Source organism: Hydrogenophaga sp., from assembly GCF_019635465.1.
Classification (GTDB): domain Bacteria; phylum Pseudomonadota; class Gammaproteobacteria; order Burkholderiales; family Burkholderiaceae_C; genus Hydrogenophaga.
The window spans coordinates 1-113,392 of the sequence record NZ_JAHBZK010000018.1; the positions used below are offsets into that span (position 1 = coordinate 1).

The window sequence follows — 113,392 nt, forward strand, 5'->3', positions numbered from 1 at the left end:
CCATCTACGAGAGCTACGACTACTACAACCAGGCCACCGACGTGCTGCGCTTTGGCGAGGGCATCAACGACGAAGGCGTCTGGTTCAGCCGATCTGGAAACCAGTTGGTGGTCCAGCTGATGAATGAGGGGGGGCAGGTCACCATCAACAACTGGTACGGGGCCAACGCAACTCGCATTGAAGTGTTCGAACTCTCCGACGGCCAGAAGCTGCTTTCCGCCCAGGTCGACTCCCTGGTGCAGGCTATGGCGGCCTTCGCGCCACCGGCCCCGGGGCAGACGTCGCTCACGCCGGAGCAGCAGTCGGCGCTGGTGCCGGTGATTGCGGCGGCGTGGAACTGAGTCGTTAGGTACGGCCAGGCCGAAATTCAGCCGACCACCAGGGCGTTCTTGCGCGACGTGGTGGTCGGTTGACGTGGCCTGTCAGTGGCCTGCGGCAGACGCGGGCCTCACCGGCGATGCGCGTGAGGTCGCGCTCTTCGGGCCGACACCCGACGCATCGAATGAATCAGGGAGCAAACAAGTGACACAAGCAGCGATGTCGGGCTGGCCGCCGCAGGGTGGGCGCGGTCAAGCGGCGACGGTGCAGGGGGGCCTGCCTGGCCCGGGCGAGGCGATGGCCCGCGCGGGGCGTCAGCGGGTTGAGAACGACACCGGTGTGGCCTGTCTGGTGATGATGGCGCGGCTGCATGGGGTGGCGGCCGACCCCGACCAGATTGCGCACGAGTTCGCGGGGGACGGCGGGCTGCTCGATGTGCAAGGCCTGTTGCTGGCGGCCCGCAAGTTGGGCCTGGTGGCCAAGCGCGTGCGGGTGAACCCGGCGCGTTTGGGCAAGACGCCATTGCCGGCGATTGCCATCGGGCAGCGACGCGGGGCGCGCAACGGCGGTACGGATGCCAACGGCCCACAGGCCGGCGACAACCCGTCCAAGGGCGTGCTGACCACCGGCTCATCGCCCACCAACACGCCATCGACTGAAACCGCTTCAACTGATGCGCCAACGACTGGCACACCTCCCACCGACGACTTCTTCATCCTGGCCCGCATCGACGACGGCCGCGCCCTGGTGCAGTCGCCGCGCGTGGGCCGGCCAGAGTCGCTCAGCCTGGACATGCTGGCGGGGCAGTGGTCGGGCGAGCTGATCCTCTTCACCTCGCGTACGTCGCTGGCGGGTGAGCTGTCCAAGTTCGACTTCAGTTGGTTCATTCCCGCGGTGGTGAAGTACCGGCGCTTGCTGCTGGAGGTGCTGGGCGTGAGCCTGGCCTTGCAGTTGTTCGCGCTCATCACGCCCTTGTTCTTTCAGGTGGTGATGGACAAGGTGCTGGTGCACCGGGGCTACACCACGCTGGACGTGATCGCCATTGCGTTTGCGGTGGTGGTGGTGTTCGAAGTGACGCTGACGGCGCTGCGCAGCTATGTGTTTGCGCACACCACCAGCCGCATCGACGTGGAGTTGGGTGCGCGTTTGTTCCGGCACCTGCTGGGGTTGCCGCTGGCCTATTTTCAGGCGCGGCGGGTGGGCGATTCGGTGGCGCGGGTGCGCGAGCTGGAGAACATTCGCGCCTTTCTCACCGGCAATGCGCTCACCGTGGTGCTCGACCTGTTGTTCTCGGTGGTGTTCCTGGCGGTGATGGCGTACTACAGCGGTTGGCTCACGCTCATTGTGCTGGGCTCGCTGCCGTGCTACGCGGTGCTCACCGGCGTGTTCACGCCCATGCTGCGCGCGCGTCTGCACGAGAAGTTCAACCGCGGCGCCGAGAACCAGGCATTTCTGGTGGAGACCATCAGCGGCATCGACACCGTCAAGGCCATGGCGGTGGAGCCGCAGTGGACGCGCCGCTGGGACAGCCAGCTCGCGGGCTATGTGTCGGCCAGCTTCAAGACGGCGACCATCGGCACGCTGGCCAACGGTGGGGTGACGCTGGTGTCCAAGGCGGTGACGGTGCTCACGCTGTACTTCGGCGCGCGCTTCGTCATCGAGGGCGACCTGTCGGTGGGGCAGCTGATCGCCTTCAACATGCTGGCGGGGCAGGTGGCCCAGCCGGTGATGCGCCTGGCCAACCTCTGGACGGACTTTCAGCAGACCGGCATTTCGGTGCAGCGCCTGGGCGACATCCTCAACGCTCGCACCGAGGTTGCCGGCCAGAAGGCCGCGTTGCCACCGCTGCAGGGGCGGGTGCAGTTCGAGGGCGTGCACTTTCGCTACCGGGCCGATGGGCCCGAGGTGCTGCGCGACCTGACGCTGGACGTCGCACCGGGCGAGGTGATCGGTGTGGTGGGGCGATCCGGCTCGGGCAAGAGCACCCTGACCAAGCTGGTGCAGCGCATGTATGTGCCCGAGCGTGGCCGCGTGCTGGTGGACGGGGTGGACCTGGCGGTGGCAGACGCCGGCTCGCTGCGCCGGCAGGTGGGTGTGGTGCTGCAGGAGAACGTGCTGTTTGCGCGCACCGTTCGCGAGAACATTGCCCTGGCCGACCCCGGGGCACCGCTGGAGGCGGTGATGCATGCGGCCCGCCTGGCCGGCGCACACGAGTTCATTACCGAACTGCCCGAGGGCTACGACACCCTGGTGGGCGAGCACGGGGCGTCGCTATCGGGCGGGCAGCGCCAGCGGGTGGCGATTGCGCGTGCGCTGATGACCAACCCGCGCATCCTGATCCTGGACGAAGCCACCAGCGCGCTCGACTACGAGAGCGAGCGCATCGTGCAGCAGAACATGCGCCGCATCGCGCAGGGGCGCACGGTGATCATCGTGGCGCACCGCCTGAGCGCGGTGCGCGAGGCCCACCGCATTCTGGTGATGGAGCGCGGCCAGATCGTCGAAGCCGGCCCGCACGCCGAATTGGTGCAACGCCAGGACGGGCGCTACGCGGCGCTGTGGCGCCTGCAGCAGGGTTGAGGGCAGCCATGAAACTGCGATTGATATGGCAGGCCTGGGGTGACCTGTTCGCCCGGCACCGCGCGGTCTGGCGCCACGCCTGGGCCCAGCGCGCCGACATGGCGCCCCCGGTGCGCGAACCGCACGAAGCGGCGTTTCTGCCCGCTGCGCTGGCCCTGCAGGACACACCGGTCTCGCCGGCGCCCCGCGTCGCCATGGGGCTGATCGTGGCCTTTTTGCTGTTGGCGCTGCTGTGGGCCACTGTCGGGCACATCGACGTGGTGGCGGTGGGGCAAGGCAAGGTGGTGCCCAGCGACCGCACCAAGACTCTGCAACCCCTGGAAGCCGCCACCGTGCAGGCCATCCATGTGCGCGACGGGCAGTTTGTGCGCGCGGGCGACTTGCTGATCGAGCTCGACCCCACCACCTCGCAGGCCGACAGCCAGCGTGTCGAGGTCGAGGCGGTGGCGGCGACCCTGCAGCTCGCGCGCGGCCAGGCCCTGTTGAAAGCCCTGGCCAGTGGCGACCCACCCACCTTGCCACCCACCCCCGATGTGCCGGTGGACCGGCGCCAGGAAGCGTCGCGCCAGCTTGACGGGCAATGGGCCGAAGTCGCGACGCAGCGCGCGCGCCTGGCCGCCGACGTGACGCGGCGCGAGGCGGAAGGCCGCGCCACGCAGGCGCAGGTGCGCAAGCTGGAGCAGATCCTACCCATCGCCACGCAGCGCGCGCAGGACTACCGGCGCCTGGTGGACCAGGCCTTCGTGTCGCAGCACGGCTACCTGGAACAGGAGCAATCGCGCATCGAAATGGAGGCCGACCTCGCCGCCCAGCGCAACCGGCTGCAGGAGATCGAGGCCTCGCTGCGCGAGGTGCAGGCGCAGCAGCGCGCACTGACGGCCGAGACGCGCCGCGCCACCTTGGACAGCATCGAGCAGGCGCGCCAGCGACTAGAGGCCCTGGCGCAGGAGCGCATCAAGGCCGGTGTGCGCGGGCGCCTGACCCGCCTGGTGGCACCGGTGGACGGCACCGTGCAGCAGCTCGCCGTGTTCACCGAAGGCGGCGTGGTGACGCCCGCACAGCCGCTGCTGGTCATCGTGCCGGCGGACCAGCCGCTCGAAGTGGAGGCCTTCTTTGAGAACAAGGACATCGGCTTCCTGCACCAGGGCCAGGACGCCGAGGTGAAGGTCGAGACCTTCCAGTTCACCAAGTACGGCACCTTGCACGCCGAGCTGGCCAGCGTGTCGCACGACGCCATCAGTGACGAACAGCGTGGCCTGATTTACGCCAGCCGCGTGCGCATGGCCAGCACCGAATTGGACGTGGACGGCGCGCGCGTGCGCCTGTCGCCGGGCATGGCGGTGACGGTGGAGGTCAAGACCGGGCGGCGGCGGGTGATCGAGTACTTCCTGGCACCGCTGCTGCAGCACAGCCAGGAGAGCCTGCGCGAGCGCTGAGCTGGTCGGCGACCGCCGGCGTTCAGAGCTGGCGATACACCGCGTCGGCCAAGGCCATCAGGCCCGCGCGATCGAGCGGGCCACTGAGCGCGTAGCCAAAGCCCTGGTCCACCCAGTAAAAGCCGGGCACCGGGCCGGCGTCGGTAAAGCGAAAGGCGCTCTCGGCCGACGGGGTGGCGCCTTGCGCTGGCGCGGTGGCGATGTCACCGGCTTGCACGGCACCCAGGTACAGCGTGACCCGAACGCCCTGGGGGTTCTGGTACATGAACTGCGCGCGCGCGCCTTGCTCGCCTGGCAGCAACCGGCCGCCGACCAGCACATAGCCCAGGGCCTGCAGGTCGGGCACCTTCAGCGCACGGCCGGTGCGCTTGGACAACCATTGCACCAGGTGGGCTTCGTCGCTGGCGCCGACTTCCACGGGGTGGCGCTGCTCCGGGCTGTAGACGGCGTGAGCCACTGCAGCCTCGTGTGCAAAGCGGGTGAGGGTGGGCTGGGCAGTCGACATGGCGATCGTTGCATGGCCATTCGGTCGCGCGCCAGCCACCGGGTCCGAGCCGGCGGCGGGCCAGGTGCCGCGCCCGAGCCAGCCAGCGCCAAAGGCCAGCACCACACCAGCGGCCATGCCGCCCCAGCGCCACCACTGTTGCTGCCGTGCCTGCACATTGCCGGCCAGATCGGCGGCCGCCAGCATGGCCGGCGGCACCGGTTCTTGCAGAACAGCGCGGTGCAGGTCTCGCAACGCGTCGCGTTGAGCGCGCCCTTGCCTCACGCGCGCTTGCGCGTCGGTGTCGACGTGCAGGCGTGCGCGCAGGGCCGCCAGGTCAGGGTGGCCGGCAGGCTCGTCGATGAGGGCCTGAATGTCGGCGTCGCTCAGGGGCGTGGTGTCGCGGGATGGGTCCATGGCGTGCGCGGCGCTATTTCAGCCGCCTCAGGTTCTGGTGGGTGGGAAAGCCCGACGATGCGTGCCCGGTATCCGCTGGCGGTGCGGTGGCGGGTGCATCCATCAAGACTTGCAGCCGGGAGCGGGCGCGGGACAGGCGCGACATGACGGTACCGATCGGCACGCCGGTGATGCTGGCGACCTGCTGGTAACTCAGGTCTTCCAGGCTCACCAACAACAGCACCTCGCGTTGGTCGGGCGGCAGCAGCAGCAAGCAGCGTTGCAGGTCGATCGCCTGGTCTTGTGCCGAGGGTGGCGCGGTGAGATCCGCGGCCGCATCGTCGATGTCCACCCGCACCAGGCCCGCATCCCGGCGCAGGTTCTGGCGAACACCGCTGACGTAGAGGTTGTGCATCACGGTGAACAGCCAGGCCCGCAGATCCGAGCCGACGGTCCACAGACGCCACTTGCTGCAGGCGCGCTCCAGGGTGTCCTGCACCAGATCGTCGGCGGCCCATGCATCACCAGTCAGGGCGCGTGCGTAGCGCCGCAAGCCGGGGATGTGGGCAACCAGCGCTTGGGAGTGCATGGGGTGGCGTCGCTGCAAGTGGGTGGTCGGCGGGCGTCAGGGTTTGACGATGTGCCAGACGTTGTTGAAGCCGTCGCCGGTCTTGTCGCCGGGCTTGGCGTCCTTGATCCAGTAGTAGAGCGGCTTGCCCTTGAAGGCCCACTGCTTGCTGCCGTCGTCGCGGGTGATGACGCTGTAGTCGCCCGAGGCGCTGTCGCCGGCGGCGGCCATCAGCGGTGGCCAGTTGGTGGCGCAGGGGCCGTTGCACACCGATTTGCCGCTGCCAGCGCTGTCTCGGTCAAAGGTGTAGAGCGTCATTTGGTTGGGGCCGACCAGCATGCCGTCGGCGACCTTGGCTGGGGCAGCGGACGCATACATCGAGGCGCAACCGCCGAGCAGTGCGGCGCCGAGCGCCAGAGGCATCAGGAATTTCATGGGCGTTCTCCGGAGTGTGGGGGACAGGTGGTTTGCAGACAGTCTCTGCAACCGGATGAACGCCAGGGGCAGGAGTGTTATTCCACCCGCCCAGAAAAATTTACCGGTTGCGCGACTTCAGGGCACGCTCCACCTCGCGCTTGCCCTCGCGGTCCTTGATGGTGTCGCGCTTGTCGTGCTCGCCCTTGCCCTTGGCCAGCGCAATCTCGCATTTCACATGGCCACCCTTCCAGTGCAGGTTCAGCGGCACCAGGGTGAAGCCCTTTTGCTCGACCTTGCCGATCAGGCGACGGATCTGGTCCTTGTGCAGCAACAGCTTCTTGGTGCGAGCCGACTCGGCCGTCACGTGGGTGCTGGTGGTGCGCAGCGGGTTGATCTGGCAGCCGATGAGGAAGATTTCGCCCTCACGAATGACGACGTAGCCATCGGTGAGCTGTGCCTTGCCTTCGCGCAGCGCCTTCACCTCCCAGCCCTGCAGCACCATGCCCGCCTCGAAGCGCTCCTCGATGGCGTAGTTGAACAGCGCCTTTTTGTTGTCGGCAATGCGGCTGTCGGTCGCAGCGGGCTTGGATTTCTGGGAGGTGGCCATGGGAATGTAATTGCGGCCGGATGGCCCCGGTTGCAAGCCCACCTAGAATCGAGCGAGCCTTGCAGGGCCCCGCGGGCTGGCGCGAGGACCGGCGATTGTATGAAAACGATTCACAAGTCTGTCTTGCTCTGGCACAGCGCGCACGAGATGTTCGCGCTGGTGACCGATGTGCAGCACTACCCCCAGTTCCTGCCCTGGTGCGACAAGGGCGAGGTGCTTGAGCAGACCGGGGACGGCATGGTCGCTCGCGTGGGCATGGCCATTGGTGGTCTGCAGCAAAGCTTCACCACCCGCAACCGCCACGTGGCCGACCGCGAAGTGCACCTCGAACTGGTGGATGGCCCTTTCTCCAACCTGGACGGCCACTGGATGTTCACCCCGCTCGGCGACGGCTCTCAGCGCGCATGCAAGGTCGAGTTCACCCTGCGCTATGGCTTCAGCAGTTCGGCCTTGTCTGCCGTGGTCGGGCCGGTGTTCGACCGCATTGCCGGCAACCTGGTGGACGCGTTCGTCAAGCGCGCCGATCAGGTGTACGGGGCGGGGTGAGCATGCGCGTTACCCTGGTTCACGCCAGTGCCCCGCGGGAGGTGCACGAAACCACCGTCGAGCTGGCAGTAGGCACCACGGCGAGTGAGGCCATCGAAGCTGCGGGCTGGCATACCAAGTTTCCGCAATGGGCGACGCTGTCGCTGGCGGTCTGGGGGCGTCGGTGTGAGGCCGATCAGGTGATGCGCGAAGGGGATCGGCTGGAACTGCTCAGGTCCTTGCGTGTGGACCCGAAGGTGGCGCGGCGCGAACGGTTCGTGGGGCAAGGCGCGAGAAGTGCCGGCCTGTTTGCTCAGCGGCGACCCAACTCCAAGGCCGGCTACTGACCCAGGGCGGGCGTGTGAGGCCTGCCGCCAGTGGCGATTCAGCAGTCGCTGCGGATGATGGCGGCCAGTCGCTGCGATTCGGCGGCGCGGGCCTTGTCGTCGATGAACTCGCGTTCGCCCTTGGCATTGGTCGTGGCCATGCGGGCACCGGAGTCAATGGTGGTCTTGGCTTGCCGCGCGCGCGCGCAGTTGTCGGCGCGCAGGCGCGCAATGCGCTCGGCCTCTGCCTTCTTCTTTGCCTCTTCTTCGGCCTCGGCCTGCTTCTTCTTAGCCTCGAGCTCTTTGTCCACCGTGGGCGCCTGGGGCGCGGCCGGCGCAGCGGCGGCGGGGCTGTTGGCGGCTGCCTGTGCCGGTTCGGCGGGCGCCGCAACGGGGGAAACCACCAGCCCCGGGCGCTTGAGGATGTTCTTCTCGGGCACGCTGGCGGGCGGTGCGGTGTCGCTGAACACCTTGCGGCCGCTGCCGTCGATCCACTGCCACTGGGCCCAGCCAGCGACCCAGGTCAGCGACAACGCGCCCACGACGGTGGCGCGCGCAGCAATGCGAAGGAGCGGAGCGGAGGTAGGCATGCGCGCAGTGTAGTCGGGGGTTGAGGACCGATGCACAGGGCAAGCCGTCTGGACGACCCCCAGCCCACGAACGGCATCGGCGGCACGCCAAAAGGTCATCGGGCCCGCGAGTACAATGCCGTTTTTGGAGATATCCCACATGCGCCTCCTCGGCAACGCGCTCACGTTCGACGACGTTTTGCTGGTGCCCGCGTACTCCCAGGTCCTGCCCAAGGACACTTCGCTGGCCACCCGTTTCTCCCGCAACATCCAGCTCAATCTGCCCTTGGTGTCCGCCGCGATGGACACCGTCACCGAAGCCCGACTGGCGATCGCCATCGCGCAAGAGGGCGGCATGGGCATCGTCCACAAGAACCTTACGGCGGCCGAGCAAGCTGCCCACGTGGCCAAGGTCAAGCGCTACGAGAGCGGCGTGCTGCGCGACCCGGTGGTCATCGGCCCCGCCACCACAGTCCGCCAGGTGATGAAGCTCTCGGACGACCTGGGTGTCTCGGGCTTCCCGGTGGTGGATGCCGGCAAGGTGGTCGGCATCGTCACCGGGCGCGATCTGCGCTTCGAGACCCGCTACGACCTGCCGGTGCGCGAGATCATGACGCCTCGCGAGCGCCTGATCACCGTACCCGAAGGCACCACGCCCGACGCCGCCAAGGCACTGCTCAACAAGCACAAGCTCGAACGCCTGCTGGTGGTCAACGAGGCCTTTGAGCTCAAGGGCCTGATCACCGTCAAGGACATCACCAAACAGCTCAACTTCCCCAACGCCGCGCGCGACGCGGCCGGCCGCCTGCGCGTGGGTGCGGCGGTGGGCGTGGGTGAAGGCACCGAAGAGCGCGTCGAGGCGCTGGTGAAGGCCGGTGTCGACGCCATCGTGGTGGACACCGCGCACGGGCACAGCAGGGGCGTGATCGAGCGCGTGCGCTGGGTCAAGCAGAACTACCCGCAGGTGGACGTGGTGGGCGGCAACATCGCCACCGGTGCCGCCGCCCTGGCGCTGGCCGAGGCTGGCGCCGATGCGGTCAAGGTCGGCATCGGCCCGGGCTCCATCTGCACCACCCGCATCGTGGCCGGCGTGGGCGTGCCGCAGATCATGGCGGTCGACAGTGTGGCCACCGCCTTGCGCGGCAGCGGCATTCCGCTGATCGCCGACGGCGGCATCCGCTACAGCGGCGACATCGCCAAGGCCATCGCAGCCGGTGCCAGCAGCGTGATGATGGGCGGCATGTTCGCCGGCACCGAAGAGGCGCCGGGCGAGGTCATTCTCTACCAGGGCCGCAGCTACAAGAGCTACCGCGGCATGGGCTCCATCGGCGCGATGCAGCAAGGCAGTGCCGACCGCTACTTCCAGGAAAGCAGCACGGGCAATCCCAATGCCGACAAGCTGGTGCCCGAAGGCATCGAAGGCCGCGTGCCCTACAAGGGCTCGGTCGTCGCCATCATCTTCCAGCTCGCCGGCGGCGTACGCGCCAGCATGGGTTACTGCGGCTGCGGCACCATCGACGAGATGAAAGAGCGCGCCGAGTTCGTGCAGATCACAGCCGCCGGCATGCGCGAGAGCCACGTGCACGACGTGCAGATCACCAAGGAAGCCCCCAACTACCGGGCGGACTGACCCCCTCCGCTCCGCAGGCCGTCCCCCGCGACGGCCTTTTTCATTCCAGACCGTCCCGCCTCACGAACATGCAGCACGACAAGATCCTCATCCTCGATTTCGGCTCCCAGGTCACCCAGCTCATTGCGCGTCGCATCCGCGAAGCGCACGTGTACTGCGAGGTGCACCCCTGCGATGTCAGCAGCGAATGGGTGCGTGAATTCGCCGCGGACGGGCGACTGAAGGGGGTGGTGCTGTCGGGCAGCCATGCCAGCGTGTACGAGGTCGACGACAAGGCGCCCGATGCGGTCTACGAACTGGGCGTGCCGGTGCTGGGCATCTGCTACGGCATGCAGACCATGGCGCAGCAGCTGGGTGGCAAGGTCGAGGGCTCGCACACCCGCGAGTTCGGCTATGCCGAGGTGCGGGCACGTGGCCACACGGCGCTGCTCAAGGACATTGCCGACTTTCACACCCCCGAAGGCCACGGCATGCTCAAGGTCTGGATGAGCCATGGTGACAAGGTCACCGAGCTGCCGCCGGGCTTCAAGCTCATGGCCAGCACCGACTCCTGCCCCATCGCCGGCATGGCCGACGAAAGCCGGCATTTCTACGCGGTGCAGTTCCACCCCGAGGTCACTCACACGGTGCAGGGCCGCGCGCTGCTCGAGCGCTTTGTGCTGCAGATTTGCGCGACCAACCCGGACTGGGTGATGCGCGACCACATCGCCGAAGCCGTCGAGAAGATTCGCGAACAGGTGGGCGATGAGGAGGTGATCCTGGGCCTGTCGGGCGGTGTCGATTCGTCCGTGGCCGCCGCGCTGATCCACCGCGCCATCGGCGACCAGCTCACCTGTGTGTTTGTGGACCATGGCCTGTTGCGCCTCAACGAAGGCGACATGGTGATGGACATGTTTGCCGGCCAGTTGCACGCCAAGGTGGTGCGCGTGGACGCCGCGGATTTGTTCCTCGGCGAACTCGCTGGCGTGGCCGATCCCGAGCAGAAACGCAAGATCATCGGACGTCTGTTCGTGGACGTCTTCAAGGCCGAAGCCGCCAAACTAACCTCAAGTGGTGCTTCAACAAAAGGCGCCAAGTGGTTGGCACAAGGGACAATTTATCCCGATGTCATTGAATCGGGCGGCGCCAAGAGCAAGAAGGCCGTCACGATCAAGAGCCACCACAACGTGGGCGGTCTACCCGAGCAGCTCGGCCTCAAACTGCTGGAGCCGCTGCGCGATCTGTTCAAGGACGAGGTGCGCGAACTGGGCGTGGCGCTCGGCCTGCCGCACGACATGGTGTACCGCCACCCCTTCCCCGGACCGGGCCTGGGCGTGCGCATCCTGGGCGAGGTGAAGAAGGACTACGCCGACCTGCTGCGCCGGGCCGACGCCATCTTCATCGAAGAGCTGCGCTCCACCATCGAGCCCAACAGCGGCAAGAGCTGGTACGACCTGACCAGCCAGGCCTTCACCGTGTTCCTGCCGGTCAAGAGCGTGGGCGTGATGGGCGATGGTCGCACCTACGACTACGTGGTGGCACTGCGTGCGGTGCAGACCAGCGACTTCATGACCGCCGACTGGGCGGAGCTGCCTTACAGCCTGCTCAAGCGCGTGTCGAGCCGGATCATCAACGAGGTGCGCGGCATCAACCGCGTGACCTACGACGTCAGCTCCAAGCCGCCGGCGACGATCGAGTGGGAGTGAGTCTCCCGGCGGTTCAGGCAGCCCGGCGCCATCCATCGCGCAGGCGCCAGCGCTGCGCCTGCCCGCCCTAGACTCGGCGCGCGCCGGGTGACTGAGCGGGGTGGCGGGCCACCGAGCGGCCCGGCGTTCAGGGGGACACATGCCTTACTACGCCGGTCTCAAGCGGATCAAGGACCGCGCCACGCGCATGCGCACCGTGGCCGGATTGCAGCGACTGCGCGCGGCGCTCACTGCCCAGGTGCCTGCGCGCACGGCCACCGACACCCTGTTGCTGGCCACCTGGAACATCCGGGAGTTCGACTCCGGCAAGTACGGCTACCGAGGCGAAGAGGCCTACTTCTACATCGCCGAGATCCTGAGCCGCTTTGATCTGGTGGCCATCCAGGAGGTGCGCGACGGCCTGTACCCGCTGCAGACGCTGGTGCGGCTGCTGGGCAGCGACTGGGACTACCTGGTGACCGACGTCACGCTGGGCACCGCGGGCAACTCGGAGCGCATGGCCTACCTGTTCGATCGCCGCAAGGTGAGCTTTACCGGGCTGGCCGCCGAGCTGGTGCTGCCACGAACCGGCGCCAACGGTGCCGAGCCGGTGCAGATGGCCAGGTCGCCGTACCTCGCGGGCTTTCGCGCCGGCTGGGCGTATCTCACGCTGGCCACCGTGCACATCTATTACGGCAAAGGCGTGGCGGTCGACCCGCGGCGCCTGGCCGAGATCACCGCGTTCGGCAAGACGCTGGCGCGCTATGCCGGGCGCTTCTCCAGCGCGCCGCAGTACGAGCCCGACACCCCGCCCGCCGCGGGCAACCTGATTGCCCTGGGCGACTTCAACATCTTTGCGCGCGGCGACGTCACGCTCAAGGCCATGACCGATGCGGGCTTTGTGGTGCCCGAGGCGCTGCAGAAGGTGCCCGGCTCCAACGTCGACAAGAACAAGCACTACGACCAGATCGCCTACTACCGCGCCTTGTCGCACCTGCACCCCACCGGGCGGGCAGGGGTCTTTGATTGCTTCGAGCACGTATACCGGCTGGCGGACGAGGCCGACTACGCCAGGGAGCGCGCGAGCAAGCCCGGGCGCAGCTTCAAGGACTGGCGCACCTATCGCCTGAGCGATCACCTGCCGATGTGGATCGAATTCGGCATTGACGACGCCGACGAGTACCTGGCGTCACTGTCCTGAGGCGCACGCCCGGGCTGCTCAGCAAAAGCTGAGGTTGGCCCGGTGGTGGCCGTTGACCACCCGCGCAGCGCCCAGCAGCTGGGGCGGCAGCTCGACAAAGGGCACGTCGGAATTGGCGAGCGCGGTGTCGATGGCTTCGATCATGTAGGAGCCCTTGCGCACCAGGACCACATCCGAGAAGTCGGTGTTGGTCATGGCCACCGGCACGAAGTCGCTGCGTTTGAGGAAGTTGACCAGCGCTTCGAGCACACCGAGGTTCTGCATGGCGCCCTTGCGGCTGTAGCAACAGTCGTTGAGCATCATCACGCCGTCGGGGCGCACCAGGTCCTGCCAGGTCAACAGGTCGCGCAGCACGTATTCGTACTGGTGACTGGCGTCCACATAGAGCAGGTCGAGCCCGCGCCCGGCGATGCGCTGGCGCACGTCTTCGTAGGCGCTGTGGGAATCCTTGCGCACAATCTGCACGTTGGGCTGGTCGACGAACTTGTCGATGCAGTTCTGGTACAGGCGCTCCCAGGTGGCCGGGTCGTCCAACGGGCCGCCGTAGTAATAGGCAAAAGTCTCTGGTGGCGACACCCAGGCAGGCAGGGTCTCGAAAGGCGAATAGGCCTTCTGCGAATCGGCGCTCCAGCTGTCCACCAGCATGAGTGACTCGGGCGCAAAGGTTTGCTGCATGCGCAGGGCGTTCTCGCCCTTGAGCACGCCGAGTTCGGCGATGGCGGGTTCGCGCTCAAAGGCGTTGAACACGGCCGCCAGGACCTGGTACAGACCTTCGCGTGGGGTGACGCAGACTTTCATGGGCGATTCCAGACAGGGGGGTGGAGACTGGACAGTACGGGCAACCGTGGTCGCCCAGTCCCCGGAATAGCCCGCAGCGAGCGCCCCAGTCTCTGCGATCGGCCCACGCGCGCACCGGCTTGATCGCTTGTGAAACAATCCAGCGCGCCATCTGGCATGCACGCGGTGATGCACCATGTACCTCCCTCCGCAGTTCCAGGCCAAAGACCCGGCCATCGCCCCCGCGCTGATGCGCCAGCACCCGTTTGCGCAGCTGATCACCACCGACGACGACGGTTTTCCTTTTGTGACGCCACTGCCGCTGCACCTGATCGAAGAGGGCGAGCAACTGGTGCTGCTGGGGCACGTTGCGCGACCCAACCCACAAGCGGCCCATCTGCGGGCACGCCCGAATGCGCTGGTGGTGTTCCAGGGCCCGCACGCGTACATGACGCCGCGCGTCTACCCGGATCTGGCCCGGGTGCCGACCTGGAGCTACCTCATGGTGCAGGCCCGGGTGGCGGCCACCTTCATCGACAGCTTCGAGGACAAGGACCGCCTGCTCAAGCACCTGATCCACGACCACGACCCGGCCTACGCCGCGCAGTGGCGCGCACTGCCCGAGGACTTCCAGCACAAGCTGATGCAGGGCATTCACGCCTTCGAACTGCGTGTGACGTCGCTGCAGTGCAAGGTCAAGCTCAATCAACACCGGCCCGAGTCGCACGCGGCGATGCTTGCCGCCTACGAGCAAGGCAACCCCGATGAGCGCGCGCTGGCCGGCTGGATGCGCCGCCTGAACCTGACGGGCGCTGCGCCATGAAGCGTCGCCACCTGTTGGTGGCAGCGGTCGGCTTGCCCTGGAGGGTGCGCGCTCAGCTGGCGGAGTCGTCGGTAGGGGCATCCAGTGCTTCACCGGCGGCCTGGGGGCGCTGGCGCGCGGAGATTGGCGCCTTGCTCGCGGCCGATGAGCGCCAGGCGCCGGCCCTTGGGGGCGTGGTGTTCGTGGGCAGCTCGACCATCCGCCTCTGGCGCGGCCTGACGCACGATTTTGACGCCTGGGCACCCCATGTGCTGCGCCGCGGTCTGGGTGGTTCGCGCTTGAGCGAATGGCCCGAACTGGTGCCCTGGCTGGTCACCCGGTATGTGCCCCGGCAGGTGGTGGTGTACGCCGGCGAGAACGACATCGCCGACGGCGCATCACCCCACGAGGTGCTGGCGGCCTATGTGCGCTTTGTTCAGGCTGTGTGGCTGGAGCGGCCCGACACGCCGATCGCCTTCGTGTCGATCAAGCCCAGTCCGTCGCGTCTGGCCCACCTGAGCGCCGTGCGCGAGGCCAACCTGCTGATCCAGACCTGGACCCTGGCCCAGGACGGCCTGGACTACATCGACGTGCACACGCCCATGCTGGACGTGGACGGTCAACCCCGGGCCGAGCTCTTCGTGCGCGACCGCCTGCACCTCAGCGCCGAGGGCTATGCGCTGTGGCGGCAGGTGATATCAGCGCACCTGAAGCCCTAGGGCCTGTTCACACTATTCTTCCAAGATGCGTTGCGGATCCAAAAGGCCGTGCGCAAGGCGCGAGACGCAGACGGGCCGGTGGCCCGGCGAGGCTTCGCAACGCGGCGCATGGCCTTTCTGGCCGCAACCCGGAGGGAACGGGGTGAACACAGCGCCAATCGTCGTTGCACTCCTGGGCCAGGCGGCCAGCCTGGCCGTCATCCCGCGCCTAGATTGGCGCTGTGTTCACCCCGTTCGCCCTTGGAAGAATAGTGTGAACAGGCCCTAGTCCACCGAACCAGAGCGCCGCCTTGGTCGCGCCATTGCGCCACCAGGGCCACGCCGAACAGACCTGCGAACGTGGCCGCCAGCAGCACGGCGTCGGTCGTCCAGGGGCGCAGCACCTCCACCGAGCCGAAGAAGGCCAGCGTGAACAGCGCAATGACCACGTGCGCACAGAACACCGGCAGCGACTGGCGGCCCAGCAGTTCCAATGGCAGCGGGCGCGGCAGCACGCGCCACCATGGGGCGCTCGCCAGCAACACCGTCACCATGGCCGCCAGGTTGAGCAGCCGCAGCGGCCCCAGTGACCATTTGTCAAACAGCGACGCCACGGCTGCGATACCGGGCATCGGGTCCTGACCCACCCTGTGGCGCCAGACCAGACCGGTCAGCACGATCGCCAGCGCCGGCAGCCACAGCCAGGCGCGCACCACTGGCCAGGGCCCGCGGCGCGCGCCCAGCCACAGACCGACCACCCACAGGCCCTGCCAGGCAAACAGGTGAAAAGCGCCCATGTCCTTGTACGGCAGCGGCCAGCCGAGCGACTGCGCGCCCGCGTGCAGCCAGGCACCCAGGCCCCACTGTTCGGCCAGCCACAACAACAAGCTCACGCAGAGCACGCCGCGCCACCCGTGCCGCAGGGCGCGGGCGATCACCCAGGGCGAGACCAGCATGAGCACGATGTACAGCGGCAGCACATCCAGCAGCGGCGGGTTGTAGAGCAGGGCGTACGCTGCCGGCACCGCAACGGTGGGGTCGATGAAGAAGTATTCGAGCAGCCCGGTGACACCGCCCTGATGCCGCACCACGCCCAGCCACGCAATGAGCGTGAGCGCCAGGGTGAGCAGTGCCGCGTGGCACAGGTACAGGGTGGCGGCCCGCCGCCACAGGCCCGGGCGCAACACCGCCAGGCCCTGGCGTTCGGCGCGCGCACTGTAGACGCGTCCCGCCAGCACGGCGGAGATCAGCACAAAACCCTCTGCCGCCGACACAAAGCCGAACGGCTGGCTCAACACCGGCGAAAAGCCGGTGGGCATGTGCGTGAGGGTCATCAGCACCAGCATGAGGCCGCGCAAGGCGTCGAGCTCCCATTGCCGGGCGCTGCGCTGGGCAGGCTGCATGGTGGGGTGAAAACTCAGGGAAAACCAGAACAACCGCGGATCATGCCAGAGCGCGCGGGTGCCGTGGGGTCGCTCACCTACACTCGCCGCATGCCTGTGCCAGATGACGCCGCCTTCATGCGCCTTGCGCTCGCCCAGGCGCAGGCCGCAGCGGCGGCGGGTGAGGTGCCGGTGGGGGCGGTGGTGGTCAGGGCGGGCGAGGTGATCGGCACCGGGCGCAACGCACCCATCGGCGCACACGACCCCACTGCGCATGCCGAGGTGCAGGCTTTGCGCGCCGCGGCCACGGCCCTGGGCAACTACCGACTCGACGGCTGCACCGTGTACGTCACGCTGGAGCCCTGCGCCATGTGCAGCGGCGCCATGCTGCACGCGCGGGTGGCGCGCGTGGTCTATGGTGCCAGCGACCCCAAGACTGGCGCGGCCGGCTCGGTGCTCGATTTGTTTGGTGAGCGGCGCCTGAACCACCAGACGGTGGTTCAGGGCGGTGTACTGGCCGACGCGTGTGGCGAATTGCTGCGCGGGTTTTTTCAGGAGCGACGCATGAACGGCAACCCCCATCCCCTGCGAGACGACGCCTTGCGCACACCCGATGCGGCCTTTGAAGGCCTGCCGGGCTACCCCTGGGCCCCCAACTACCTGAGCGATCTGCCCGCCCTGGGCGGGTTGCGCATGCACTACCTCGATGAAGGCCCACGCGACGCACCGCGCACCTGGCTCTGCCTGCACGGCAACCCGGCCTGGAGCTACCTGTACCGCCTCATGATCCCGGTGTTTCTGGCCGCGGGCGACCGCGTGGTGGCGCCCGACCTGATCGGCTTCGGCAAGAGCGACAAACCCAAGAAGGACGGCGCGCATACTTTCACCTGGCACCGCCAGGTGTTGCTTGAGTTCGTGGAACGCCTGGACCTGAACAAGGTGGTGATGGCGGTGCAGGACTGGGGTGGACTGCTGGGCCTGACGCTGCCCATGGCCGCCCCGCAGCGCTACCGCGGCCTGTTGGTGATGAACACCGCATTGGGCACGGGCGACGTGCCGTTGTCGCCCGGCTTCCTGGCCTGGCGCGAGATGTGCGCGGCCAAACCGGACTTCGACGTCGCGCGCCTGTTTGGCCGCGGCAACCCTCAGATGAGCGAGGGCGAGTGCGCCGCCTACAGCGCCCCATTTCCCGACCGCGGGCACCGCGCCGCCTTGCGCGCCTTCCCGCCCATGGTGCCCGAGCACCCCGACAGCGATGGGGCGGCCATCAGCCGCGAGGCGCGCGCCTTCTGGCAGGAGCGCTGGCAGGGCCAAAGCCTGATGGCCATCGGCGCGCAGGACCCGGTGCTGGGCGAGCCCGTGATGCGTGCGTTGAGCAAGCTCATCCGGGGCTGCCCCGAACCCATCTTGCTGCCGCAGGCCGGCCACTTCGTGCAAGAGCACGGCCGCCCGATCGCCGAGGCTGCGGTGGGGCATTTTTCGCGTTGACCATGAGCCACATATACATCTACTCCCCCTCCAGCGCCGTGCGCGACAAGGCCGCGTTTCGCCGCGGCATCAAGGCATTGCGGGCCCGTGGCCACGAGGTCGAGATCGACGAAGCCGCCCTGAGCAGCCACCTGCGTTTTGCCGGGGACGACGCCACCCGCATCGCCGCCATCGGGCGTGCGGCGGGCAGCGGCGCGGACGTGGCTTTGATCTCCCGTGGCGGCTACGGCCTCACGCGCATCCTGCCGGGGCTGCCGTACAAGGCCATCGCCAAGGCCATTGGCAAGGGAACGCGCTTTGTGGGCCTGAGTGACTTCACCGCACTGCAGCTGGCCCTGCTGGCCAGGACGGGCGCCACCACCTGGGCCGGGCCCGCGCTGGGCGAAGACTTCGGTGCCGAAACCGGCCCCGACGAGATCATGCAGGCCTGCTTCGACGACCTGGTTGACGGCGTGGCCGAAGGCACGGGCTGGACCCTGCCGGCCGCTGATGCGAAGGCGCACGCGGCCAAGCCCAGGCGGCACATCCACGACGCCGTGCTGTGGGGCGGCAATCTCAGCGTGCTGTGCGCGATGGTGGGCACACCTTACCTGCCGGCCGTCGAGGGCGGGGTGCTGTTTCTGGAGGACGTGGGCGAGCACCCGTATCGCCTGGAGCGCCAGCTCTCCCAGATGTTGCTCAGCGGCGTGATCGCGAAGCAGAAAGCCGTGTTGCTGGGTGCCTTCAACCGCTTCAAGCCTGTGCCGGGCCACGATCGCGGTTTCGGCCTGAAATCCGTGGTCGACTGGCTGCGGTCTCAGACCAAAACTCCGATCTACACCGGGCTGCCCTTTGGCCATGTACCGACCAAGGTGCTGTTGCCCGTGGGGCGGCATGTGGAGTTGCTGGTGGAGGGCCGCAACGCCCTGATGGTCTGGGGTCACGACCACCACCACGCGCACGACTGACAGGTGGGTGCATCGCACCCTGCTTGGCGACGCTCAGATGCGGCGAATGCGCGAGGCGTCGATCAGCGACTTGGGCACCAGACCCTGAAACGTCGGCGAGAGGCTTTGCACGCGGTGCACGGCCAGGGCCTCGCCGTGGATCTGACTGAGCACCGCCACCAGCTCCGCTCGGGCGTACCAGAGGCTGTGCGCGTCGTGCATGAACTTCAGTCGGCGCTTGAGCGCCGGGTTCATACGTGCGCCTTCGTCACCCAGCACATCCAGCATGGCGCGACGCACCGGCTCGAGGGCGTCTTCCTCGTCGGCACGCGCATGCGGCCCGATCAGGGCCGAAATGCTGTTGCGGAGACTGGGTTTGAACCAGCGCATGGTGGATGCTGCTTGTCAAGTGATGAAACACGAAGGAAGGGCAGGATACGTTCTGGTGCATGACGATGCAATGACGCAACCCCCGATACACGAAAAAACAACATGCAAATCATGTGCTTAGTGCTCATGCTTGAGATGAAACCTTAGAAACGTAATACCTTTGCACTCGCGCACTGTTGTGTGCACGCACCGCTTGAGCGCCACCCGCGGCCGCGTGTCGTTACAGCTTGCCGCCCGAAAGCCGATGAGACAGGCCTCAAAGATCACCGTGCTCTAATCGCTTCGCCCCGGCCCGAGCGACCCCATGCCCGACCTCACGATTGCCTTCGTCGACCTCACTGGCAGCACCTCGGTTTTCGAGACGCTGGGGAACGACCGCGCCACCAAGGCGGTGACCAAGCTCACCCAATGGATCGGCTCGCGCGGTCAGGCCCATGGCGGCACGGTGGTCAAGATGCTGGGCGACGGCGTGCTGATGTCCTTTGCCGACAACAAGGCAAGCGTGGACGCCATGATCCAGATCCAGCAAGAGCACGCCAAGCGGGTGCAGCAATGGCCTCCGCACCTGAAGCTCCTGATGCAGATCGGCCTGGCCCGTGGCCCGGTGGTGTGGGTCGACGGCGACTGCTTTGGCGACGCGGTCAACATGGCCTCGCGGCTGAGCGACATGGCCGGGCCGGAGCAGATTTTTGCCAGTGACACGGTGATCCACCAGGTCGAGCCACGTGCCGGTGTGCGCAGCCGCAGCCTGGGGCAGATGCGCATCAAGGGCAAAGTCGATCCGTGCGAGGTGTTTCGCATTGAGTGGCAGCTCGACATGCAGTCCGAGTTCCTCACCATGCCGGCCGACCTGCATGCCATCACGCCCAAGGAAGACTCCGATTTCGCCGGCATCGAACTGGCCTGGCTGGACGCCACCCGCACCTTCACGTCGGGTGACCTGCCGGTGCGCATCGGGCGTGTGCCCGAGGTGGGCTTCGTGGTGTCTGACCCGCGTGTCTCGCGCGTGCACGCCAAGATTGAACTTCGCGCGGGCAACTATGTGCTCGAGGACGTGAGCAGCTATGGCACCTGGGTGCGGTTTGGCGGCGGCGACTCGGTCGTGGCCCTGCGACGCCAGGAGGTGGTGCTGCACAGCGACGGTGAGATCGCGCTCGGTGCCCCGTTCAGCGATTTCAGCGCGCCCACCGTCAGCTTCAAGCTGGTAGACGGCAGCATGGTGCTGGGGCGCAATTCAAGCAACGCTTGAGCGTCGTCGCAGTGCGCTGAGCGCGCTGTCTGCCCAGTAATTCGCCTGGCAATGCGCCTGGCCAATACGCCCTGAAATACGCCCTGAAATACGCCCTGAAATACGCCCTGAAATACGTCCGGTGATACGCCGGGTGACAGCGTACGACGCAGGCCCTTATCCTCGGGCACCCATCTGAGCCGAGGAGACAAGCCCCATGCGTTGGATTCGCCGTTTGTTGTCCGCCATCGGCCTGCTGCTGGTGCTGTCGGCGGCCATGGGCATCTGGTACGTGCGCCAGACCTTGCCGCAGCTCGACGGCCAGCTCAGGCTGGCGGGCCTGAGTGCACCGGTGCAGGTGAATCGCGATTCGAGCGACGTCACGCACATCCTGGCGCAGCGCAGCACCGATGCCTGGATGGCCCTGGGTTACGTGCATGCGCAAGAACGTGGCTGGCAACTGGCCTTCAACCGGGCCGTGATGCGCGGCAGGCTGTCCGAATTCCTGGGCCCGGCCACGCTGGAGACCGACAAGCTGTTGCGCACCCTGGGCATTCGTCAGGTCGCGCAACGACAGTTGGCCACGTTGCCCAGCGAGGCGCGCCAGGCCATGGAGGCCTACAGCACCGGCGTCAACGCCTTTTTTGCCAGCAGCGACCAGGCCCGCACACCGGAGTTCCTGGTGCTGGGCGTGGACCCCGGCGCATCGGCCCGCGATGGCGCTTGGTGGGACGCGGCCGACAGTGTGGGCTGGTCGCTCATGATGGCGCTGGACCTGGGGGGCAACTGGGGCAACGAATTCGCCCGCCTGACCGCCTTGCAGGTGCTCGACACCGACGCGATGTGGGCGCTGTTTCCGCCCTACGAAGGGGAGCCTCGCGCCGCAACGGCCGATCTGGCGCGCCTGTACCGCGAGCTCGGCGTGTATCGCGAGGACGCGTTCAAGACCACGGCGCAGGCGCCACCACAGCTGGGTGGCTTGCGGGAGCGCATTGCCGCGGGGCTGCAGGCCTGGACTGAGGCCTTTGGTCACACCGAGGGCAAGGGCTCGAACAACTGGGTGGTGTCCGGCGCGCGCACCACCAGTGGGCTGCCGCTGCTGGCCAACGACCCCCATCTGGGGCTGAGTGCGCCGGCGATCTGGTACTTTGCCCGCCTGCAGGCGCCCGACGTCGCCGGCCTGAAGGGCATGGACGTGATCGGCGCCACGTTGCCAGGCACACCCTTCGTCGTGCTGGGGCGCACAGCCAACCTCGCCTGGGGTTTCACCAACACCGGCCCGGACGTTCAAGACCTGTATCTGGAGCAGATCAATCCGGCCAATGGGGGCGAGTACCGGGTGCCGTCGACCGGCACCGAGTCGGCCTGGGCGCCGTTCAAGGTGCGCGTGGAGACCATCAAGGTCAAGGGGCAGGGCGACGTGACCCACCTGGTGCGCAGCACGCGCCATGGTCCGGTGATCAGCGATGCCCAGGCGCGCTATGGCGAGGTGATCGACACCAGCCGCTATGTGCTGGCGCTTCGGTGGACCGCGCTCGAAGCCGACGATGGCAATGTGCTGGCCACCATCGAAGGCAACCGCGCCCAGAGCGTTGATGAGCTGCGGCTGGCACTGCGCGACTTTCGCGCGCCCATGCAGAACGTGGTGATGGCCGATCGCCAGGGCCGCATTGCCTACAAGGCGGCCGGCCAGGTGCCGGTTCGCGCTGCCGACAACGACATTCGCGGCGTGGCGCCGTCACCCGGGTGGGAGGCGCGCTACGACTGGACGGGTTGGTTGCCGTATGAGCAGACGCCCGAAGACGATGGCGCCAAGGGCTGGATCGCCACGGCCAACCAGCGCGTCCACGGCCCGGACTACCCGCACTTTCTGACGCAGGACTGGGTGCCGCCGTACCGCCAACGCCGCATCGAAGAAATGCTGCAGCAAACGCTTCGCCACGACGTGGCGAGCTTTCGGGCCATGCAAGGCGACCTCTACGCCGCCGCCACAGTGCGTCTCCTGCCGTTTTTGCTGAAGGCGCGCAGCGACCACCCGCAGGCCGCCGCGGCCATGCAGGCCTTGCAGGGTTTTGATGGGGTGATGGCCAGCGACTCGGTCGCCGCGCTGATCTTCAGCGTCTGGGTCGACGAGTTCGCGCGCGGCGTCATCGGCACCCGTCTGGGCAAGGCGCGTTTTGCCACCATCTATGGCAAACGCAACTTTCGCGCGGCCGTCGAAGGCATCCTGGCCTCCGATGACCCGGCCTGGTGCGGCGCATCGGGCTGCGCGGCGGCCAGCAGCGTGGCGTTCACGCGGGCCTTGCAGCGCATCGTGACCATGTGCGGCGACGACGTGGCCCAATGGCGCTGGGGCGACGTGCACCCGGCGATCTCGGCGCACCGGCCCTTTGCCGAGGTGAAACCGTTGGCCCGGCTGTTCAACGTGACGGTACCGACGGGGGGCGATCCGTTCACGGTCAATGTGGGGCAGTACCACCTCGACAAAGTGGACGCACCTTTTGCCAACCGGCACGCCGCGAGCCTGCGCGCCATCTACGATCTGGCCGATCTGGATCGCTCGCGTTTCATCTACCAGACCGGCCAGAGCGGCAATGTGTTCTCGAGCCGCTACCGCGACATGAGCGAAGCCTGGGCCGCCAATGAGTCACGTGTGCTCAGCCTGAACCCAAGCGGGTGGGCGCACCAGCTTGAGCTGACGCCCTGAGGCAACGCCAGGCTCGCCTGCCCTGGGAGCAGGGCCGGTCTACTTGAGGTTGCCCTTGAGGAACTGCGCCAGCCGTTCGCTCTTGGGGCGCGCCAGCACCTCGGCCGGTTGCCCTTGCTCCTCGATGCAGCCTTTGTGCAGAAAGATCAGGTGCGAGGACACCTCGCGCGCAAAACCCATCTCGTGCGTGACCACCACCATGGTGCGGCCTTCTTCGGCCAGCAATTTCATGACGCGCAAGACCTCGCCGACCAGTTCGGGGTCGAGCGCCGAGGTCGGCTCGTCGAACAGCATCACCGCGGGTTCCACTGCCAGCGCGCGCGCAATGGCCACGCGCTGCTGTTGCCCACCGCTCATGTGCGCGGGGTAGCGGTCTTCGACGCCTTGCAGACCCACACGCTCGAGGTACTTGCGCGCCGTCTGCACCGCTTGATCGCGCGAGACACCCAGCACGTGCACGGGTGCTTCAATGATGTTCTGCAGCACCGTCATGTGGGCCCAGAGGTTGAAGTGCTGGAACACCATGGCCAGGCGTGTGCGCAGGCGTTGCAGCTGGGCTGCGTCGACCGCCTGCAACTCGCCGTGCCGGCCGGCCTTGAGTCTGAGTTCCTCACCGCCGAGCACGATGCGCCCGGCGTTGGGCTTTTCCAGCAGGTTGATGCAGCGCAGGAGGGTGCTCTTGCCCGAGCCTGAACTGCCGATGAGGCTGATCACGTCGCCGGCGTTCGCCTGCAGCGAGACACCCTTGAGCACCTCGTTGGCACCGAAGCGCTTGTGGATGTCGTGCACGGCCAGCAGCGGTGCGGCGGCGGTTGAGGTCGGTTCGGTCATGGAGCGGTGAGGTCAGGCGCCCAGCAAGGGGCCGGTGCGAAAAGGGGTGGCGCCGGCGATCTTGCCGATCTCGCCACCGGTGACGCAGTAGCGCTCGCCGACGGTGGCATACAGCACGCCGGCCACACCGGCCTCCACGCGGTGAACGCGGGCGGTATCGGCCGCGGTGGGGTCGATGACCTCGGCCACGAGATCGCCAACGGCAAGCATGTCGCCGGGGCGGGCATGAAAGACCACGACGCCCGCGACCGGGCTGTTGAGCGTTTCGGAGCCTGCCAGGGGGGTCGGCTCACAACTGGGTGCAGGCAGGGCAGGGGCGGGCCCCGCCAGCACACCCAGGTGGGCGAGGAACGCGACGATGGCCTTGGCGTCGCGTCGGGCGTGGTCGTGGGTGACGTCGGCCTCGCCGCGAAATTCGAGCGTGGTGCTGGCACAGCCCTGGGGCAGCGGATGGCGCACACCAAGGGCCCGCAACCGCTCTGCCAACTGCCACCAAAGCCCCGACAGACATTCGTCGAAGGGGCCGCCGCCCGAATCGCGGGCAATGAGCACGGCCTGGCAGGCCAGCAGGCTGGCCAGGGGCGCCAGCGGCGGCCAGCAGGCCTCTTCGGCGTACATGTGCATCACGGCCTCCCAGTCGCAATGCATGTCCAGCACCACGTCAGCGTCGTGCGCCATCAGCAGCAGTTCGTGTCGCAGGCTGTCCAGCTCGGTGGCCGGTGTCCAGGCCCGCAGCCAGTCGGTGACGGCCGAGCGCACCAGCGCCACGTTGGCGGCGGCATCCGGACCGAGGCGATCCTTCACCACGTCGAGCACGGCGCCCGCGAGGTCGGGGTAGTGCCGGTTGAAGTTCTGGCCGCTGCCGAGCTCGAAGCGGCCCATGGCCTTGTGGTCGAGCCGCTGGGCCAGGCCGATCGGGTTGGCTGCTGGCACCAGCACCACGTGGCCGCGCACGCGTCCTTCGCGCTCGGCCTGATCGAGCATGGGGCGCAGGTGGTGCGCCACCAGCATGCCGGGCAGTTCTTCGGCGTGCAGACTTGCCTGGATGTAGACCTTGGGCCGCGCCGTGGGGTCGCCGTAGGCAAACGACACCAGGGTCTTCTGGTGCCCCAGGCTGGCGCTGACCAACGGATGTTCGGTGCGGACCATGATGCGTTGCTGTCGTCAGTGCGTTCGTGGCGCCAGATGCGCCAGCAGTCGTCGCTCGGTGAGCTTGAACAGACCCACCAGGCTGAAGGTGATGGACAGGTAGATGCCGGCGGCGAACAAATAGGCCTCGAACGGCAGGTAGTAGTCGGAGTAGATGCGGCTGGCCGCGGCGGTGATGTCGAGCATGGCGGGCACCGCGCTGGCCAGGCTGGTGCTGTGCAGCATCATCACCACCTCGTTGCTGTAAGCGGGCAGGGTGCGCCGGATGGCGCTGGGCAGCACGATGCGGCGCAGGGCCAGCCAGCGGCCCATGCCCATGGCTTGCGCGGCTTCGATTTCGCCGGCGGAGGTTTCGCGGATGGAGCCGGCCAGCATCTCGGCGGTGTAGCCCGCGGTGTTGAGGCTGAAGGCCAGCAGGATGCAGAAAAACGCGTCCTTGAAATAGATCCAGGGCCAGACCGCGTCCCAGCGCGCCTGGATCCACTCGAGTTGGGCCAGGCCGTAATAGATCATGTAGACCTGAATCAGCAGCGGCGTGCCGCGGATGACATAGGTGTAGGCACCGACGAGCCAGCGCAAAGGCCGTGGGCCGTGGGTGAGGGCGACCGCGAAGACCAGCGCCAGCACGGCGCCAATGGCCAGCGAAGACAGCAACAGCCCCAGCGTGGTGGCCGCGCCGTGCGCGTACATCGCCAGGTGCTCGGGTTCGAAGATGACGGACCAGCGCATCGTTCAACCCTCAGACGTGGCCGCGCTTGACGCCGAGGCTGAAGCGGCGGTCCACCCATCGCAGTGCCCACAGCGACACCGATGTGTAGACCAGGAACAGTGCGGCCGCGAACAGGAAGAAGGTGAACGGCTGGCGTGTGGCCGCGCTGGCCTGCTTGGCCAGGTAGGTCATGTCGTGCAGGCCGATCAGGCTGACCAGGGCCGTCGACTTGATCAGTACCAGCCAGTTGTTGGTGAAGCCGGGAATGGCGTAGCGCACCATCTGCGGCAGGGTGATGCGCACAAAGGTGCGCACATTGCCCATGCCGAAGGCCCAGGCGGCCTCCATCTGGCCTCTCGGGATGGCGAGGATCGCCCCCCGGAAGGTTTCGGTCATGTAGGCGCCGTAGATGAACCCGATGGTCAGCACACCGGCGGCAAACGGGTTGATGTCGATCGTCTGGCGGCTGCCGAGCGCTTCGATGAGGTGGTTGAGCCCGATGGTGCCGCCGTAGAAGATCAGCAGCATGAGCACCAGTTCAGGCACACCACGCACCACGGTGGTGTAGACCGTGGCCAGGCCCACCAGTGGAGGCCGGCCCGACAGCTTTGCCGCCGCGCCCGCCAACCCCAGCACGATCGACAGTGCCAGCGATGCCAGCGAGACGCCCACGGTGACGAGGGCGCCTTGCAGGATCAGCTGAAAGTAGCTGGACAAAACCCGTGCAGCTTATTGGCCGTACACGTCGAAGTTGAAGTACTTCTTGGCGACCGTGTCGTAGACGCCGTTGGCACGGATGGCCTTGATGGCGTCGTTCAATTCGGTCTTGAGGCCGTCTTCGCCCTGACGCAGGGCCACACCGGCGCCGTAGCCGAAGTACTTGACGTCGTTGAGCACCGGACCCACGAAGCCATAGCCCTGGCCTTCGGGTTTGCTCAGGAAGCCACCAGTGACTTCGACAGCGTCGGCCACGGTGCCGTCCAGGCGGCCCGATTTGATGTCGAGGTAGACTTGGTCCTGCGCTTCGTAGGGGGTCACGACCACACCTGCGGGCTTGAGTTCACCCATGGCGTATTTCTCTTGCGTGCTGCCTTTGAGCACGCCGATCTTCTTGCCTTTGAGCGATGGCAGATCGGTGAAGGCGGTGTCGGCCTTGACCACGATGCGGCTGGGCGTGTTGTAGTACTTGTCCGTGAAGTCGATGACCTTCTTGCGCTCGTCGGTGATGGACATCGAGCTGATGATCACGTCGTACTTCTTGGCCTGCAGGCCGGGGATCATGCTGTCCCAGAGTTGCTCGACGTAGACGCACTTGCGCTTGATCTGGTTGCAAAGGGCTTCGGCGATGTCCACGTCAAAGCCGGTGGGCTTGCCGTCCGACGTTTTGAAGGTGAAGGGCTCGTACGTGGGGTCGATGGCGACCTTGAGTTCGGGCATTTCGGGCGCCGGTGCAGCAGCGGGTGCGGCAGCAGGCGCCGGCGCGGGCGCAGCAGCGGGCGCGGGTTCTTCCTTCTGACCACAGGCCGTCAGGGCGGCGGCTGCGAACAGGGTGGCGGACAAGGCGAGGTATTTCATGAACGGGTTTCCTCATTGGGTGCGTTGTGCACCATTGAATTTTGGCGAGCGGATTGTAGGTCTGGCCCCAGCCGACGCTGGCTCCAGGAGGCTGGGATTTGCCCGGGGCCATTGGCCGGGAAATTGGCACCGGAACACTGGCAAGTTTCAAGCCAGCATCGGGCAATCTTTAACTTTACATAATATACATCGTAGAAACTATCGACAGGATGAGGAACCCAGACCAGTTCAGCCGTTACCCACCAGCCATCCTCTCATCCATTGCCACCAAAGCCCATGGACGTCGCCATTGTCGAAGACCTGCTGCAAAAAGCCGCCGAACATTCCAGTGCCTGGGCGGTGGTGCGTGAAGAAGGCTCGGACGCCTGGATCGTGGTGCTGCGCGACGAGACGCTGCTGGACGCCGAATACGACGGTCCCAGTCAGCAGATCCGGTTTCGCGCCGAACTCGGGCTGGTGGCGGACACCGCACAGCGGCATGCCATCAACGAACTCATCCTGCGCAGCCAGGGTGTCATTCCGATGCCTGCGCTGGGCCTGGCCCCGGACAACCGCTACGAGCTGCTGGCCAACTGGTCGCTGCACGAGCTCGATGCCGTGGCCTTGGGCGCAGAGCTGGACCACCTGACAGAGCAAATTCAGTTGTGGCGCGACGTGGTGGCACAACCGCTGATGCCACAGAAGCCTTCCATGCCGCTTGAGCCAAACCGCCTGGACATCGGCATGTTTGCCTGAGCCAGTCCTCAAAGCCATTCACCGTCCTCCAAATTCACGCAGAAGCACCATGAGCACCATCCAGCAAACTCTCCGTTCAGTGGGTACGCCGTATTCGTCGTCTGTGTCGGCGCCGGTCAAGGAGACCAGTCAGCGCGCAATGAGGGAAATTGCCAATCGGGCGCCACGCCTGGGCCCGGAAGCCCGACAGGCAGCGGCTAGGACTTTCGCGACCGAATCGTTTGGCTCCGAGGTGGCTGCCCGACTGTTCGACTGATCGGCTGGCGTCTTACCCACAGCAAAAAGCCCCGGGCGCGAGCACCGGGGCTTTTTGTTGTGACTTGCCAAGCGCCGTCACTCTTCGACGAACGCTTCCTCGCGCTTCTTCTTGACCGAAGGTAGCAACACGATCGCCAGCAGCACCAGGGCCGCCACCAGCAGCGACGCCGAGATTGGACGTGTCACGAACACGCCCCAGTCGCCACGCGAGATCAGCAAGGCGCGGCGCAGGTACTCCTCCATCATCGGCCCCAGGATGAAGCCCAGCAGCAAGGGCGCTGGCTCACAGCCGAGCTTGATGAAGGCGTAGCCGATGAAGCCGAAGATGGCGACCATCCAGATGTCGAAGCTGTTGTTGTTGGTCGAGTACACGCCAATGGCACAGAACAGCACGATCGCCGGGTACAGCCACTTGTAGGGCACCGTCAGCAGCTTGATCCACAGCCCGATCAGGGGCAGGTTCAGGATGATCAGCATGGCGTTGCCGATCCACATCGAGGCGATCAGGCCCCAGAACAGGTCCGGGTTGCTGGTCATCACCTGCGGGCCGGGCTGGATGTTGTGGATGGTCATGGCACCCACCATCAGTGCCATCACGGCGTTGGGTGGAATGCCCAGCGTCAGCAGCGGAATGAAGGAGGTCTGCGAGCCAGCGTTGTTGGCCGACTCCGGCGCCGCCACACCGCGGATGTTGCCTTGGCCGAACGGCACCTCACCGGGTTTGAGCTTGGTCTTCTTCTCGATGGTGTAGGCCGCAAACGAAGACAACAAGGCGCCGCCACCCGGCAGGATGCCGAGCGCCGAGCCCAGCGCCGTGCCGCGAATGACCGCCGGCAGCATGAGCTTGAAGTCCTCGGCCGTGGGCATGATGCCCGTGACCTTGGCGGTGAACACTTCGCGGTTTTCGTCGTCGTGCGACAGGTTGCTGATGATCTCGCCATAGCCGAACACGCCCATGGCCACCACCACGAAGCTGATGCCGTCGGTGAGTTCCGGAATGTCGAAGGTGAAGCGCGCGACGCCGGAGTTGATGTCGGTGCCGACCAGGCCCAGCAGCAGACCAAGCACAATCATCGCCAGTGCCTTGAGCAGCGAACCCGAGGCCAGCACCACCGCGCCGATCAGGCCCAGCACCATGAGCGCGAAGTACTCGGACGGGCCGAAACTCAGCGCGACTTCCGTCAGCGGCGGCGCAAAGGCGGCCAGCACCAGGGTGGCCACGCAGCCAGCAAAGAACGAGCCCAGACCGGCAGCCGCCAGCGCGGGGCCTGCCCTGCCCTTGCGGGCCATCTGGTAACCGTCGATCACGGTCACCACCGACGACGACTCGCCCGGCAGGTTGACCAGGATGGCGGTGGTGGAGCCGCCGTACTGCGCGCCGTAGTAGATGCCGGCCAGCATGATGAGTGCCGACACCGGCTCCAGCCCGTAGGTGACTGGCAGCAGCATGGCGATGGTGGCCAGCGGGCCCAGGCCCGGCAACACACCGATCAGCGTGCCCAGCAGCACGCCGACAAAGCAGTAAATGATGTTCTGCAGCGAGACGGCAACGCCGAAGCCCAGCAGGAGGTTGTTGATCAGATCCATGAATAGTCTCCGGCCTCAGGGCTGCAGGAACCAGGGCAACACGGGGAACTGCAGGCGCAGCGCGTAGACGAAGGCGACATAACTGCCCACCGCCAGGATGGTGGCCAGCACGATCGACTCCTTGAGCCGGTGGTCCGGACGGGCGTAGCCTGAGATGATCACCAGCGCATAGAGCGCCACGATCAGACCGAACGCCGGAATGCCCAGTGCAGGCACACCCACGAGCAGCGCGCCGAACGCCAGGTTGGCGCCCAGGATGAACAGCAGCGGGCGCCACGACAAGGTGCCGATGTCTTCACCCGCACGTGGCGAGCCCCGCACGCCTTGCAGCGTGATGACCACGCCCAGCACAGCCAGCAAGATGCCCAGCATGAACGGGAAGTACCCCGGCCCCATGCGCGCGGCTTCGCCGATGTCGAAATTGCGGGCACCAAGCGCGAACGCTATGCCCACGGCCATGAACATGATTCCGGACAGGAAGTCCTTCTGGCTGGCGATCTTCAAGACGTCTCCTCGAATTTCCAAACCGCCAGATTGTGCGCGGCCCCTCAGGGCGCGGTCATGTGGGATTCACCTACGCACAGGCGTCGCCTGCGCGACGCCCATTCGCCCTTTCACCACTTGCCAGTGGATTGCCGCTGGCGGATGGCGGCGGCGATCAGCTCGGCCACATCGCCGCGCCCCGCGCGATGAGCGAAGTCGATGGCGCTGAGCCCCTGCTCGTTCTTCATCGCGGTGTCGGCGCCCTCGTCGAGCAGCAGCTTGACCACCGCCTTGTTGCCGTAGTGGGCGGCCATCATCAGCGGCGTGGTGCCGTTGGGCGACTGCGCGTCGATGAAGGCATAGCGTTCAAGCAACAGACGCGCCACCGGCAGGCTTTGTTCGCCAGGGTTGGTGGCGGCGTAGTGCAAGGGTGCCCATCCGGGCTTGTTGACCTCGGCGCCGCGCGCAATGAGGGCCTCAATCAGGTCGAGCCGGGCCTTGAGCGCGGCCATCATCAGGGGTGACTCCCCTTTGGCGTTGCGCACCTCGACCTTCACCGACGGCTGCCGGACCAGGTAGGTGCTGACCTTGGGGGCCTCATCGCGGATGGCCAGGTACAGCGGGTGCTGGCCGGACGGGTCGAGCGTATTGAGATCGAACCCTCGCGATGCCAGCCGCTGCACAGTGTCGATGTCGTCGCGCTTGATGGCGGCAAAAAAGTCGTCATACGACTGCGCCCGAGCGCTCAAAGCAGGTGTTATTGAAACGGCAAATAACCATTGAATGACAATGCGCTTTTTGATTAATCGCATGTGATTTCTCAGGAATTGACAGCTTGGACTCTGGCCAGAACACGATCGAACAGGCGCTCGAAGTTGGCGTTCGTGCAGTCGGCAATCGAGGCCACTTCAACCTCCCTCACCTGCGCCAGCGCGCTCGCCACGTGGGGCACCCAGGCCGGCGTGTTGGTCTTGCCGCGGTGGGGCACGGGCGCCAGGTAGGGGCTGTCGGTTTCGATCAGCAAGCGGTCGTCGGGCACCCAGCGGGCAGTCTCACGCAGGTCGGCGGCATTGCGAAAGGTCACGATGCCCGAAAACGAGATGTAGAAGCCCAGGTCCAGCGCCGCCTTGGCCACTGCGTCGGTTTCGGTGAAGCAATGGAACACACCGCGCGCCACGTTGCCCCGGTCGGCCGAGCCGAAACCACCCTCCTCGCGCAGGATGGCCAGCGTGTCGTCGGACGCCGAGCGGGTGTGGATCACCAACGGCAACCCGGTTGCGCGCGCGGCGCGAATGTGGACCCGGAACCGTTCGCGCTGCCATTCCATGTCGGCCAGGCTGCGCTCGCCCAGCCGGTAGTAGTCCAGTCCGGTCTCGCCGATGCCCACCACCTTGGGCCTTGCCGCGCTGGCCAGCAGGTCCTCCAGGGTGGGCTCGCGCACATCGTCGTTGTCGGGGTGCACACCCACCGTTGCCCACAGGGCGTCGCTGCCCATGGCGATCGAATGGACGTCGTCGAACTCTTCCAGGGTCGTGCAGATGCACAAAGCGCGGTCAACGGCGGCGGCCTGCATGTCGGCCAGCACCTGCGGGATGTTTTCGCGCAGGCCGGGGTAGCTGAGGTGGCAATGGGAGTCGGTGAACATGCGGCGATGATCCATGAAAAACGCCTCGCGGCTGTCAGCGGCGAGGCGTTGTCCGAGGCGCTTGGCGGGTCAGAGCGTCTGGGTCTGGCGGTCCGAGTTCAGGTTGGCACCCAGGATCTCTTCGATCTTGAGCTTGAGCTGTTTGGACTTTTCGTCCGCCGGGAAGCGGATGCCCACGCCCTGCGTGCGCCCGCCCTGTGCCTTGGCAGGCGTGACCCAGGCCACCTTGCCCGCCACCGGGTAGCGCTGCGGGTCTTCCGGCAGGCTCAGCAACACATAGACGTCGTCGCCGAGGCGGTACTCACGCGACGAAGGAATGAAGATGCCACCCTCACCGAACAGCGGGATGTAGGCGGCGTACAGCGCGGCCTTCTCCTTGATCGAGAGCTGGATCACGCTGGGGCGGGCCGCAGCGGTGGTCGGATTGGTGCTCATGGGGCGCGAGTTTACGGGTGTTCAGAGTCAGCAAAGGTCCGATTCAAACCCGAGAGCGGGTCCAGTTCCGGCATTGGGTCACGATCGGGGGGCATTCAGCGACGGGCGGTCCCCAACGCCTCGCGAGCGCGCGCGGCCCATGCCTCCTGCAGCAGGCCGGCCTGGAAGGGGTGTTCCACGCTGCGCGCTGCCAGGGTGAGCTCGCGAGACCACAGTGCCAGCACGCGCCAGGGCGGTGGTGCGGGCAGGTGCTCGGCGGGGAAGAATCGGGTGGTGGCACCCGCAGCGTGTGCCATCAGGTCGTGGCAGAGCTTTTGCAGCACATCGAGCTGTGCGCTGGGCGTCTGATCGGCCAACGAGGTCCAGTCGCCGCGGGCCAGGGCATGCGGCAGACCCAGCCACTGCTGGGGCGTCAACCCGCTGCCGGCCAGCGCCAGCGCCATGTCGGGGCGTCCACCCGAGGCCTGCCACCACGCCATGGCCGCCGATTCGCTGAGTCCGCCGTGGTCCTGCAGCCATTCGCGACCCTCCACGGGGTCTGGCCAGCCCAGCTGCACCGTCTGGCAGCGGCTGCGGATGGTGGGCAACAACTGATGCACAGCCTCGGTGGCGAGCACGAATCGCACGCCCGGCGAGGGCTCTTCCAGGGTCTTGAGCAATGTGTTGGCGGCTTCAATGTTGAGCCGGTCCGCCGGGTACACCATCACCACCTTCAGACCACCGCGCGCGCTGGTGGTCTGGGTGAACGCCACGGCCTGGCGAGCCGCCTCGACGCGGATGAAGCGGCTGGGTTTGCGCTTCTTGTCGTCGATCTCGCGCTGATCGCTCTCGTCGATGGGCCAGCCCAGCGTCATGCACAGCGTCTCGGGCATGAGCGCGCACAGGTCGGCATGGGTGCGCACGTCGATGGCGTGGCAACTGGCGCATTGACCACACGCGCCGTCCGCCGTGGGTCGCTCGCACAACCAGGCCCGAGCCAGGGCCAGCGCCAGCTCGTACTGGCCGAGCCCCGAGGGGCCCGCCAGCAGCACTGCGTGCCCACGCTGGCCCAGCAATTGCCGGAGCTGGCGCAGCAGCCAGGGAGCCAGGGCGTGCGAGGTGGCGCTCATGGCTGGGCCAACCACCCTCTCTGCACAAAGGCCTCGCGCACGGCCTGCGCCACTTGCTCGCGGGCCTGGTCGGCCGCGATACGGGCAAAACGCGCCGGCTCGGCAGCGGCCCTCGCGGCGTAGCCCTGGGCCACGCGTTCGAAGAACGCCTGGGGCTGGGCTTCGAAGCGGTCGGGCACGCGTGCGGTGGCCAGGCGTTGGGCCGCCACCGCAGCGGGCAGGTCGAACCAGATGGTCAGGTCGGGTTGACGCAGGCCGCCATGCGTCCTGCCCTGCACCCATTGCTCCAGCGTGGTCAGCACCGACAGGTCAAAGCCCCGGCCATGGCCCTGGTAGGCAAAGGTGGCGTCGGTAAACCGGTCGCACAGCACGACCGCGCCGGCAGCCAGAGCGGGTTCAATGACGTTGACGAGGTGGTCGCGCCGGGCGGCGAACATCAGCAAGGCTTCGCTCAGCGGATCCATGGGGTCGTTGAGCACGAGCTCGCGCAGCTTTTCGGCCAGCGGTGTGCCGCCCGGCTCGCGCGTGAGCACGACCTGGCGGCCCTGTGCGCTGAACGCCTGGGCGATGGCATCGATGTGGGTGGACTTGCCTGCGCCGTCGATGCCTTCGAAGGAGATGAAAAGACCCTGGGGAAGTGACATGCGGATCAGCGGCGCAACTGGTAGCGTCGAACCGCGGCGTTGTGTTCGCCCAGCGTGGCACTGAAGTGGCTCGACCCATCACCCCGCGCGACGAAATACATGGCTTTGGTACTGGCCGGTTGAACTGCTGCCATCAGCGAGGCCATGCCGGGCAGCGCGATTGGTGTCGGCGGCAGCCCGGCACGCGTATAGGTGTTGTAGGGGGTGTCGGTGGTCAGGTCGACGCGGCGCAGGTTGCCGTCGAAGCGCTCGCCCAGGCCGTAGATGACGGTGGGGTCGGTCTGCAGCCGCATGCCCACCCGCAGGCGATTGGAGAACACACCGGCCACCAGCGAGCGATCCGCGTCGCGACCGGTTTCCTTCTCGACGATGCTGGCCAGCACCAGGGCTTCTTCGGGCGATTGCAACGGCGATGCCGGGTCGCGGCTGTCCCAGGCGCGCGCCAGGCGCTCATCCATGGCGCGGGCCGCTTCGCGCAGCACCGACGACAAGGTGGCGTGTTTGACCACGCGGTAGGTGTCTGGGAAGAACCGGCCCTCGGCATGCACGCCGGCCTTGCCCAGGCGCTCCATGATCTGCTCGAGGCTCAGGCCGGCGAGGTCCTGGGTGAGGTCCGGCGAGGCTTGCAAGGCGCCAATGGCCTGGGCAGCGGTCAGTCCTTCGACGATCTGCACGCTGATCAAGGCCTGCTCACCCCGGACCAGTTTGGACAGCAGGGAGCGTGGCGTGTCACCCGGATCGATTTCGTACACGCCCGACTTGATGTCGCGCGACTGGCCCGACAGGCGAAACCAGGCGAACAGCAGTTCGGGCATGACGTCGACGCCGGCGGCCTGGACCCGGCGCGCCACGGCCCGGGCGGAGCTGCCGGGCGCAATGTCGAGCTCCAGCGGCTTGTCGGCGGTGGCCTGGGCCGGCAGCGCCAGCGGCTTGTGCACCCACCAGTGGCCAAGCATGAAGGCTACTGCGAGCAGCAGGAGGGGGTAGACCACCAGGGTTCTGAGAACGCGCATCGAAAACTTGCTGTCGACAGGGGGAAGGCGCCGGGCGGCGGCGGCGCACGCGGGTCGTCATGATAATTCGCGGGTCCCCGGCCTCCACCGGCGGCACGTGTCCTCCGGTCACGGCCGCCAGACCCCTCATCGACCGCATGTCCTCTTATCCCCTTTCCGATGCCGTTCACGTCGCCAGCGGCGCGGCCGCACTGCCCGAACTGGGCGTCATTGCCGCCGAGGGCGAGCAAGCCGCCGCGTTTTTGCACGGCCAGCTGACCCAGGACTTTTCCCTGATGGGCTTTAGCGAAGCGCGCCTGGCCGCCTTCTGCTCGGCCAAGGGCCGCATGCTGGCCAGCTTCGTGGCCGTTAAGCGCGGGCCCGATCAGTTGCTGCTGGTGTGCAGCCGGGACCTGCTGGCGGCCACGCTCAAGCGATTGCAGATGTTTGTGCTGCGCGCCAAGGTCAAACTCAGTGACGCCAGCGAGGCCTGGCAGGTCCACGGCATGCTCGGCGATGCCGTCCCGTCCGCACTGCCTGCACCACCCTGGTCGCACCAGCGCGACGGCGAAGTCAGCGTGGTGCGCCTGTACCCGTCCGAAGGCATTGCGCGCGCGTTGTGGATCGGCCCGGCCGGTACGGCCCCGGATGCCGCACCCCTCGCCCACGAATCGTGGGCTTACCGGGATGTTGCCAGCGGCGTGGCCACGCTCACGCAGCCCGTCGTTGATGCCTTTGTGCCGCAAATGCTCAACTACGAATCGGTGGGCGGTGTCAATTTCAAGAAGGGCTGTTACCCGGGCCAGGAGGTGGTCGCGCGCAGCCAGTTCCGCGGCACGCTCAAGCGCCGAGCCTTTGTTTTGCGGGCCGACGCGCCTGTGCAGGCCGGACAGGAGGTTTTTCATCCGGGCGATGCGGAGCAGCCCTGCGGCACCGTGGTGCAGGCAGCGATCGATCCGGCGGGCGGTTGGCGTGCCATCGCGTCGCTGCAGGTGGCCGCTGTCGATGGTCAGCCGTTGCACGCGGGCAAGGCGGGTCTGAGCGTGTTGCCCCTGCCCTATCCCCTGCTCGACGACATCTGACATGTGCCTGGTGGCCTTCGCCATCGACGCCGCACCCGGCTGTGGGCTGTGGGTGGCCGCCAATCGCGACGAGTACCTCGAGCGCCCCACCGCCGCGCTGCACCGCTGGCAACTGGACAACGGCGTCGCGGTCGTGGGTGGGCGCGATCTGCGCGACGGCGGCATGTGGATGGGCGTGACGGCCTCGGGGCGCGTGGCGTGGCTGACCAATGTGCGCCAGGCCGATCTGGCGCGCGGGGAGCGAAGTCGTGGGGAGCTGGTCACGCGCTGGTTGCGGGGTGACGTCTCGCTGGACGAATTCACCCAATCGCTCGGCGCCGCCGACTACGCCGGCTTCAACCTGGTGGTGGGCTCGATCGTCGAAGGTGGCTGGACCTGGATCAGTAACCGGGACCCGGGCGACCCGCACGGCGCCGATCCGCGGACGAGCGCTCGGCTGCATTGCGCGGCCATCTCCCCAGGGGTGCATACCTTGTCCAACGCCAGCTTGAACACGCCATGGCCCAAATCGCGGCGGCTGTCGGATGCCCTGCGGCACGCCCTGCACGCCCCTGCCGAGGCAGATGGCCTGCTGGGTGAGGCCCTCACCGATGCCCGGCATGCCCAGGACGCCGAGTTGCCCTCATCGGGTGTACCGATTGAGGTGGAACGGGCGCTGTCCAGTCCGTTCGTTCGCATGCCCGAACGGGGCTACGCCACCCGCACCAGTACCGTGCTGCGGGTGGTCGGCGCTGCGGTGACGATGGACGAATGGACGCACGCACCCAATGCCGCGCTGCCATCGTTGGCAACCGCGGCTCACCGGCGAGAAGTGCTCACAGTGCCTTGACCATCTCCAGGTGCTCGATGCCGGCCTCCTCGAAGGGTGCGCCGTGCGCGACGAAGCCCAGGCGATCGTAAAACCCGACCGCGCTGCGCTGGGCATGCAGCATCACCTGTTGATCGCCCCGTTCTCGCGCAGCGTCCATCAGGGCCAGCAACAAACGCCGCCCCACGCTGCTGCCGCGCAGCGTGCGGTGCACGGCCATGCGACCGATCTTGGCAACACCCGGCTGCGCCTGCAGCAATCGCCCGGTGCCGATCACCTGGCCCAGCCGGTTGGTGGCAAGCGCATGCACGGCGGTGGCGTCGGCCGCGTCCAGCTCCAGCTCCATGGGAATGCGCTGCTCTTGCACGAACACCGCCTTGCGGATGGCGCTGGCGCCTGCGCCCAGCGTCTGCCAGTCGCCCACGGCCACCGAGACCATGTCCTGGCCGGCCTCGAAGCCCTCAAGCATGTTGCGCAGGCGATCGGGCACGGGCAGTGACGTCTGCGTTTCGGGATTGGCGAACACGTAGACCAGCTCGCCGCTGATGAGGTGTTCATCACCGCGAAAGATGGCGCCCCTAAACGCGATGGAGCTGCGCCCGATGCGCTCGCACCGCAAGGCCACATCGAGCTGGTCGTCCATGCGCGCCGAGGCATGGAATTCGACCGTGGCCTTCACCACGTAGAGGTCACCCGCCAGCAACTGCATGCCCTCCTCGTACGGCATGGCCATGGCCCGCCAGTAGTCGGTGATGGCGGTGTCGAAATACATCAGGTAGTGCGCGTTGAACACGATCTTCTGCATGTCCACTTCGGCCCAGCGCACCCGCAGGCGATGAAAAAAACGGAACTCGGATCGTTTGGCTTGGGGCATGTCAGTGGATTCCAAAGGCTTGGCGCAGGGCGCGGGCGGCGTCTTGATGGGCGCGCAGTGCTTCGGGGATGGCGCGGCCGAACTGGATGAAGCCATGCACCACGCCCGCATAGATTTCAAGGTCGACCGGCACACCTGCCAGCCGCAGGCGGTCGCCGTAGGCCACGCCTTCGTCCACCAGGGGATCGCACTCTGCCAGGCCGATCCAGGCCGGGGCAACCCCATCGAGGTCCTTGGTGTGGCCGTCTTCGGCCAGCCCGTCCAGCGGCGCAAAGCGCCAGTCGTCACGGTCGCGGGCATCGCGCAAGTATTGGTGGAAAAAGTACGAAATGTGTGGCACCTCCAGCAAGAAGCCTTCGGCAAAACGGTGGTGCGAGTCGGTGTTCTGGTGGCCGGCGCAACCTGGGTAGAACAGCAGTTGCAGCGCCAGTGGCACACCCGCGTCGCGCGCAGCGATGGCCGTCACGGCCGACAAGGTGCCACCGGCACTGTCACCGCCCACCGCCACGCGCGACACATCCAGGCCCAGGTCACTGCCGTGCGCGCGCAGCCAGGCCAGACTGTCCCAGGCGTCGTGAACCGCGGTGGGGAACTTCGCCTCGGGTGCGAGCCGGTAGTCCACCGACACCACTGCGCATTGCGCGTGATGCGCCAGCGCACGGCACAGGCGTTCGTGCGTGGCCACGCTGCCGATGGTGAAACCGCCGCCATGGAAATACAGAAGCACGGGTGCCGGCGTGCCATGGCTGCCATCGAACAGGCGCGCCGGCAAGACGGCACCGTCGCGCGCGGTGATGGCCAAGGCCTCGTCGCGTTTCACCGCGTGCGGCTGAATGTCCAGCACATCGGCACCGGCCGCATAGGCCGCGCGCGCCTGATCGGGCGCCAGCGCATGAAACGGCGGATGGCCGGCGCGAGCGATCCGGTCGATCACACTGCGCATCGGCGGGGTCAACAGGGCGCGGGGGTTGCGGTGCGATGTCATCGGGGGATTGTCTTTTGGGCGACCGCTGGGTGCAGCGGTGTGCCTATAGTTCGGGCGACGCGCGAACATAACCGGAGACAGCCGTGCCCCAGATCCTTTACGTGACAAACATCCTCATCGACTACGGGGCTTTGGCTCAGCTGAAGGCCGAATGCGAACGCGTGGGCATGGCGCGCCCGCTGGTGGTGACAGACGCGGGCGTCAAGGCCGCCGGCCTGCTCGATCGCCTGCTACAGGCGCTGCCGGGCATGAAGCCTGCCGTGTTTGACCAGACACCATCCAACCCGACCGAAGCGGCCGTGCGTGCCGCCGTGGAGGTGTTTCGCACCAACCAATGTGACGGCCTGATCGCTCTGGGTGGCGGCAGCGCCATCGACTGCGGCAAGGGCGTGGCGATCGCGGCCACGCACGACGGCCCGCTCAAGACCTACGCCACGATTGAGGGCGGCTCACCCCGGATCACCGATGCGGTGCCCCCGCTGATTGCCGTGCCCACCACGGCCGGCACCGGCAGCGAGGTGGCGCGCGGCGCCATCGTCATCGTCGACGATGGGCGCAAGCTGGGGTTTCACAGCTGGCACCTGGTGCCCAAGACCGCCCTGCTCGACCCCGAACTCACCCTGGGCCTGCCACCGCTGCTGACGGCCGCCACCGGCATGGACGCCATTGCGCACTGCATGGAAACCTTCATGAGCGCGGCCTTCAATCCGCCGGCCGACGGCATTGCGCTCGATGGACTTCGCCGTGGGTGGGCGCACATCGAGCGCGCCACGAAAGACGGCAGCGACCGCGAGGCACGCATGCACATGATGAGCGCCAGCATGCAAGGCGCCATGGCGTTTCAGAAAGGACTGGGTTGCGTGCACAGCCTCAGCCACAGCCTGGGTGGCATCAATCCGCGCCTGCACCATGGCACGCTCAATGCCGTTTTCCTGCCTGCCGTGATCCGTTTCAACGCCCAGACCGAGTCCATGCAAAAGGAAGACCGGTTGCATCGAATGGCGCAGGCCATGGGACTGAGCGACGGCTCGGCGGTGGCCGACGCCGTCAAAGACATGAGCGCTCGTCTGGGTCTGCCGGCCGGCCTGGTGGCCATGGGCGTCGATGCATCGGTGTTTGATCGCGTCATCGAAGGCGCCATGGCCGACCACTGTCACAAGACCAACCCACGCCTCGCCACCGAGCAGGACTACCGCGACATGCTGCTGGCCTCGATGCATTGATGCGTGTGCTGCGTCGAGTACCAAACGACTAAAAGAGCGGCCGCAATCACGAAAAATTGACGACTTTAGCGGTGCTCTAATCGGCCCTTTCAGGTAAGGGAAGGCCGTCATGCGCGAGCGCAGCAAGGGGGAAAGCCGACAATCGATCGGGTTGACCGAAACATTCAAGGGGGCAACGCGGGATGCGATCTGGCCCGCCGAGGAGTATCGATTCGGCGCATTCGTGCTGCGCACCGATCGGCGCGAGTTGCGGCATGAGGGCGTGCTGCGCCCCATGGAGCGACGCTGCTTTGATCTGTTGGCTTACCTGCTTCGCCATGCTGGGCGGGTAGTCACCAAGGACGAACTGCTCGACAACGTCTGGTCCAGTCGCTTCGTGTCGACATCGGTGATCGCCCAAAGCGTGCTCAAGGTGCGCAAGGCGCTGTACACCGACGCCTCGCTTCCCGAGCTGGTTCGCACGGTGCATCGTGTCGGCTACCGACTGGCGGCGGATGTTGAGCGTCGCCGAATCATGCCGTCCGAACTGCTGTCCCACAGGGAGGCGGGCGTCTGGGATTGGCAGCGCATTTCCGCATCCGGGCTGTCCTGTCAGGAGCCCTGGGCTGTGGCCGCGCTGGACGCCTTTGGCATATGGGCCCTTCAAAGTCATGGCGTCGCCGTGCGCGACGACATGCGGATACCAGGCCCCAACACCGCCATCACAACGCATTGCGAGGTGCGTTCCCTGGGGGACGGCGACTTCGGCGCGACGCTGGAGATGATCGACAAGGGTGGGCATCGGCACCAGCTGGATGGGCTGGCAGGGTCGCCATTTGAAGCGGTATGGCGAGCGGCTGGCGCTGCCGCCCTGCTCGCTCAGCTCAACGCGATGCTGCTGGTCCCTTGTTCCGCCGCCAAGCCTCGCTGTTGGGAACAGCTCGCCTTGCTGCCCCAGCCGACGGTACCTGGCCAGGCGCACACCATTGCCCCGCTGTCGAGTGCGTGGTCCACCTTGCTGCCCAAGGTCAGCGGCGACGTACTGGCCGATCTGCTGATGGAAGCGGCGTGGCGGGATGACGCAGGCGTGGCTGCCGAACTGCATCGGCTTTCGACTCTCGCGACGCCGGCGAATGGCTTGCGCTACGCCATCTGGTTGGACCTGTGCGAAGCCATGGTGGCAACGCAGGCTGGCGGGCGCCCCGAAGAAATTGCGTTGACTCAAGCCCACGCAGATGCGTTGCTTGAGGCCGATACGGAGACTGCCCACCGCCAACTGGCGACGGCCGCGCACTTGTTGTGTGCGTCCAGAGCGGCGCCCGTCGATGCACCCTGGTGGCGACGATGGGTGTCGCGTCATCCCATGTCGTTGCCCCCGGCCTCTCGCCGCTGGTGGCTGTTGTCGGCATTGCAATTGCGCCTGGCGCACCCGGAGGAGCCGGGCGCCGAACCAGGTACCGAGGTGATACAGCAATTGCTGTTGCAGCCCATCGAAGACGGGCTGCAGTCGCTCTTGCTCAACCTCTACGGACAGCTTTGCGAGATGGAAGGTGACCTGGAGACCGCCACCCGACACCTCCAGCACGCTGCCGACATGGCCATCCGCGCGCCATGGCGGACATCGCGGCCCTTGTGTCTCCTGACGCTGGGCACGTTTGCCGCTCGATTGCATGACGTTGGCACTCTGGATACCTGCATCAGGGCCCTTTCGACGGTCGACAAGGTCCACCGCCCGAGGCGACAGGCCATTCTGGCCTGGCTGCAAGCGCGGCGCATGCGCATCGACGGCAGTGCCGCCGATGCGCTCAGACTCGCGGACGGTGCTCTCGCTGACCTGTCCACTTGCGGGTTGTGGATGCGCGAGGATTTCTGGCTGTTCCTGATCGACACAGCCTTGCACGCGCGTGCGCGCGGCGCCCTGGAGCGCATTCGAGCGACGCTGGATGGTGCTGCGGGACGCGCTCGCTCTGCAACACTCAGCGCCATCGACGCATCGTTGGCTTTGCTCGATGGCGACAAGACCAGGGCGCGTCAGTTGATCGTGCGGGCATGGCAGCTTGCGCCACCCTCCACGTCCAAACGACTGCTGGCCATGGCAGCGGCCACTGCCTTGCAGTGGGGAATGCCCGACACCACGCACGAATGGAATCAGGCCATGGGCCAGGCGGGGGACTGGATCGAGCGCACCCGCAACGGCCGTCGCCTGCGCCAACCCATCACCCAGTCGGCGGGGCCAACTCAGCTGCCAGGCGACGCTCTCGTTGTCGCTGAGGAAGAGCCGTCCACCTTCTGGCTCTGGTCAGTCTGAGACGTGCTCACGCCCGCGCCGGCGTTCCCGTGATCCGGTGGCGAGAACGCCTGTGCGCCAATGTGTTGCTGGCCACGGGCGTGGGCGAGTTCCACCTGGCGTTGGCGCTCGCGCAGCCGGGCCTTGTCCTGATCGCTGCGCTGCGCATGGCAGTGGGGGCAGCTCACGCCGGCCACATAGCGTGGCGACGCCAGGTCTTCTTCGCTCAGCGGCCATCGGCAGGAACGGCAAAGCACCGACTGGCCGGGCGCCAGGTGGTGGCCGACGCTCACGCGTTCATCGAAGACGAAGCATTCGCCCTGCCACAGGCTTTGCTCGGGCGCCACGTCTTCCAGGTACTTCAGGATGCCCCCTTCGAGGTGGTAGACCTCCTCAAAGCCCTGCATCTTCAGCAATGCCGTTGATTTCTCGCACCGAATGCCGCCGGTGCAGAACATGGCCACGCGCGGTTTGTGCGTCTGGTTGAGCGTTGGCTGGCTGGCCAGCCACTCGGGCAACTCGGTGAAGCTGCGTATGCCGGGATTGATGGCGCCGGCAAAGGTGCCGATCTTGACCTCATAGTCGTTGCGCGTGTCGATCAGCACCACGTCGGGCTGCTCGATGAGCGCATTCCAATCAGCAGGTTTGACGTACTGGCCAACCGTTCGGGTGGGGTCCAGCCCCGGGACGCGCAAGGTGACGATCTCCTGCTTGAGGCGCACCTTCAGGCGGTGAAACGGTGGCGCGTCGGCCCAGGACTCCTTGTGCTGAAGGTCGGACAGGCGCGCGTCGCTGCGCAGCCAGCCAAGCACCGCGCGCACACCCTCCTGGGGGCCGGCGATGGTGCCGTTGATGCCCTCCTGCGCCAGCAACAGGGTGCCTTTGACGCCATGGCGTTCGCATGCCGCACGCAAAGGCGCCTGAAGATCGGCGTGGTCGGGCAGGCTGACGAACTTGTAAAGCGCTGCGGTGAGAAACGGTAGGTTCACGGCGCGGATTATCCCGCCTGCAGCCGCCGTCGCCTCCGCCGACGCCGAGGACTACAGCGGCTCGACGCGCTGCATGTCTGGTCGCAGCAGCCATTGCGCCAGTTCGTCGGCCAGACGCCGCGCGGCGCCGACGGCTGTGCCCCAGGCCTTCACACGCGCGGCGAGATCCTGACCGTAGCGGTCGAAGTCGGTGCGATCGGGCAGCTTGCCGTTGGGCAGGCTGCGCACCCACTCAGGGTCGGGCGCCACGACGAGCATGTGATCCAGCGCCGCGCTGCTGCGGTGGCGGCGCTTCCAGGCCTTGTCGAGCCAGCCCGGGACCACCGCTTTCTGGAAATGCGGATAGAGCACCAGGGGTGCCTCCGGGCTTGCGTGGTAGTGCAGGTGCAGGTGGTAGTCGGTGATGCCGCCGTCCCAATACACCCCGCGAGGCGCGCCCGCGATGTCGGCCACCGGCCGCAGCACAAACGGGATGGAACAGCTGGCCTGCAAGGCAGGCATGAAATTGTGCGGGCCCAGCGCAATCTGGCGCGTGCGCAGGTCGTGCGTGTCAAACGGCAGTGCGCTCACGGTCCCCTGCGCCGGTACCGGGGCCGAGAACACCACACGCTCCAGCCACTGGCCCAGTGAGCGTCGTCGGACGGCATTGGCGGCAAATGCGCCCAGGTAGCCCAGCGGCGTGCGCAAGGCTCCATCGCGGGACAATAGGCGCCGCCCGCGCGAAGTGACGATGTGCAGGCGCCACCGCGGGTGTTGCAGGACTTGGTCGACGCGCCCGCCATAGAACGCCTGCAGGTTGGCGGAAAAGGTGTCGCTGATCTGTTGCGGGCTGGGGCGCCGCTGGCCTGGCGCGAGCTCGTAGTGCTGGTGGATGTAGTCGTGCTCCAGGCGCTGGAACGCGGCGGCCGGATTGTCGAGACAGGCCGTTCCCATGCGCCACGCGCCGATCGAAGCGCCAATGAGGTGGATCGTCTGGGGCGTATCGCGCAGCCAGTCGCCGAAAAGGAATTGATCGAGCGGGCCAAGGATGAGACCTTTGGGCCCGCCCGCGGCGGCAGGGATCACGCCCACATCGCGCGGGCGCAGCCCATGTTCGCGCAGGTGCTTCAGCGCCAGCGGGCCGGCGTACAGACGGAGTGCTTGCATGCCGCGGATTGTCCGCGACTCCTTGGACGGGGCCGGGTCAGTGGGTCACTGTGTCGTCGGTGGACTCGGCCTCGGGCTCATCGAAGTCGGTGTGACGCGAGATGGACGGGATGGATTCGGCCACGACGGTGTCCGGATCGATGCCCAGCACCAGCCCGACCGGATCGGGGTAGGTATTGATCAGCAACTCGCCGCGCAGGTCCTGCTCTTCGGCGCGCGCACGCCACGACGCGATATGGATGACACCCGCGATGGGCTCGTACACGTCGTTGTCGAAAGGTGCCGTCTGGTGCTCGATGGCGTTGATCATGCGGCGCGGGAACTTCCACTCCCGGGCCAGCGCAGCGCCGACTTCGGCATAGCTGTAGCCGAACACGCTGCGTTCGGCCTTGGCGCGCTTGAGGTCGAGCATGGGCACGCTGCGATCGAGGTCGATCATCGATTCGGGCATGCCCACGTGCATCACCAGCTCGCCAATGGCGTGAATGAGACCGGCGGTGAACGCCGTGTTTTCATCGATGCGGATCGGCAAGGCGATGTAGCGCGCCAGGTTGGCAGAGTTCAGGCTGTAGCGCCAGAACTGGTTGAGGTTGACCCCGCCCACAGTGTGAAAGCCTTCGCCCAGGGCGCTGGCGATCACCAGCGCGCGCACCTTGATGAGACCGAGGATGTTCATCGCCTCGCGAGCGTTGTTCACATTGCGCGAGAGGCCGAAGAAGGCCGAGTTGGCGGTTTTGAGCAGCTTGGCCGTCAGGACCGGGTCCTCCTCGATCAAGGAGGCCACCAGCATGGGATCGACATCCGGTTGCTCGAACGACTCGATCAGCCGCCGCACGACCTTGGGAACGGCTGGCAGTGCCTGGGGTTGCTTGAGAAGCTTTTCGAGGTGCATGGCGATTCCCGGTGGGCGGTTGGCTTTGCTGTCCGAAATATCGTTGGCTGCGGACCAAACTTGAGGCCTTTTGGCCTCAATCCACAAACGCCGCCAGGGCGTCGTCGAAGGACCACTCTTCCGGGTCTTTGCCGAGCACGGCACCCAGGTCCAGGCCCAGGGCGATGCCCACCATGTCGGGGAATGTGGCGGCCAGACCGCTGTCGTCGAGCTGGATTTCCTCGGCCCTTGCGCGCCAGGAGGCCAGGTGGATCACGCCCGCCAGCGGTTCGTAGAGCTCGCCCTCGAACGGTGCGGTCTGGTACTTGAGCGCGTTGACGATCGCCTCGGGGAAGTTCCAGCGCTCGACCATGCCCGCCCCCACTTCGGCGTAGGTGTAGTCAAAGCGGTTGCGTTCGGCGCTGGCGCGTTGCAGGTCCAGCGGCGGCGTGCCCATGTCCAGAGGCGCGATCTCGTCGGGCATGGCGATGTGCATGATCAGGTCGCCAATGGCGTGGATCAGGCCCGCGGTGTAGGCGTTGGACTCGTTCTGGCGCAGCGTGCCAGCCAGCGACTTGGCGATGTCGGCCGCGCGAAGGCTGTAGCGCCAGAACTGCTGCAGGTTCACGCCGGGCACGTTCTTGAAGCTCGAGCCCAGCGCCGCCGCCATGACCAGGGAGCGCACATGGGTCATGCCCAGCATGCTCACCGCCTCGTGCGGGTCACCGATCTTGCGGCTGGAGCGAAAGAACGACGAATTCGACAGCCGCAACACGCGGGTGGTCAAAGACGGGTCTTGCGCGATCAGGTCCCCGACCCGCTTGGGGCTGGGATCGTCCTTGTTCATCTCCGACATCAGGTCGGTGACGGTGCGCGACATCGCGGGGATGGCACCCGGGTAGTTGAGCAGGGCTTGTAAGTCCATGGATTGATGCCGTCAGCAGGTCTGGAAAGATGTACCCGCCCTATCGGCACATCCGCCGCCAACTTGACCCTCAGCTTCGTCGCTGACCCTGCAGCTTGGCAAAGGCGCTGGCCATGGCCGATGGCACCTCCGCGGCAGGACGCCCCTTGCCGCCCCGCGCGGGCTCGAAACGGTTGTCGCGCGGGCCATCGCGCCGGCTGGGCGTGGCGTCCAGGCGCATGCTCAAGCTGATGCGTTTGCGCGCGGCATCCACCTCCAGCACCTTGACCTTGACGATGTCGCCGGTCTTTACGATCTCTCGGGCGTCCTGTACGAATTTGTTGCTCAGTTGGCTCACGTGCACCAACCCATCCTGGTGCACGCCCAGGTCGACAAAGGCGCCGAACTGCGCCACGTTGCTGACCGTGCCCTCGAGCACCATGCCCTCGCGCAGGTCGGCGATGTCTTCGACCCCGTCGTTGAAACGGGCCACCTGAAAGTCCGGTCTTGGGTCGCGGCCAGGCTTTTCCAGCTCTTTGAGAATGTCGCGTACCGTGATGACGCCAACGGTTTCGTTGGCGAACAGTTCGGGGCGCAGCCTGCCCAGCACGTCGGCACGCCCCAGCAGCGACTGCACGGGTTGTCCGGCGCTGGCAATGATTTGCTGCACCACGGGGTAGCTCTCGGGGTGCACGCCCGTCATGTCCAGGGGGTCTTCACCGTCGCGGATGCGCAGAAAGCCGGCCGCCTGCTCAAACGTCTTGGCACCCAGGCCGGTCACTTCCAGCAGTTGCCGTCGGCTGCGAAACGCGCCGTGCGCATCGCGCCAGCGCACCACGGCCTTGGCCACCGCACCCGACAGACCCGAGACGCGCGTCAGCAAGGGCACGCTGGCGGTGTTGAGATCAACGCCGACCCCGTTGACGCAGTCCTCGACCACGGCGTCCAGCGTTCGGGCCAGCTCGCTCTGGTTGACATCGTGCTGGTACTGGCCCACACCAATGCTCTTGGGATCGATCTTGACCAGCTCGGCCAGCGGGTCTTGAAGACGGCGGGCAATGCTGGCAGCACCGCGCAGGCTCACGTCCACATCGGGCATTTCCTGGCTGGCGAACTCGCTGGCCGAGTAGACCGATGCACCGGCTTCGCTGACCACGACCTTTTGCACGCCGGGGTGGCGCTTGATCAGGTCGGCGGCCAGTTTGTCTGTTTCACGGCTCGCGGTGCCGTTGCCGATGGCAATGAGTTGGACGCCATGCTGGCTGCACAGCTGGCCCAGGGTGTGCAAGGCGCCGTCCCAGTCGCGGCGTGGTTCGTGTGGATAGACCGTGCTCGTGGCCACGAGTTTGCCGGTGGCATCGACCACCGCCACTTTCACGCCGGTGCGAATGCCCGGATCCAGGCCCATCACCGCCTTGGGGCCCGCAGGCGCCGCCAGCAACAGATCGCGCAGGTTGTTGCCGAACACCTGGATCGCCACCGCCTCGGCGTTCTCGCGCAGGCGGGCAAACAGGTCGCGCTCGCTGGACAGGCTGAGTTTGACGCGCCAGGTCCAGGCCACACATTTGCGCAACAGATCGTCGCCTGCGCGTCCCTGGTGGCGCCAGCCCAGGTGCTGGGCGATGCGCCCTTCGGCCAGCGAGGGCTGGCCGGGCATCGCGTCTTCGGGCAGGCCCAGACGCGCATCAAGCAGTTCCAGCGATCGGCCGCGAAACACCGCCAATGCGCGGTGCGAAGGCACCTTGGCGATCGGCTCGTTGTAGTCGAAGTAGTCGCGGAACTTGGCGGTCTCGGGCGCGTTCTCGTCTTTGCCAGCAACCAGCTTGCTGGTGAACAGACCTTCGCTCCAGAGCCACTCGCGCAACGAGCGCACCAGCGCGGCATCTTCGGACCAGCGCTCGCTCAGGATGTCTCGAACGCCGTCGAGCACGGCCGCCACGGTGGTGAAGTCGCTGCCGTCTTCGCCTTTTTCGGCCTTCACGTACGCGGCGGCCAGTTGCGCCGGGTCTTGCGACGGGTCGGCCCACACCGCATCGGCCAGGGGTTCCAGCCCTGCCTCGCGCGCAATCATGCCCTTGGTGCGCCGCCTGGGCTTGTAGGGCAGGTAGAGATCCTCAAGTTCCTGCTTGCTCGGCGCAGCTTCGACCGCGGCGCGAAGCTCGGGCGTGAGTTTGCCCTGATCCTCGATGCTCCTGAGCACCGTAGCACGCCGATCCTCAAGTTCACGCAGATAGGACAGGCGGGCCTCAAGCTCGCGCAGGTGCACGTCATCAAGGCCGTCTGTGGCCTCTTTGCGGTAACGCGCAATGAAGGGGACGGTAGCGCCACCGTCGAGCAGGTCCACCGCGGCCTGCACCTGGGATTCACGGACCTTGAGGTCCTGCGCAATGCGCGCAACGATCGTCAACATTCGGGAAATCTGTCGGGTCGCGTCGGGGCGACCCACCTGACCAAAACGAAAGCGCGCGAGTTTGCCATAGGGCGCGGGCACAGCCCCTTCTTGATGGAAGGATCACCACGCCTCTTCGCTCTGCAAATACTGCCAACACGGTATCGATCTCCGAAGCCGTGATCCCTAGGATCGCCGCTTGGTCGGCGCGCCATTGCGCGCTTCGGTGTTGGGCTCTGCTCGACGCAGCCCATGCAAGTGCAATTCCAACTCACCCGTTATTTCGCCATCGCGAGCCTGCTGGCCTTCATCGTCGTGGGTGCCACGGTTCTGCACCTCGAGCAGCGGCAGGCCGACTTCTTCAATGCAGTGCAGACGCGAGGGGCCGACAGCATCAAGCGCATGCAGGAGGCGTTCGCTGCGCGTGCGGCGCAGGCAGCCCACAAAGATCTGCTCGACTTTCATGAGCAGGCCAATGTCAACATTGCGCGTCTGCTGGCCAACGCCCTGTGGTCAACAGACGTGTCACCCTTTCTGACCCAGGTCGACCTGCTGGAGTTGTGGCGCTGCCAGGCGCCGCCCAGGCCCGAGTGCCTGCGCTCCGCAGCCGATCGCATCAAGTCCCTGCCCGCCTTTGCCGACCTGAACCGCCGTGTGCACGAGACCATGCAGGCCAGCACGGTATTCAAGGTCAAGCTCTACGACCTGTACGGCACCACGATCTACTCCACCGACGACGAACAGATCGGGGAGGACAAATCGGGCAGCCCCGGGTGGCTGGCTGCTGCGCGCGAAGGCCGATCGGTCAGCGAGCTGAGCTACAGGGACAACTTCAGCGAGCTCCAGGGGACGGTGATGGGCAGGGATCTCATCGCCAGCTATTTGCCACTTCTGGACCCGATCACTGCCCGGGTGATTGCGGTGTTCGAGATCTACGCCGACGTGACGCAGTTCATCCAGCGCAACAGGGCCAGTGCCTTGGCATTCTCACAAAGCGTTGCGGACAACGAGCGCCAGTTGGCGCAACAGATCCAGTTGGCCGATGCGGAAATCCGGCGGATATCCGGCCAGCAGGTGATCTTCCTTGTGGCCATGCTGAGTGGGCTCTATGCCCTGCTGTGGATCATCGTGCGCAGGGCCCAGGCGGTGATCGAGGCCCAGACCGTGGAGACCGCATCGGTGCGCCAGCGGCTGGCGCAGGCGGAGAAGATGACTGCGCTGGGACAGATGGTGGCCGGGGTCGCGCACCAGCTCAACACGCCGCTGGCGTTTTCGCGCAACAACGTCGAGATGACGATTCAGGTTCTCAAGAAGTTCGTGAATGCCGTTCGCCCGGTCGCACAACGCTCTCACCCGGTGCTGGCCGCCACCCTTACCCAGGTTGCCGACGAGGTGGCAGAGGCCGACTCCATGCTCTCTGACGTGCTGATGGGCATGGGGCAGATGACCGAACTGGTGGACAACCTGCGCAACTTCAGCCGCGTCGATCAGTCGCGCACGGCCGAGGTCAACCTCAACGCCACGGTCGCCACCGTCTGCTACATCGCCAAGACGGTGATCTCCCCCAAGGTCGAGCTGGTTCGCCACCTGAGGCCATTGCCACCGCTGAGCTGCAACGTGTCCCAGCTCAATCAGGTGTTCATGAACCTCATCATGAACGCTGCGCAGGCGATTGAAGGTGTTGGCGTCGTCACGGTGAGCAGCGCGCTCATCAAGCAGCACATTTGCGTGGCTGTGCGCGACACCGGCAAAGGCATGACCCGCGAGCAGCAAGCGCGGGCGTTCGAGCCCTACTTCACCACCAAAGGCGCGGGCGAAGGCACGGGGCTGGGCCTGTCGATCGCGCGCGACCTCGTCGAGCAGCACGGTGGACGCATCGATGTGGAGAGCGAGCCGGGGCGGGGCACCGAATTCCGGGTCTGGCTCCCGTTGCCGCAAGAGAAGTCGTCATGAAACCCACCAACAAGCACGCGACGAACCGCCCGAAGGTGCTGTGCGTTGATGACGAACCCGGGCTGCTGCGCTCACTCAGGTGGTTGCTCAGGGACCAGTTCGACGTGGCAGTGACCGACAATCCCGCCACGGGCCTGGCCCTGCTGGCCGCCGACCGGTTCGACGTGGTGATCAGCGACCAGCGCATGCCGGGCATGAGCGGAACGGAGTTCCTCGAACGGGCCAGGCACATTGCGCCGACATGTGTCCGCTTGCTGCTGACGGGCTACTCGGACTTCGGCGCGGTACTGGCCTCCGTCAACGAAGCGGAGGTGTTTCGCTTCATCACCAAGCCCTGGGACAACCAGCGCTTGCTGCACACGGTCGGTGAGGCCTCCCGCCTGGCGCGCCTGAATGCAGACACAGGGACGGGTTTCGAGGAGACCGCCATCCTCGATGACGACGACACCCCGGTGCAGGCCACCTTGCTGCTGTTCGATGCCGAGCCCGAACTGGCCGACAAAGTGACGGCCGCGGCACCCGAGGGGTCGCGCTTCGTCTCCACGCACGACGTCGGTGACGCACTGGGCTTGATGGCGCGTGAGCAAGTCGCGGTGCTGGTGGCCGACCTGTCAGTGCACCGCGAGCAGCAGATCACCTTCATTGCGTCGGTGCGCAAGAGCCGCCCCGACGTGGTGGTGGTCGTGCTGAGCGCGGCGCGCGACATCAAGCTCATGGCGCGCCTGATCAACGAGGGGCAGATTTACCGCTTTCTGGCGCGCCCGGTCGCGCCGCAACAAATGCGCCAGGCCCTGCGACAGGCCATCAACCGGCACCAGGCGATCTGCCGCCGGGCACAAGCCACCACCGCCAGCGCTGCGGACACCGTGGTCGACTCGGACTTTGAGCTGGACTTCAGTCAGACCACATCGATCCAACGACTTCGGACTGCGCTGCCAACGGCCAACAGGAACGAGGCGGGCCAACGCGGCGCGTTGCGGGCCTGGGTGCATCGCGTTGTCGCGCGGTGGCTGGCGCATCGGCGCCGTTGATGCGCAGTTGACACGCCACCAGTTCGATCAAGCCGATCGCAGGGCTGCCTTCAGTTGCACCCCGACCTCTGGTCGCTCCAGGAACGGATCCGGCGGGTTCTCCACCGCCACGATGGCTTCCATGCGCGAGCGCACGTTGCCCAAAGCCTTGGGGTGGCTGAAGACGTAGAAGCAGTCCTCGCGCATGGCCTCGAATACCTTGTGCGCCACTTCGGCCGCCGTGACCTTGCCCGAACTCACGGCCTTGTCGCTCATGGCCTGGCCGATCAGCTGGCTCTGGGTGGGCTTCTCGTCGGCCAGATTGGCGGGCTTGTTGCGGTGGCTCTGGCTGATGCCGGTGGGCACGAAATACGGGCACAGCACACTGGCGCCAATCTGGTCGGTCACCAGACGCAAGTCCTGGTAGAGCGTTTCGGTGAAGGCCACCACCGCGTGCTTGCTCACGTTGTAGATGCCCATGTTGGGCGGGGTCAGCAGGCCTGCCATGCTGGCCGTGTTGACGATGTGCCCGCGCCAGGTCGGGTCCGCCTTGGCGGCGGCCAGCATCATGGGTGTGAACAGCCGAACGCCGTGGATGACCCCCCACACGTTCACGCCAAGCACCCACTCCCAGTCCTTGACCGAGTTCTCCCAGATCAGCCCGCCGGAGCCGACGCCCGCGTTGTTGAACACGAAATGGGGGGCGCCGAAGGTGGCTTGCACCGCCTGCGCCAATTCGGCCATCTGCGCCTCGCTGGACACGTCCACCTGGCGCGCCAGTACCTTGGCGCCGCTTGCCTTGAGCTCGGCTTCGGCCCTGGCCAGCGCATCGGCCTGCACGTCGACCAGCACCAGGTTCATGCCCAGGCTGGCGCCAATGCGGGCGCATTCGAGGCCGAAGCCGGAGCCGGCGCCGGTCAACACGGCGGTCTTGCCCTGAAAGTCGTCGATCATTCGTTTGTCTCCATGTGTGTGGTGGGTGTTCAGCGGCGCAGCATCTCGATGTGGTCGATGCCGTCCTCCAGGTAGATCGGGCCGTCGGGCTCGAAACCGTGTTGGCGATAAAAGCCTTGCAGGTGCGCTTGCGCACCAATGCGCACGGGCTGCTCGCCCCAAAGCGTTTGCAGCTGAGTCACGGCTTCCTGCATCAGCCGGTGTCCCAGACCGGTACCGCGGGTGGACGGGTCGCTCACCACCCGACCAATGCTGGCCTCGGGAAACTTCAGCGCCGCGGGCACCAGGCGCGCATACGCCAGCAAGGCCCCGTCGCGCGTGCCCAGCAGGTGGTGGCAGGCCGGGTCGGCGCCGTCCATGTCCTGGAACACGCAGTTCTGCTCGATCACGAAGACCTCGGTGCGCAAGCGCAGCAGGTCATACAGCGCCTGTGGCGAGAGTGCGTCGAACGGCAGGCAGCGCCAGTTGATCCCGTCGCTCAAGCCTTCACCTCGCGCAGCACATAGCCCACGCGCGGGAAGTGCACATGCACCGTGCCGGCGCGCTCGTCCTGGCGTTCGACGGTGTAGCGCGTGCGGGTGGCCGCGCGCAAAGTGCCTTCGGTGGTTTCGGTGCCGAAGGATTCCGCAGCGATGGTGACCCGGCTGCCGAGCGCGATGCCATGGTCGTCCTGGAACACCTCGTCGGGCTTGATGGGTTCGGGGGTGGCCGCGTGGGCAATGCCGACGGCGTCGGCGCTGCGCATGCGCTGCGGCTGGCCGTGACCAATGGCCTCGATGCGTTCAAACCACTCCAGCACGTCGGGCGTGCCGTCGAAGATGCCCGCCATGGCCGGGTTGATGCGCAGCGTGAACCACAGCGGATGAAACGCGGCGAAGTCGGCGACACAGGGCTGCTCGCCCAGCAGATAGGGCTGGTCGTCGAGCATGTTGGCCAGGCGCCGCAGGTAGCTGCGGTAGGCGCTGGTGGCATCGGCCGGGCGCAACTGGGTCATGTTCACCCGCATCGCCGCGCGGTCGGTGGCAAAGGTCTTGCCCTCTTCGGGCGGCGCCTTGCCGAACAGGGCCGCGGCGCCCTTGGGGCTGAGCGTGTGGCTCATCGATGCCCAGAACAGGGTGGTGTCGGCCCATTGCGCCACCAGCCTCGCCAGGCCGCGCGCGTGGACCGGAAACAAGGCCGGTTCGGGCTCGCGGTGTTCGAGCACGTCGGCGATGAGGGCGGTGTCGCAATAAATGTCGGCGCCGATCTGCAGCAGCGGCGTGCGGCGGTAGCCGCCGGTGAGCGCCACCACGTCGGGTTTGGGCATGACCGAGGGAATGTGCACGCTGTGCCAGACCAGGCCTTTGAAGCCAAGCATGCTGCGCGCCTTCTCGGCGAAGGGCGACATCGGGTAGTGGTGAAGGATCAGATCGTGCATGGTGGTGGCGTGCATGGCGGGCCCCTAAGGATGCTCTTCAAAACCCGCGCCGTGCGCGCCGTGACCTGGCGGGATGAGCCGCAAGGCGCGAATGCCAGGGCAAGCCTGAACGGCTTGCCCGCATTCGCAACGCGGCGGATCGCCCGCCAGGTCACGGCCCATGCGGGTTCGGCCCAAAACGGGCGTGTGCCGCACCTGTTGGTTTGTGTGTGCCACCCGGCACACACGGCACCAAGCAGGCACGCCACTCATCCCGTTTTGGATCCGAACGCGCATGGCGGGGGTTTTGAAGAGCATCCTTAGTGGGGTTGCGCGCGTTCGATGATGGCGTCGACATCGGTGCCGGCGGACAGGCTGCCGAAGCTGTAACCCCAGTGCCCGCCCAGGCGCGAATCGCAGAAGGCCTGGAATACCGCAGCGGGCGCCGTCTGCGCCAGCAAGGCCGCTTGCACGGCCAGCGCCACGTCCTGAGCCAGCCGGCGCGCTTCCATCTCGGTGGCCATTTCTTCCACCCGCAGCGGCAGGCGCGCGGCCAGGTGGTCGAGTGCCGGGTGCATGCCTTTGGCGGGGGCCAGTTCATGGGCCAGTGCGGCGGCGGCGTCGGCCTTGCGAATGGCGCGCAACAGGTCGAGCGCCATGATGTTGCCCGCACCTTCCCAGATCGAGTTGAGCGGCATCTCGCGGTAGATGCGGGCCATGATGCCCTCGCCGCCCTCTTCCACATAGCCGTTGCCGCCCAGGCATTCCATGGCCTCCTGGGCAAAGTGGCTGCCGCGTTTGCAGATCCAGAACTTGGCCACTGGCGTGAGCAGTCGTGCCATCACGGCCTCGTGCGGGTCGCTCGGTCGGTCGAAGGCGCGGGCCAGTCGCAGCGCCAGCGCCGTGGCCGCTTCGCTCTCGAGCGCCAGGTCGGCCAGCACGTTCTTCATCAGCGGCTGGTCGATCAGGTACTTGCCGAAGGCCTTGCGCTGCGTGGTGTGGTTGAGCGCAATGGACAGCGCCTGACGCATCAGGCCGCTGGTGCCCAGCGCGCAATCGAGCCGGGTCATGGTGCCCATGGCCAGGATCTGGGGCACGCCGCGCCCTTCTTCGCCCACGAGCCAGGCGGTCGCGCCGTGGAACTCGACCTCGGAGCTGGCGTTGGCCTTGTTGCCCAGCTTGTCCTTGAGGCGCTGGATGTGGATGGCGTTGAGCGAGCCGTCGGGCAGCACCCGCGGCAGGAACAGACAGCTCAGGCCGCTGACGGTCTGCGCCAGGATCAGGAAGGCGTCGCACATCGGCGCCGAGAAGAACCACTTGTGCCCGGTCACGGTGAAACGCTGGCCCCAGTCGTCGCTGCCGTCGGCTTCGGCCCGCGTGGTGTTGGCCCGCACGTCGGAGCCGCCCTGCTTCTCGGTCATGCCCATGCCCATGGTCACGCCGGGTTTGTCGCGCCAGGGCTTGAGCGCCGGGTCGTAGGCGTGGCTGGTGAGCTGAGGCGCCCAGTCGCGGTAGATGGCGGCGTTGCCTTGCAGCGCGGGCGTGACGGCATAGGTCATCGAGATCGGGCACAGCATGGAGGGCTCAAGCTCGGTGAACAGCATGAAGCCCGCGGCCCGGCGCAGGTGTGCGGTGCCGCTGGCCTGCTCGCTCGGCGCAAAGGCGCTGCCATGCAGGCCCGCGCCAACGGCGGCGCGCATCAGCGCGTGGTAGCCCGGGTGAAACTCCACCTGGTCGATGCGGTGGCCGAAGCGGCTGTGCGTCTTGAGCTGCGGCGTGAACACATTGGCCAGGCGTGCGTGCGTCTGGTACTCGGCACTGCCCACCAGGGCGCCCAGGGCGCCCAGGTCACGCAGGGTCGCGGTGTCCAGCCCAGGCGCATTGAAGGCCAGGGCCGATTGCAGCGCCCTGTTGGTCTCGAACAGGTTCACGTCCACCAGCGGCGCGGGCTGGTTGAAGACCTCGTGTGTCACGCTCATGCCATCTCCTCTCGCGGGCCAGCGCGGAACCGGCTTTGTAGGGCCGGCGGCGGCCCCCTGTTGGGTAACGCCGCAGGCCGTACGGCTTACACCAGTTTCACGAGTTGCTTGCCGAAGTTCTTGCCCTTGAGCAGACCCAGGAAAGCCTCGGGGGCGGATGCAATGCCTTGTGCGACGGTCTCGCGCGGGCGCAGCTTGCCGGTGGCCACCAGCATGCCCAGTTCCTTGAGCGCCTCGGGCCAGACCTCCATGTGCTCGCTGACGATGAAGCCCTCGACCTTGAGCCGGTTGACCAGAATAAGCGCCGGATTGGCCAGCGGCAGCGGCTGGCCGTCGTAGCCGGCGATCATGCCGCACACGGCGATGCGGCCGAAGGCGTTCATGCGCAGCAGCACGGCGTCCAGGATCATGCCGCCCACGTTTTCGAAGTAGCCATCGATGCCGTCCGGGCAGGCTTCCTTGAGCGCCTTGGCCAGCGAGTACATGTCCTTGTGCTCGCGGTAGTCGATGCAGGCGTCAAAGCCGAGTTCTTCGACCGCGTACTTGCATTTCTCGGGGCCGCCGGCAATGCCCACCGCACGGCAGCCGCGCGCCTTGGCCAGGGCGCCGAAGGCGCTGCCGACGGCACCGGTGGCCGCGCTCACCACGACGGTGTTGCCCGGCTTGGGGTCGATGATCTTGACCAGGCCGTACCAGGCGGTGACACCGGGCATGCCCACGGCGCCCAGGTAGTGGCTCAGCGGCACATGGGTGGTGTCGACCTTGCGCAGCGCGCCCGGCTGCTCGGCATCGACCACGCTGTACTCCTGCCAGCCGCCCATACCCACTACCTTGTCGCCCACGGCGTACTTGGGGTTTTTCGATTCGGCCACTTCACCCACGGTGCCGCCGATCATCACCTCGCCCAGCGGCTGCGAGGCCGCATAGCTCTTGCTGTCGTTCATGCGCCCGCGCATGTAGGGGTCGAGGCTGAGGAAATGGTGGCGCACCAGCACCTGGCCGTCCTTGAGTGGTGGGGTGTCGCCGCTCACGAGCTTGAAATTGCTCACCGTGGCTTCGCCTTGCGGGCGGTTGTCGAGCAGGATCTGTTGGTTCTTCGGCATGGTGTTTCCTCAGGGCTTTCGAAGGGTGGGCAGACCCACGCCAGCGGCGTCGAATCCGCCGTCGGCCGCGAGCGTCTGCCCGTTGATGTAGCTGGCGGCCGGGCTGCACAGGAAGACCACCGCTTCGGCAATCTCCCGTTCACTGCCATAGCGCGCCAGGGGAATGGCGTCGTGGTAGTCCGCCCGGATGGCTGGCGTGTGCACCGCGGCGGCCATGGCGGTTTCCACCGGGCCGGGGGCCACCGCGTTGACGCGGACGCCGGCGTTGCCGTACTCCACGGCCTGCTGTTTGGTCAGGTGGATCAGCGCGGCCTTGCTGGTGCCGTAGGCCACACGCAGGGTGCTGGCGCGCAGTCCCGAGATGGAGGCGATGTTCACGATGGCGCCACCGCCGTCGTCCAGCATCACCGGCACCACCGCCTGCGTCATCAGAAAGGCGCCGTCCAGGTTGGTGGCCATGACGTGGCGCCATTCATGAAACGTGGTCTCGCCGATCGGCTTGAAGACAGCCACGCCCGCGTTGTTCACCAGCGCGTCGATGCGGCCAAAGTGCTCGCGCGTGCGCTGCACGCAGGCCTCAACCTGCTGTGGGTGCGACACATCGGCCGGTACCGCGATGGCGCGGTTGGGGCCGATGCCCTCGTCCCGCAAGGCGGCCTCGGCGGACGCGAGCGTGGCCTCGTCGATGTCGATCAGGGCGACGCGCCAGGCCCGCTCCAGAAACAGTCGTGCCGTGGCCAGGCCAATACCGCGTGCCGCGCCGGTCACCAGAGCCACAGATTGTTGGTCGATCCGCATCTCAGTCGGTCGAAATGCGGTTCAGGCCCTGCACGCTGCCCGGCCCGGTGGGTAGGCGGGGCACGTACTTGAAGGTGCCGGTGGCGTGGCAGCAAAGCTTGCCGGCGGCATCGAAGATCTGCCCTTCGGTGAAAGCCATGGTGGCGGTGCGGTGCAGCAGCCGGCCTTTGGCCAGCAAGGGCCCCTTGGCCGCCCGCATGAAGCTGGTCTTCATCTCGATGGTCACGCAGCCCATCTCCATCTGCACCGAGCGCGCCGCGTGGGCCATCACCACGTCGAGCAGCGTCATGCTGGCGCCGCCGTGCACCACATCAAAGGAGTTGAGGTGATCGGCGGCCGGGTCGAAGGCGATCTCGGCCTCGCCGCCGTCCATGCGGCGCAGCTCAAAACCAAGCAGATCGACGAAAGGGATGCGTACGGAAAATTCCATGGTCAGGAAAAGGATGCGGTGGTGTGCCGTGCCTGCCGGCCAGAGGCTCCACGGAACCGGCTTTGCCGGGCCGTGGGTGCCACCCCCTCGAGAGGGTCGCGCGCAGCGCGGCGGGGGTGGGCCAATTCAGCCTCCGGTGATGATGGAGACGCCACCGTCCACCGCCAGCCACTGTCCGGTGATGTGCTTGCCGGCATCGCTGGCGTACAGCAGCGTCAGGCCCTTGAGGTCTTCGTCGTCGCCCAGGCGGCCCAGCGGGGCATGGGCGGCCAGGCGCTCCTCGCCCATGGCCTTGAGCGTGCCTTGCGTCATCTTGCTGGGGAAGAAGCCCGGGCAGATGGCGTTGACGCGAATGCCGTGGGCGCCCCACTCGGCCGCCAGTGCGCGGGTGAAGTTGATCACCGCGCCCTTGGAGGTGTTGTAGGCGATGGTCTTCATGTCGCGCGGGTTGCCACCCAGGCCGGCGATGGAGGCGGTGTTGATGATGCTGCCGCGCTTGCGGGCGATCATGCTGCGGCGCGCGACCTCCTGGCTCATGATGAAGTAGCTGCGCACGTTGAGGTTCATGACCTTGTCCCAGGCCTCGACCGGGTGGTCTTCGGCCGCGGCACCCCAGGCGGCGCCGGCGTTGTTGACCAGCACATCGATGTCACCCAGGCGCTGCATGGTTTCGTCCACCAGGCGGCGGCACTCTTCTTCGCTCTGGCCATCGGCGGCGATCCAGCGTGCATCGATGCCGGCGGCCTGCAGTTCGGCAGTGGCTTCTTCCAGGTCGCTGGCCTTGCGCGAGCTCAGCATCACGCGTGCGCCGGCTTCACCCAGCGCGTGGGCCATCTGCAGGCCCAGGCCGCGCGAGCCACCGGTGATGAGCGCGGTCTTGCCCTTGAGATCGAACAGTTGGGAAACGGTGCGGGTCATGTCTTGTCTGCCTCGTGTTGTGGGTATGAAAACGAACCGGGCCATTGTGGCCCTTCGACTGGCGCTTGTGTGTCACCGCCGCGGCGCGGGCATGCGCGGTCTGACGCGTGTGTTCAGATCTCGAAATCCATGCACTGCCGCTCGGCGACGATGGCCTTCATGAAGGGCTTGAGGGCCACGTGCTGCGGGTGTTGCTGGTAGGCGGCCATGGCCTCGCGGTCGACAAAGGTGCTGTCGAGCACCACGTCGTAAGTGCACTCCAGCCCCTCCTGCGCGATGCCCACCTGGAAATGCAGCGTGCCGGGGTCCAGTCGGGCACACGCCTCGAGCAGGGCTTTGGCCTTGAGCCGGTTGGCGACCCGGTCGGCACCCTCGGCGTGCTCCTTGAGCTTCCACATCACGATGTGGCGCAGCATCAGAACGCTCCCATCAGATCGCTCCCATCAGAAAGCCTCCTCGGGCAACTCGGCGCAGGTCGGGTCGCGGCTGGCCACCACGCCCAGCCAGGCACCGATCTTGGGCAGCTCGTAGTGGAAGAAGTAGCGCGCCGCCGCGAGCCGGCCAGTGCGTGCGGCCCCTTCGGGTGCGGTGATGGCCGCCAAGGCCACGTCAAGCCAGACCCAGGCCAGCACCAGGTGACCGAAGGCCTGGAGGTAAGGCACCGCGTTGGCCAAAGCGTCTGCCGGGTTGCCGGTGGCCCAGGCGGCCTTGGTGGCCGAGCCCACGTCCTGCAGCGCCTTGCCGAGCGCGTTGGCGTGGGCGGCCAGCGCTTCAAGCTGGATGGCGCGCTCGATGGTGGCGTTGATGCGCTGCGCCAGCAACTGCAGGCCCTGGCCGTTTTCCATCAGCACCTTGCGGCCCAGCAGGTCCATGGCCTGAATGCCATGCGTGCCTTCGTGAATCATGTTCAGGCGGTTGTCGCGCCAGTACTGCTCGACCGGAAAGTCGCGCGTGTAGCCATAGCCGCCGTGGATGCGGAATGGCCCAGGCTGTTCGCCTCCAGGCACCACTCGCTGGGCCAGCTCTTGGCGATCGGCGTGAGCACTTCCAGCAGCAGGCGCGCTTCGTTCGCCGCGTCGGCCGCACCGGTGTGCTGCTCGTCGACCAGCCGCGCGCAGTAAAGCTCCAGCGCCAGCGCGCCTTCGCAATAGCTCTTCTGGGCCAGCAACATACGCTTGACGTCGGCGTGTTCGATGATGCGGCTCTGCGGTCGGCTCGGGTCCTTGCCCTCCGGCCCCACCGGGCGCCCTTGCGGACGGTCCTTGGCGTAGGCCAGGCTGGCGTGGTAGCCCGCCATGCCCAGCATGGTGGCGGCCATGCCGACGCCGATGCGTGCCTCGTTCATCATGTGGAACATGCAGCGCAGGCCTTCGCCGGGGTTGCCCACCAGATAGCCCACCGCACCCGCTGCACCACGCACCGGAAACTTGCCCTCGCCGAAGTTGAGCAAGGTGTTCGTGGTGCCACGCCAGCCGCACTTGTGGTTGAGACCGGCCAGGGCCACGTCGTTGCGTTCACCCGTGAGTTCGGCCTCGGTGTTGACCAGCTTCTTGGGCACGATGAACAGCGAGATGCCCTTCACCCCGGGCGGCAACTTGCCGTCGGGGCCGGGGATTTTGGCCAGCACCAGGTGGATGATGTTTTCGGTCAGCTCGTGCTCGCCGGCCGAGATCCACATCTTGTTGCCCTTGAGGCGAAAGCGCGGCCCCAGCGGGTCGTCCATGAAGTCGTCGCCATCGGGCAGCGCGCGCGTGGCCACGTCGCTCAGGCTGGAGCCGGCCTGCGGCTCGGACAGGCACATGGTGCCCGACCAGCGACCGCCGAACTCGTTCAAGGCAAAGACACGCTTCTGGGTGTCGGTGCCGTGCGCCATCAGCAGGTTGGCGTTGCCGGTGGTGAGCATGCCGCTGCCGATGCTGACCGAGGCCATCGCAAAGAAGGCATTTGCCGCCGCCTCGACCGTGTAGGGCAACTGCATGCCGCCGATTTCGTAGTCCTGTGCGGCGCTGAGCATGCCGCTCTCGGCGTAGGCCTTCTGCGCGTCGTGCGTGGCCTGCGGCAGGATGACCTTTTCGCCGTCGAAGTGCGGCTCCTGCGTGTCCACCAGGCGGTTGAAGGGGGCGTACTTCTCGCGCGCAATGCGCTCGCAGGTGTCGAGCACCGCATCGAAGGTCTCGCGGCTGTGGTCGGCAAAGCGCTCGCGTTCGCGCAGCGACTCGACCCCCAGCCAGTCGTGCAACAGAAAGTCGACCGTGGGGCGCAGGCTCATGGTGTCTCCTCGTTCAGGCTCTGGGCGGCAAGGCGGCGATGGTGCCCTGCGCCACGGCGCACAGCTTCTCGACACCCTCGTGCACCACAAAGACGTCGCAGCGGCACACCGCCTGGCTCTTGCCGGTGTGCACCGCCTCGGCGCGCGCGATCAGGCGTTCGCCAATGGCCGGGCGCAGGTAGTTGATCTTGAATTCGCTCGTGACCACGGGCACCCGCAATGCGGTGCCCCCGGCGTAGGTGAGCGCGTTGTCGGCGGCGTAGCTGAGCACGCCACCGTGCACGAAGCCGTGCTGCTGCTTGACCGACTCGCCGATCGGCACCTGCAGCTCACAACGCCCCGGGCTCAGGGCGGCCAGCTCGGCACCGATCAGTTGCGAGAACGGCTGCTTCGCCAGCACATCGCGCCCCATGGCCAGAAAGGCCTCGGGGCTTACGCTGACGGCATCCACGCGTCGTCCGAAGTCAGAGCACTTCGAACACGCCGGCAGCACCCATGCCGCCGCCGATGCACATGGTCACGCACACGCGCTTGGCGCCGCGGCGCTTGCCCTCGATGAGGGCATGGCCGGTCAGGCGCTGGCCCGACACGCCATAGGGGTGGCCCACGGCGATGGCGCCACCGTTGACGTTGAGCAGCTCGGGCGGGATGCCCAGCTTGTCGCGGCAGTACAGCACTTGCACGGCAAAGGCTTCGTTGAGCTCCCACAGGTCGATGTCGCTGACCTTCAGGCCCAGCTTGGCCAGCACCTTGGGCACGGCGAACACCGGGCCGATGCCCATCTCGTCGGGCTCGCAACCGGCCACCGCAAAGCCAAGGAACCGGCCGATGGGCTTCAGGCCCTTCTTCTGGGCATAGGCCTCATCAACCACCACGCAGGCACCGGCTCCGTCACTGAACTGGCTGGCGTTGCCGGCGGTGACGACGCCACCGGGCAGCGCGGGTTTGATGCCGCTGATGCCTTCCTTGGTGGTGCCTTCGCGCAGGCCTTCGTCGGCGCTGACGGTGACCTGCTTGGTCATCAGGCCCATGACCTTGTCGGCCACGCCGGCGGTCACGGTGATGGGAGCGATCTCGTCGTTGAACTTGCCGGCGGCCTGGGCAGCGCAGGCCTTTTGCTGGCTGGCGGCACCGTATTCGTCCATCACGTCGCGGCTGATGTTGTAGCGCTTGGCCACCTGTTCGGCCGTCTGCAGCATGCTCCAGTAGATCTCGGGCTTCTTCTTGTCCAGCGCCAGGTCGCGCAGCATGTGCTGGTTCATCTCCTGCTGCACGCAGGAGATGCTCTCAACGCCACCTGCCACATAGACCGAACCTTCGCCAGCGATCACGCGCTGCGAGGCCAGTGCGATGGTCTGCAGGCCCGACGAGCAGAAGCGGTTGACCGTCATGCCCGAGACGTTGACCGGGCAATCGGCCATCAGGGCAATCTGGCGCGCGATGTTGGCACCGGTGGCGCCCTCGGGGTTGGCGCAACCCATGATCACGTCCTCGACCTCAGCGGCATCGACGCCGGCGCGCTGCAGGGCGTGCTTGACGGCGTGGCCACCCAGGGTGGCGCCGTGGGTCATGTTGAAGGCGCCCTTCCAGCTTTTGGTCAGCGGCGTGCGGGCGGTGGAAACGATGACGGCGTTGCTCATGATGGCTCCTCGGTCTGGGTATGTAGGGGTGTTTAAGGGGTCAGGTCCGCGCTGAGCAGGCGGCGGTAGAAGCGGACCATGTCGGCCAGATTGGCAATGGCGATGCGTTCGTTGGTGCCGTGAAAGCGGGGCAGATCTTCCGGCGTCGCGCGCACCGGCGAAAAGCGGTAGATGTGGTCGCTGATGGCCTGGAAATGGCGCGAGTCGGTGGCACCGATCATCAGACCCGGCGCCACCAGAGTGCCGGGAAAGACCTCGCGCACCGTGCGGTTGAGGCGCTGGTACGCCGGCGCGGCGGTGGGCGAGATGGGCGATGGCTCGGAACTGCCGGGCAACTGCGTCAGCTCGAAGCGCTCGTCAACAGCGTGCGTATGGCTGTTCACGTGGGCCATCAGGCCCTCGCGGGTGTCGCCTGGCAGGAGACGGAAGTTCACCGTTGCATCGGCGCGGCCCGGCAGCACGTTGTCTTTGCTGCCGGCGTTGACGATGGTCAGCGCGGTGGTCGTGCGCATCATGGCGTTGGTGCTGGCACCCCGCTCCAGCTGCTTTTGCACGACCGGCCCGAACAACCACAGGTTGGACAGCGCGACGCGCTGAAAGCCGCTCATCTCCGGTGCGATGGTCTCGAACATCTCGCGCGCCACACCGCGGATCGCCGCGGGCATCTGGTCGTTCTCGAGCCGCTGCAGGGCCGCGCTCATCATGGCGATGGCACTGCCGCCCCTGGCCGGCGGCATGGACGAGTGGCCGGGGGAGGCCGTCACGCTCAGGCCCACCGACAGATAGCCTTTCTCGGCAATGCCGATCAGCGCGGCGGGCGCCTTCAGACCCGGCATCACGCCGTCGGTGATGAGCAGGCCTTCGTCGAGCACGTAGTCGAGACGGACATTGCGCGACTGCAACAGCTCGGCAATGGCCTTGGCGCCGTGAATGCCGCCCACCTCTTCGTCGTGGCCGAACACCAGGTAGAGCGTGCGCCGGGGCTGGAAGCCCTGGCCAAGCAGTTGCTCCACCGCTTCGAGCTGGGCGATCAGGTTGCCCTTGTCGTCCCACGAGCCGCGACCCCAGACAAAACCGTCGCGCACGACGCCGTCGAACGGCGGCGCCGCCCAGTTGCCCTCGGTACCCGGGGCGATGGGCACCACATCCTGGTGCGCCATCCAGGCCACCGGCGGCGCCGTGGCGTCGGTGCCCGGCCAGGTCAGCAGCAGGCTGCGGCCCACCTGCTCGAGCTTCAAGGTGCCGAACACCTTGGGGTAGCTCTGGCGCAGGTAAGCGTGCAGCCCGTCGAACTGGTCGGCACTGGCGTCGGCATTGTCGTGGGTCGAGATGGTCTTGAAGCGCAGCGAACCGGCCAGGCGCCGGGCCAGGCCGGCTTCGTCGAGCGCGATGCGCTCGGCGGGTGGCACCTCAAGCTGGCGCGAGCCGTGGCGCCAGGTGTTGACGGCCACCATCGCGACCAGCCCGAGCACCAGCGCCAGCAGCGCCAGAGCGAACTTCTTGAGCACGCGCAAGGTCGGCGCCTCAGGTGAAGGACTTGCCTTCGGCCACCAGGCGCTGGATCAGCGGCGCCGGCTCCCAGAACTTGGCGTCGTCCAGCGGGTTCTTCTGGAAGCGTTTCATGGCCTGCATCACGTTGAACAGACCCACCTCGTCGGCGTAGCGCAGCGGGCCGCCGCGGAACACCGGGAAACCGTAGCCAAAGATGTAGACCACATCGATGTCGCTGGGCTTGTTGGCAATGCCTTCTTCAAGGATGTGCGCGGCCTCGTTGACCAGCGAGAACACCAGGCGCTGCACGATCTCTTCGTCGGAGATCTTGCGCGGCGTGATGCCCAGCGCCTTGCGGTGCTCGGCAATCATCTGTTCGACCTCGGCGTTGGGGATGGCGTCGCGCTTGCCCGGCTTGTAGTCGTACCAGCCCTTGCCCACCTTCTGGCCGAAGCGGCCTTTCTCGCACAGCAGGTCGGCGGTCTTGCTGTACTTCATGTCGGGCTTCTCGGTGTAGCGGCGCTTGCGGATGGCCCAGCCGATGTCATTGCCGGCCAGGTCGCCCATGCGGAACGGGCCCATGGCAAAGCCGAACTTCTCGATGGCGCGGTCGACCTGCGCCGGCGTGCAGCCTTCGTCGAGCAGGAAGCCGCCCTGGCGACCGTACTGTTCCACCATGCGGTTGCCGATGAAGCCGTCGCACACGCCAGAGACCACGGCGGTCTTCTTGATCTTCTTGGACACGGTCATCACCGTGGCCATCACGTCCTTGGCGGTCTTGTCGCCGCGCACCACTTCCAGCAGCTTCATGACGTTGGCCGGGCTGAAGAAATGCAGACCAACCACGTCCTGCGGGCGCTTGGTGAAGCTGGCGATCTTGTTGACGTCGAGCGTGGAGGTGTTGGACGCCAGGATGGCGCCGGGCTTCATCACCTCGTCGAGCTTCTTGAACACCGCCTCTTTGACGCCGATCTCCTCGAACACGGCCTCGATCACCAGATCGGCGTCCTTGATGTCTTCGTAGTTGAGCGTGGTGCTGAGCAGGCCCATGCGCGCGTCGAGCTTGTCCTGCTTGAGCTTGCCCTTCTTGACCTGCGCTTCGTAATTGCCACGCATGACGCCCACGCCGCGGTCCAGTGCTTCCTGCTTGGTCTCCAGGATGGTCACCGGGATGCCGGCGTTGAGGAAGTTCATCGAGATGCCGCCACCCATGGTGCCGGCGCCAATCACGGCGACCTTCTCGATCTTGCGTTGCGGCGTGTCTTCCGGCACGTCGGGGATCTTGCTGGCGGCGCGCTCGGCCATGAACAGGTGGCGCAGCGCGCGGCACTCGGGCGTCCACATCAGGTTGATGAAGATCTCGCGCTCGAAGACCATGCCCTGGTCGAACTTCATCTTGGTGGCGGCTTCCACGGCGTCCACGCACTTGGCCGGCGCCGGGAAGTTCTTGGCCATGCCCTTGACCATGTTGCGCGCGAACTGGAAGTAGGCGTCGCCGTCCTTGTGCTTGCAAGGCAGGTTGCGCACCAGGGGCAGCGCGCTGCCGTCGGCATGCTTCGCTGCGACCTCTTTCGCGAAGGCCAGCGCTTCTTCGGCCAGCTTGTCGGGGCTGCTGGCCATTTTGTCGAACAGCTTCTGGCCCGGCAGTTGCGCCAGCATCTCGCTCTTGATCGGCTCGCCGCTGACGATCATGTTCAGCGCGGCTTCCACGCCCAGTACGCGCGGCAGGCGCTGCGTGCCACCGGCGCCAGGAATCAGGCCCAGCTTGACCTCGGGCAGGGCCACATTGCAGCCCGGCGCGGCGATTCGGTAGTGGCAACCCAGCGCCAGCTCCAGGCCGCCGCCCATGGCGACGCTGTGCATGGCGGCGACCACCGGCTTGGTGCAGTTCTCCACCGCGAGGATGACGCTCAGCAGATTGGGCTCGGCCAGTGCCTTGGGCGAGCCGAACTCGCGAATATCGGCACCGCCCGAGAAGGCCTTGCCAGCGCCGGTCAGGACGACCGCCTTGACCTTGGCGTCGGCCTGCGCCTGCTCCAGGCCGGCCGTGATGCCCTGGCGTGTGGCCAGGCCCAGACCATTGACGGGCGGGTTGTTGAGCGTGATGACGGCCACGTCGCCATGGACCTGGTAATCAGCGGACATGCAATCTCCTTCGGGTGTTGTTCGGGAAGCGGGGGCCGGCGGCCCGGATGGGGAGGACCGCGGAAATAGAACGACCGTTCGATTTTAGGAGCGCAACAAGGCCGGGCAAGCCCCGCGTGTCGCCCGCAGGACTGCGCGAGCCTGGTGCCTCGTCAGACCTCCAGCCACTCCTTGCGGATGGCGGGATCGGCTTTCAGATCCTCGGGGGTGCCGTTGAAGACGATGCTGCCGTGGCCCATGACGAGGGTGCGGTCGGAGATGCTCAGCGCGATGGTGAGCTTCTGCTCGATCAGCAGCACCGAGATGCCGCGGGCCTTGAGCTTTTGCAGGTACTCGGCCACCAGCTCGACGATCTTGGGCGCCAGGCCCTCGGTGGGCTCGTCGATGATGATGAGGTCCGGGTCGCCCATGAGCGAACGACATAGGGTGAGCATCTGCTGCTCGCCGCCGGAGAGCACGCCGGCCTCGGTGTGCTGGCGCTCCTTGAGGCGCGGAAACATGGCGTACATGTCGTCGAAGCCCCAGCGGGGGTTCTTGGCGCCGCGCTTCTCGCCCAGCATCAGGTTCTGGTGCACGGTCAGCCGTGGAAAGATGTCGCGGTTCTCGGGCACGTGGCCAATGCCGGCGTGGGCCACCTCGAAGGGCTTGCGCCCCAGGATGGACTGCCCTTTCCAGCTGATGGTGCCGGTGGCATCGACCAGGCCCATGATGGCCTTGGCGGTGGTGGAGCGGCCCGAGCCGTTGCGCCCGAGCAGCGCCACGATCTCGCCCTGTTTCACCTCGAAGTTCACGCCATGCAGCACATGGCTTTTGCCGTAGTAGGCGTGCAGGTTCTCGACGGTCAGCATCTCAGTGTCCTCCGGCCTGCTGCTCGGCCAGCACCGAGCCCAGATAGGCCTCTTGCACGCGTTCGTTGGCGCGCACGGCATCGGGTGTGTCGCAGGCAATGACCTCGCCGTAGACCACGACCGCGATCCGGTCGGCCAGCCCGAACACCACGCCCATGTCGTGCTCCACGGTCAGCAGCGTCTTGCCCACGGTCACTTCGCGGATGAGCTCGATGAAGCGCTCGGTCTCGCTCTTGCTCATGCCGGCCGTGGGCTCGTCGAGCAGCACCACCTGGGCGCCACCGGCGATGGTGATGCCGATCTCCAGTGCGCGTTGCTCGGCGTAGGTGAGGTTCATCGCGAGCACGTCGCGCTTTTTCTCCAGGTGGATCTTGCGCAGCAGGTCCTCGGCGCGTTCGTTGGCGTCGCTCAGGCTGTTGAGGAAGCGAAACAGCGTGTACCGATAGCCCAGACTCCACAGCACCCCGCAGCGCAGGTTCTCGAACACGCTGAGCTTGGGAAAGATGTTGGTGATCTGGAAGCTGCGCGACAGGCCCAGCCGGTTGATCTCGAAAGGGCGCTTGCCGTTGATGCGCTCGCCGTTGAGCAGCACGTCGCCGCTGGTGGGGGCAAAGCGGCCGGAGATCAGGTTGAACAGTGTGCTCTTGCCCGCGCCGTTGGGGCCGATGATGGCCACGCGCTCGCCGGGTTGAACGCTGAGATTGGCGCCGCGAATGATCTCGGTGCGGCCAAAGGACTTGCGCAGGTCGCGCAGTTCGAGTGCCGGCGTGCTCATGCCATCTCCTTGGCGCGGATGCGTTCTTCGATGACCACCTGCACCTCGTGCCATTGGCGGGTGAAGCGCCTCCGGGCCCATTCGAACAAGGCGCTGCCGACCACCGCCATGCCCACGGCCTCGCCCCAACTGGCCACACTGCGCACATGCAGGGTCGTGCCCAGGAAGCCGAGTTCATCGCCCAGCGCCGCATTGAGCTGCAGGTGGTAGATCATCTCGATCATCGCGCCGAAGCCGAACAGGCCGATCAAGCCAAACACCGCCATGAGCGCGTAGCCGCCCAGCAGGCGCTTGAGCAGGCCGTGGGCCGCCACGCGCACGTTCATCATGATGAGGCTGGCCACGCCGCCCGGGGCATACACCACCATCAGCAGGAAAGCCAAGCCCAGGTAGAGCAGCCAGGCCTTGGTGAACTCGGACAACAGCACGAAGGCCATCACCATGAGCACGCCACCGATGATGGGGCCGAAGAAGAAGGTCGCGCCACCCAGGAAGGTGAACAGCAGGTAGGCACCCGAGCGGTGGGCACTGACCACCTCGGACGTCACGATCTCGAAGTTCAGCGCAGACAGTCCACCCGACACGCCGGCAAAGAACGCCGCGATCACGAAGGCCATGTAGCGCACCACCTGCGTGTTGTAGCCCACGAATTCGACCCGCTCGGGGTTGTCGCGCACCGCGTTCAGCATGCGTCCCAGCGGCGTGCGCGTGAACATGAACATGAGGATGGTGCACACGAAGGTGTAGGCAGCGATCAGGTAGTAGAGCTGGACTTGCGGACCGTAGGTGATGCCGAACGGGCTGGCACCGGCCACGCGGTCGCCGGAGATGCCGCCTTCGCCGCCGAAGAACTCGGGAAACATCAGCGACATGGCCCAGACCAGTTCGCCCACGCCCAGCGTGATCATGGCGAAGGTGGTGGAGGACTTCTTGGTGGTGACCCAGCCGAACAGCAGCGCAAACATCACCGAGGCGACGCCGCCGACGATGGGCAGCAGGCTCACTGGCATGGGAAAGTGCCCACCCGAGATCAGGTTGAGCGTGTGGATGGCCAGGAACGAACCCATGCCCGAATACACGGCGTGGCCGAAGCTGAGCATGCCGCCCTGCCCCAGCAACATGTTGTAGCTGAGGCAGACGATGATGGCGATGCCCATCTGCGACAGCATGGTGTGGGCCAGACTGCTGGTCCAGATCATGGGCGCCACGATCAGTAGCAACCCATAGGCACTCCAGATGGCGAGGCGTGCCGGTGGAAGTCGATGTGCAAGCGTGCTCATGGGGTCAGCCTTCGCGGGTGCCAAGCAGTCCGCGCGGGCGGAAGATGAGGATGAGGACCAGGAACAGGTACGGCAGGATCGGAGCGATCTGGCTCACCTTGAGCTTCCAGAGCGCATAGCCGAAGGTCTGGTCGGTGATGGCGACGCCGAAGCTGGCCATCATGCCCATCAGCGAGGCGTCAATGGCCACCGCGAAGGTCTGGATGACACCGATCAGCAGCGACGCGAGGAAGGCGCCCGAGAGCGACCCCATGCCGCCGACGACGACCACCACGAAGATGATCGAGCCCACCGTTGCGGCCATGCCGGGTTCGGTCACGAATGCGTTGCCGCCAATCACGCCGGCCAGGCCCGCCAGCGCTGCACCGCCGCCAAACACCAGCATGAACACGCGGGGGACGTTGTGGCCCAGTGTCTCGGCCGTTTGCGGATGGGTCAGCGCAGCCTGAATCACCAGGCCGATGCGGGTGCGCGTGAGCAGCAGCCAGATCGACACCAGCATCAGCAGCGACACGGCCATCATGAACCCGCGGTACATCGGGAACTGCGTGCCGTAGATGGTGAACAGCGGCCCCGACAGCGCGTCCGGCACGCGGTAGTCCACCGAGCTCGTGCCCCAGATGAGCTGCACCAGCTCCAGGATGATGTAGCTCAGCCCGAAGGTGACCAGCAGCTCGGGCACGTGCCCGTAGGCGTGCACCCGGCGCAGCACCGACTTTTCGAACAGGGCGCCCAACACACCCACCAGGAGCGGCGCCACGATCAGCCCCGGCCAATAGCCCACCACCAGCGTGGTGGTGTAGGCCAGGTAGGCACCCAGCATGTAGAAGCTGGCGTGCGCAAAGTTGAGCACGCCCATCATGCTGAAGATCAGCGTGAGACCGGAGCTGAGCATGAACAGCAGCAGCCCGTAACTCACACCGTTGAGCAAGGAGATGGTGAAGAACTCCATGGCGGTGGTCGGCGCGTCCTTGATTGGTTACTGGTCAAAAACAAGCCCGCTCCCCGGGGCCCGCACGGGGGCGGGACGGTGGAACGGGCTGGTCTACCCGTTGCAAACGGCGTGAAGCTTAGGGTCTCTTCATGTCGCAGCTGGTGGGGGTACTTGCGACATAGGACTCGATGTACTTCACCGGCGCGAAGGTATAGCCCGTGTTCTCCACGCTGTACTTGTTCTTGGCGTCCACCTTTTGCCACTTGGACAACCACAAACCTTGCTGGAGCTGGTGGTCGGTCTTGCGGAACTGGCTTTCGCCGTTGAAGCCCTTGAAGGTCAACCCTTCGAGGGCAGCCGCCACCTTGACCGGATCGGCGCTCTTGGCCTTGGCGATGGCGTCGCCCAGCGCCACGATGGCGTTGTAGCTGGCGTACGAGTAGTAGTCGTCGTTGAACTTCTTCTTGAATTCGGCGGAAATCTTGCCCAGCTCGCCACCGTAGTTCGAGTGGTTGTAGGCGATCTGGTAGACCTCCATGTCGCCACCCGCAGCCAGCGCGGTCGGCGTGCCGCTGACGCCCGGGTAGTAGGCGTACAGCGGCAGCTTCAGGCCGGCGTCGATCAGCGCCTTGACGAACAAGGTCAGGTCAGCGCCCCAGTTGCCGGTGACGATGGTGTCGGCACCCGACTGCTTGATCTTGGCCACGTAGGGCGCAAAGTCTTTCACCTGGCCCAGCGGGTGCAGGTCTTCGCCAGCGATCTTCACGTCCGGGCGCTTGCGGGCCAGGCCTTCCTTGAAGTACTTGGCAACCTGCTGGCCGTGCGCGTAGTTCTGGTTGAGCAGGTAGACGCTCTTGACCTTGGGCTGGTCCTTCATGAAGGAGGTCAGGGCCTCCATCTTCATGCTGGTGTCGGCGTCCAGGCGGAAGTGCCAGTAGCTGCAGCGCTCGTTGGTGAGCGAGGGGTCCACCGCGGCGTAGTTGAAATAGACAACTTCCTTGCCGGGGTTGCGCGCGTTGTGCTTGTTGACCGCATCGATGATCGCGGCCGCAGCGCCGGAGCCATTGCCCTGGGCCACGTAACGGAAGCCCTGGTCGATGGCGGCCTTGACCGCGTTCAGGCTTTCCTGCGGCGAACCCTTGTTGTCAAAGCCCACGACCTCGAAGTTCACGCCAGCGGGGTTGTTGGCGCCGCCCTTCTTCTCGGCGACGAACTGCCAGCCCTTGAGCAGGTTCTGCCCGACGTTGGCGAAGGGGCCCGACAGCGGGTCGATGAAGGCGATGCGCACCGTCTCGCCCTTCTGGGCGTACGCGGAAAACGCGCACGCCATCATCGAAGCGACGGCAAGGTGGCGGAAAGCAAGGCGCATGGGTTGTCTCCTGTGGTTGGAATGGTTGACGCCAAGCTTACTGGCGCAACACTCATACCCCCTCAGGGATAGCCCCTACGCCCTATCGCGCGTGTGACTCGGCGCACACGCGAGGGCGTTCACCCACCTGTCACAGACCAGGCAACACGTAGTCCTTGAGCTGCTGGCGCAAGGTCATCTTCTGCATCTTGCCGGTCGCGCCCAGCGGGATGGCGTCGACAAACACCACGTCGTCCGGCACCTGCCATTTGGCGATCTTGCCGTCGTAGAACTTCAGCAGTTCGTCGCGCGTGACCTCGGCGCCGGGCTTCTTGACGACCACCACGATCGGGCGCTCGTCCCACTTGGGGTGGCGCATGCCGATGCAGGCGGCCATGGCCACCGCGGGGTGGGCCATGGCGATGTTCTCGACGTCGATCGAGCTGATCCATTCGCCGCCGGACTTGATCACGTCCTTACTGCGGTCGGTGATCTGCATGAAGCCGTCGGCGTCGATGGTGGCCACGTCGCCGGTCGGGAACCAGCCGCGCCCGGCGGCGTCGTAGCGCAACGGGTCACCGCCCTCGCCCTTGAAGTAGCTGGCGATGATCCAGGGGCCACGCACCAACAGGTCGCCGTAGCTCTTGCCGTCCCAGGGCTGTTCGTTGCCGGCCTCGTCGACGATCTTCATGTCGACGCCGAACACGGTGCGGCCCTGCTTGAGGCGCACTTGCAGCTTCTCTTCGGGCGGCAGCGCCACCTGGGCATTCTTGAGCGTACACACCGTGCCCAGTGGCGACATCTCGGTCATGCCCCAGGCGTGCAGCACTTCCACACCGTACTGGTCGTTGAAGGCGGTGATCATGGCCGGCGGGCAGGCCGAGCCGCCGATCACGGTGCGTTTCAAGGTGCTGAACTTCAGGCCGTTCTGCTGCAGGTGGCCCAGCAGCATCTGCCACACCGTGGGCACACCGGCGGCCATGGTGACCTGCTCGTTCTCGATCAGTTCGTACACCGACTTGCCGTCGAGCGCACCACCCGGGAACACCAGCTTGCAGCCCACGGCCGCGGCCGAGTACGGCAGACCCCAGGCGTTGACGTGGAACATCGGCACCACCGGCAGGATGGCGTCGCGCGCCGAGCAGCCCAGCGCATCGGGCAGCGCTGCACCATAAGCGTGCAACAGGGTGGAACGGTGGGAATACACCGCCCCCTTGGGGTTGCCGGTGGTGCCGCTCGTGTAGCACATGCTGGAGGCGCAGTTCTCGTCGAACTCGGGCCAGGTGTAGGTGTCGCTCTGGCCGCCGATCCAGGCTTCGTAGCTCTGAAGGCCGTCGATGCCACTGTCGGCTGGCAGCTTGTCGGCGTCGCACAGGGCGATCCAGTGCTTGACGCCGGTGCACTTGCGCCAGACCGCCTGCACCAGGGGTAGGAAGGTCATGTCGAAGCAGATGGCACGGTCGTCGGCGTGGTTGACGATCCAGACCAGTTGCTCGGGGTGCAGCCGCGGGTTGAGGGTGTGCAGCACACGGCCCGAACCACTCACGCCGAAATACAGCTCCAGATGGCGGTAGCCGTTCCAGGCCAGCGTGGCCACGCGCTCGCCGAAGCCCAGCTTGAGCGCGTCCAGCGCATTGGCGATGCGGCGCGAGCGCTGGGCCACCTGGCCCCAGTTGGTGCGGTGAATGTCGCCCTCAACGCGGCGCGAGACGATCTCGGTGCCCGCGTGGTGCCGCTCCGCGTGGACGATGAGGTTGGAAATGAGCAGCGGTTGGCTCTGCATCTGGCCCAGCATGAACGGATCTCCTGATAGTGGTTGGGGTTATCCGGCGATGCTAGCCGCTGCACACCGTCCGGCGGCTCGGGAATGTCCCGGTCGCTACAGCCCGGACAAAACCCCTGGCGCCGTGCGTGCAGGGCCCGCACGAGACAATCGCGCCCATGAATCTCGCGGTCGACTCCCCTGCCCTGGATCTCGGCTGGACCTGGCGCAACCGCTTCGCGGACCTCGGCCCGGCCTTTTTCACCCCCACCTCGCCCACCCCATTGCCCGAGCCGCACTGGGTCGCCACCCACCCGGGCCTGGCGCGCGAACTCGGGCTGCCCCCCGACGCCTGGGCCAGCAAGGATCTGCTGGAGGCGCTGAGCGGCAACCGGACCTTGGCGGGCAGTCGGCCGCTGGCATCGGTGTACAGCGGCCACCAGTTTGGCGTCTGGGCCGGCCAGCTCGGCGACGGCCGCGCCATCCTGCTCGGCGAGGTGGACACGCCAGCCGGCCCAATGGAGCTGCAGCTCAAAGGCGCCGGCCTCACCCGCTACTCGCGCATGGGCGACGGCCGCGCGGTGCTGCGCAGCTCGATCCGCGAATTCCTGTGCAGCGAGGCCATGCATGCGCTGGGCATCCCCACCACCCGCGCGCTTTGCGTCACTGGCTCGCCGCAACCGGTGATCCGCGAGACGGTGGAGACCGCCGCCGTGGTCACGCGCGTGGCGCCCAGCTTCATCCGCTTCGGGCATTTCGAGCACTTTGCGGCCAACGGACAGACGGAGCAGCTGCGCCAGTTGACCGATTTCGTGATTGACGCCTTCTACCCCGACTGCCGCGAGGGCGTTGGCAACCCCTATGCCCGCCTGCTCGAAGCTGTCAGCGCGCGCACGGCCGAGATGGTGGCGCAATGGCAGGCGGTGGGTTTTTGCCACGGGGTGATGAACACCGACAACATGAGCATCCTGGGCCTGACCATCGACTACGGCCCATTCCAGTTCATGGACGCCTTCAACCCGGCGCACATCTGCAACCACAGCGACAACGGCGGTCGCTACGCCTACCACCGCCAACCCAACGTCGCTTACTGGAATCTGTTCTGCCTGGGTCAAGCCCTGCTGCCGCTGATGGACGACCAGCAGCAGGCACTGGACGCGCTGGAGCCCTACAAGACCCTGTTCCCGGCGGCGTTGACACGTCGCATGGGCGCCAAGCTCGGCCTGGCCGAGCCACAACCCGGCGACGCCGAGCTGGTGGACGGGCTCATGCAGCTGATGGCCAAGGATGGCGTGGACTTCACCATCGCGTTCCGCCGTTTGTGCGATGCGGCCGGTGGCGAGCGCGAATCCGCGCGCGACCTGTTTTTGCAGCGCGAGGCCTTCGACGCCTGGTTCGATCGCTGGCAGGCCCGCCTGCAGGCCCAGACCGGTTTCGACCCCGTCGAAACGTCGGCCGCCATGCGCCGGGTGAACCCGCGCATCGTGCTGCGCAACCACCTCGGGCAGATCGCCATCGAGCGCGCCCAGCAGGGCGACTTCAGCGAGGTTGACCGGCTGCTGAAAGCATTGGCCGCGCCGTTCGACGAACGTGCGGGCGAGGACGACCTCGCCGCCTTCCCGCCCGATTGGGCGCAGCAGATCGAGATCAGCTGTTCGTCTTGAAAGGACCGACCGTGGACTTCCCCATCAAAAAAACCGAGCAAGAGTGGTACGAAATCCTCAACGCCAAAGGCGCCGAGCCCCTGGCCTTCGAGGTGACACGCCGCGCGCACACAGAGCGTCCATACACCGGCAAATACGAAGAAGTCTGGGCCGACGGCAGCTACCACTGCATCTGCTGCGGCAACCACCTGTTTGACGCCGGTACCAAGTTCGACGCCGGCTGCGGCTGGCCCAGCTTCTGGAAGGCCATCCCGGGTGCCATCACCGAAATCACCGACCGCACCCACGGCATGGTGCGCACCGAAACTGTGTGCAGCCAGTGCGGCGCCCACCTGGGCCACGTGTTCGAGGACGGCCCGGCGCCGACTGGCCTGCGCTACTGCATGAATTCGGCTTCGCTCGAACACAAGGACGAATAAGGAGACCCATGACCATGTCCCGCTCGCTGGCCGACATCCGGCTCTCCATGCTTGACCTGGTTGCCGTGCGCGAAGGCGGCACCGTGGCCGACGCCATCGCCATCGCCACACGCACGGCCCAACACGCCGAGCGCCTGGGCTTCACCCGCTACTGGCTGGCCGAGCACCACAACATGAGCGGCATCGCCAGCTCGGCCACGGCGGTGCTGGTGGGTCACATCGCCGGCGCCACCCGGACCATGCGCGTGGGCTCCGGCGGCGTCATGCTGCCCAACCACGCCCCGCTGGTGGTGGCAGAGGCCTTTGGCACCCTGGCCGAGATGTACCCGGGGCGCATCGACCTGGGTCTCGGTCGCGCACCCGGCACCGATGGACTGACCATGCGCGCCCTGCGGCGCGACCGGGTGGAGACCGAGGACGACTTCCCGCGCGAGGTGGCGGAGCTGCAGGCCTTTCTGGGGCCGGCGGTGCCGGGCCAGCGCGTCATCGCCATGCCCGGCCAGGGCACCAACGTGCCGATCTGGCTGCTGGGCTCCAGCCTGTTTTCGGCCCGGCTGGCGGCGCAGCGCGGACTGCCCTATGCCTTCGCATCGCACTTTGCACCCCGCTACCTGCTGCAGGCCTTGCAGATTTACCGCGATGAGTTCCAGCCCTCGGCGGTGCTGGGCCAACCCTATGCCGCCATTGGCGTGCCCCTGATCGCGGCCCCCACCGACGACGAGGCCGAGTACCTGGCCAGCAGCACCTACCAGCGCGTGCTGGGCATCCTCACCGGCCGCCGTGGGCAGCTGCCGCCCCCTGTGCAAGGTTTCGTCGAATCGCTGGCGCCGCACGAACGCCAGGGCATCGGCGACTTTCTGGCCGCGGCCGTCATTGGCGGCCCCGACAGCGTGCGCACCGGGCTGCAGCGCCTGGCCGAACTCACCAACGCCGACGAGTTCATTGTGGTGAGCGATGTGTTCGATCCGGCGCTGCGCCTGCGCTCGCTCGACATCGCGGCCGCCGTGATGCGCGAGGGCGCTGCCGCCACCGCCTGAGCAGACCGGCGGCGCAGCGCGTCAGCGCCCGCGCACCAGCGACATCACCTGCGTCGCGTCCAGCGAGGCGGCCTTTTGCTGGATTTGCGGCAGGTACTGCGCCTGCATCTGCCTCGCCGGGCCCAGCAGGTCCTGAAAGGTCTCTTTCAGCATCTGCGTGCTCATCTGTCGCCCACCGGCGTAGTAGCGCTTGGCCACCTGCCCCAGCGCGTAGGTGGTGGCAAACGAAAACGCCACGCCGGTGGCGGCGCGCCCCACGCCCCCCACCAGGCGGCCAGCGGCCTTGCCCAGCAAGCCACCAATGAGTTTTCGACCGAACTGCTCCAGGTACTGCGACGTCAAGCCAACGCCCACGGCCGCGATGAACTCGCGGATATGGCCCTGGTCCAGCTCGACGCCGTGCGCCTGGCCCACCTCGTAGACCATCTTGACCTGCAAGGGAATGATCGCCATCGACGCCCAGGACTGGGGCAAGAGTTCCAGCGCGCCGTTGAGCATGGCGTAGTTGAGGATGGACTTGTCCAGCGCGGCGGTGTCGGGGCCTCGGCGCTCGCTGACGGAAGCGGCCTGCGCAGGGGCGACATCCCGCGCGGGCGGTACCGCGACCGAGGCCGCGCTCACCAGGGCCGACTCGGCCTTCTCGAACTCGGCGACCTCACCGGGGTTCAGAGAGAGCCGGCGCTTGAGGTCGGACAGAAACGCGATCTCGGCGTCGCTGCGACCACCGTCCGCGTCACACAGGCACACCGCCATCTCGTAGGCCAACTCACGAAGGCCGGGCTCGCCCAACTCAGACAAGGCGCTGCCCAGATCGACTCGCTTGAGCAGCACGGCCTGGTAGACCGCGGGCAAACCGGCCACGCCAGCAGCCCCTCCCAGGCTCTCGGCCACGTTGCGCAACTGCTCGCGCTCGGCGTCGGCTTTCTCGCCATCGGCCAGGGCGGCCATCAAGGCGACGGTGAGGATGGCTTTCTGTTCTTGGGGGGTCATGGGGTCTCCGGTTGGTGGCACCGCAGCGCCAAGGCCATGGACCTCATGCGCCCGGCGGAGGTTCCCCGTGGCCCGTGCAACGGATAATCGCGCCCATGCGAATGCTGATCGACTTCTTTCCGATTGCGCTGTTCTTCGGCGCTTTCAAGCTCTACGACATCTACATGGCCACCGGCGTGCTGATGGCCGCCACCGTGGTGCAGACCGGCATCATCTACGCGGTGGATCGCAGGCTTCAGAACATCCACAAGATCACGCTGGTGCTGGTGCTGGTGTTCGGCACCCTGACGCTGCTGCTGCACGACGAGCGCTTCATCAAATGGAAGCCCACCGTGCTGTACACCGGCATGGCGGTGGTGCTCGCGGCGGCGCTGTGGGGCTGGAAAAAGAACTTCCTGCAGATGCTGCTGGGCGGCCAGTTGAAACTGCCCGAACCCGTCTGGGCACGGCTGACGGTGGCCTGGGTCGGCTACTTCCTGTTCATGGCGGCCATCAACGCCTGGTTCGCTGCGTTCCAGACCACCGAGCAGTGGGTCAATTTCAAGTTGTGGGGCTACATCTTCCCGGTGGTGTTCATCGTTGCGCAGGGCCTGTACGTCGCCCGGCACATGAAGGACGAGCCGGAGGCGGGTTCATGAGCGCCGTCCCGACCGCCACCGCCATCGAGGACCGCTTGCGCGAGGTGCTGCACCCGACGGCGCTGCAGGTGCTCGACGAAAGTGCCGCCCACGCCGGTCACGCCGGTGCCAACGGGCTGGGTTTTGGTACCCATTTCCGGGTGCGCATCGCGGCACCGGCGTTCGTCGGACTGGGCCGGGTGGCCCAACATCGCCTTGTGTATGATGCCCTGCGCCCGTTCACCGACGCCGGCCTGCATGCGCTGGCCATCGAAATCCAGCGCTGACAACCTTCTGTCACAAATCGTTCGAGAACCCTGCTGCGCGCAGCGGCTCCAAGCCTCTTTCCACTCCCGTAGGTACTTCATGAAACTGACCCTGTCGGCCCTGACCGCGGCCGTGCTCATCGCGTCCGCCCCCTGGGCCGCTGCCCAGAACGTGGCCATCGTCAACGGCAAGCCCGTGCCCACCGCCCGCGTGGAGGCGCTGGTCAAGCAGATCGAGGCGTCCGGCCGCGTCGTGGGCGATGAAGCCCGCGGCCAGATCAAGGAAGAGGTCATCATGCGCGAGATCTTCGTGCAAGAGGCCCAGAAGCGTGGCGTGGCCACCAGCGACGAGTTCAAGAACCAGATGGAGCTGGCCCGCCAGACGCTGCTCATCCGCGGTCTGATCGCCGACTACCAGAAGACCAACCCGGTGACCGACGAAGAGGTCAAGGCCGAGTACGACAAGTTCGCCTCCGCCAACGCCGGCAAGGAATACCGCGCCCGCCACATCCTGGTCGACAAGGAAGCCGACGCCAAGGCCATCATCGCCCGCATCAAGAAGGGCGCGAAATTCGAAGACATCGCCAAGAAGCAGTCGAAGGACCCGGGCTCCGGCGCCAACGGCGGCGACCTCGACTGGGCGCCCGCGGCCAACTACGTGCCCGAGTTCTCGCAAGCCATGGTCAAGCTCGAGAAGGGCCAGATGAGCGATGCCCCGGTGCAGAGCCAGTTTGGCTGGCACATCATCCGCGTCGACGACATCCGCGATGCCCAACTGCCCTCAATGGACGAGGTCAAGCCGCAGATCGTGCAACAGCTGACCCAGCAGAAGCTGCAGCACTTCCAGCAGGACCTGCGCGACAAGGCCCGCATCGAATAAGCGGCGACACTCGCTGCTTACCCCAAAGGCGCGATCACATCGCGCCTTTCTTCATGCCCTCGGCAATACCAGGGTGGTGAGCCAGACCAAGCCCATCAACACGGGCTGGTGCAGCAGGTAGTACGACAGGCTCCACCGCCCCCACCCGGCCATCAGGCGGGCGACCATCCCCTTCGGCGTCGCAGCGCCGCCCAACCATTGCGGGCGGTGCCGAATGACCCATTGCCCCGCTGACATGCCCCACCACATCACGCCCAGCCAGGGCAGCAAGGGCACGTAGTCCTCGGTGAAGGGCTTGCGGCTGATAAAGCCGAGCACGTTGGGGCCGGGGTGGTTGAGCGCCGCCAGCTCGGGCCAGGTGGCGATGGCGGTCGGCGCCCACCAGGCCAGCAGCAAGGCCAGCGCGCCCAGGGGCCACAGCCAGCGCCCCCAGCCGGCGCTCAGGCGCACCAGCACCAGCATCACGGCAATGCCGTGCAGCACACCAAAGTAGATGAAGGTCCTGGGAAACACCAACCAGGAGCCGATGCTGACCAGCACGGCCGCGCCGGCCACCTGGGCCCAGCGCCGCCAGAAGCGCGCCCAGCCCTGGCCCTGGTGAACCGCCACGGCCTGCGACAGGCCGGCTGTGAACAGGAACAGGCTCACGATGGCCGCGCGCTGGGTGGTCCAGAACGGGTCGCTGAGGAAGGCCTGGTCAATCAGGCCGAAGTGGTCGAGGTCGAAGCAGAAGTGATAGACCGTCATCCACAGCAGCGCCAGGGCGCGCAGCCGGTCGATGCGATCAAAACGGGTGGTTGCGCTCATGCGCTGCGCCAGATGTCCAGCAAGTGGCCAGCCAGTCCGACGGGGTCGCTGACCATGGGGTCGTGACCAGTGGCCATTTCGATCACCTGCCAGCCGGGCTCCTCGCGCACCCGCACACGCGAGGGCGCAATGGTGGGCAGCGCCGGCGCCACGCAATCGATGAAGGTTCGGGGCACCCGCTCCCAGGCGTCGCCGTCGAAATCGAGCGGCTGCTGATAGAGGCGAAACGGCTGAGGCGTCTGCCGGCGGTTCACCCAGTCGCGGTCGGCCCCCTCCAGGCCATAGACCGAGGCGTCCGGCGGCGCGAAATGCAAACCGTGGCTTGGCTGGGCCAGGGCGATGCGCTGCGCCTTGACCTCCTCGGTGTGGTGGCTGCTCCAGCTATCGCCGGGGTACGGCAGCGCGGCGTCCAGGTACACCAGATGCGCCAGCGCACCCGGTCGTTCACGCAGCAGCCGGTCGGCCACGCCGGTGATGACCATGCCGGCGTAGCTGTGACCCACCAGGATCACGCGCTCAAGCTCCTCTGCCTCGATCAGCCCGATCACGTCCTGGATGTGGGTGTGCAGGTCGATGTCCGGGCTCATCAGATGGGCCCGCTCGCCCACGCCGGTGAGGGTGACGGCGTGCGGGTCGGCACCCGCATCGCGCAGCAGTGGCATCAGCCGCCGCCAGCACCACGCGCCGTGCCAGGAACCATGAACCAGAACGATGGACGTGCGTGCGGGCAATCGGCTTCTCCAGGACAATCTCGGGTTTCGCGATTCTGCCCGCCCCCATGCTGCACCACCAGATCGAGCTGCTCTCCCCTGCCCGCACGGCCGACATCGGCATCGAGGCGGTCAACCATGGTGCCGATGCCGTGTACATCGGCGGGCCCTCGTTTGGTGCCCGCACCTCGGCCGACAACAGCGTTCAAGACATCGCGCGCCTGGCCCGGCATGCACACCGCTTTGGCAGCCGCATCTACGTCACGGTCAACACCATCCTTCGCGACGACGAACTGGAGCCGGCGCGCAAGCTGATCCGCCAGCTCTACGACGCCGGTGTCGACGCCCTGATCATTCAGGACATGGGGCTGCTTGAGCTCGACCTGCCCCCCATCCAGCTGCACGCCAGCACGCAGACCGATATCCGCTCGGTCGAGAAGGCGGTGTTTCTGCAGGACGCGGGCCTGTCCAAGCTGGTGCTGGCGCGCGAGCTCACGCTGCCTCAGATCCGGGCCATTCACGATGCGCTCGACCCGCAACGCTGCCTGGTGGAGTTTTTCATTCACGGTGCGCTGTGCGTGGCCTACAGCGGCCAGTGCTACGTCAGCCATGCCCAGACCGGGCGCAGCGCCAACCGCGGCGACTGCTCGCAGGCCTGCCGTCTGCCCTATGAGGTCAAGGACACCCAGGGCCGCATCGTGGCGCACGACAAGCACGTGCTGTCGATGAAGGACAACAACCAGAGCGACAACCTGCGTGCCCTCATAGATGCCGGCGCCCGCAGTTTCAAGATCGAGGGCCGCTACAAGGACCTGGGCTACGTCAAGAACATCACCGCGCACTACCGCCAGCTCTTCGACCAGATCCTGGAGGAGCGCCCCGAGCTGGCCAGCGCCTCGTCGGGACGCACCACCTTCACGTTCACGCCCGACCCCGACCAGAACTTCAACCGCGAGTTCACCGACTATTTCGTCAACGGCCGACAGGAAGACATCGGCGCCTTCGACACCCCCAAGAACCCTGGCCGCCCGATCGGTTTTGTCACCCAGGTCGGCCCCAACTGGGTCGAGCTGCAATGCGACGACGAGGCCACCACCGTCCACAACGGCGATGGCCTGTGCTACCTCGATCTGCACCGCGAGCTGGTGGGCCTGCAGATCAACCGCGCCGAGGCCGCAGGCGCTGCCGGGCGCTGGCGCGTCTTCCCCAAGGACGCCATCGAAGGCCTGCGCCACCTCAAGCGCGGCACCGTGATCAACCGCAACCGCGACATGGACTGGGTGCGCACCCTCGAGAAGAGATCGGCAGACCGCCGCATCGGCGTGTGGGTGCGCCTGTCGCGCAGCGACGCCGGCCTGCGCCTTGACCTGACCGACGAAGACGGGCATGCGGCCCACGCCGAGCTGACCTGTGAGGTCGAGGTCGCACGCGATGCCAATCAGGCCCGCGCCAGGTTGCACGACGCACTGGGGCGCCTGGGAGAGACGATCTTTTCGCCCATCGACGTCAGCATCGAGGCCGACCAGGCCTGGTTCGTACCGGCCTCGCTGTTGAACGCCTTGCGCCGCGAAGCGGTGGCGCAACTGGAACTGGTGCGCGCCAAGGCCTTCACCCGCTTGCCGCGCGGGCAGGCGGTGGAGCCCCCGGTGAAGTTCCCCGAAGACACGCTGACCTACCTGGCCAACGTGTTCAACCACAAGGCGCGCGACTTCTACGCCAAACATGGGGTGCAGGTGATTGCCAGTGCGTATGAATCGCACGAGGAGACCGGCGAGGTCAGCCTCATGATCACCAAGCACTGCGTGCGCTACTCACTCAGTCTGTGCCCCAAGCAGGCCAAGGGCGTGACCGGGGTGCAAGGCACGGTGCGAGCCGAGCCGCTCACCATCACCCACGGCGACCACAAGCTCACCCTGCGTTTTGACTGCAAGCCCTGCGAAATGCACGTCGTGGGCAAGCTCAAGCCCGCGGTGGCCAACGCCGCCACCAGCCCGCTCACCTTCTACCGCCAACGGCCGACCGAAGCGGTCTGAGGTAGCGGTCTGAGGTAGCGGTTCAGATCAGATGTAGGGCACGGGTTGCGGCGCGTGCCGCATGTGCAGTGACAGGCCCAACGCCGCCATGTGGTTGCCATTGCGCCCGAGGATGGTTTCTGCCAGCGGCAGGAAGGACGATTCCTCGAAGCCGGCGTGCGCCTGGTACTCGCTCACCAGGCGGTGCAGGTCGGCAATCTCCAGATCGCTGTCCTGGCCCTTGGCCACGCGGCGCAGATCCTTCTCAAGCGAGCGCCACAAGGCTTCCAGCGTGCGGTGCTGCGAGGTCAGTCGCTCCACCATGGCCTGCACCTGGGCGCGCTCTTCGCCCGGTTGGGCGCTTGCCAGCACGGCGGGGAACAGCTCGCGCTCTTCGTCCAGGTGGTGTTCGAAGATCGCTTCGCGAAAGAAGGCCAGCGATTGCTCGGCGATCGAGCGCGCCCGCGCGGCGGGGGCCAGAAGGCCCGGCAGTTCGTCCAATGCCCTGAGCCGCCGCACGATGCCGGCGTGGCACTGGGTGAAGTTGGTCAAGGGGGCGTCGTCGGTGGTCGGGGTGTCCGCAACGGTGCTCATGCGTGTCTCCTGAGGCAATGGCGGCAGTCTAGGGCGCCAGGCATCTGGCGCTTTGACGCACGTCAAGCGCAGGCAAGGCGGCGCGCCATGTCGCTAACCCCCGCTGTGTGACACGAGTTCGAGCAGATCGCGATCGATCTCCTGGCCGCCTGCGCTGTGCACCTGGCGCTGCAAGCGCACATAGCGCCGCGCTTCAGGCGCGTACCACACGAGGGTGCGCACACGGATCGGCTCCAGTGTCAGCGTGGCCGCACCCCCTGTGGGCATGCGGTTGCTCCAGATCTCGACCTTGTAGGCGTTGAATCGACCGGCCGGCACCGTCACCGATTCGCGCCCGACCAGCTTGGCTTGCGACGACCAGCCCGTCCACTGCGGGTCGGGCCAGGGCGTCTTCACGTCGCTGTCGCCGCGCCAGGCGCCGATGTCGCCAGTGGCCAGGTAGGGGCTGAACTCCAGTCCCAGCGACGGCCAGTTGATGAAGGCGGCCTGGCCCGCACGCGAGCGGCGCAACTCTGACGTGCCCGCGTTGTCGCTCAGTCGGTCGGTGACCAGGTCCTCGCGCAGTTCGGCCACGGCGATCGTGACGTCGCGGCGGGGGCTGGATGGCCACTTGCCGCTGAAGCGATAGGTCCAGCGCTCGCCCACGCGCGGCAGCCGGTCGTTGGTGGACGGGTTGGGCACGGAGGCCGTCGCTGACGGTGGGGGCGATGGTGCAGCGGAGGCGGTGGTGGTGCGCTGTGGTGCCGGTGTCGGTGCAGCGGGCGCCCGCGAGAGCGCCGCCGGCAAGCTGGGACGGACCTGCGTCGCCGAGGGCGTCGGTGCAGCGGCGATCACCGCGGTGGCCGGCCGTGTTGCCGGCGGAGCTGGTGGCGGTGCAGCGGCCACGCTGGCCACTGCGGCAGGGGCCGGGGCGGGGGAAGGCGTTGGCGACGCAGCGGCAGCGACCTCCGTCGGCGCGGTAGCGTTGACTGGCGATGTCGGGCTTTCTGCTGGGGTGGCCGCAGCCGGTGGCGTCGCCGGCACAGCAGCCACCAGCGTGCCCTCGGGCACCTCAGAGACCCGGCCCTCGGGTGGCTCGCGCCAGGCCCACCAGCCCGCAGCGGCCAGGCCGGCCAGCCCCGCGGTCATCGCACCCCAGGCCCAGCGCTTTCCACCACCGTCGGCGCCATGGCCCTCCCCCAGCAACTTTTCCAGCGCCTGTACCAGCGACGCGGTGGTGGCCTCCCATTGTTGGTGATGCACGGCGATTGCCTGTCGCCGGGCCAGGCCCTGCATGTCCTGCGGCAGCTCTTCGGCGCGGGGCATGACCGCGCCGGCCACCAGCACGGGCACCACACGGATGTTGCGTTTCAACGCGGCCCCGACCTCCAGCCGAATGAAGTCGTGGGGGTCTTCGAGCCGTCGTCGCCCGGCCGCATCGCGGGTGTTCAGCCATTCATCGCCGATGACGACGATCAGCACCCGGCAGGCGGCCACCGCCGCTTCGATCGACTGCACGAAGTCGGCACCGAGCTCGATGCCCTCGACGTCCATGAACACGCGCCCGGCGCCGAAATGGGACGCGAGCCGGTCGTACAGGCGACCGGCGAACCCCGAGGCATCGTCACGGCGGTAGCTGATGAAGATCCCGTCCATGGCCTGCTCCCGCGCCGTCCCTGGGGTGGGCGGCTCGGGCATTCTAGGACCGCTGCCACGGCGTGTGCGAGGCCTGACGCCCGCAAAAGTCCCCCGTTTGGGTGGGGATGTACCTTGCTGGAGCCCCCGGGGGCATCACCCATAATTCGGCCCATGTCCGAACGCGTGATCCCCCTCATCGACCAGCGCCTGCAGACGCGCGCGGTGCCGATACCCGCACAAGCCATAGCGGCCACGGGCCAGCTGCGCGACGCCAGGGGCCGTGCGTTGCGCGATCTGCGCATCAGCGTGACCGATCGCTGCAACTTCCGCTGCAGCTACTGCATGCCCAAGGAAATCTTCGACAAGGACTACCAGTACCTGCCGCACAGCGCGCTGCTGACCTTCGAAGAGATCACCCGCGTGGCCAAGGTCTTCGTGGCACACGGCGTGCAGAAGCTGCGCCTGACGGGTGGCGAGCCCCTGCTGCGCAAGCACCTGGAGATCCTCATCGAACAACTGGCGGCCTTGCGCACGGTCGACGGCGCGCCGCTGGACATCACCCTCACCACCAACGGCTCGCTGCTGCGCAGGAAGGCACAGGCCCTCAAGGACGCGGGCCTGCAGCGCGTCACGGTCAGCCTGGACGGTCTGGACGATGCGGTGTTTCGCGCCATGAACGACGTGGACTTTCCGGTGGCGGACGTGCTCGACGGCATTGCGGCGGCGCAGGCGGTGGGCCTGGGGCCCATCAAGGTCAACATGGTCGTCAAACGCGGCACCAATGACGACCAGATCCTGCCCATGGCGCGGCACTTCAAGGGCAGCGGCGTGGTGCTGCGATTCATCGAGTACATGGACGTGGGCGCCACCAACGGCTGGCGCATGGACGAGGTGCTGCCCAGCGCCAAGGTCATCGAACGCATCCACCGCGAGATGCCGCTGGTGCCGCTGGAGCAGGCGGCCGAAGGCGAGACCGCACAGCGCTGGGCCTATGCCGACGGCAGCGGCGAGATCGGGGTCATCAGCAGCGTGACCCAGGCCTTCTGCAGCGACTGCAACCGCGCGCGCCTGTCCACCGAAGGACAGCTGTACCTGTGCTTGTTCGCCAGCGAAGGCCACGACCTGCGGCACCTGATCCGCGGCGACGCCAGCGACGAAGACCTGGCCAGCGCCATCGCCTCGGTGTGGCAGCCCCGGGCCGATCGCTATTCCGAACTGCGCGCCAGCCTGCCACCCGACAGCACGCCGGGCAAGCGCCGCGTCGAAATGTCCTACATCGGCGGTTGAGCCCGCCCAAAGCCACATGATCGAAGCGAACCAGATCACCGGGCTGGTCCTGGCCGGCGGGCGCGGTGCCCGCATGGGCGGTGCCGACAAAGGCCTGCAGAAGTTCAACGGCACACCGCTGGCACTGCACGCGCTGTTGCGCCTGCAGTTGCAGGAAGGCGGCCTCGTGAGCGAACTGATGATCAACGCCAACCGTAACCTGGGTGCCTACGAGGCCTTCGGCGCGCCGGTGTGGCCCGACTCACTGAGCGACTACGCCGGCCCGCTGGCGGGCTTTCTCACCGGCCTGGAGCGGGTGGAGACGCCCTACCTGCTGACCGTGCCCTGCGACGTGCCGCGCTTCCCGCTTGACCTCGCCAAGCGTCTGGCCAGCGCGTTCGACGATCCGGCCACCGAGATCGCGATGGTCGGCGCGCCCGAGGCCGACGGCCAGGTGCGCGCCCAGCCGGTGTTCTGCCTGCTCAAGGCCGAGCTGCTGGAAAGCCTGAGCGCGTTCACCCAGGGCGGCGGGCGCAAGATCGATCGCTGGACGGCGCAGCACCACACGGTGCTCGTGCCCTTCGACCAGGCGGGCGACGACCCGCGCGCCTTTGCCAACACCAACACCCTCGACGAACTGCACGCGCTCGAACAAGCCGGCCCATGACACAGACCACCGCCAAGACCATCGAGCAGATCGCCGCCGAGCTTCAGGGCTACGACCCGCAGGCCTTGTCGGCCGGGCAGGTCAACCAATTCCTGGCCCGCCTGGTGGTACCCATCGAGGCCAGTGAAACGGTGGGCATCTTCGACGCGCTCGGCCGCGTGCTGGCCGCGGACGTGGTCTCGCCCATCAGCGTGCCGCCGCACGACAACTCGGCCATGGACGGCTTCGCGCTGCGCGGCGCGTGGCTGGGTGAAGACGGGCGCACGTTGCGCTGCGTCGGCACCGCCTACGCCGGCAAGGCCTGGGCGGGCCAGGTGGGCGACGGCGAGTGCGTGAAGATCATGACCGGCGCCATCATGCCCACGGGGCTGGACACGGTGGTGCCGATCGAGTTCGTGAAGGTCGAGGGCGATCAGGTCACGGTGCCACCCAAAGTGGTCAAGCCCGGCGACAACCGCCGCTTCATGGGCGAAGACCTGATGGCCGGACAGCCCGCGCTGCGCAAAGGGCAGAGCCTGGGGCCGGCCGCGCTGGGCCTGCTGGCCAGCCTGGGCCTGCCCTCGGTGACGGTGGTAGGCCGCGCACGCGTGGCCTACTTCTCCACCGGCGACGAAATCCTCAGCCTGGGCGAGCCACCCCGCGAAGGCGCGGTGTACGACAGCAACCGCTACACCGTGTTCGGTCTGCTCACCCGCATGGGTGTGGAGGTGATCGACATGGGCGTGATCCCCGATCAGCCCGAGCGACTCGAGGCCGCCTTTCGCGATGCGGCTGCGCGGGCCGACGCCATCATCACCAGCGGTGGCGTGAGCATGGGCGAAGCCGACCACACCAAGGCCATGATGAAGCAGCTGGGCGACGTGGCCTTCTGGCGCATCGCCATGCGGCCAGGACGGCCGATGGCGGTCGGGCGCATCGGGCAGTCGGTGCTTTTCGGTTTGCCTGGCAACCCGGTGGCGGTGATGGTGACCTTTCTGGCTTTTGTGCGCCCTGCCCTGCAACAACTCATGGGCGCCACGGTGACCGAGCCCGTGCTGCTGCAGGCAAAGAGTGGTGAAGCCATGCGCAAGAAGCCCGGACGCACCGAGTACCAGCGCGGGACCGTGGTGCGGGAACCCGATGGCAGCCTGGTGGCGCGCACCACCGGCAACCAGGGCTCAGGCGTGCTCAGCTCGATGGTGCAGGCCAACGGCCTGATCGTGTTGCGTCACGAGCAGGGCAATGTGGCCGTGGGCGACACCGTCGAAGTGATGCTGTTCGACGGCGCGATCTGAGTTTCGCCTCGGGCGCCGTTCACTTGGCGGGTACGGCGCCCGGTGCGTCCGTGTCGTGTGTTTCCGGCCGGACCAGAGCGGCCGGCTGGTGCGCCTTCATGCGCGAGAGCAAGGTGTACATCGTTGGCACCACGAAGATGGTCAGCAAGGTGCCCACGCTCATGCCACCCACGATCACCCAGCCGATCTGCTGACGGCTTTCGGCGCCGGCGCCGGTGGCCAGCGCCAGCGGAATGGCCCCCAGCACCATGGCGCCGGTGGTCATGAGGATGGGCCGCAGGCGCAGGCCGGCCGCCTGCTTGACCGCCGCGAGCTTGTCCATGCCCTGCTCGCGCAGCTGGTTGGAGAACTCGACGATCAGAATGCCGTGCTTGGTGATCAGCCCCACCAGCGTGATCAGGCCGATCTGACTGAACACGTTGAGCGTGCCGCCCGAGAGCTTGAGCGCGAGCAAAGCGCCCAGCATGGACAACGGCACCGACAACATGATGATCAGCGGGTCGATGAAGCTCTCGAACTGGGCCGACAGCACCAGGTAGATGAACAGCAGCGACAGCACGAACACCAGTGCCAGCGAGCCCGAGGCCTTGCGGAACTCGCGGCTCTGACCGTTGAGATCGGTGGTGTAGCCCGGCGGCAGGATCTCGGCCGATATCCGGTCCATGAACTGCAAGGCCTCGCCCAGGGAATAGTCGGGCCCGATGTTGGCGGTGATGGACGCACTGCGCCGCTGACCAAAGTGGTTGAGCTCGCGCGGCACCACGATCTCGCGCGTGGTGATCAGTGAAGCCAGCGGAATCATGGCGTCACCGCGGCCACGCACGAACAGGCGATCGATGTCTTCGGGCGTGCTTCGGTTGGCCGAGACGGTCTGCACCACCACGTCGTACTGCTCGCCGTCGCGCTTGTAGCGGGTGACGGTGCGCCCGCCCAGCATGGTCTCCACCGTGCGGGCGATGGCGTCCACACTGACGCCCATGTCGGCCGCGCGTTCGCGGTCGACGTCGAGGCGGATTTCGGGCTTGTTCAAACGCAGGTCGGTGTCGACCTGCACGATGCCGGGGTTCTGCGCCATGCGCTCCTGCAGCTTGCGCACCACACCCGAGAGATTCTCGTAGCTGTCGTTGGTCACCACGACGAAGTTCAGCGGCCGCTCGCGAAAGCCCTGCCCCAGCGAAGGCGGCGTGATCGGGAACGCACTGATGCCCGGCAGGCCGGCCAGCTTGGGTGCGATGGTGCGCGCGATTTCCATCGTGGTGCGCTCGCGCTCCTCCCACGACTTGCCACGCATGATCACGCTGCCCTGGGCCACCGACGGGTTGCCCACCACGGTGAAGACGCGGTCGAACTCCGGCTGGCTGCGCGCAATGGTCTCGATCGCTTCGGCATAGCGCCTGGTGTAGGCCTGGGTGGCGCCGTCCGGCCCGTTGATCGAGGCCAGGATGACGCCGCGGTCTTCCATCGGGGCCAGTTCGGACCGCGTGGTCATCAGCAGCCACGCGCTGCCGGCGGCGCTGGCCAGCATCACGCCCACCACCAGCCAGCGCACCCGCAGCGAGCCCGCCAGGGCGCGGTCGTAGCCCCGGTTGACGCCACTGAGCACGCGCTCCATGAAGCGGTCGAAGCGGCCTGGCTTTTCGACGTGGCGCAGCAGCTTGGAGCACATCATGGGCGAGAGGGTCAACGCCACGAAACCCGACACCACCACGGCGCCGGCCAGTGCCAGCGCGAACTCGGCGAACAAGCGGCCCGTGCGCCCGGGCGTGAAGGCCAGCGGGGCGTACACGGCGGCCAGCGTCAGCGTCATGGCCACGATGGCAAAGCCGATTTCGCGAGCGCCCCGGATGGCAGCATCGAAGGGCTTCATGCCCTCTTCGATGTGACGGTAGATGTTCTCGAGCATGACGATGGCGTCGTCCACCACCAGGCCGATGGCCAGCACCAGCGCCAGCAGCGTGAGCGTGTTGATCGAAAAGCCGAACAGCGCCATCAGCGCGAACGAGCCGATCAGGCTCACCGGGATGGTGATGATGGGGATCACCGACGCGCGCAAGGTGCGCAAGAACACGAAGATCACCAGCGCAACGAGTACCACGGCCTCGGCGATCGTGGTGTATACGGCCTTGATCGAGCGGTCGATGAAGATGGAGTTGTCGTTGGCGATCTCGACGCGGATGCCCGGCGGCAAATCCTGCGAGATCTGCGGCAGCATGGCCTGCACCGCGGCCGACAGCTCCAGCGGGTTGGCCGTGGCCTGGCGGATCACGCCCAGCGAGATGGCGTCGCGGCCGTTGTAGCGCACCGAGACCCGCTCATCCTGCGGCGCTTGCTCGACGCGCGCCACGTCGCCCAGGCGGATGGTCTGACCGTTGACGGTGCGGATGCCGATGGCGCGAAATTGCTCGGGCGACTGCACATCGGTGGCGGCGGTGACGTTGAACTCGCGCTGCGCGCTTTCGATGCGACCGGCCGGCACTTCGAGGTTGGAGCGGCGCAGCGCGTCCTCGGCGTCCTGCACCGTGAGGTTGTAGGCGGCCAACCGGTCCGGGTCGAGCCACACCCGCATGGAGTAGCGACGCTCGCCGTAGATGCGCACGTCGGCCGCGCCGGGTGCGGTCTGCAAACGCGGCTTGACCAGGCGGTTGGCCACGTCGCTGAGCTCCAGCGGCGTAAGCGTGTCCGAGTTGAGGGCCAGCCAGATGACCGGGCTGGCGTCGGCCTCGACCTTGGCGATGGTGGGCTCGTCCACGTCCTGCGGCAGCTTTTGCCGCACGCGGCTGACCTTGTCGCGCACGTCGGCGGCCGCGGCGTCCGGGTCACGCTCGAGCTTGAAGCGCACCGTGATCTGGCTTTGCTCCTGGCGGCTGATGGAGGTGATCACGTCCACCCCTTCGATGCCGGCCAGCGAGTCTTCGAGCACCTTGCTCACCTGCGACTCGATCACCTCGCTGGAGGCGCCGCCAAAGCGGGTGGTGACCGTGACGGTGGGTTCGTCGATGCGGGGGTACTCGCGCACCGACAGCCCGTTGAACGACACCACCCCGACCAGCAGGATGAGCAGCGACAGCACGGTGGCGAACACCGGGCGGCGAATGGCGATTTCGGGCAACTGCATGAAGGGGCCTCAGTTGCCCGCGGGCGCGGCCTTGAGGTTGACGACCTGCACGGCGGTGCCGTCGCGCTGCAGGCGCTGCTGGCCGGCCACCACCACCGTCATGCCCGGCGTCAGGCCCGACAGGATCTGCACCTCGGCCCCGCGCCGCACGCCCAGCTCGACCTCGACGCGCCGCGAAACGAGCTTCTTCGCGTCGCCCTGCCCCTGTTCTTCGGCCAGCACCACGTACTGCTTGCCCGACTGGGGAAACACCGCCTCTTCGGGCACCACGACCGCCGCCTCGTTGACCGAGAACACGATGAGCACGCGCGCGAACATGCCAGGGCGCAGGTTGGCATCGGCCACGCGCGGCATGACCGCACGCACCGCGATCGAGCGACCGTTCGCGTCGAGCAACGGATCCACCGCCAGCACCCTGGCCTCGAAGCGCCGCCCGGGCAATGCGTCAAGTTGCACCTGCACCATCTGCCCGGCGGCGATGCTGCTCTGGTAGCGCTCGGGCAGGCGGAAATCGACGGTGAGCTCGGAGGTGTCCTCCAGGTTGACAAGCTCGTCGCCGTCCTTGACGTACTGGCCCAGGTTGATGCTGCGCAGGCCGAGGGTGCCATCGAAGGGGGCGGTGATGCGCATGCGCTGCAAGCGCGCATCGGCCAAGGCCACCTGGGCTTCGGCCACCTGCAGTGCAGCGCGGCTTTCGTCCACCACGCGCGCGGCCACAAAGCTTTGTGCCAGCAGTTCCTCGTTGCGCTTGAGGTTGGCGCGCGCGATCGACAGCTGCGCCTGTGCCTGGCTGAGTTCGGCGCGCTGCAGTGTGTCGTCGAGTTGCACCAGCACCTGGCCACGGCGCACCCGGGCGCCGTCGGCAAAGGCAATGCGCGCCACGCGGCCGGCGGTTTCGGGCTTGAGGGTGACGCTCTGGCGGGAGCGCAGGCTGCCCACGGCCTGGGCATCGTCTTGCAGGCGCACGGTGCGCACCTGGGTGACTTCCACGCTGGCCGGCCCACCAGCGCGGGCACTGCCCGCCGATGGCTGGGCTGCGGCCGCCGTCGGCGACTGCGCCGTGGATCGGGCGGGGCGCTGTTGCCACCACCACGCGGCCAGAACCGCCACCACCAGACCGGCGACCGCCACCGAGGCGGTCAGGGAAGGTTTCGCCATGAACTCACTCGCTCAAGAGATGACCGCCGGCGGCCGACCCCACGCGGGCTTACCGACCGTTGCCGTGCTTACGATGGCGCACATTGTGCGGCCACGTTGTGAACCGTGGGTAAACGCCGCACTTGTCCCGGTCGAACGGCGGGAAACGTCTGTCGCAACCCGCCCGATCCGGCTCAACCCGGTTCAGCCCGGCACACCCCGGTTGGCCAGGGCGTCGGCGCGTTCGTTGCCCGGGTTGCCCGAATGGCCCTTGACCCAATGCCACTCGATGCGGTGCTGCCCACCATGCACCAGAGCGTCCAGGCGCTGCCAGAGTTCCACGTTCTTGACGGGTTGCTTCGACGCGGTCACCCAGCCCTTCTTCTTCCAGTTGTGGATCCACTCGGTGATGCCCTGGCGCACGTACTGGCTGTCCAGATGCAGCGAGACGCGGCAGGGCCGCTTCAGCGCTGACAGCGCTTCAATCACCGCCATCAACTCCATGCGGTTGTTGGTGGTGTTGGCCTCACCCCCCCACAACTCCTTCTCATGTCCCTCGGTCTGCAGGTACGCCCCCCAGCCGCCAGGGCCCGGATTGCCCTTGCAGGCGCCATCGGTGTAGATCACCACGTGGTTCAACTTGGTCTCTTCTTTCTGTTCAATCAATGGCGGTTGGCAATGGACACCGGTGCCGCCGCAGGCGCGCGGCGTGGCTTCCAGGCTGGCCCCAGCACACGCATGCCACGCACCCGCTTGACCGCCACCACGAAATACACCGCCCCCAGAATGCGCCACCAGCGCTCGCCCGCCTGGTCCATCCAGGCGTAGCGCTGCAACCATTTGTCGCTGTGCACCGCCGGGCGGTAACAGCCGTAGCGCTCCGATTCGAGCTCAAGGCTGAGCAGGCGCAGCCAGTCGCGCAAACGCCAGGGGCCGATGAAGGCGCCAGCGTCGGGCAGGTACAGCCGGGAGGCGCCGAACCAGCCGATGCCCATGCGCTGCATCAGCCGCGCCCGGCCCTGGCGGGCGCCCCACAGGCTGGCAGGGTTGAAGCCACTGATCACGACCCGCCCTTCGGGCACCAGCACGCGCTCGACCTCGCGCAGCACATGGTGCGGGTCGGCGCTGAACTCCAGTGTGTGCGGCAGCACCAGGAGGTCAATGCTGGACTCTGGGAATGGCAGCGCGGCGGCATCAGCCACCAGTGCGCAGTTGAGCGGTGACGCGTCGGGAACTTCGGGCAGTGCCAGCCATCTGTGGGGCATGCGGTTGGCGCGCAGGGTCGCCAGCTGCGGCAACCCCAGTTGCAAGGCGTTGAAGCCGAAGATGTCGGCCACCGCGAGGTCGAAGCGATCCTGCTCCCAGGCCAGGAGGTATTGGCCGGGTGCCGTGTCGAACCAGTCGGACAGGCTGTGCAGGGAATCGGTCATGCGTCAGGGGCGTTCTGCGCCGCAATGTCTGCGACACTTCGGGGGTCTTGCGAACGAGCCCGCACTCTACACGTCCCTCGACCGTCCCCATGCAGCCGATCCCGATTCCTGCCTTCACCGACAACTACATCTGGATGCTGCACAACGGGCAGCGCGCGCTGGTGGTGGACCCGGGCGAAGCCAGCGGCGTGTTGCAAGCGCTCAAGGAAGCCGGGCTCACGCTGGACACCATCCTGATCACCCACCACCACGCCGACCACACCGGCGGCGTGGCCGAGCTGCGCGAGGCCACCGGCGCGCGGGTGATCGGCCCGGCTTTCGAGACCATGCCCGAACCGCTGGCGCGGGTCAGCGGCGGCGAGCAGGTGCAGGCCCTGGGCCTGACCTTCGACGTCATCGACGTGCCCGGCCACACCAGCGGGCACATCGCGTATTTCTGCGGCGATGTGGGCGGCCTGCCTCTCGTGTTCTGCGGCGATACCTTGTTCTCGGGCGGCTGCGGTCGCCTGTTCGAGGGCACTCCGGCGCAGATGCACGACTCCCTTGGCCGGCTGGCTGCGTTGCCCGGCAACACCCGCGTGTGCTGCACGCACGAGTACACCCTGTCCAACCTGCGCTTTGCGCTGGCGGTTGAACCCGCCAACGCCGAGCTGGTTGCGTACCAGGCGCGCTGCGAGGCCCTGCGCGCGCGCCAGCAACCCACCCTGCCCAGCTCGATCGAGCTGGAGCGCCACATCAACCCCTTCCTGCGCACAACAGAGCCCGCCGTGGTGCGGGCCGCCGCTGCGCAGGCACCCGGTAGTGGCAGCGACCCCGTGTCGGTGCTGGCCGCCCTGCGGGAATGGAAAAACGTGTTCCGATGATTCGTCTGTCTCTGGCGCTGCGCCGCGGTTGGCAAGCCGCCTGCGCCTCCACCCTGGCTGCCTTGCTCGCGGGCTGCGCCAGCACCGTCACCGTTGACAACGGCACTGCGCCCGCCACAAAAACCGCGACCACGCCTGCTGCCACCGACGCTGCGTCCGCGGCAGCGGCACCCCTGCCGCCACAACGGCTGCCGGCGAACGTGCCGCTGAGCGAAATCGCCGTGGCGCCGTTGAACACACCCACCGTGACCTCGCTGGACGCGCCCGCCGACCTGTGGGAGCGCATCCGCCGCGGCATGGCCATGCCCGACCTCGACGATGAGCTCGTGCGCCAGCACGAGCAGTGGTACCTGGCCCGGCCTGACTACATCCAGCGCATGACCGAGCGCTCGCGGCGCTATCTGTTCCACATCGTCGAGGAGCTCGAGCGCCGTGGCATGCCCAGTGAACTGGCCTTGCTGCCCTTCATTGAAAGCGCCTTCAACCCGACGGCCGTGTCCAGCGCACGCGCCGCCGGCATGTGGCAGTTCATGCCCGCCACCGGCGCGTCGTTCGACCTCAAGCAAAACGCCTTCAGGGACGACCGGCGCGATGTGCTGGCGTCCACGCGCGCCGCGCTCGACTACCTGGAGCAGCTGTACGCGCGCTTTGGCGACTGGCAACTGGCGCTGGCCGCCTACAACTGGGGCCAGGGCAATGTGGGGCGGGCCATCACGCGCAACCAGCGCAGCGGGTTGCCCACCGGCTACCTCGACCTGAGCATGCCCAACGAGACCCGCCACTATGTGCCCAAGCTGCAGGCGGTCAAGAACATCGTGGCGCACCCCGAGCGCTACAACGCCACGCTGCCCGACATCGGCAACCACCCCTTCTTTGACACCGTGACCATCGAGCGCGACATGGACGTGTCCCTGATTGCTCGGCTGGCGGAGGTGAGCGAAGACGACGTGCGTGCGCTCAACCCGTCCCTCAAGCAGCCTGTGGTCATGGCCAACGGCACGCCCAATGTGCTGCTGCCCTGGGACAACGCCCTCATCTTCCAGCGCAACCTCAAAGCCCACCAGGGCCCGCTGGCGAGCTGGACGGCCTGGGTCGTGCCCAAGACCATGACCGCTGCCGAGGCGGCCAAGCGGGTCGGCATGAGCGAGCGCGACCTGCGCAGCGTCAACAACATCCCGGCGCGCATGCGGGTGCGCGCCGGCTCCAGCCTGATCGTGCCGCGCAGCGACCGCTTCGACCGCGACGTGCCCGCCCATGTGGCCGACAACGGCATGCTCAACTTGCAACCCGAGGCGGGCACCCGTCGCGTGGTGGTGCGGGCCCGCAAAGGCGACAACGTGGCCAAGGTGGCACGGCGATATGGCCTGAGCGCCGTGCGTGTGGCCGAGTGGAACGGGATGTCGGTCAACACGGCGCTCAAGAGCGGCCAGCGCCTGACCTTGCACCTGCCGCCCAAGGCCGGCAGTGCCACCGCCAAGAAGCGCAGCAAGCCCACGGCCAACAAGACCCGCAACGCCGCCAGCGGCAAGAAGAAATCGGGCAGCGACAAGACCCGCGTGGCCAGCAAGGTCAAGGCGCCCTGAAGCCAGTCAAGACCTCTGGCCTCAGGAATTCAGGCGCGGAATCGCTCCTTGGCCTTCGCCGCAAACACGTTGGTGAAGCGGCGTGCCAGGTCCACCGGCCCGATGCTCGCCTCGCCCAGCGCACGCGCCGCGGCTTCGGGCCCGCCCTTGGGCATCAGCCCGTCCACCGTCCAGGCCTCGCGCGAGCGTTCGACCGACGCGAGGTAGAGCGCGCGGTCGCCCTGGAAGTGGCCTTCCGGCACCGTCTTGATCAGGTCGGAAGGGCCCGCCGTCTGCAACCATTTGAGCGCGTGCACCATGGCGTCCGTCAGTGCCTGTGTCAGACGCGGAAACTGCTCGACAAAGCCGGCGGGGGCGCTCAGACAGCCCACCGGCAGCGGTCCGCCAAACACCTCGTGCGTACCGCGCAGGTTGCGCGCGTCGGCCACCACCCGCAGCTCGCCCGACTGCTCGAGCTGGGTGATCACTGGGTCGGCGTGGCACAGCGCATCGAGCTGGCCAGCGCGAAAGGCCTGCAAAGCCGCCGTGTGGTTCGCCAACATGGCGAGCTGGATCTCCGCTTCACCCACACCGTCGCGCTGCAGCACCCGCGACAGCAACTGGCGGCTCGTGTCGTCATGCACCGAACAGCCCACGCGCCGACCCCGCAAGTCCTTGCCATTGCGGTAGCCCGTCAGGGTGCGGGTGGACACGCCCAGCACCACCTGCGGCGCGCGCGCCTGCACCACGAAGCTTTGCCACATCGACTCGCGCAAGGCCGGGTTCAGCAGCTGTGTGAAGGGCGCGCTCAGCACATGCGCCTCCTTGGCCAGCACGGCGGCCATCGCCTGGCCGGTGTCGGCGTAGTCGCGCAACTCGATGTCCAGCCCCTCCTCGCGGAAGAAGTTGAGCTGCTGCGCCACGGTCAGTGGCAGGTTGGGCAAGCCGACCCGGTGATCCATCGCAATGACGATGCGGGTGTCGACCAGCTTGGGGGGGAACGGCACCGGGCGCGCGAGCGGACCCTGGGCGTGCAGGGCCCGGGCACCCAACAGCCCACCGACAAACGCAATGCCCAACGCACGGCGACCCAACATGACCTCGACGTCCTTCCCCGACCTGTGATTCGTGTGACCACAGATTAGGTCGAGGCACGCGACACGCCATCCGGACGAGTCCCGAGCGGGTTTTTACCGAGCGGATTCGGCGAACTCAGGTACGCCGGCGTACTCGAAGGCGACGCTCAGCGCCGGTCGACCAGCGCGTGCGCGATGGTGCCAAGGTCGACGTATTCGAGCTCGCTGCCAATGGGCACGCCGCGGGCCAGGCGCGTGACCTGCAGGCCACGGTCCTTGAGGGCCTGCGCGATCACGTGCGCGGTCGTTTCGCCTTCGGCGGTGAAATTGGTGGCCAGGATGATTTCGCGCAGCGGCACCTCGGGGTCCGCTTCGTCGATGCGATCAAACAGCCGATCCAGGCCGATGTCGCGCGGCCCGACGCCGTCGAGCGGACTGAGTTTGCCCATCAGCACGAAGTACAGCCCCTTGTAGGCGCCGGTGCGCTCCATCGCGGCCTGGTCGGCGGGCGTCTCGACCACGCACAACACGCTGCGATCGCGCCGCGGATCGCGGCATGTGCTGCAGATTTCGTCCTCGGTGAAGGTGTGGCAGCGCGCGCAGTGGCGCACGTTGTCCACCGCCTGCGTCAGCGCACCCGCCAGGCGGCGCGCGCCCTCGCGGTCGTGCTGCAGCAGATGAAACGCCATGCGCTGGGCCGACTTCACCCCCACGCCGGGCAAGCGGCGCAGCGCATCGATCAGCCCGTCAAGGGTGCGGTGGTCGGACAAGGCGTGGCGCGGATCAGAACGGGAACTTCATACCCGGCGGCAGGCCTGGCATGCCGGCGGTGAGCTTGCCCATTTTCTCGTTGCTGGTCTCTTCGGCCTTGCGCACGGCCGCATTGAAGGCGGCGGCCACCAGGTCTTCGAGCATGTCCTTGTCGTCGGCCAGCAGGCTGGGGTCGATGGTGACGCGCTTGACGTCGTGCTTGCAGGTCATGACCACCTTGACCAGACCAGCACCGGATTCGCCCGTGACCTCGATGGTGGCGAGTTCGTCCTGCGCCTTCTTGAGGTTGTCCTGCATGGCCTGGGCCTGTTTCATCAGGCCGGCGAGTTGTCCTTTGTTGAACATGGGGGAAGTCCTTGTCAGAGAGAAATCAGGTGCTGGCCTTGAGGGAGCCGGGCACGATTGTGCCGCCGAAGTCGCGCATCATCGTCTGCACGAACGGGTCGGCCAGGATCTGCTGCTCGGCCTCGCGTTGCCGCCGCTCGGCCTCGGCCGCGTTGCGCCGGGCTGGCGAATCGGACACCGCGCCGGCCTCGACCAGCAATTCAACCGCATGCCCCAGCGACTGCAGTGCCGCTTGCAGCCGCTCACGGTTGCTGCCCTGGTTGAGCGACTCGCGCTCGATGCGCAGGCGCCAGCGCAGCGCCTCTCGCTCGACCAGCTGGGATTGCAGGGCCAGCTCGCGCACCAGCGCCGAAATCGCGCCGGCGTCAATCAATTGCTGCACCACCTCGGCCCAGAACTCGCCCTCGGGGGTGAGCTGCAAGGGTGTGGTGCTTCGGGGTTGGTCCAGCCGACCCGCGCCGGGCTGCTCGCGCACCGGCACCTTGACCAAGGGAGGTGCAGGCGGTGCCACCGGGGTTGGCGCTGCCGGCTGCGACGGCAGCGCGTCCCAGGGCGGCAGGTCTTCGTCCTGGGGGTCGGGCCAGGGCGCGTCATCGACAGGTGGCTCTGGTGCGGCCGGCACAGTGTGCGTCTTTGCCTGGGGTGGGCTGATCGGCGCGGGAGGGACAGCCTCCTGGCGCACCACCGGCCGAGGCTGCGCAGCCGGCTGCACGGGTGGCATCGCTGGCGGCAAAGACACTGCCGGCGCGGCCGAAACCGGCGCTCGCGCCGGCTCAGCCGCCTTCAGCGAAGTTTTTTTTTCCGCGGTGCCCGAGGGCTTGAAGGCCAGCAGCCGCAACAGCACCATGGTCAGACCGGCGTATTCGTCGGGGGCCAGACCGAGCTCGGCGCGCCCGTGCAGGCACAGGCTGTACAACAACTGCGTCTCGTCGGCCGGCAACGCCGCGGCCAGAGCAGCGATCTGCGCCTCGTCGGGGTCGGTGCTGGCGGACACGGCGTCGGGTGCGCTCTGGTGCACCGCCATGCGCTGCAGCACGCCCGTCATTTCTTCGAGGGTGGAGGCCGCGTTCTGCCCATTGACCCGCAAGGCTTCGACCGTGTTGACCACGCCCGCGCCATCGCCCGCCGCCAGGGCCTCGATGATGCGAAAGGCATGGCCACGATCCACCGCGCCCAGCATCTGGCGCACCGGTGCCTCTTGCAGCTGCCCGTTGCCGAAGGCAATCGCCTGATCGGTGAGTGAGAGCGCATCGCGCATCGAACCGCGGGCGGCCCGTGCAAGCAGGCGCAGGGCGGCCGGTTCGGCGCTCACCTGCTCGGCCTGCAGCACCTGCTCCAGGTGCTCGGCCACCGTCTCGGGTGCCATGGGGCGCAGGTTGAATTGCAGGCAGCGCGAGAGCACCGTCACCGGTACTTTTTGCGGGTCGGTCGTGGCCAGCACGAACTTGAGGTACTCGGGTGGCTCTTCCAGCGTCTTCAACATCGCGTTGAAGGCGGTGTTGGTCAGCATGTGCACCTCGTCGATCATGAAGACCTTGAAGCGCCCCTGCACCGGCTTGTAGACCGCTTGTTCGAGCAGCGACTGGACCTCATCGACCCCGCGGTTGGAGGCGGCGTCGAGCTCGGTGTAGTCGACGAAACGCCCGGCGTCGATGTCGGTGCAGGCCTGGCAGACGCCACAGGGCTCGGCAGTGATGCCACCCTGCCCGTCCGGTCCGACACAGTTGAGCGACTTGGCCAGGATGCGCGACACCGTGGTCTTGCCCACGCCACGGGTGCCGGTGAACAGGTAGGCGTGGTGCAGACGCTGGCTCTGCAGCGTGTTGGACAAGGCCTGGACCACGTGCCCCTGGCCCACCATCTCGCGGAAGTTGCGCGGTCGGTACTTGCGGGCCAGAACGACATATGACATGGCCGCGATTCTATGCGGGGGGTCCCTGCCTTCATCGGGGCTTTACCGCCGTCGCCTACAATCGCCCCCGACGGGCCTTCCCGCATGGTGAAGCGGCCAACCGGGTCAGGTGGGGAACCAAGCAGCCCTAACCGTGAAGCCAGTGCCGGGGTCAAGGCTCGTCACCCCCATCTCCCCCACCCACCCATGCCCTCGCGCGATCCCGCCGTCATCGCCAGCTGGCACGCTCACGTCTACTTTGACGCCGCCACGCGCGACGCTGCCTGGACCTTGCGTGGGTTGATCGGCGAGGCCTTGGGCAATCAAGTGCAGATCGGCCGCTTTCACGAGAAGCCGGTCGGCCCCCATCCGGTCTGGACGTATCAGCTGGCATTTGAGGCCGAGCGCTTTGCCCATGTGGTGGGCTGGCTGACGCTCAACCATGGCCCATTGGACGTGTTGATCCACCCCAATACCGGTGACCCATTGAGCGATCACCGCGACGGCGCACTCTGGCTTGGCCGCTCCCATGCGCTCGATCTGAGCGCGTTGCAGGCGTAACGCGCCAGGCCTGCGCCTCAGGCCGGTGGGTGGTCAGCGAGCCACCGCACCATGGCGTCTGCGGCCCATGCTCCGCTGGCCATGCTGGCGGTGAGCAGATAACCGCCCGTGGGGGCTTCCCAATCCAGCATTTCGCCGGCAAAAAAGAAACCAGCGCGCTCGCGCGCCATCAGGCCGGCGTCGAGCGCCGCCGCGCGTACACCCCCCGCGGTGCTAATGGCTTCGGCCACGGGCCTCGCTCGCAGCAAGCCCAGAGGCAAGGCCTTGATGGCGTCGGCCAGGCGCTGCGGATCGTGCATGGCGTCGCGATCAAGGCACTCGTGCAGCAGGGACAGCTTGATGCCGTCGAGCCCAAGCCGCCCCTTGAGATGGCTGGACAGGCTGCGCGAGCCCCGAGGGTGCGACACCTCGCTGCGCACCCATTCTGCGCTGTGATCGGGCAACAGATCGATCCACACCGTGGCCCGGCCTTCGCGCGCGATCTGATCGCGCAAAGGCGCCGACAACGCATAGATCAGGCTGCCCTCGACGCCGGTGGCGGTGGCGACGAACTCGCCACGCTGCCAGGCTCCTGCGTCGGTGCGCAAGGCCACGGTCTTGAAGGGCTGGCCGACCCAGCGCTCGGCAAAGCGCGGGCTCCAGCCTTCGCTCACACCATGCACCGGTGAGCCGGCCACGTCGAAGCCGCAGTTGGCGGGTTGCAGCTCGGCCACCGGCACGCCGCGCTCACGCAACCAAGGCACCCAGGCGCCGTCCGAGCCCAGGCGCGGCCAGCTGGCGCCGCCCAGGGCCAGCAAGGTGGCCCGGGATTGCAGCACACGCTCACCGTCGGGCGTGTCGAAGCGCAAATGCCCGGCGTCGTCGAAGCCGGTCCATCGGTGCCGCATGTGAAACCGCACCGGTGGGCCGCCGTTGGCCGGATGCCGCAGGCGGTGCAACCAGGCCCGCAGCAACGGTGCGGCCTTCATGTCCACCGGGAACACGCGCCGCGAGCTGCCGACGAAGGTCGCCACACCCAGGCCTTCGGCCCATTCGCGCAGTTGTTGCGGACCGAACGCCGTCAGCATGGGGCGCACCCAGTCGGCGCGTGCGCCGAAGCGCGACACAAAGGTCTCGAACGGCTCGGCGTGGGTCAGGTTGAGGCCACCCTTGCCGGCCAGCAGGAACTTGCGTCCCACCGAGGGCATGGCGTCGAACAGATCGACCGCGATGCCCGCGCGCGACAGCACCTCGGCCGCCATCAGGCCTGCCGGACCGCCGCCCACGATGACCACATCGATGTTGGTTTCGCTGACGGCGCTCATGTCTCGCCTAGCCATTCAATCAGGCGTCCGGTGGGGTTGATGAACGCCAGACGCAGCGGCTCGCCCGGATGGATGGCCGCAACCGCGGCCCGGTAGGCCGCCATCTGTTCCCGGTGCGCTGGCACGGTGTGCGGCGCGTCGTGGGTCTTGAAGTCCAGCACCCACCAGGTGCCGCTGGCGCGCTCAAGCAGCAGTCGGTCCAGGCGGCGAACCTGACCCGCGTGCAGCAACTCCACCTCGTTGCCCCATTGCTCTACCTGGCGATCGTCCCAGGCCCAGGCGGCCTCGCCGCGCACCATGCGACGCGCGGCCTCGAGGGCCTGCGTCGCCATTCCGTCCTCGAGTTGGTGCGACGCGGCCACCGCCTGCCGGTGCGCCTCGCCCCAGTCGAACCCGTCGGCCGGCGTCGGACACCACTGCAGCAGTTGGTGCACGGCTCGCCCGAACCGGGTCTGGACGTCGGCCTCGACAGTCGCTGGCGTGGGCACCGGCTCAGGCAAGGCGCGCAGGGTCGGCAGGTCAAACAGATCGAGCGCAGGGGCAGCGCCGTCCTTGACGGTGGTTGTCGCCGTCGGCAGTGTTGTCGATTGCGCCAGGGGCTGCAGACGTTGCCACCAGGAGGTGGCGCCTGCGCTGCGGCCCGGCTCGAAGCTGGAGACGACCAGGCGGCGCGCGGCACGGGTCATCGCCACATACAGGGCGTTCAGCTCTTCCAGCGAGCGCGCCGCCTGCTCGGCCGTCAGCAGGTGCTGCGCGCACAACGGGGCGCGCTTCTCGCTGGCCACGAAAACAAAGGCCCGCGGATGCGCCGCTTCACCCGGCCAGTCGACCAGTACGCCCATGGTGTCGGCGCGCGCAGGTCCGGCATCGGTGTCGAGCAGCATCACGGTGTCGGCCTCCAGGCCTTTGGCGCCGTGAATGGTGAGCAGGCGCACGGCGCCGGGCGAGGCCAGCGCGGGCAACGCAATGCCACCGGCCTTGATCGCACGAACAAAGCGGTAGGCGGTGAGAAAGCGGCCACCTTCGTGACCCAGCGCCTGCGCCAACAGGGCTTGCAGTTGGGCGATGGTGGCCCGGCGCTGGGCCGGCGGGACCGCTTGCGCATAGCGCGCCAGCACCTGCCCCTCGCGGTACACGAGCGACAGGGCGTCGTGGGGCGGCAATTGCAGCAGCGCTTGCTGCCACGCCTGCCAGCGCTCGGCGGTGGTTTGCCACAGCGGCAACGCGTCGGGGTGCGCGGCAGACTCGAGCAGCACCGTCCACCAGTGCGCACCCTGCCCGGCCGCGCGCACCGCCATGGCCAGCGCGGCCAGATCGTCGTCGCTCCAACCGCCGATGGGCGAGCGCAGGGCCCGCGCAAGGCTCAGATCATGGCCGGGCGAGACCAGGGCATCGACCAGCGCGATCACGTCCTGCACGGCGGGTGCTTCGCCCAACTCGAGCTTGTCGGGTTGCTCGCTGGCAATGCCTCTTTCGCGCAACGCCTGGTGCATCCAGCCCAGGCGCTCGCGTTTGCGGGCCAGCACCATGACATCGTCCGGCTTGACGTGGCCAGCGGCGATTTCGCTGGCGATCCAGTCGGCCGCCTGGCGGGCTTCGAGATCGCTCATCAGCTCGTCGGCGAGGTGCCGCGGTGTGTTCAGGCTGTCGCGCCATTCGCTGACCGCGCCACTGTTGTCGCCATCGTCGCCAACACGTGCCCGGGCGCTGCGGGCCAGCTGAGGCAAGGCGAGGACCGCGCCAGGCTCGTCGCTGGCGGTGGTGTGCGTGCGAAACGCCGCGCCCACAGTCTCGCCGTATTCGCCGGCCTGTTCGGCGCGCTGCATGGTCGTGTTCAAGGCATCGATCACGCCGATGGCACATCGGCGGGTGTGGTCGCACGACAGGCGCGCGCCCCCCAGCCCCTGCACCACGAAGGCCTGCGCCGCGCGAAAGACCTGCGGCTCGGCGCGCCTGAAGCGGTAGATGGACTGTTTGGGATCGCCCACGATGAACACGCTGGGCGCCTCGCCGGCACCTGCGCCCGCGTAGGCGGACAGCCAGCCGTACAGGGCCTGCCATTGCAGCGGGTTGGTGTCCTGGAATTCGTCGATGAGCAAATGCCGCACACGCGCGTCCAGCCGCTGCTGCATCCAGCCGGACAGCTCGGCATCGCCCAGCAGACGGCGTGCGGCGCCCTCCACGTCGTTCATGTCGACCCAGCCGCGCTCGAGCTTGAGCTCGGCCAGCACGCGCAGCAGCACACGGGTGAGGCGGGCCATGCGTTGGTGGTGGACCCACGCGCGCTGCTGCCGCTCGGCCTGCAAGGCTTCTTCGATGCGTGCCAGCGCGGCTTGCACCGCGGGGTGGGCATCGGGCTGCTCGCCCAGCTTGCGCGGCGTGCCCTTGGCCGTCAGCAGCGCAGCGATCGCCGCACGGCCGTCGCCATTGCTGACGGCCGTTTCAAGCTCGCGCGCAGCGGTGTCGGCCTTCTTGAGCTTGGCGAATCCGCCCAGCGCTTGGGACGCGGCCAGGAGCTCGGCGCGAAAGCGTTCGTGCCGCACCAGCCAAGCCACAGGGTCGGCCTCGGCTCCTGCCCATGCCGGCATGAGATCGCCCAAGGGGCGCACGGCGTTGTCCACCGCGCCGGCTGCGTCGGCCCACTGGAACTCGACACGCTTGCCCACCGCGTTGCGCAAGGCCTGCAACGTCTGGTGGCGTCCAATGTCGGCCACGCTGGCAAAGAAGTCGTCGCGCGCGGGCTCGTCGCCCGCCAGTGCCCGATAGAAGCGGGGCCAAAGCCGCTGCAGGATGGAGTCGTCATTCTCCTGAAGCTCATACTGGGTCGGCAGCCCCAGCTCTTGCAGCACCGCCAGTGGTGCCCCACGCAACAAGGCCGCGAACCAGCTGTGAAAGGTGCGCAGTTGCACCGGTCGCCCTTGTTGGTGCAGGCGCGCCCGAAGGCCTCGCGCATCGGCCAGACGCTCGCGCGCTTGCGCCTCGGACATTCCGCGCTGGCTCAGCGCAACGCACAGCCTGTCGTCGTCAAGCTCGCTCCATTCGCTCAGCACCTGCTGCAACCGCTCGCGCATTTCGGCCGCCGCCTTCTTGGTGAAGGTGATGGCAAGAATGTCCTGCGCAGGCACGCCGTCCAGCAAGGCGCGCAGGATGCGCGACACCAGCATCCAGGTTTTGCCCGCCCCGGCGCAGGCCTCCACGGCCACGCTGCGCGCCGGGTCGCAGGCGCACGCGTAGAAAGCCTGGGGATCGACCGCCCGGTCATCGATGCGATAGGCGAGCGCGCTCATGCCCAGAAATCCTTGCGGCACAGGCCACGCGCGGCGCAGAAATCGCAGGCGACGCCCTCGCCCAGGGCCCGCATGGGGGCACCGTCGGCCACGCGTGCGAGGTCTTGCTGCAGCCCTTCAAGAATGGCGTCGCGTGCGGTCAGGATGTCGGGCTGCTTGATCAGGCGGGCCGCTTCGCCCTGCTCGCCGCGGGTGTCCACGATGCTGAGGTAGCCCGCGCGCAGGCGCTGCGCCGGCAGCAACGCGGCATAGAAAGCCAGTTGGGTGTCTTCCAGAGGCTCTTTCACCCTGGCCTCGGTGCGCGTGCGGCTCTCGGTCTTGTGGTCGATGACATAGGTTTCATCGCCTTCACCATCACGCCGCACGTCGATGCGGTCCAGGCGACCGAACAGCGTCCAGCGCCCAGCCTGTTGTTCTCGCTCGGCTTCGGCGGCCTCGAACCGCCAGCCTTCGTCCTCGTGCGGCCAGAGCCAGTTCAGGTAGGCGTCACGCAAGGCGGGCCACACAGCGCGGTAGGGCAAAAAGCCGCCCTCCCTCGCGTCGTCGCCCAGGCCCATGGTCTGCGCCACGCGCTCGGCCACCATGTCCATGGCAGCGCGGTCGGCCGCCTGTCCAGGTCTCAGGTCGCCGCGTTGCTCGTGAAAGGCCTTGAGCACCGCATGCAGCCAGTTGCCCAGATCGCTTTGATCGGGTTCGGCGTCGAGTTCATCGACCGCGTCCAGGCGCAACTGGCGCCGGGCAAAGAAGCGATAGGGGCAGGTGCGCAGATCGTCGTAGGCGCTGGCCGAAAAGCGCTGAGGCAACAGGGCTGGCGCACTGGCCGCCGGCATGGACGTTGCACCAGCGGGTGTCGGGCGGGCATCGAGCAAGGATTCGCCTGGCGACTCGGGCAGACCGTCGACGAAGGCGCTGGGCAGCAAGGCATCGGCGCCGTCGTGGCGTCGCCAAAGGGCGTCCACAGGCCCGTCGCCAAACAGGTGCGCCCACGCCGTGGCCTGGGCCTGCGCAAGCGCGTCGCGCTCGGGCAGACCCAGGGCCGCGCGTTGTGCGGCACTCCAGCTGGTGTCGGGCTCGGGGCTCGGGCTCAGGTGCTGGTCGTCGCAGCCGGGCACCACGACGGCCGCCACGCTGCGTCCCAGCCGTTGCGCCATGGGCATCACGATGACCTGGGGCACACCGGGTACCTCGGGCTGGAACACCCCGCCTTCAAGCACATCGCGTGTCCAGGCGGCAAAGCCGGCCAGCGTCCATCGCTGTGCTCGCTCCCGCTCACCGGTGGCGCCCTCGCCCAGGCCATCCAGTTCGTGCGCGGCCTCGCCCAGGCGCAACACACCGATGAGCTGTCGGCCGGCTTCATCGGCCTGCAGAAGGTCCCACTGGCCGCTGAGCGCGAGCGCCTGCGCGGTGTCTCGCAACCAATGCACCAGGGGCCGCGGCGCCTGCAGGCTGGCGCGTACCGACTCGACCGACGCGTCGCGCAAGGCCACCGGCGCAGTGGCCCAGCGGGACACGGCCTTCTGCCGCAGCTGGCGCTCCAAGTCTGCCATGGACTCGCCCTGCAGCGCCGGGCTGACCTTGAGCCACTCAAGCACGTCGTCGGTACTGGCTCGCGCATCTGCCGCGCGCATCAACGCCATGAAGCTTGCCGCCGCGTGGGTGGTGGACAGCTTCCAGCCTGTTTCGTCCTTCAAACGCACGCCCGCACCCACCAGCAACGCGCTGGCGCGTCGGGTGAGCAAGCGGTCGTTGGCGATCAGCGCCACGGGTGTGCGACCGGCATTGAGGTGTGCGATTACGCTGGCGGCGGCGGCTTGCGCCTCGGGTTCGAAGCCGTCACAAGACCACAGGCTGGGCGGCGCCGCGTCGGGCGGCGACCACGTCAGTCGCCCTCCCTGCGGGCCCCACCGATCGAGCAAGGCATCGGCCAGTGGATCTGGATGAGGGCCTGGCAGCACCAGCAGCCGATCGGCGTCGGCGCCCGGCGCCGCGATCGGGCTCCAAAGCGCATCCGTGACCTGCCCGGAGCTGGCGGCCCAGGTGACCGCCAGGTTGGCCACCAGCGACTCCCAATGGGTGGAGGCAGCGCTGCCGATGGTGGCCAAAGCGCCTCGGCGCGCCTCGGCCCATGCGCCACGCGCCCCGGGCGGCAGCGCGGCGGCCAATGGGGCCAGCTGCCGCGCGGCGGCGATCAATCTGGCGACCAGTTCACGCCGAAGACCGGCGTCCGCACGAGCGCCTGCGACCCGATCGATCCAGGCGCCGGCCACCAAAGCATCGCGCGCCATGTCGTGGCTGATGTCGTCCGATCCCGCTCGCCAGGGCGCCAGCGCCGCCGCCCACTCGCGCAAGGTGGTGAAGCGAGGTGTCAAACCGGTGCCGTCGGGCAGCAAAGCCGACCAGGCTCGCCGGGCTTCGGCCACCAAGGGTGCGTAGGGCAAAGCCACCACCACCCGGCCCATCGGGACGCCCGCTGTCGCCATGGCGACGAGTTCGCTGAGCGGCGCGTGCCACACACACGACATTGCGCCGCCGTGCACGGGGCCCGCCGCAAGGGCCGACTCGTCGTGAGGTCTCGTGTCCGCTGGCGTCATCAAAAGGGGGTTTCTGTCACAATGCGGCCGCTGCCTGAGGGGGGCCGACGTCGTCGCCCGGTTCACCGCATGCGCCGCACTGTAACCTCACCCCGCTCACCGAAACCAAGGACGAATCCATGGCCAGCGATCTCATCAAACATGTCTCCGATGCCACCTTCCAGGCCGACGTGCTGGACAACAAGGCCCCCGTGCTGGTGGACTTCTGGGCCGAATGGTGCGGCCCCTGCAAGATGATCGCACCCATCCTCGACGAAGTGGCCGGCAGCTACGACGGCAAGCTCAAGGTGGCCAAGCTCAATGTGGACGACAACCGCGACGTGCCCGCCAAATTCGGCATCCGTGGTATCCCCACGCTGATGCTGTTCAAGGACGGCCAGTTGGCCGCCACCAAGGTTGGCGCGCTGAGCAAGGCACAACTCACCGCCTTCATCGACCAGCAACTGGCCTGATCGCTGTCATCCGGCCCGGACGGTGTCCGGGCCATCGGGCTGCGCGCAGGCCCGAGGGCAGGTCGCCACGGTCGCGATTCCTGTCATAATCCGCCGCATGCGGGCCCACCCAGCGCCCGCAAACATTCGCGCAATGCCCGCCAACCGGGCCACCGCGCTCACCCCCCCGCTCACCTCATTCGCCTCCTTGCTGGAGTGACGTCCATGCACCTTAACGAACTCAAGGCCCTGCACGTATCCGAAGTGCTCAAGCAGGCCGAAGCGCTGGAAATCGAGAACACCGGCCGCATGCGCAAGCAAGAGCTGATGTTCGCCATCATCAAGAAGCGCGCCAAAGCGGGCGAACAGATATTCGCCGACGGTGTGCTTGAGGTCCTGCCCGATGGTTTCGGCTTCCTGCGCGCACCGGACACCAGCTACACCGCCAGCACCGACGACATCTACATCTCGCCCAGCCAGATCCGTCGCTTCAACCTGCACACGGGCGACATGATCGAAGGCGAAGTGCGCATCCCCAAGGATGGCGAGCGCTACTTCGCACTGAACAAGCTCGACAAGATCAACGGCTTGCCCCCCGAGGACAACAAGCACAAGATCATGTTCGAGAACCTCACGCCGCTGTTCCCCAAGGAGCAGATGAAGCTTGAGCGGGACAACTTCAAAGGCGACGAGAACATCACCGGGCGCATCATCGACATCATCGCGCCCATTGGCCGCGGCCAGCGTGCGTTGATCGTCGCCCCGCCCAAGAGCGGCAAGACGGTGATGATGCAGCACATCTGCCACGCCATCACCGCCAACCACCCGGACGTGGAACTCATGGTGCTGCTGGTGGACGAGCGCCCCGAGGAAGTGACCGAAATGCAGCGCACGGTGCGCGGCGAGGTCATCGCCTCCACCTTCGACGAGCCGGCGGCGCGTCACGTGCACGTCGCCGAAATGGTGATCGAGCGCGCCAAGCGCCTGGTCGAGCTCAAGAAGGACGTGGTGATCATGCTGGACTCGATCACGCGTCTGGCCCGTGCCTACAACAACGTGCTGCCTTCGTCCGGCAAGGTGTTGACCGGTGGTGTGGATGCCAACGCGCTGCAACGCCCCAAGCGCTTCTTCGGCGCCGCCCGCAAGGTCGAGGAAGGTGGTTCACTGACCATCATCGCCACTGCGCTGGTCGACACCGGCTCCCGCATGGACGAAGTGATCTTCGAAGAGTTCAAGGGCACCGGCAACTGCGAACTCCACCTCGACCGGCGCCTGTATGAGAAGCGCGTCTTCCCCTCCATTCAGCTCAACCGCAGCGGCACCCGCCGCGAGGAACTGCTGCTGGCCCCCGAGATCCTGCAAAAGACCCGCATCCTGCGCCAGTTCATGTACAACATGGACGAAATCGAGGCCATGGAGATGGTGCTCAAGAGCATGCGCGCGACCAAGACCAACGTCGAATTCTTCGACATGATGCGCCGCGGTGGCTGACACCTTCGCCAAGCCCTTGATTTCATTGTATAATTGAGGGCTTTTGTGCGGAAAGTAGGCTGGACGGTCCGGCCCGGCTCCCGCAGCTGACTCGAGGAAGATCATGAAAGAAGGCATTCACCCCAACTACCGCGAAGTGCTCTTCGTGGACCTGTCCAACGGTTTCAAGTTCGTGACCCGTTCCTGCGTGAACACCAAGGAAATGGGGAAGACCGACGACGGCCGCGAGCTGCCGCTGTTCAAGCTGGACACCTCCAGCGAATCGCACCCCTTCTACACGGGCACGCAGAAGTCCGTGAACGACATGGGTGGCCGCGTCGACAAGTTCTTCAAGAAGTTCGGCAAGCCTGCAGCAGGCAAGACCGCCGCCTGATACGCTGCGTTCCGCCAGATACTGGGCAGCCCGGTTTACCGCGCTGCCCTTTTTTTTGGTCTGCGGTCTCTGCCTTCGGGGGGCCGCACCCCGGCATCGGGGCCCATAATTTGCCGAGTGAACCAGCCCACCCCCGCCATCGTCACCCAGACCGCCGTGCGGCGCTTGCCGCGGCTCGCACTGCTGCTGTTCTGCCTGGCGTACGTGCTGCCTGGCTTCATCGGCCGCGAGCCCTGGAAGAACGCCGACATGACGGCGTTTGGCTACATGGCGGAGCTGGCCTCCGGAGCGTCGCACTGGCTGCATCCGACACTGCTGGGACAGCCCCCCGAGTTTGACGCACTGCTGCCCTACTGGCTCGGGGCCTGGGCCATCCAGCTAGCTCCTCCCTGGATTCCCGCCGATTTCGCGGCCCGCATCCCGTTTGCACTGTTGCTCGCACTCACGCTGGTCGCTACCTGGTACGGCGTGTACTACCTTGCCCGCAGTCCACAAGCCCAGCCTGTCACTTTTGCGTTCGGCGGGGAGGCGCAGCCGACCGACTATGCCCGCGCCATGGCGGATGGAGGACTGCTGGCACTCATCGCTTGCCTGGGCCTGGCCCAGCTGTCCCATGAAACCACACCCGCGCTGGCCCAGGTTGGCTTCACGGCACTGACTTTCTACGCCCTGGCCGCCATTCCCTGGAGGACCTGGTGGCCCATCGTCGGGCTGCTTTTGGGCACATCCGGGCTGGCCCTGAGTGGCGCCCCCGCCATGGCACTGCTGTTTGCCCTCGCAGGTGCGGCCCTGTCCCTGGCAGACCGCTCACCCGATCCGGCACTGCGGCGGCGTCATCGCTACTGGGCGGGCGGGATCGTATTGATCGCCCTGGGCACTGCGGCCATGGCCTGGGCGCTCGAGGCCTTTCGCTGGCGCATTGGGCTGCCCGCCGGGGGCTGGCGGGACTGGCGCAGCCTCGGGCGCCTGCTGCTCTGGTTCACCTGGCCCGCCTGGCCCCTGGCCTGCTGGACGCTCTGGCGCTGGCGCCGGCAGCTGGGCAGCCGCCACGTCGCCTTGCCCCTGGTGTTCGTGGTGACCTCCGTGGTCACCACACTGGTTACGCCTTCTTCCGACCGGTCACTGCTGCTGGGCCTGCCCGCATTGGCCGCGCTGGCGGCCTTCGCCCTGCCCACGTTGCAGCGCAGCGTGGCCGCGTTGATCGACTGGTTCACCCTGCTGTTCTTCAGTGCCTGTGCCTTGGTGATCTGGGTGGTGTGGGTCGCCATGCAGACCGGAGTGCCGGCCAAACCCGCGGCCAACGTGGCCCGGCTCGCCCCCGGCTTCGAGCCCAGCTTCTCTCTGCTGGCCCTGGTCGTCGCCCTGCTGGCCACCCTGAGCTGGGCCTGGTTGGTCCGCTGGCGCGCCGGCCGCAATCGTGCGGCCATCTGGAAGAGCCTGGTGCTACCTGCTGCCGGCGCAGCGCTATGCTGGTTGCTGCTGATGACGCTGTGGATGCCGCTGCTCGACTACGCCCGGGGCTACACCCCGTTGGTCAGACAGGTGGTGCGGCAGATCGATGATGGCGGGTGCGTGGAGATCCACGGCCTGAGTCGCGGCCAGGTCGCCGCCCTGCGGTACCACAGCCGGCTGAAATTGCAACCTGTCGAGCTCAAACCCAGCTGCCCGTGGCTGGCGGTGGGCGCGGATTCCCTGGCAGCGCTGACCGCCGCGCTGGACATGCGCCAATGGACGCTGCAGGCCAATCTGCATCCCCCTGCCGATGCGGCCGACAACGTGCTGCTGTTCAAACACGTCGGCCCGTGATAATGGCCGCATGGCCAAACTGATTGTCCGCCCCACGGCGTCCGCCGACATCGACGCCCTGCTCCGGCTGCAGGCGCAGGTCTATCCCAGCATTGCCCCCTGGAAACGGGACCAGCTGGCGCATCAGCTCGAGCTGTTCCCCCAAGGCCAACTGGTCGCCGAACTCGACGGCCGCCTGGTGGGCTGCGCGAGTTCCCTGGTGATTCTGTGGGATGAGTGGGCCGAAGAGCACACATGGAGCGAGATCACCGCATCCGGCACTTTCGACACCCACACGCCGCAGGGCCTGACGCTGTACGGCGCCGAAGTGTTCGTCGATCCGCGCCTGCGTGGCAAACGCGTCGGCCATCTGCTCTACGAGGGCCGCAGAAAGCTGTGCAAGCAGCTCAACCTGCGCCGGATCATCGCCTGCGGCCGCCTGCCGGGGTATGCCCGCGTGGCAGATCAGATGCCCATCGAGCTGTACGCCAGGAAGGTGCTGTGGGGCGATCTGTTCGACCCCGTGCTGAGCTTCCAGTTACGCGAGGGATTCAGGTACTGCGGTATCATGAAAAACTATCTGCCGGATGACCATGAATCCAGTGGCCATGCGTCACTGATCGTCTGGATCAATCCGGACTATGACCCGTCGCAGGGCACCGCGCTTCAACGCGCTGCAAGCGGCGCAACGGAGTCGCCCCCATGAGCCAGCAACACC

The 113,392-nt window shown here is 67.0% G+C and carries 104 protein-coding genes, 1 other RNA gene and 1 pseudogene (1 of these 106 cut by a window edge); 42 read left to right on the forward strand and 64 right to left on the reverse strand.

Annotated features, from left to right (window positions below):
* The 3 genes from KF871_RS15795 to KF871_RS15805 all read left to right on the forward strand — a co-directional run.
* A partial coding sequence (locus KF871_RS15795) for a calcium-binding protein (RefSeq protein ID WP_291144622.1) occupies positions 1–341 on the forward strand: 341 nt, incomplete at its 5' end.
* A gap of 196 nt (positions 342–537) precedes the next feature.
* Positions 538–2,898, forward strand: a complete 2,361-nt coding sequence (locus KF871_RS15800; protein ID WP_291144624.1) for a type I secretion system permease/ATPase — start codon at positions 538–540, stop codon at positions 2,896–2,898.
* An 8-nt stretch (positions 2,899–2,906) separates the two neighbouring features.
* Complete coding sequence (locus KF871_RS15805) at positions 2,907–4,334, forward strand: HlyD family type I secretion periplasmic adaptor subunit (protein ID WP_291144626.1); 1,428 nt, start codon at positions 2,907–2,909, stop codon at positions 4,332–4,334.
* A gap of 22 nt (positions 4,335–4,356) precedes the next feature.
* On the opposite strand, the gene KF871_RS15810 is transcribed toward KF871_RS15805, so the two are convergent.
* From KF871_RS15810 to smpB, 4 genes are all read right to left on the reverse strand, one after another.
* The gene (locus tag KF871_RS15810) at positions 4,357–5,235 is read right to left on the reverse strand and encodes an anti-sigma factor (RefSeq protein ID WP_291144629.1); all 879 of its coding nucleotides are present in this window, start codon (positions 5,233–5,235) and stop codon (positions 4,357–4,359) included.
* Between the two features lie 13 nt (positions 5,236–5,248).
* Entirely contained in the window at positions 5,249–5,803 is a 555-nt protein-coding gene (locus KF871_RS15815; RefSeq protein WP_291144633.1) for an RNA polymerase sigma factor, read from the reverse strand.
* Between the two features lie 36 nt (positions 5,804–5,839).
* Positions 5,840–6,217 (reverse strand): hypothetical protein, encoded by a 378-nt coding sequence (locus tag KF871_RS15820; RefSeq protein WP_291144638.1) that lies wholly within the window; start codon positions 6,215–6,217, stop codon positions 5,840–5,842.
* Between the two features lie 100 nt (positions 6,218–6,317).
* Complete coding sequence (gene smpB / locus KF871_RS15825) at positions 6,318–6,806, reverse strand: SsrA-binding protein SmpB (RefSeq protein WP_291144641.1); 489 nt, start codon at positions 6,804–6,806, stop codon at positions 6,318–6,320.
* A gap of 99 nt (positions 6,807–6,905) precedes the next feature.
* Here smpB and KF871_RS15830 point away from each other — a divergent pair, with 99 nt between their 5' ends.
* Complete coding sequence (locus KF871_RS15830) at positions 6,906–7,352, forward strand: type II toxin-antitoxin system RatA family toxin (RefSeq protein ID WP_291144644.1); 447 nt, start codon at positions 6,906–6,908, stop codon at positions 7,350–7,352.
* Between the two features lie 2 nt (positions 7,353–7,354).
* The gene (locus tag KF871_RS15835; protein WP_291144647.1) at positions 7,355–7,678 is read left to right on the forward strand and encodes an RnfH family protein; all 324 of its coding nucleotides are present in this window, start codon (positions 7,355–7,357) and stop codon (positions 7,676–7,678) included.
* Between the two features lie 38 nt (positions 7,679–7,716).
* On the opposite strand, the gene KF871_RS15840 is transcribed toward KF871_RS15835, so the two are convergent.
* A complete protein-coding gene (locus KF871_RS15840; protein ID WP_291144649.1) occupies positions 7,717–8,247 on the reverse strand; it encodes a DUF4124 domain-containing protein in 531 nt (176 codons plus the stop codon).
* 139 nt (positions 8,248–8,386) lie between these two features.
* On the opposite strand from KF871_RS15840, the gene guaB reads away from it, so the two are divergent.
* The 3 genes from guaB to KF871_RS15855 all read left to right on the forward strand — a co-directional run bounded on the left by guaB (position 8,387) and on the right by KF871_RS15855 (position 12,721).
* Positions 8,387–9,856, forward strand: a complete 1,470-nt coding sequence (gene guaB / locus KF871_RS15845; RefSeq protein ID WP_291144652.1) for an IMP dehydrogenase — start codon at positions 8,387–8,389, stop codon at positions 9,854–9,856.
* A 68-nt stretch (positions 9,857–9,924) separates the two neighbouring features.
* Positions 9,925–11,541, forward strand: coding sequence for a glutamine-hydrolyzing GMP synthase (gene guaA, locus KF871_RS15850; protein ID WP_291144655.1), 1,617 nt, complete (start codon positions 9,925–9,927; stop codon positions 11,539–11,541).
* A gap of 139 nt (positions 11,542–11,680) precedes the next feature.
* The gene (locus KF871_RS15855; protein WP_291144658.1) at positions 11,681–12,721 is read left to right on the forward strand and encodes an endonuclease/exonuclease/phosphatase family protein; all 1,041 of its coding nucleotides are present in this window, start codon (positions 11,681–11,683) and stop codon (positions 12,719–12,721) included.
* A gap of 18 nt (positions 12,722–12,739) precedes the next feature.
* On the opposite strand, the gene KF871_RS15860 is transcribed toward KF871_RS15855, so the two are convergent.
* On the reverse strand, positions 12,740–13,519 hold the full coding sequence (locus tag KF871_RS15860; RefSeq protein WP_291144660.1) for a class I SAM-dependent methyltransferase: 780 nt from the start codon (positions 13,517–13,519) through the stop codon (positions 12,740–12,742).
* 175 nt (positions 13,520–13,694) lie between these two features.
* Between KF871_RS15860 and KF871_RS15865 the strand changes: the two genes are divergently transcribed.
* Both KF871_RS15865 and KF871_RS15870 read left to right on the forward strand, forming a co-directional pair.
* Complete coding sequence (locus KF871_RS15865) at positions 13,695–14,321, forward strand: FMN-binding negative transcriptional regulator (protein WP_291144662.1); 627 nt, start codon at positions 13,695–13,697, stop codon at positions 14,319–14,321.
* The gene (locus tag KF871_RS15870) at positions 14,318–15,019 is read left to right on the forward strand and encodes a GDSL-type esterase/lipase family protein (RefSeq protein ID WP_291144664.1); all 702 of its coding nucleotides are present in this window, start codon (positions 14,318–14,320) and stop codon (positions 15,017–15,019) included. Before KF871_RS15865 ends, KF871_RS15870 begins: the two co-directional genes overlap by 4 nt.
* 197 nt (positions 15,020–15,216) lie before the next feature.
* Here KF871_RS15870 and opgC read toward each other — a convergent pair whose 3' ends face one another.
* Entirely contained in the window at positions 15,217–16,401 is a 1,185-nt protein-coding gene (opgC, locus tag KF871_RS15875) for an OpgC domain-containing protein (RefSeq protein WP_291144666.1), read from the reverse strand.
* Positions 16,402–16,491: 90 nt separating this feature from the next.
* On the opposite strand from opgC, the gene tadA reads away from it, so the two are divergent.
* Positions 16,492–17,868, forward strand: coding sequence for a tRNA adenosine(34) deaminase TadA (gene tadA, locus KF871_RS15880; RefSeq protein WP_291144668.1), 1,377 nt, complete (start codon positions 16,492–16,494; stop codon positions 17,866–17,868).
* Positions 17,869–17,870: 2 nt separating this feature from the next.
* Complete coding sequence (locus KF871_RS15885) at positions 17,871–18,815, forward strand: LD-carboxypeptidase (protein WP_291144670.1); 945 nt, start codon at positions 17,871–17,873, stop codon at positions 18,813–18,815.
* A 33-nt stretch (positions 18,816–18,848) separates the two neighbouring features.
* Here the strand turns inward: KF871_RS15885 and KF871_RS15890 are convergent, their stop codons facing one another.
* A complete protein-coding gene (locus tag KF871_RS15890; RefSeq protein WP_291144673.1) occupies positions 18,849–19,184 on the reverse strand; it encodes a hypothetical protein in 336 nt (111 codons plus the stop codon).
* Positions 19,185–19,488: 304 nt separating this feature from the next.
* Here KF871_RS15890 and KF871_RS15895 point away from each other — a divergent pair, with 304 nt between their 5' ends.
* Together KF871_RS15895 and KF871_RS15900 are read left to right on the forward strand one after the other, a co-directional pair.
* Positions 19,489–20,433, forward strand: coding sequence for an adenylate/guanylate cyclase domain-containing protein (locus KF871_RS15895; protein WP_291144676.1), 945 nt, complete (start codon positions 19,489–19,491; stop codon positions 20,431–20,433).
* Positions 20,434–20,629: 196 nt separating this feature from the next.
* A complete protein-coding gene (locus KF871_RS15900; RefSeq protein ID WP_291144679.1) occupies positions 20,630–23,119 on the forward strand; it encodes a penicillin acylase family protein in 2,490 nt (829 codons plus the stop codon).
* Between the two features lie 39 nt (positions 23,120–23,158).
* Here the strand turns inward: KF871_RS15900 and KF871_RS15905 are convergent, their stop codons facing one another.
* Genes KF871_RS15905 through KF871_RS15925 form a run of 5 tightly spaced genes read right to left on the reverse strand, consistent with a single transcriptional unit; the run spans position 23,159 to position 27,245 of the window.
* Positions 23,159–23,950, reverse strand: coding sequence for an ABC transporter ATP-binding protein (locus tag KF871_RS15905; protein ID WP_291144682.1), 792 nt, complete (start codon positions 23,948–23,950; stop codon positions 23,159–23,161).
* Positions 23,951–23,962: 12 nt separating this feature from the next.
* Positions 23,963–25,099 (reverse strand): M14 family metallopeptidase, encoded by a 1,137-nt coding sequence (locus tag KF871_RS15910; RefSeq protein WP_291144685.1) that lies wholly within the window; start codon positions 25,097–25,099, stop codon positions 23,963–23,965.
* Positions 25,100–25,114: 15 nt separating this feature from the next.
* The gene (locus tag KF871_RS15915) at positions 25,115–25,828 is read right to left on the reverse strand and encodes an ABC transporter permease subunit (protein WP_291144687.1); all 714 of its coding nucleotides are present in this window, start codon (positions 25,826–25,828) and stop codon (positions 25,115–25,117) included.
* 10 nt (positions 25,829–25,838) lie between these two features.
* The gene (locus tag KF871_RS15920; protein ID WP_291144690.1) at positions 25,839–26,525 is read right to left on the reverse strand and encodes an ABC transporter permease; all 687 of its coding nucleotides are present in this window, start codon (positions 26,523–26,525) and stop codon (positions 25,839–25,841) included.
* A 12-nt stretch (positions 26,526–26,537) separates the two neighbouring features.
* Positions 26,538–27,245, reverse strand: a complete 708-nt coding sequence (locus KF871_RS15925) for a transporter substrate-binding domain-containing protein (protein ID WP_367172065.1) — start codon at positions 27,243–27,245, stop codon at positions 26,538–26,540.
* A gap of 414 nt (positions 27,246–27,659) precedes the next feature.
* Between KF871_RS15925 and KF871_RS15930 the strand changes: the two genes are divergently transcribed.
* Both KF871_RS15930 and KF871_RS15935 read left to right on the forward strand, forming a co-directional pair.
* Positions 27,660–28,118, forward strand: coding sequence for a hypothetical protein (locus KF871_RS15930; protein WP_291144696.1), 459 nt, complete (start codon positions 27,660–27,662; stop codon positions 28,116–28,118).
* Positions 28,119–28,167: 49 nt separating this feature from the next.
* A complete protein-coding gene (locus KF871_RS15935; RefSeq protein ID WP_291144698.1) occupies positions 28,168–28,374 on the forward strand; it encodes a hypothetical protein in 207 nt (68 codons plus the stop codon).
* 77 nt (positions 28,375–28,451) lie between these two features.
* Here the strand turns inward: KF871_RS15935 and KF871_RS15940 are convergent, their stop codons facing one another.
* The 8 genes from KF871_RS15940 to mltG form a co-directional block, all read right to left on the reverse strand.
* Complete coding sequence (locus KF871_RS15940; protein ID WP_291144700.1) at positions 28,452–29,963, reverse strand: tripartite tricarboxylate transporter permease; 1,512 nt, start codon at positions 29,961–29,963, stop codon at positions 28,452–28,454.
* A 15-nt stretch (positions 29,964–29,978) separates the two neighbouring features.
* Entirely contained in the window at positions 29,979–30,467 is a 489-nt protein-coding gene (locus tag KF871_RS15945; protein WP_291144702.1) for a tripartite tricarboxylate transporter TctB family protein, read from the reverse strand.
* 110 nt (positions 30,468–30,577) lie between these two features.
* A complete protein-coding gene (locus tag KF871_RS15950) occupies positions 30,578–31,195 on the reverse strand; it encodes an ankyrin repeat domain-containing protein (RefSeq protein ID WP_291144704.1) in 618 nt (205 codons plus the stop codon).
* A 71-nt stretch (positions 31,196–31,266) separates the two neighbouring features.
* Positions 31,267–32,091, reverse strand: a complete 825-nt coding sequence (locus tag KF871_RS15955) for a TatD family hydrolase (RefSeq protein WP_291144890.1) — start codon at positions 32,089–32,091, stop codon at positions 31,267–31,269.
* Positions 32,092–32,160: 69 nt separating this feature from the next.
* On the reverse strand, positions 32,161–32,526 hold the full coding sequence (locus KF871_RS15960; protein WP_291144706.1) for a PilZ domain-containing protein: 366 nt from the start codon (positions 32,524–32,526) through the stop codon (positions 32,161–32,163).
* A 95-nt stretch (positions 32,527–32,621) separates the two neighbouring features.
* The gene (locus tag KF871_RS15965; protein ID WP_291144708.1) at positions 32,622–33,635 is read right to left on the reverse strand and encodes a DNA polymerase III subunit delta'; all 1,014 of its coding nucleotides are present in this window, start codon (positions 33,633–33,635) and stop codon (positions 32,622–32,624) included.
* Entirely contained in the window at positions 33,632–34,279 is a 648-nt protein-coding gene (gene tmk, locus KF871_RS15970) for a dTMP kinase (protein WP_291144710.1), read from the reverse strand. Before tmk ends, KF871_RS15965 begins: the two co-directional genes overlap by 4 nt.
* A gap of 5 nt (positions 34,280–34,284) precedes the next feature.
* A complete protein-coding gene (gene mltG, locus KF871_RS15975) occupies positions 34,285–35,292 on the reverse strand; it encodes an endolytic transglycosylase MltG (protein ID WP_291144712.1) in 1,008 nt (335 codons plus the stop codon).
* Positions 35,293–35,429: 137 nt separating this feature from the next.
* Here mltG and KF871_RS15980 point away from each other — a divergent pair, with 137 nt between their 5' ends.
* Entirely contained in the window at positions 35,430–36,353 is a 924-nt protein-coding gene (locus tag KF871_RS15980; protein ID WP_291144714.1) for a folate-binding protein, read from the forward strand.
* A gap of 1 nt (position 36,354) precedes the next feature.
* Positions 36,355–37,182, forward strand: a complete 828-nt coding sequence (locus KF871_RS15985) for an NRDE family protein (protein WP_291144716.1) — start codon at positions 36,355–36,357, stop codon at positions 37,180–37,182.
* Here KF871_RS15985 and KF871_RS15990 read toward each other — a convergent pair.
* Positions 37,169–38,035, reverse strand: coding sequence for a YbgC/FadM family acyl-CoA thioesterase (locus tag KF871_RS15990; RefSeq protein WP_291144718.1), 867 nt, complete (start codon positions 38,033–38,035; stop codon positions 37,169–37,171). The genes KF871_RS15985 and KF871_RS15990 overlap by 14 nt on opposite strands.
* A gap of 1 nt (position 38,036) precedes the next feature.
* Positions 38,037–39,020 carry an alpha/beta hydrolase gene (locus tag KF871_RS15995; RefSeq protein WP_291144720.1) on the reverse strand — a complete coding sequence of 328 codons (984 nt, stop codon included), beginning with the start codon at positions 39,018–39,020 and terminating at the stop codon, positions 38,037–38,039.
* Between the two features lie 83 nt (positions 39,021–39,103).
* Between KF871_RS15995 and KF871_RS16000 the strand changes: the two genes are divergently transcribed.
* Positions 39,104–40,243, forward strand: a complete 1,140-nt coding sequence (locus tag KF871_RS16000) for an iron-containing alcohol dehydrogenase (protein WP_291144722.1) — start codon at positions 39,104–39,106, stop codon at positions 40,241–40,243.
* Between the two features lie 109 nt (positions 40,244–40,352).
* Positions 40,353–42,530, forward strand: coding sequence for a transcriptional regulator (locus KF871_RS16005; RefSeq protein ID WP_291144724.1), 2,178 nt, complete (start codon positions 40,353–40,355; stop codon positions 42,528–42,530).
* Here the strand turns inward: KF871_RS16005 and KF871_RS16010 are convergent.
* The 5 genes from KF871_RS16010 to KF871_RS16030 form a co-directional block, all read right to left on the reverse strand.
* On the reverse strand, positions 42,461–43,498 hold the full coding sequence (locus KF871_RS16010; RefSeq protein WP_291144726.1) for a rhodanese-related sulfurtransferase: 1,038 nt from the start codon (positions 43,496–43,498) through the stop codon (positions 42,461–42,463). The genes KF871_RS16005 and KF871_RS16010 overlap by 70 nt on opposite strands.
* A gap of 51 nt (positions 43,499–43,549) precedes the next feature.
* A complete protein-coding gene (locus tag KF871_RS16015; RefSeq protein ID WP_291144727.1) occupies positions 43,550–44,644 on the reverse strand; it encodes a phospholipase in 1,095 nt (364 codons plus the stop codon).
* A 37-nt stretch (positions 44,645–44,681) separates the two neighbouring features.
* Positions 44,682–45,536, reverse strand: coding sequence for an HDOD domain-containing protein (locus tag KF871_RS16020; protein WP_291144730.1), 855 nt, complete (start codon positions 45,534–45,536; stop codon positions 44,682–44,684).
* Between the two features lie 76 nt (positions 45,537–45,612).
* The gene (locus KF871_RS16025; RefSeq protein ID WP_291144733.1) at positions 45,613–46,440 is read right to left on the reverse strand and encodes an HDOD domain-containing protein; all 828 of its coding nucleotides are present in this window, start codon (positions 46,438–46,440) and stop codon (positions 45,613–45,615) included.
* A gap of 70 nt (positions 46,441–46,510) precedes the next feature.
* Positions 46,511–48,829, reverse strand: a complete 2,319-nt coding sequence (locus KF871_RS16030; RefSeq protein ID WP_291144736.1) for a Tex family protein — start codon at positions 48,827–48,829, stop codon at positions 46,511–46,513.
* Positions 48,830–49,060: 231 nt separating this feature from the next.
* Here KF871_RS16030 and KF871_RS16035 point away from each other — a divergent pair, with 231 nt between their 5' ends.
* A complete protein-coding gene (locus KF871_RS16035) occupies positions 49,061–50,761 on the forward strand; it encodes a HAMP domain-containing sensor histidine kinase (RefSeq protein WP_291144739.1) in 1,701 nt (566 codons plus the stop codon).
* Positions 50,758–51,792, forward strand: a complete 1,035-nt coding sequence (locus KF871_RS16040; protein ID WP_291144742.1) for a response regulator — start codon at positions 50,758–50,760, stop codon at positions 51,790–51,792. The genes KF871_RS16035 and KF871_RS16040 overlap by 4 nt, the downstream gene beginning before the upstream one ends.
* A gap of 27 nt (positions 51,793–51,819) precedes the next feature.
* On the opposite strand, the gene KF871_RS16045 is transcribed toward KF871_RS16040, so the two are convergent.
* The 20 genes and pseudogenes from KF871_RS16045 to KF871_RS16140 form a co-directional block, all read right to left on the reverse strand.
* On the reverse strand, positions 51,820–52,725 hold the full coding sequence (locus KF871_RS16045; RefSeq protein WP_291144744.1) for an SDR family oxidoreductase: 906 nt from the start codon (positions 52,723–52,725) through the stop codon (positions 51,820–51,822).
* Between the two features lie 29 nt (positions 52,726–52,754).
* Positions 52,755–53,207 (reverse strand): GNAT family N-acetyltransferase, encoded by a 453-nt coding sequence (locus KF871_RS16050; protein ID WP_291144747.1) that lies wholly within the window; start codon positions 53,205–53,207, stop codon positions 52,755–52,757.
* Entirely contained in the window at positions 53,204–54,142 is a 939-nt protein-coding gene (locus KF871_RS16055) for a glutathione S-transferase family protein (RefSeq protein ID WP_291144892.1), read from the reverse strand. The genes KF871_RS16050 and KF871_RS16055 overlap by 4 nt, the downstream gene beginning before the upstream one ends.
* Before the next feature lie 299 nt (positions 54,143–54,441).
* Positions 54,442–56,100, reverse strand: a complete 1,659-nt coding sequence (locus tag KF871_RS16060) for an isovaleryl-CoA dehydrogenase (protein WP_291144750.1) — start codon at positions 56,098–56,100, stop codon at positions 54,442–54,444.
* Between the two features lie 86 nt (positions 56,101–56,186).
* Complete coding sequence (locus KF871_RS16065; RefSeq protein WP_291144752.1) at positions 56,187–57,203, reverse strand: NADP-dependent oxidoreductase; 1,017 nt, start codon at positions 57,201–57,203, stop codon at positions 56,187–56,189.
* A gap of 9 nt (positions 57,204–57,212) precedes the next feature.
* Positions 57,213–58,001, reverse strand: coding sequence for an SDR family NAD(P)-dependent oxidoreductase (locus tag KF871_RS16070; RefSeq protein ID WP_291144755.1), 789 nt, complete (start codon positions 57,999–58,001; stop codon positions 57,213–57,215).
* A 1-nt stretch (position 58,002) separates the two neighbouring features.
* Entirely contained in the window at positions 58,003–58,431 is a 429-nt protein-coding gene (locus tag KF871_RS16075; RefSeq protein WP_291144758.1) for a PaaI family thioesterase, read from the reverse strand.
* A gap of 126 nt (positions 58,432–58,557) precedes the next feature.
* Entirely contained in the window at positions 58,558–59,349 is a 792-nt protein-coding gene (locus KF871_RS16080; RefSeq protein WP_291144761.1) for an SDR family oxidoreductase, read from the reverse strand.
* Between the two features lie 113 nt (positions 59,350–59,462).
* Positions 59,463–59,765: a Dabb family protein gene (locus KF871_RS16085; protein WP_291144764.1), complete on the reverse strand. Its 303-nt coding sequence runs from the start codon at positions 59,763–59,765 to the stop codon at positions 59,463–59,465.
* A 27-nt stretch (positions 59,766–59,792) separates the two neighbouring features.
* Positions 59,793–61,618: pseudogene (locus KF871_RS16090) on the reverse strand (acyl-CoA dehydrogenase).
* 13 nt (positions 61,619–61,631) lie between these two features.
* The gene (locus KF871_RS16095; protein WP_291144895.1) at positions 61,632–62,030 is read right to left on the reverse strand and encodes a PaaI family thioesterase; all 399 of its coding nucleotides are present in this window, start codon (positions 62,028–62,030) and stop codon (positions 61,632–61,634) included.
* 52 nt (positions 62,031–62,082) lie between these two features.
* On the reverse strand, positions 62,083–63,258 hold the full coding sequence (locus KF871_RS16100) for an acetyl-CoA C-acyltransferase (RefSeq protein WP_291144766.1): 1,176 nt from the start codon (positions 63,256–63,258) through the stop codon (positions 62,083–62,085).
* 32 nt (positions 63,259–63,290) lie between these two features.
* Positions 63,291–64,772: a M20 family peptidase gene (locus KF871_RS16105; RefSeq protein WP_291144769.1), complete on the reverse strand. Its 1,482-nt coding sequence runs from the start codon at positions 64,770–64,772 to the stop codon at positions 63,291–63,293.
* Between the two features lie 10 nt (positions 64,773–64,782).
* Positions 64,783–66,894, reverse strand: a complete 2,112-nt coding sequence (locus KF871_RS16110; protein WP_291144770.1) for a 3-hydroxyacyl-CoA dehydrogenase NAD-binding domain-containing protein — start codon at positions 66,892–66,894, stop codon at positions 64,783–64,785.
* A 152-nt stretch (positions 66,895–67,046) separates the two neighbouring features.
* Positions 67,047–67,742, reverse strand: coding sequence for an ABC transporter ATP-binding protein (locus tag KF871_RS16115; RefSeq protein ID WP_291144773.1), 696 nt, complete (start codon positions 67,740–67,742; stop codon positions 67,047–67,049).
* Between the two features lies 1 nt (position 67,743).
* Positions 67,744–68,517: an ABC transporter ATP-binding protein gene (locus KF871_RS16120; RefSeq protein ID WP_291144775.1), complete on the reverse strand. Its 774-nt coding sequence runs from the start codon at positions 68,515–68,517 to the stop codon at positions 67,744–67,746.
* A complete protein-coding gene (locus KF871_RS16125) occupies positions 68,514–69,797 on the reverse strand; it encodes a branched-chain amino acid ABC transporter permease (RefSeq protein WP_291144778.1) in 1,284 nt (427 codons plus the stop codon). The genes KF871_RS16120 and KF871_RS16125 overlap by 4 nt, the downstream gene beginning before the upstream one ends.
* 4 nt (positions 69,798–69,801) lie before the next feature.
* A complete protein-coding gene (locus KF871_RS16130; protein ID WP_291144781.1) occupies positions 69,802–70,749 on the reverse strand; it encodes a branched-chain amino acid ABC transporter permease in 948 nt (315 codons plus the stop codon).
* A gap of 118 nt (positions 70,750–70,867) precedes the next feature.
* Entirely contained in the window at positions 70,868–72,100 is a 1,233-nt protein-coding gene (locus tag KF871_RS16135) for a branched-chain amino acid ABC transporter substrate-binding protein (RefSeq protein ID WP_291144783.1), read from the reverse strand.
* Between the two features lie 130 nt (positions 72,101–72,230).
* On the reverse strand, positions 72,231–73,874 hold the full coding sequence (locus tag KF871_RS16140; RefSeq protein WP_291144786.1) for a 3-(methylthio)propionyl-CoA ligase: 1,644 nt from the start codon (positions 73,872–73,874) through the stop codon (positions 72,231–72,233).
* A gap of 146 nt (positions 73,875–74,020) precedes the next feature.
* Between KF871_RS16140 and KF871_RS16145 the strand changes: the two genes are divergently transcribed.
* The 3 genes from KF871_RS16145 to KF871_RS16155 are packed head-to-tail and all read left to right on the forward strand — an operon-like array spanning position 74,021 to position 76,961.
* Entirely contained in the window at positions 74,021–75,505 is a 1,485-nt protein-coding gene (locus KF871_RS16145; protein WP_291144789.1) for a YdiU family protein, read from the forward strand.
* Between the two features lie 11 nt (positions 75,506–75,516).
* Positions 75,517–75,924, forward strand: coding sequence for a peptide-methionine (R)-S-oxide reductase MsrB (msrB, locus tag KF871_RS16150; protein WP_291144790.1), 408 nt, complete (start codon positions 75,517–75,519; stop codon positions 75,922–75,924).
* A gap of 8 nt (positions 75,925–75,932) precedes the next feature.
* Entirely contained in the window at positions 75,933–76,961 is a 1,029-nt protein-coding gene (locus KF871_RS16155) for an LLM class flavin-dependent oxidoreductase (RefSeq protein ID WP_291144793.1), read from the forward strand.
* A gap of 21 nt (positions 76,962–76,982) precedes the next feature.
* On the opposite strand, the gene KF871_RS16160 is transcribed toward KF871_RS16155, so the two are convergent.
* Positions 76,983–77,951, reverse strand: a complete 969-nt coding sequence (locus KF871_RS16160; RefSeq protein ID WP_291144796.1) for a DUF533 domain-containing protein — start codon at positions 77,949–77,951, stop codon at positions 76,983–76,985.
* A gap of 95 nt (positions 77,952–78,046) precedes the next feature.
* On the opposite strand from KF871_RS16160, the gene KF871_RS16165 reads away from it, so the two are divergent.
* From KF871_RS16165 to KF871_RS16175, 3 genes are all read left to right on the forward strand, one after another.
* The gene (locus KF871_RS16165) at positions 78,047–78,589 is read left to right on the forward strand and encodes a septation protein A (protein WP_291144800.1); all 543 of its coding nucleotides are present in this window, start codon (positions 78,047–78,049) and stop codon (positions 78,587–78,589) included.
* On the forward strand, positions 78,586–78,855 hold the full coding sequence (locus KF871_RS16170; protein WP_291144802.1) for a BolA family transcriptional regulator: 270 nt from the start codon (positions 78,586–78,588) through the stop codon (positions 78,853–78,855). Before KF871_RS16165 ends, KF871_RS16170 begins: the two co-directional genes overlap by 4 nt.
* Positions 78,856–78,934: 79 nt before the next feature.
* The gene (locus KF871_RS16175; protein WP_291144805.1) at positions 78,935–79,714 is read left to right on the forward strand and encodes a peptidylprolyl isomerase; all 780 of its coding nucleotides are present in this window, start codon (positions 78,935–78,937) and stop codon (positions 79,712–79,714) included.
* 51 nt (positions 79,715–79,765) lie between these two features.
* Here the strand turns inward: KF871_RS16175 and KF871_RS16180 are convergent, their stop codons facing one another.
* Complete coding sequence (locus KF871_RS16180; RefSeq protein WP_291144808.1) at positions 79,766–80,521, reverse strand: heparan-alpha-glucosaminide N-acetyltransferase; 756 nt, start codon at positions 80,519–80,521, stop codon at positions 79,766–79,768.
* Complete coding sequence (locus KF871_RS16185) at positions 80,518–81,270, reverse strand: alpha/beta fold hydrolase (protein WP_367172064.1); 753 nt, start codon at positions 81,268–81,270, stop codon at positions 80,518–80,520. Before KF871_RS16185 ends, KF871_RS16180 begins: the two co-directional genes overlap by 4 nt.
* A 29-nt stretch (positions 81,271–81,299) precedes the next feature.
* On the opposite strand from KF871_RS16185, the gene KF871_RS16190 reads away from it, so the two are divergent.
* Positions 81,300–83,264: a U32 family peptidase gene (locus KF871_RS16190; protein WP_291144813.1), complete on the forward strand. Its 1,965-nt coding sequence runs from the start codon at positions 81,300–81,302 to the stop codon at positions 83,262–83,264.
* Positions 83,265–83,291: 27 nt separating this feature from the next.
* Here KF871_RS16190 and KF871_RS16195 read toward each other — a convergent pair whose 3' ends face one another.
* Together KF871_RS16195 and KF871_RS16200 are read right to left on the reverse strand one after the other, a co-directional pair.
* Complete coding sequence (locus KF871_RS16195) at positions 83,292–83,837, reverse strand: hemerythrin domain-containing protein (RefSeq protein WP_291144816.1); 546 nt, start codon at positions 83,835–83,837, stop codon at positions 83,292–83,294.
* Between the two features lie 93 nt (positions 83,838–83,930).
* The gene (locus KF871_RS16200) at positions 83,931–85,472 is read right to left on the reverse strand and encodes a toll/interleukin-1 receptor domain-containing protein (protein ID WP_291144818.1); all 1,542 of its coding nucleotides are present in this window, start codon (positions 85,470–85,472) and stop codon (positions 83,931–83,933) included.
* Between the two features lie 153 nt (positions 85,473–85,625).
* Between KF871_RS16200 and moaA the strand changes: the two genes are divergently transcribed.
* The 3 genes from moaA to glp are packed head-to-tail and all read left to right on the forward strand — an operon-like array spanning position 85,626 to position 88,661.
* Positions 85,626–86,741 carry a GTP 3',8-cyclase MoaA gene (gene moaA / locus KF871_RS16205; protein ID WP_291144821.1) on the forward strand — a complete coding sequence of 372 codons (1,116 nt, stop codon included), beginning with the start codon at positions 85,626–85,628 and terminating at the stop codon, positions 86,739–86,741.
* 16 nt (positions 86,742–86,757) lie between these two features.
* The gene (gene mobA / locus KF871_RS16210) at positions 86,758–87,387 is read left to right on the forward strand and encodes a molybdenum cofactor guanylyltransferase MobA (RefSeq protein WP_291144824.1); all 630 of its coding nucleotides are present in this window, start codon (positions 86,758–86,760) and stop codon (positions 87,385–87,387) included.
* Complete coding sequence (gene glp / locus KF871_RS16215) at positions 87,384–88,661, forward strand: gephyrin-like molybdotransferase Glp (protein WP_291144827.1); 1,278 nt, start codon at positions 87,384–87,386, stop codon at positions 88,659–88,661. The genes mobA and glp overlap by 4 nt, the downstream gene beginning before the upstream one ends.
* Positions 88,662–88,680: 19 nt before the next feature.
* Here glp and KF871_RS16220 read toward each other — a convergent pair whose 3' ends face one another.
* The 4 genes from KF871_RS16220 to KF871_RS16235 all read right to left on the reverse strand — a co-directional run bounded on the left by KF871_RS16220 (position 88,681) and on the right by KF871_RS16235 (position 94,343).
* Positions 88,681–91,776: an efflux RND transporter permease subunit gene (locus KF871_RS16220; protein ID WP_291144830.1), complete on the reverse strand. Its 3,096-nt coding sequence runs from the start codon at positions 91,774–91,776 to the stop codon at positions 88,681–88,683.
* A gap of 9 nt (positions 91,777–91,785) precedes the next feature.
* Positions 91,786–92,934, reverse strand: a complete 1,149-nt coding sequence (locus KF871_RS16225) for an efflux RND transporter periplasmic adaptor subunit (protein WP_291144833.1) — start codon at positions 92,932–92,934, stop codon at positions 91,786–91,788.
* A 183-nt stretch (positions 92,935–93,117) separates the two neighbouring features.
* Positions 93,118–93,552, reverse strand: coding sequence for a ribonuclease HI (rnhA, locus tag KF871_RS16230; RefSeq protein WP_291144836.1), 435 nt, complete (start codon positions 93,550–93,552; stop codon positions 93,118–93,120).
* Between the two features lie 23 nt (positions 93,553–93,575).
* Positions 93,576–94,343, reverse strand: coding sequence for a class I SAM-dependent methyltransferase (locus KF871_RS16235; protein ID WP_291144839.1), 768 nt, complete (start codon positions 94,341–94,343; stop codon positions 93,576–93,578).
* A gap of 89 nt (positions 94,344–94,432) precedes the next feature.
* Between KF871_RS16235 and gloB the strand changes: the two genes are divergently transcribed.
* Positions 94,433–95,206, forward strand: coding sequence for a hydroxyacylglutathione hydrolase (gene gloB, locus KF871_RS16240; RefSeq protein ID WP_291144841.1), 774 nt, complete (start codon positions 94,433–94,435; stop codon positions 95,204–95,206).
* The gene (locus tag KF871_RS16245) at positions 95,203–96,789 is read left to right on the forward strand and encodes a transglycosylase SLT domain-containing protein (RefSeq protein WP_291144844.1); all 1,587 of its coding nucleotides are present in this window, start codon (positions 95,203–95,205) and stop codon (positions 96,787–96,789) included. Before gloB ends, KF871_RS16245 begins: the two co-directional genes overlap by 4 nt.
* A 29-nt stretch (positions 96,790–96,818) precedes the next feature.
* Here KF871_RS16245 and KF871_RS16250 read toward each other — a convergent pair whose 3' ends face one another.
* The 4 genes from KF871_RS16250 to dnaX form a co-directional block, all read right to left on the reverse strand.
* Positions 96,819–97,865 carry an ABC transporter substrate-binding protein gene (locus KF871_RS16250; protein ID WP_291144847.1) on the reverse strand — a complete coding sequence of 349 codons (1,047 nt, stop codon included), beginning with the start codon at positions 97,863–97,865 and terminating at the stop codon, positions 96,819–96,821.
* A gap of 146 nt (positions 97,866–98,011) precedes the next feature.
* Positions 98,012–98,614: a recombination mediator RecR gene (gene recR / locus KF871_RS16255; protein ID WP_291144849.1), complete on the reverse strand. Its 603-nt coding sequence runs from the start codon at positions 98,612–98,614 to the stop codon at positions 98,012–98,014.
* A 13-nt stretch (positions 98,615–98,627) separates the two neighbouring features.
* The gene (locus KF871_RS16260) at positions 98,628–98,960 is read right to left on the reverse strand and encodes a YbaB/EbfC family nucleoid-associated protein (protein WP_291023783.1); all 333 of its coding nucleotides are present in this window, start codon (positions 98,958–98,960) and stop codon (positions 98,628–98,630) included.
* A 25-nt stretch (positions 98,961–98,985) separates the two neighbouring features.
* Positions 98,986–100,872 carry a DNA polymerase III subunit gamma/tau gene (gene dnaX, locus KF871_RS16265; protein WP_291144852.1) on the reverse strand — a complete coding sequence of 629 codons (1,887 nt, stop codon included), beginning with the start codon at positions 100,870–100,872 and terminating at the stop codon, positions 98,986–98,988.
* Between the two features lie 69 nt (positions 100,873–100,941).
* Here dnaX and ffs point away from each other — a divergent pair.
* Together ffs and KF871_RS16275 are read left to right on the forward strand one after the other, a co-directional pair.
* Positions 100,942–101,038, forward strand: an RNA gene (gene ffs / locus KF871_RS16270) — signal recognition particle sRNA small type.
* A 20-nt stretch (positions 101,039–101,058) separates the two neighbouring features.
* Positions 101,059–101,412, forward strand: a complete 354-nt coding sequence (locus tag KF871_RS16275; RefSeq protein WP_291144855.1) for a DOPA 4,5-dioxygenase family protein — start codon at positions 101,059–101,061, stop codon at positions 101,410–101,412.
* Between the two features lie 17 nt (positions 101,413–101,429).
* Here the strand turns inward: KF871_RS16275 and KF871_RS16280 are convergent, their stop codons facing one another.
* The 3 genes from KF871_RS16280 to KF871_RS16290 are packed head-to-tail and all read right to left on the reverse strand — an operon-like array spanning position 101,430 to position 108,483.
* The gene (locus tag KF871_RS16280; protein WP_291144858.1) at positions 101,430–102,716 is read right to left on the reverse strand and encodes a TIGR03862 family flavoprotein; all 1,287 of its coding nucleotides are present in this window, start codon (positions 102,714–102,716) and stop codon (positions 101,430–101,432) included.
* On the reverse strand, positions 102,713–106,003 hold the full coding sequence (locus tag KF871_RS16285; RefSeq protein ID WP_291144861.1) for an exodeoxyribonuclease V subunit beta: 3,291 nt from the start codon (positions 106,001–106,003) through the stop codon (positions 102,713–102,715). The genes KF871_RS16280 and KF871_RS16285 overlap by 4 nt, the downstream gene beginning before the upstream one ends.
* The gene (locus KF871_RS16290; RefSeq protein ID WP_291144865.1) at positions 106,000–108,483 is read right to left on the reverse strand and encodes a PD-(D/E)XK nuclease family protein; all 2,484 of its coding nucleotides are present in this window, start codon (positions 108,481–108,483) and stop codon (positions 106,000–106,002) included. Before KF871_RS16290 ends, KF871_RS16285 begins: the two co-directional genes overlap by 4 nt.
* A 230-nt stretch (positions 108,484–108,713) precedes the next feature.
* Between KF871_RS16290 and trxA the strand changes: the two genes are divergently transcribed.
* The 6 genes from trxA to KF871_RS16320 form a co-directional block, all read left to right on the forward strand.
* The gene (gene trxA, locus KF871_RS16295; protein WP_291144868.1) at positions 108,714–109,046 is read left to right on the forward strand and encodes a thioredoxin TrxA; all 333 of its coding nucleotides are present in this window, start codon (positions 108,714–108,716) and stop codon (positions 109,044–109,046) included.
* A 204-nt stretch (positions 109,047–109,250) separates the two neighbouring features.
* Positions 109,251–110,516: a transcription termination factor Rho gene (gene rho / locus KF871_RS16300; RefSeq protein WP_291144871.1), complete on the forward strand. Its 1,266-nt coding sequence runs from the start codon at positions 109,251–109,253 to the stop codon at positions 110,514–110,516.
* Between the two features lie 103 nt (positions 110,517–110,619).
* A complete protein-coding gene (locus KF871_RS16305; protein ID WP_291144874.1) occupies positions 110,620–110,889 on the forward strand; it encodes a type B 50S ribosomal protein L31 in 270 nt (89 codons plus the stop codon).
* Between the two features lie 117 nt (positions 110,890–111,006).
* Positions 111,007–112,695, forward strand: coding sequence for a hypothetical protein (locus KF871_RS16310; protein WP_291144877.1), 1,689 nt, complete (start codon positions 111,007–111,009; stop codon positions 112,693–112,695).
* Positions 112,696–112,705: 10 nt separating this feature from the next.
* Positions 112,706–113,380 carry a GNAT family N-acetyltransferase gene (locus KF871_RS16315; protein WP_291144880.1) on the forward strand — a complete coding sequence of 225 codons (675 nt, stop codon included), beginning with the start codon at positions 112,706–112,708 and terminating at the stop codon, positions 113,378–113,380.
* On the forward strand, positions 113,377–113,392 hold the 5' portion of the coding sequence (locus KF871_RS16320; RefSeq protein ID WP_291144883.1) for a carbon-nitrogen hydrolase family protein. Its footprint extends 911 nt past the window's final position; the window shows 16 of its 927 coding nt (coding positions 1–16); its start codon is at positions 113,377–113,379; its stop codon lies beyond the right edge, outside the window. The genes KF871_RS16315 and KF871_RS16320 overlap by 4 nt, the downstream gene beginning before the upstream one ends.

Excerpts from the sequence above, each read along its gene's own strand:
- KF871_RS15800 (WP_291144624.1), top strand. The coding sequence starts at position 538 with ATGTCGGGCTGGCCGCCGCAGGGTGGGCGCGGTCAAGCGGCGACGGTG.
- KF871_RS15805 (WP_291144626.1), top strand. The coding sequence starts at position 2,907 with ATGAAACTGCGATTGATATGGCAGGCCTGGGGTGACCTGTTCGCCCGG.
- KF871_RS15810 (WP_291144629.1), bottom strand. The coding sequence starts at position 5,235 with ATGGACCCATCCCGCGACACCACGCCCCTGAGCGACGCCGACATTCAG.
- KF871_RS15815 (WP_291144633.1), bottom strand. The coding sequence starts at position 5,803 with ATGCACTCCCAAGCGCTGGTTGCCCACATCCCCGGCTTGCGGCGCTAC.
- KF871_RS15820 (WP_291144638.1), bottom strand. The coding sequence starts at position 6,217 with ATGAAATTCCTGATGCCTCTGGCGCTCGGCGCCGCACTGCTCGGCGGT.
- smpB (WP_291144641.1), bottom strand. The coding sequence starts at position 6,806 with ATGGCCACCTCCCAGAAATCCAAGCCCGCTGCGACCGACAGCCGCATT.
- KF871_RS15830 (WP_291144644.1), top strand. The coding sequence starts at position 6,906 with ATGAAAACGATTCACAAGTCTGTCTTGCTCTGGCACAGCGCGCACGAG.
- KF871_RS15835 (WP_291144647.1), top strand. The coding sequence starts at position 7,355 with ATGCGCGTTACCCTGGTTCACGCCAGTGCCCCGCGGGAGGTGCACGAA.
- KF871_RS15840 (WP_291144649.1), bottom strand. The coding sequence starts at position 8,247 with ATGCCTACCTCCGCTCCGCTCCTTCGCATTGCTGCGCGCGCCACCGTC.
- guaB (WP_291144652.1), top strand. The coding sequence starts at position 8,387 with ATGCGCCTCCTCGGCAACGCGCTCACGTTCGACGACGTTTTGCTGGTG.
- guaA (WP_291144655.1), top strand. The coding sequence starts at position 9,925 with ATGCAGCACGACAAGATCCTCATCCTCGATTTCGGCTCCCAGGTCACC.
- KF871_RS15855 (WP_291144658.1), top strand. The coding sequence starts at position 11,681 with ATGCCTTACTACGCCGGTCTCAAGCGGATCAAGGACCGCGCCACGCGC.
- KF871_RS15860 (WP_291144660.1), bottom strand. The coding sequence starts at position 13,519 with ATGAAAGTCTGCGTCACCCCACGCGAAGGTCTGTACCAGGTCCTGGCG.
- KF871_RS15865 (WP_291144662.1), top strand. The coding sequence starts at position 13,695 with ATGTACCTCCCTCCGCAGTTCCAGGCCAAAGACCCGGCCATCGCCCCC.
- KF871_RS15870 (WP_291144664.1), top strand. The coding sequence starts at position 14,318 with ATGAAGCGTCGCCACCTGTTGGTGGCAGCGGTCGGCTTGCCCTGGAGG.
- opgC (WP_291144666.1), bottom strand. The coding sequence starts at position 16,401 with ATGCAGCCTGCCCAGCGCAGCGCCCGGCAATGGGAGCTCGACGCCTTG.
- tadA (WP_291144668.1), top strand. The coding sequence starts at position 16,492 with ATGCCTGTGCCAGATGACGCCGCCTTCATGCGCCTTGCGCTCGCCCAG.
- KF871_RS15885 (WP_291144670.1), top strand. The coding sequence starts at position 17,871 with ATGAGCCACATATACATCTACTCCCCCTCCAGCGCCGTGCGCGACAAG.
- KF871_RS15890 (WP_291144673.1), bottom strand. The coding sequence starts at position 19,184 with ATGCGCTGGTTCAAACCCAGTCTCCGCAACAGCATTTCGGCCCTGATC.
- KF871_RS15895 (WP_291144676.1), top strand. The coding sequence starts at position 19,489 with ATGCCCGACCTCACGATTGCCTTCGTCGACCTCACTGGCAGCACCTCG.
- KF871_RS15900 (WP_291144679.1), top strand. The coding sequence starts at position 20,630 with ATGCGTTGGATTCGCCGTTTGTTGTCCGCCATCGGCCTGCTGCTGGTG.
- KF871_RS15905 (WP_291144682.1), bottom strand. The coding sequence starts at position 23,950 with ATGACCGAACCGACCTCAACCGCCGCCGCACCGCTGCTGGCCGTGCAC.
- KF871_RS15910 (WP_291144685.1), bottom strand. The coding sequence starts at position 25,099 with ATGGTCCGCACCGAACATCCGTTGGTCAGCGCCAGCCTGGGGCACCAG.
- KF871_RS15915 (WP_291144687.1), bottom strand. The coding sequence starts at position 25,828 with ATGCGCTGGTCCGTCATCTTCGAACCCGAGCACCTGGCGATGTACGCG.
- KF871_RS15925 (WP_367172065.1), bottom strand. The coding sequence starts at position 27,245 with ATGCCCGAACTCAAGGTCGCCATCGACCCCACGTACGAGCCCTTCACC.
- KF871_RS15930 (WP_291144696.1), top strand. The coding sequence starts at position 27,660 with ATGGACGTCGCCATTGTCGAAGACCTGCTGCAAAAAGCCGCCGAACAT.
- KF871_RS15935 (WP_291144698.1), top strand. The coding sequence starts at position 28,168 with ATGAGCACCATCCAGCAAACTCTCCGTTCAGTGGGTACGCCGTATTCG.
- KF871_RS15940 (WP_291144700.1), bottom strand. The coding sequence starts at position 29,963 with ATGGATCTGATCAACAACCTCCTGCTGGGCTTCGGCGTTGCCGTCTCG.
- KF871_RS15955 (WP_291144890.1), bottom strand. The coding sequence starts at position 32,091 with ATGTTCACCGACTCCCATTGCCACCTCAGCTACCCCGGCCTGCGCGAA.
- KF871_RS15960 (WP_291144706.1), bottom strand. The coding sequence starts at position 32,526 with ATGAGCACCAATCCGACCACCGCTGCGGCCCGCCCCAGCGTGATCCAG.
- KF871_RS15965 (WP_291144708.1), bottom strand. The coding sequence starts at position 33,635 with ATGAGCGCCACCTCGCACGCCCTGGCTCCCTGGCTGCTGCGCCAGCTC.
- tmk (WP_291144710.1), bottom strand. The coding sequence starts at position 34,279 with ATGTCACTTCCCCAGGGTCTTTTCATCTCCTTCGAAGGCATCGACGGC.
- mltG (WP_291144712.1), bottom strand. The coding sequence starts at position 35,292 with ATGCGCGTTCTCAGAACCCTGGTGGTCTACCCCCTCCTGCTGCTCGCA.
- KF871_RS15980 (WP_291144714.1), top strand. The coding sequence starts at position 35,430 with ATGTCCTCTTATCCCCTTTCCGATGCCGTTCACGTCGCCAGCGGCGCG.
- KF871_RS15985 (WP_291144716.1), top strand. The coding sequence starts at position 36,355 with ATGTGCCTGGTGGCCTTCGCCATCGACGCCGCACCCGGCTGTGGGCTG.
- KF871_RS15990 (WP_291144718.1), bottom strand. The coding sequence starts at position 38,035 with ATGCCCCAAGCCAAACGATCCGAGTTCCGTTTTTTTCATCGCCTGCGG.
- KF871_RS15995 (WP_291144720.1), bottom strand. The coding sequence starts at position 39,020 with ATGACATCGCACCGCAACCCCCGCGCCCTGTTGACCCCGCCGATGCGC.
- KF871_RS16005 (WP_291144724.1), top strand. The coding sequence starts at position 40,353 with ATGCGCGAGCGCAGCAAGGGGGAAAGCCGACAATCGATCGGGTTGACC.
- KF871_RS16015 (WP_291144727.1), bottom strand. The coding sequence starts at position 44,644 with ATGCAAGCACTCCGTCTGTACGCCGGCCCGCTGGCGCTGAAGCACCTG.
- KF871_RS16020 (WP_291144730.1), bottom strand. The coding sequence starts at position 45,536 with ATGCACCTCGAAAAGCTTCTCAAGCAACCCCAGGCACTGCCAGCCGTT.
- KF871_RS16025 (WP_291144733.1), bottom strand. The coding sequence starts at position 46,440 with ATGGACTTACAAGCCCTGCTCAACTACCCGGGTGCCATCCCCGCGATG.
- KF871_RS16030 (WP_291144736.1), bottom strand. The coding sequence starts at position 48,829 with ATGTTGACGATCGTTGCGCGCATTGCGCAGGACCTCAAGGTCCGTGAA.
- KF871_RS16035 (WP_291144739.1), top strand. The coding sequence starts at position 49,061 with ATGCAAGTGCAATTCCAACTCACCCGTTATTTCGCCATCGCGAGCCTG.
- KF871_RS16040 (WP_291144742.1), top strand. The coding sequence starts at position 50,758 with ATGAAACCCACCAACAAGCACGCGACGAACCGCCCGAAGGTGCTGTGC.
- KF871_RS16045 (WP_291144744.1), bottom strand. The coding sequence starts at position 52,725 with ATGATCGACGACTTTCAGGGCAAGACCGCCGTGTTGACCGGCGCCGGC.
- KF871_RS16055 (WP_291144892.1), bottom strand. The coding sequence starts at position 54,142 with ATGCACGATCTGATCCTTCACCACTACCCGATGTCGCCCTTCGCCGAG.
- KF871_RS16060 (WP_291144750.1), bottom strand. The coding sequence starts at position 56,100 with ATGAGCGTGACACACGAGGTCTTCAACCAGCCCGCGCCGCTGGTGGAC.
- KF871_RS16065 (WP_291144752.1), bottom strand. The coding sequence starts at position 57,203 with ATGCCGAAGAACCAACAGATCCTGCTCGACAACCGCCCGCAAGGCGAA.
- KF871_RS16070 (WP_291144755.1), bottom strand. The coding sequence starts at position 58,001 with ATGCGGATCGACCAACAATCTGTGGCTCTGGTGACCGGCGCGGCACGC.
- KF871_RS16075 (WP_291144758.1), bottom strand. The coding sequence starts at position 58,431 with ATGGAATTTTCCGTACGCATCCCTTTCGTCGATCTGCTTGGTTTTGAG.
- KF871_RS16080 (WP_291144761.1), bottom strand. The coding sequence starts at position 59,349 with ATGACCCGCACCGTTTCCCAACTGTTCGATCTCAAGGGCAAGACCGCG.
- KF871_RS16085 (WP_291144764.1), bottom strand. The coding sequence starts at position 59,765 with ATGCTGCGCCACATCGTGATGTGGAAGCTCAAGGAGCACGCCGAGGGT.
- KF871_RS16095 (WP_291144895.1), bottom strand. The coding sequence starts at position 62,030 with ATGGGGCGCGATGTGCTGGCGAAGCAGCCGTTCTCGCAACTGATCGGT.
- KF871_RS16100 (WP_291144766.1), bottom strand. The coding sequence starts at position 63,258 with ATGAGCAACGCCGTCATCGTTTCCACCGCCCGCACGCCGCTGACCAAA.
- KF871_RS16110 (WP_291144770.1), bottom strand. The coding sequence starts at position 66,894 with ATGTCCGCTGATTACCAGGTCCATGGCGACGTGGCCGTCATCACGCTC.
- KF871_RS16115 (WP_291144773.1), bottom strand. The coding sequence starts at position 67,742 with ATGCTGACCGTCGAGAACCTGCACGCCTACTACGGCAAAAGCCATGTG.
- KF871_RS16120 (WP_291144775.1), bottom strand. The coding sequence starts at position 68,517 with ATGAGCACGCCGGCACTCGAACTGCGCGACCTGCGCAAGTCCTTTGGC.
- KF871_RS16125 (WP_291144778.1), bottom strand. The coding sequence starts at position 69,797 with ATGAGCACGCTTGCACATCGACTTCCACCGGCACGCCTCGCCATCTGG.
- KF871_RS16130 (WP_291144781.1), bottom strand. The coding sequence starts at position 70,749 with ATGGAGTTCTTCACCATCTCCTTGCTCAACGGTGTGAGTTACGGGCTG.
- KF871_RS16135 (WP_291144783.1), bottom strand. The coding sequence starts at position 72,100 with ATGCGCCTTGCTTTCCGCCACCTTGCCGTCGCTTCGATGATGGCGTGC.
- KF871_RS16140 (WP_291144786.1), bottom strand. The coding sequence starts at position 73,874 with ATGCTGGGCCAGATGCAGAGCCAACCGCTGCTCATTTCCAACCTCATC.
- KF871_RS16145 (WP_291144789.1), top strand. The coding sequence starts at position 74,021 with ATGAATCTCGCGGTCGACTCCCCTGCCCTGGATCTCGGCTGGACCTGG.
- KF871_RS16155 (WP_291144793.1), top strand. The coding sequence starts at position 75,933 with ATGACCATGTCCCGCTCGCTGGCCGACATCCGGCTCTCCATGCTTGAC.
- KF871_RS16160 (WP_291144796.1), bottom strand. The coding sequence starts at position 77,951 with ATGACCCCCCAAGAACAGAAAGCCATCCTCACCGTCGCCTTGATGGCC.
- KF871_RS16165 (WP_291144800.1), top strand. The coding sequence starts at position 78,047 with ATGCGAATGCTGATCGACTTCTTTCCGATTGCGCTGTTCTTCGGCGCT.
- KF871_RS16170 (WP_291144802.1), top strand. The coding sequence starts at position 78,586 with ATGAGCGCCGTCCCGACCGCCACCGCCATCGAGGACCGCTTGCGCGAG.
- KF871_RS16175 (WP_291144805.1), top strand. The coding sequence starts at position 78,935 with ATGAAACTGACCCTGTCGGCCCTGACCGCGGCCGTGCTCATCGCGTCC.
- KF871_RS16180 (WP_291144808.1), bottom strand. The coding sequence starts at position 80,521 with ATGAGCGCAACCACCCGTTTTGATCGCATCGACCGGCTGCGCGCCCTG.
- KF871_RS16190 (WP_291144813.1), top strand. The coding sequence starts at position 81,300 with ATGCTGCACCACCAGATCGAGCTGCTCTCCCCTGCCCGCACGGCCGAC.
- KF871_RS16195 (WP_291144816.1), bottom strand. The coding sequence starts at position 83,837 with ATGAGCACCGTTGCGGACACCCCGACCACCGACGACGCCCCCTTGACC.
- KF871_RS16200 (WP_291144818.1), bottom strand. The coding sequence starts at position 85,472 with ATGGACGGGATCTTCATCAGCTACCGCCGTGACGATGCCTCGGGGTTC.
- moaA (WP_291144821.1), top strand. The coding sequence starts at position 85,626 with ATGTCCGAACGCGTGATCCCCCTCATCGACCAGCGCCTGCAGACGCGC.
- mobA (WP_291144824.1), top strand. The coding sequence starts at position 86,758 with ATGATCGAAGCGAACCAGATCACCGGGCTGGTCCTGGCCGGCGGGCGC.
- glp (WP_291144827.1), top strand. The coding sequence starts at position 87,384 with ATGACACAGACCACCGCCAAGACCATCGAGCAGATCGCCGCCGAGCTT.
- KF871_RS16220 (WP_291144830.1), bottom strand. The coding sequence starts at position 91,776 with ATGCAGTTGCCCGAAATCGCCATTCGCCGCCCGGTGTTCGCCACCGTG.
- KF871_RS16225 (WP_291144833.1), bottom strand. The coding sequence starts at position 92,934 with ATGGCGAAACCTTCCCTGACCGCCTCGGTGGCGGTCGCCGGTCTGGTG.
- KF871_RS16235 (WP_291144839.1), bottom strand. The coding sequence starts at position 94,343 with ATGACCGATTCCCTGCACAGCCTGTCCGACTGGTTCGACACGGCACCC.
- gloB (WP_291144841.1), top strand. The coding sequence starts at position 94,433 with ATGCAGCCGATCCCGATTCCTGCCTTCACCGACAACTACATCTGGATG.
- KF871_RS16245 (WP_291144844.1), top strand. The coding sequence starts at position 95,203 with ATGATTCGTCTGTCTCTGGCGCTGCGCCGCGGTTGGCAAGCCGCCTGC.
- KF871_RS16250 (WP_291144847.1), bottom strand. The coding sequence starts at position 97,865 with ATGTTGGGTCGCCGTGCGTTGGGCATTGCGTTTGTCGGTGGGCTGTTG.
- KF871_RS16260 (WP_291023783.1), bottom strand. The coding sequence starts at position 98,960 with ATGTTCAACAAAGGACAACTCGCCGGCCTGATGAAACAGGCCCAGGCC.
- dnaX (WP_291144852.1), bottom strand. The coding sequence starts at position 100,872 with ATGTCATATGTCGTTCTGGCCCGCAAGTACCGACCGCGCAACTTCCGC.
- KF871_RS16275 (WP_291144855.1), top strand. The coding sequence starts at position 101,059 with ATGCCCTCGCGCGATCCCGCCGTCATCGCCAGCTGGCACGCTCACGTC.
- KF871_RS16280 (WP_291144858.1), bottom strand. The coding sequence starts at position 102,716 with ATGAGCGCCGTCAGCGAAACCAACATCGATGTGGTCATCGTGGGCGGC.
- KF871_RS16285 (WP_291144861.1), bottom strand. The coding sequence starts at position 106,003 with ATGAGCGCGCTCGCCTATCGCATCGATGACCGGGCGGTCGATCCCCAG.
- KF871_RS16290 (WP_291144865.1), bottom strand. The coding sequence starts at position 108,483 with ATGGCGACAGCGGGCGTCCCGATGGGCCGGGTGGTGGTGGCTTTGCCC.
- trxA (WP_291144868.1), top strand. The coding sequence starts at position 108,714 with ATGGCCAGCGATCTCATCAAACATGTCTCCGATGCCACCTTCCAGGCC.
- rho (WP_291144871.1), top strand. The coding sequence starts at position 109,251 with ATGCACCTTAACGAACTCAAGGCCCTGCACGTATCCGAAGTGCTCAAG.
- KF871_RS16305 (WP_291144874.1), top strand. The coding sequence starts at position 110,620 with ATGAAAGAAGGCATTCACCCCAACTACCGCGAAGTGCTCTTCGTGGAC.
- KF871_RS16315 (WP_291144880.1), top strand. The coding sequence starts at position 112,706 with ATGGCCAAACTGATTGTCCGCCCCACGGCGTCCGCCGACATCGACGCC.